We start from the raw sequence: 115,343 nt of genomic DNA on the forward strand, positions 1-115,343 counted from the left end.
TGAGTACCGGTTACATCGTACTGACATGAAACTGGATTCCAAGTAGCAGTTTGATAACACAATACTTGTGGAGCTTCCGGTTGAGTACCGGTTACGTCGTACTGACATGAAACTGGATTCCAAGTAGCAGTTTGATAACACAATACTTGTGGAGCTTCCGGTTGAGTACCGGTTACATCGTACTGACATGAAACTGGATTCCAAGTAGCAGTTTGATAACACAATACTTGTGGAGCTTCCGGTTGAGTACCGGTTATATCGTACTGACATGAAACTGGATTCCAAGTAGCAGTTTGGTAACACAATACTTGTGGAGCTTCCGGTTGAGTACCGGTTACGTCGTACTGACATGAAACTGGATTCCAAGTAGCAGTTTGGTAACACAATACTTGAGGTGGCGATGGCAAGTAAAATCCGGCATCAACATAAGTTATATTTTGACCTACAGCCAAAACAATATTGGAAACCACCCCTCCAACTGCATCGCTATTGTTTACAGTTGAAATTGGAGTTGAAGCTGGAGAACTTAAATAACAATTTGGTGTTGAAAAAGTAACAGTATATGTTCCAGCTATTAAGCCAGAAAATAGATAATTTCCATTTGCATTTGTGGTAGTTGTTGCAATAACAACATTTGAACTGTTTAAAAGTTGCACTGTAACTCCGGCAATTCCGGTCTCTCCCGAATCCTGAATTCCATTAGCATTAGTATCATTCCAAACAAAGTTTCCGATACTACCTAAATTTTGAATACAAGATGGGCCACATATCTGAACAGACGAAGAACTCGTTCCGTATTTTGAAATGAAAGTATTTAATTGAGGCAAATAATTTCCATTTACCACAAAATAATAATTTTTAGTAACGTTATTGTTGATACCTTCATCAAATTTAATCCCTATCGCCCCTGTCGTTGGATCAGGATTTACAATAGTAGCAACATTGTTTTGTGAAAGTGAATAGGTCCCATTGTTTAGAGACCAGGTTCCGGCAGCCAAACTTCCGTTGTTTGAAACTACATTCAAACAATTGAGTCCTAAGCCAAAAACAGTGTGACTAATCCCGTTTCCGGAAGTAGCCCCTTTAACCGAATAAAGCCATGTAGATTGACCTACTTGAGGGTAATTGTAAAGAACGCCTTTAAATTGAATGGTTTGCCCGTTAACGATTGGAATTATATTCCCTGTACAAGGCGGATCCTGTATTACAGCTGTTTGCGCCACAGAATTAGAGGCAAACAACAGCAATTGGAAGACTAAAAATAACAGCACGGATTTGGTTTTAAATCCTTGCCATCGGCTCGTAATTTTGCTCATAGTATTTGAAAAAATTAAACAATAAATTAAAAAGTGTAGCTGAATTAATAGCTTGGGACTATTTTAAATCTTCAAATACAACAATATCAAAAAAAGATAATATTGAATTTGAAAAGACAAAGTAAACTCGAACATTTTTGTTAAAAAAAAATAACTTTTCCTATTCTGACGAGTCGCGAAAAAAAAACGTTGAAATGCATTTCATCTTGAAAAGATAATTTTTTTTAAAGGTAAAATACTTACATTAATTTCAATGATTACAAGTGGTTTATTGAGAAAAATCATCAACAGAGAGTTGTTTGTATTACTTCAAAAGAGGTTTATCAGTAATTATAAATAAAAAGAGACCAATTAATATTGATCTCTTTCCATACTAAAAAATTTCTAAGTGTGTATTAATTGATAGGTAATATTACGGTATCAATTACATGTATAATTCCGTTTGACGCAGAAATATTGGCGGCTGTTATATTAGCGGTATTCCCTATTGCATTGATAGATCCTGTTGGAGTTACCGAAAAAGAACTTCCCAAAAGGGTCGTTATTTCACGTGTTCCTCTTTTTGGCACTACACTATTCGCAGCACGTCTGCCTTCCGTTACATGATACAATAAAACATCACGAACTAGTGGAGCCGGAAGGTCTGTAATGCCATCCACATTTAGAGCTGCATATAAATTTTGGAACGCTTGATCAGTTGGCGCAAATACCGTGTATTGGTCTGTTCCGTTGGCAAAAAGGTTGACAAGCTCAGTATCAAGTTCTGTATCCACGTAAACTAAGGCGGAAACCAACTCATTAAACCCGGCACCAACAGCTATACCGGCAATAGAAGTTTGACCCGGAGCCGGAGCACGATTCAATGCATCAAGAGTTTCTTTGATAGTGAGCTTTGAAGCCGTTGAGTTATCAACATTACTCTCCTCCGGAGAACAAGATGTAAAACCAAAAGAAATAAAAGCTGCCAATGCTAATGCTTTTAAAGTTGTAACTAATTTGAAGTTTTTGTTTTTCATAGTGAATAGTTTTAATGTTATTATTGAAATTGTTGTTTTCAAAAAAATATTGACCAATTAAAAATTGGCTTTAAAACTAGTAGGAAGAGAGAGGGGACAAAAAACAAATTTTTGTTTAATTATTTCTCCTCAAAGTTAAACAAAATATTTACACCAAGACAACTTTAGCATTAGTTTAACAATCGTTTGAATAAGTAAAAATGAATATTACAGCCTAACTATTAGGCATTTAAGAGAACGACACCTTTTTTGAATAAGTTTAAGTATTAACTAAAGAGAAAAATAGTCTAATAATCAAAATACCAATTGAAAATATCGCATCTCAAGCCAATGGAGAACCAAGTAGTACTTTCTTTTACTGCCAAAGCAGTTTCGGTGGCCGGAGTAAAGTTTCTATAGATTAAACTGCCGTACAATTTCATATTCGAAACCGGATTAATCAAATAACCCGCTTGTAAATCTGCGATGAAAACATTGGTTTTGTTTCCTTGACCAATAACCACTCCGGTGTCATAAGGTCTTTCTAAATCATAGTCTCTGTAAATGTCGCTACCATAATTGAAAGTATCTGTAGCGTTGTTAAAATCCAAACCGCGAGTACCAACTGTCAATTTAGCATCGGCAAAATAGCGTCCGTTGTGGTATCGGGCAATCGCAATCAATTCCCTGAAATTTCCTCCCCATTGGTGGCCCAAACTTTGGTTATTGTGTCCGTAATTGGTTATCGCTTCACTGTGGGCATACACATAAGGGCGAACGACATTGTATTCCGCCTGAACTAAAAGGTTTTTAATGTTGAAGGCATTGAAATATTTGGTGCCCAATTGGTAACCGAATTTATTTTTCCAACTCTTGTCTCCGGCTTTGATATCACTCAAAGAGAATTCATCCAACAAGAACTGTCCGTAAAACTGGATTTGGTTGTTCCATTTTAGTTTAGAGGTTAATCCCAACAAAGCATTCCCACTTCGAGCCGAAGAAGCAAACTCCACCGAACGATAAAAAATAATCGGATTCACAAAACTCATGTCAAAACCACGGTTATTCTTATTGGTCCAAACCACGGATTCAAACAAGCCGATGTTCCATCTTTTGGTCACATTCAAACTCAAATAATGGCTGGCCGCAAACTTGGTGGCATAAGTTCGGTCTAAGGTAACATCCGGACGAACGTCTTTTAGCCAAGTGTAAATGTTGGTGTATTTTATTTTCCAAAAAGAAGTGTTCAACTTAAAATAAGGATAAGGGCTCGCTCCATCACCGAGTAGCAATGAACGATAACCATCTCCAATAAAATTACGGCCGTAACCCAAATTCATATTGATGAACTTGCTTGGTGTATAAGCCAAATTGGCTTCCGCCAAAGGAAAATCATACGCATCAGATTTGAAGCTTTTTGCGATACCGATTCCGGGAATAATCGCCGGATTTCCTCCAGCCGGTGCAAGCGATTCAGCATAACGGTTGAAATAATCGGCAAAACGTCCTTGGCTTTCATAAACCGTTGTGGTAAAATTGATTTCCTTCCCCAAACCGCCATTAAACTGAATTCCACGCGTATTGACATAAGTATAACTGGCTTCACTCGGGTCACTTTTTCCAAATTGCAAATCTAAAATCGGGTTTAAGGTAAACCAATAATCTTCGCCTTGGATTTGGACCAAATTTTCGTTCCAAAACTTTTTGCCCCACCAACTTTGTTTGTTCTTGGCTAATTTTTGATTTTCGGCAGCCAAATCATAGTATTTGGAAACATCCGTATAGGAATAAGGTTTGGAAGCGGTATGATTATTGGCTCCAACTTGATTCATTTCATCATCAAACTGTGCATAATAACTATGCGAAAAAGGAATGTTCAAGTGACTTTGAAACTGTGGATTGTCAAATTTCTTATACTTGATACTGTCCAATTCGGTTAAAAACTTATCATTGGGTTTGTATACCGGTGATGTTTTCTCGAGTGCTTTTTCAGCCTCTTTTTGCGCTTGCATTTCGGCCACACTTTGTAAAGGAATGGCAATTTTAATGGTGTATTTGGCATAAGTCGGATTGCCGTTATAAGTGGCCGGACTAATTTTTGGCATTTTTCCAAAAACCCTTTTGCTTTCAGTTACCAAAGTTTCATCGACGGCATCTACATAAATTACTTTGAAGTTACCTTGGTCGGTGACTTCAAAAAGAACAATGACATTTCCTTTGAAATTACCTTGTTTTAAGGCATCGGGCACTTTGAAATTGTTGAATACAAAAGTTTGCACTTCATTGTAAAAACAAGTCTCTAAAGCTGAAAACTCCTGGCCTTCACAAGCCGGAAATACCGGAAATCGTTCGGTGTTTTTTTGCCTTACTTGGGCGTTGGAAACTAAGGTAAACAAGAACAAAAAGGAAATTATATTTTTCATCTTAATGGAATAATAGTATTAATAATTACCCGAAGCGGTTTCGCCATGAGCAATAGTTTTGGCCGCAGAAGTACCTATTCTTTTCACACCTAAGCGAATCATTTCTTCAGCCTCTTCGTAAGTACGAACTCCTCCCGCTGCTTTAACCGGTAAAGGCGATGCATTTTCGAGCATCATGATTACAGCGGGAAAAGTAGCACCGTTAGGTAAATTATTCTCTGTCTTGTAAAAACCGGTAGAGGATTTCACAAAAACATTCGGATAACAATCTTCTTTGAAATTGGCAATGACCACATTTTTTATCAAAGCCGAAATTTGAATAATCTGGGCATCGGTCAAGGCAGCCACTTCAATAATCCATTTGGCTACTTTATGGTACTCGAATGCCAGTTTGGTCCCTTGAAGCACTTCCGTTTTAACCAATTCGGCTTCCCCTTTTTTGAAGGCCTCGTAATTGCAAACATAATCAAGTTCGTCTACGCCATCTTCAATGGCTTGTCGGGCTTCGGCTAGTTTTTCTTCTAACGAATTGGTTCCTTCGGGAAAAGAAATCACGGTTCCGATAAGCAGTTTTGATTTGGCTTTGACAATCATTGATTTTGCCATTTTGACTTTATCAGGTCTAATCATGATTAATTTGAAACCTTCGTCGATGGCTTCTTGAATGAACCCTTGAACAATGGTGTCATTTTCGGTTTCAGACAAACCGGCTTGGACCGAAGTTTTCAAATAGGTAGAATCGAGGTACTGTTTTATATTCATGCCATAAAAGTAAAAAAAAATCCGTCTCATTCTTAAAAACGGGACGGGCTTTTAGGGTAATCTGACCAGAGGACCAGATTTATATTTTCTTTCTTTTATTTAGGAAAACTAAAACCAAGAAAGCGGTCATGGCTCCGATAAAATTAGCCAACACATCCAGCGGATCGGCTTGCCTTGTTTGAGTACAAGTTTCCTGTAAAAATTCGATTAAAATGCCGTAAAAAATCGAAACCACCACTATGGCAGCTAGTTTTTTATAGGTAAGCGAGTGTTGCTTGAGCCAAGCATAATATCCCCAAAGCATTGTAAAAACAAAATGAAAGATAAAATGGCCATACTTGTCAAAACCCGAAACTTTAATCTTAGGCAAATCTCCAAATTTGACCAAGCACAAAACGGCAATTAAAAAAGTCCAGCCGATGGCCAGACTTAGTATTGTTTTTTTAAGCACCGATTAAGGCTTTATAGTCTTCACTGGAGAGTAATTCATCAACTTCAGAACTATTGGCAATTTTTACTTTAATCATCCAACCTTTTCCATAAGGATCAGAGTTTACATGCTCCGGGTTTACTTCCAGGTCTTCATTGAATTCTGTAATTTCTCCCGAAAGCGGCAAGAACAAATCAGAAACAGTCTTAACAGCTTCTACGGTTCCGAACACTTCATCCTTGTCTAGTGTTTGATCCAAAGTTTCCACTTCAACATAAACGATATCACCTAATTCTTTTTGCGCGAAATCGGTAATTCCTACGGTAGCTACGTCGCCATCAATCAAAACCCATTCGTGGTCTTTGGTATACTTTAAATTGCTTGGTATATTCATTAGTTAGTTTGTTTTATTCCGATGCGCTCCGTATAGTTCGGCAACGTCCCGGGTTTGTGTTGTATTTAAATTTTCCTCAAAAGTATAATTTCTATACAGATTATTAAAATCTTTAGCTCAAAACTTTATTAATTTCCAAAATTATAACGCATCGTAAATCCGGTTCTGATGTTGGTCAGCGGGAACGAAGTTGAAATCACCGGTTTAGAGAACGAGTGGTCATAGAAGAAAATGGCTGTTAGGTTTTTGCTAAACGAATAATCTGCCGTTAACTTGGCTGACCAAATGTTTTGTCCACCGCCCAATTGGTTGTTGTCATAATCTAAGTAACGCACAATGGTTTTGTTGTTTCTATATGAGAAATCAATCTTAACATTGATGTCACTTTTGATGATACCGGTTGGATCATCGGCCAATTGAGAGGAGAAAATCACATCTTTGAATCGGTAACCCAAACCAAGGATGTATTCATGTCCTTGTACTTCCGTCAACAAATTATTATCAAAACTCATGGATAAACTTCTGTCTTTTTTCATTTCGGCCAGGATTTTGAATGAGTTTTTCATTTCAAAATCAAGTCTTACCAACGGGTTGAATTGCTCCACCAAGTTGATATTGGCAATAATCATTTTGTTATAGAAGTTACCGATTCCGCCATTATCTTGGCCGTTATTGGTGGCACTGTAATCAAAATTGGAACGGAAAGAGTTTATCGTATAAGAAGCTCTGTAAGCATGTTGAATGGAGAAACGCTTGAAAGTATCTTTGAAGAACTTGTAACGCATCAATCCACTGTATTTGACATTCCAGTTTGGAATTGGGATATTTCGGAAAGCCCCTAAAGAAACTCCATCGGCTGAAGCACCGGTATAAGCCGCTAAAAACGCAGGTACTAAAACCGCTTGGTTGTTTTTTCCGAAACCAATCGGATAACCTTCATTGGCAATATAGAAATTATAATCAGGACTTGATGGATTCGGGATTACGTTAGGCGCTACACCATATCTTGGAATATTTCCACCTCCATAATACTGTTCCGCTAATCTATTGGCAATAGTCAATCGATTATCTCTGAAATCATCAAACGTAGCCGAACCATTTTCATCGCTTTTGCTAAATGATGTAGCTATCAAAACCGTTGAAATAGAGAAGTTTCCAAAACTATAGGGTGAACGCGGATTGTATAATCCGGTATCCGGGTCAACATCGTATTGTTCCGAGAAGTTTTCGGCATAAGTTCTGTTGGCCGTTAAATCAATTTTAAAATCCGGGAACAAATCGACATTGGCCGTCATTTCCAATGTTTTGGTAATTACTTGAGTGTAATTTTGATTAAATTCAGGATAAGTAGTTAACCAACCTCTTTTGGCAGCTTCAAAACGAATATCATCTTGTGCTCCAAACACGAATCCTAAACTAGGCTTAGCCGAACCAAAGAATCCTAAACTAGGCAAGAATCCCGGTAGCATGGTTCCTTCATTTCGGGTGTAGTTAATTTGAACATTTTTGACACTGGTCAGTACGCCTTTCAATCCATTCAAAAATACATTGGTATTGCCTGCAGGTTGTGCTTTGGTATTGGTGATTTTCTCTCCAGGTTTTGGTAAGGCCGTTGGTCTTGATGGTGCTGTCGGCGGTTTTTTACCCAATCCAATGTACTTATAGAAAGTCTCCATATTGAAAGCAGTATTCAATCGGTGAGAACCTGAATTTTGAATTGTATTTCCTAAGTTATAATCTACACCGTTTAAAGTTACTGAGGACAATGCCAAAGAAGAACGTTGCCAACTGTAATCACCGGTATAAGAATAAGTCGATTTTACAAAGGACAAGAAAGGCAATTTATTGACAGGTAAATCATAATTCACCACGATTTGTTGGTTGTGTTGGTTAGGCGTTCCGATGTTCCAAAAGTCTGTCCAAATGGTATAACTGTTATCCGGCACATTGTCTTCATTTAAATAAGAGCGAACAATATTATGTGATGCTGCCGTGAAGTTTACTTTTAATGCTTTAGTAATGTTGTAGTTGAAACCATATTGGTAATTAAACATATAGTTTCGTCTGAATAAAGGATCCAATGGTATTCCATCAACATCAACTTGTCTGAACTGTTGTCTGTTGTACTGTCTGATAATATTCGAACTGAATGAAATACTGGCCGGAAGGTAATTGAAGTTAAAATCACTCAACATTTTCCAATACTCGCTTTTTTTCAAAAACTTACTTTTCTTAAAAGGCTCTATGGCTTTTGGTTTGAAAGCATAGGTATAATCAACCGACGTGCTTACTTGCTGATCGATATAATTTTCAATTTCATAATTGTGCTTTTCAACTTCATTATATGAATAAGAAAGAGTCAAATTCTCCGGATCATAAATGCGTTGCTTTTGCTCAGGAGCGCGTTCTTTTTTAACGCCTATAAAGTTGATGCTTGTTCTTTTCGTATAATCTATAGCGCGGTCTCTGATGTTTTCTCTTTCAGCAGCATCCGCGGTGTTGTTTATCAATTGTTCTAATCGGATGTCTTGGTTAAATGGATCGTATTCCGGAGTAATTGTTTCTTCGCCAACAGCATAATTGAAAGGCAAATTGATGCCCCATTTTTTAGGTAATAATTTACCCAAACTAAAATTGGTCACAATATTATATTGTTGAACATCTTCTCTGCTTCTTTCGTTTGGTCCTTCTTCAAGAGCACCGAAACCAATAGTACTCATTCTTCCGGTGGCCGAAATTGTCGCAAAATCAGCCATGTTGGAATCGATATTTAAAACCGCTGCCATACCGCCTTTGTTGCTCATGTCGGCGATGCGCAATTCGTTGAACCAAACTTCACCTCTAACCCTGTCAGTGTGATTATTTTTGATTCCAACCATTAAGGTTCTAACCAAACCAAAGTTTGGATTTCCTTTGATTCCTAATTTTAAGGTTTCATCACCATCACCATCGGTGGTATTATCATCCGGATAGTAAACTCCGTCAGCTGAAGGTGGCAAAGAAGTAAAGTCAAAACTCAACGCCTGCACTTTCATTCTGGTCAATAAAGACATGGCCAAATTGATTTCATTTTCTTCTGGCCAAATTAATTCGGGATCTGCTGAACCGACACTAGGAACTGTCACTTTCAAAGGAATCTCAACTTGGTAAAAGTTATTGGTAAAGTCATTTCCAAAACGGACAAAAGCAACCATTTGGTCATCTTGAAGCGGTGATGCATCTGTAGGCAAAGCTTCTGCGTGTAAAAACATTTTTAATTTGTTGAACTGACGCATATCGATTTGGACATTTTTAAATACGGCTCTTGAATCACCAACTTCCAATCCGTCACCTGAAGCTCTTAAAGATAAAGATTGCTCATTTTGGCTGATGACTTGATTGTTATTGTTGACTTCTTCTCGCACAACTCCCGGAGGCAATACATACGGAATTGGAAGTCTTTGTGCATTTTCCTGAATGTTCACTGCCAATACGTCAAAGTTGGTATCATCATCCGTCGGATCACTATCGGTGGGTTGGAATGATTGATCGTATCTTCTCCATTCGCCACGAACCAAATCCAAAGCCCCGAAACGAAGGGTAACCGGTTCTGTAAATCCGGTCATGAACATTCTCATGAAACGGATAGAACGGAAATCAGAAATACTCCCAACAGTAGTGGTAGGTTGCGATACCGGAATTTTAAATTGGTACCAGCGAGCATTGGTTGTTGTTCCATTAGGCAAGTCGGGTATTTCGGTTTCTCTTACATCAGTAATATAATTTTGACCTACAACCATGTTCGGTTGGATATCGATTTTATACTCATAATAAGCATCTACCGTATTCATGGTATTGTCGCGGTTAATGTCTTCAACATCCGGAATAGTGGTTGAACCTCTGTTGGCATCAGAAACACTTACCGGTGAATTGCCTTCCAAACCATTATAGTCTCTGTAACGTTCTTGAACACTGGTTCCCGGAGCGCTTAAAAAGTACTGATAATTATCCGCTGCGGGATCCGGCAAAGCCGCATAGCCACCAATATTTTGTAGGTTTCTTTCAGCAGTATCATTGATACCGTCAAGACCAACATCTTGAGCAGCTCTATTGGCGCCGTCTACATCAAAAGCATAAATAAGTGATTGAGAAGAAGGAACTCTTCCCCAAACTGTCGGACTGGTCAATGCTGTAGAAGTTGGATTAGAAGGCAAACCGTTTTCATATTGTTTGCGCGCATCTTTCAATACATCTTCAGATATTTCCCCTAAGTTGAAATACAGTTGACCCACATTGGTATTACTCGGAACAGCCGTAGGGTTGGCAGGGTCATAATAAGGATCCATCACCCAAAACTGAATGTATTCTACATTGCTTTGTTCAAAGTTGGTTGAATTAATCGCGCGAGTGATCCCTCCAAAATTATTTTCCGGGTTTAAAAACCCTGACGGATTTAATGCTTCAGGATTATAATTATATGGTCCTCTTTCTTGTGGATAATAGGTTAAGTCTAGTGTATTGATTACCGTTGTTTGCCCTACGGTAAGTTCTTCATTAGGGAATAATTCTCTGTTGAAAATTCTACGGGTGCTGTTTAAAGAGATTCCGTCTTGACCTATATCTCCCGGCGTTTGTACATAAATTGTCGGGTCAATGGTGTACCAGTTTAATTTGGCTCTCTTGTATCCATAATTTAAATCAGCTGATGTTGATCCAAAATCGGGATAACTTACGCCGGATTGCCATTTCGGAACGCTGGACAATGACCATGACAAAGGCGAACGCATATCAATAGTGGTTTGTGAACCTTCAAAATCATCTACATAAACGGTCGACTCTCCTTGAAATTGATCGGCTTTTGGTGTATCCGGTTGTAAAAAGGCTATTTCGCCTCTTACCGATAAATTTGACGGCACATCAGTATCGACATTAGGTAATTTGTTGGCCAATCGGGTTAAAAAAGGAATCTCTGTCGAATAATTGGCATTGAAACCAAAAATACTATTGTTAACAGATTCTTGTCCGTAATTTGATTTTTGGGTAAATGGTCTTTCTGTCATTTTGATAAAAGTACCGCCAACCAAGAATTTATCCGAAAACTTATGTTCAACATTAATCCCCATAAACCTTCTGGTCTGTTGACCAAAAGTAGCATTGTTTTCAACGGAAACCTGAATCGGTGTATTTGAAGCTTGTAATGAAGGATCTAAAATCTGAACTCTACCTGCTTGATAATTCACACTGTAATCAATGCCTTCTTGTAAAACTCTTCCACCGGCAGTAACTACTACCGAACCTCTCGGTACGTTATAGGCTCCAATTGGAATCCCATCGCCGCCGGCCGATTTGAATCTTCCCTTAAGTTGGAATTTATTCTTAGCAGCATCTTGTAGTGCACCGGCTTGGGTACTGGAATACATGCTTCGGAAGACAAACTTTTGTTGGTTTCCATTATAAGTATTCTCATCGTAATAATCTTCTGCTGCTAATTTTAATTTATCAAAAATAAGTTTACCAAAAGGCTCTACAGTGGTGAAAATAATTCTACCATTTTGTTGGTCAACCGTTAAGCCCGGCATAAAATCAAAGAATCCGTCTCCTCCGGCTTGCGGGTCGTTGTTATAGTTGAGACGATCAATGTTAAAGACTTTAAGTAATGGTGTTTCTGCGACTAACAGATTAGGGTCGGTAGTCGTTGGAAAAGGAGTTCCGGTAACCGGTGTGATATAATTAATCGGCGAGGGATCTGTGTATAAAATATTCAATCTGAAATCTTCTTGTTCCAACTGAAAAGCGCCCGGGATTTGATAGATATTTTTCATCATCAAGTTCCAAATAGGCTTTTGAACATTGGTCAAGTTACTTTTTAACATTTTCAAAATCAAACTTTGTGAAGACACGGCTTGATTAGCAGGATCCGTTTCATTTACTATGGTCGCATCGACACCGTCTGTTCCGAACTCTCCCACTTGGTATACTTCATCCCCAATAGTATATTGGTAAGCTACCGCTAAAACCTCGTCATTCGCCAATCGCTGTTGAAGGGAAACATAACCCAATTGCGGGTGGAAAGTAAATTCGTTTGGTGCCAATTTTCTCGCGTTCTCTAACTTAGAATAATCTGTTCCTTCATCGGCGATAGATTCAGGCGTCGGCGGAAGTACAGAAGCATAGGTAAACCCTTCGGAAGAAGTAACAATATCACGGATATTTGTGTTAAGAATACCGCCTCCGGTTACAATCAATCCCGGATCGTACTTGTTGTTTTTATTGTCTGAAGGTGCGTCAACTGCAGTATTCAAAAAGAAGTTGTTGTTGTCAATCTCGTTTTGCTCAACTGCCACAATTTTATCATCGGTAAAACCGCTCAATCTGGATTCTCCTAAATCCTGAAGCGCAATAATATTTCTCAAGTTGTTGTTGGTCGTGCTTACTCGATTTTGTCTGTTAGTTACCCAAACTTCTATACGGGTTATTTGGACACGACTACTGATTAACGGGTAATTCTGAAGTGCCTCGTCGTATTTGTTTCTAAAATATTGGGACAAGAAAAAGTGTCGGTCGGAATCGTAATCTAATCCGAAGATTTCAAAATCTTGAATCGTTCCGCCGCCTTGTGCCATAACCGATTTGGTTTGTGATTTCTGCTCCGAAAAAACGCCGGTTACAGTGGTTTTACCAAATTGCAATTGGGCTTTGACCCCAAATAAACTTTGGGCGCCGCGAATTAAAGAGTTGGTCAACGGCATGCTTACGTTTCCGACTTCAATTTTTTGAATAATATCGTCTTCGGTTGGTGTGTATTCTAATTTGATAAGGTTTTGAAATGCAAAAGTCGACTCCGTGTCATAATTGGCATTCACATTCAAGCGGGTTCCTACTTTACCCATCAAACTCATGCTGATTCTTTGGTCAAAATCGAAAGTGGTTTGCGCTCTGTTTCTGGGTGAAAAAGCCGGATTGTCTTGTTTGGTGTAGCGTACACCCAAATCCATCTCTACGGAACCGGTTGGTTTTACGTCGATGGTATTTCCTCCGAAAATAGTTTCAAAAAATCCAGAATTGACATAATACCTCGGCAATAAATCTTTTTTGGCGGCTTCACTACCGTCTTTTTTACCGTCGATAGCATCTGATTTTTTCTTGAAATATTCGCGCATCGATTCGCGAAGTACTAATTCTTGGTATTCTTTTGGGGTTAAGATGAGCGGGTAATTGATATTAAAACCTTCAAAAGTACTGGTGTAAATATACCGATTGGTCACCGGGTCATATTTATAGGCGTTCACGATACTGTTGGGATTCTTAATTTCCATTCTTCCGGTAGCATATCCCGTGCTATCTTGAGGTGTTGTTGGCGTCGGAGTAACTTGAGAAAAGGCATTTGCTCCTATAAGCAAAATCATTCCCAAAAGGAATTTTTTCAAGTTAAAGAATGATTTCGTAGCGTATATTGTTTCCAAGAATTATAAATTTTTTAATGCTTGTTTTATTATTGTTTCCACAGTGGCTTCAGCGTTTTCTTTAATGATTTTATCCACCACTTTTTCGGCATTTTTCCTAACATAACCCAAGACCTCCAAAGCAGATAACGATTCTTCTCTGTTAATATTGTGTTGTGAGGCAGAAATTTCGTCTAAGTCATAGATTTTTAACACTTTTTCTTTCAAATCCAAGATTACCCTTTGGGCGGTTTTATTGCCGATTCCTTTGATAGATTGTATGGTTCCCACATCGCCGCTTCCTATGGCATGAATAATTTGTTTAGGATCTAAAGACGACAACATCGTACGAGCAATGCTGGCACCTATTCCTGAAACTGACAATAGTAACTTAAACAATTCTCTCTCTGATTTTTCGACAAAACCAAAAAGCGAATGAGCATCTTCTTTGATTTGAAGATAGGTAAATAACTTGATGAAATCTGTGCCGGGAAGTAAGGAAAATGTGTGCAAGGAAATATTAATATGATAGCCTACACCATTGCAGTCAATTACAACTTCGGTTGGTGTTTTTTCTACTAATTTCCCTTGAATATGTGCAATCATTTTAATTCAAATCTATTCCAAATATAGCAAAATTCTTCAACTGACATCATCTCTTTGCAATATCTGAACAATATTACAAAAACTATTTAGTTGTCATCTTTTTTCTCTTCTCTTTTTCCTGAGCATCAACTACCGAAACGGCGACCATATTGACCATTTCTTCGACGCTGGCACCCAATTGGAAAATGTGAACCGCCTTCTCCATTCCCAACATAATCGGCCCAACAGAATCCACTTTGTACAACTCTTTCAAAAGCTTGTAATTAATATTGGCAGCTTCCAAATTCGGGAAAATTAATGTGTTTACTTTTTTTCCGGCCAATTTTGAGAAAGGAAATTTATTTTTGAGCATTTCGGCATTCAAGGCAAAATCAGTTTGAATCTCTCCGTCTACCACTAAATCCGGATAATATTTATGCAAATAAGCCACTGCTTCTCTCACTTTTGTGGCACTTTCATGCGCAGACGAACCAAAGTTAGAAAACGAAACCATGGCAATTACCGGTTCCATCCCAAACATACGTACGGTTTTGGCGGTCATCAAAGCGATTTTGGCCAATTCATCCGCGGTTGGATTCGGGTTAATCGCCGTATCCGATAAAAACATGGGGCCACGATTGGTCATCATCATATTGGTGGTGGCAATCAAAGTGATTCCCGGTGCCTTTCCAATTAACTGCATCAAAGGCTTTACCGTTGACGGATAACTTCTCGAATAACCGGAAACCATCGCATCTGCATCTCCTTCATTCACCATCATCGCGGCAAAATAATTGCGTTCGCGCATCCATTTTTGGGCATCCAGCAACGAGATTCCTCTGCGTTGTCTTGACTTCCAATAAATTTCAGCATAGTTCATTCGGCGTTGGTCTTCCTCTTTGGTTTTGGGGTCAAAAATTGGCACGTCGGCATCAAAACCAAGTTCCTCTTTTAGTTCCAAAATCAATTCTTTATTTCCTAATAATATGGGATGAGCGATACCTTCTTCGTAAGCAATTTGTGCTGCTTTTAATACATCTAAATGATCGGCTTCCGCAAACACCACACGTTTTGGATCAGTCTTTGCCCGATTGGTCAACAAACGCACCATTTTATTATCGGAACCTAAACGCTCTAATAATTCTTCTTCATATTTGTCCCAATCCGTAATCGGATGCAATGCCACGCCCGAATTCATAGCCGCTTTGGCTACAGCCGGAGCGACTTGTGTAATCAATCTCGGGTCGAATGGTTTGGGAATGATATACTCTTTCCCAAAGTTCAAACGGGTTTCGCCATAAGCAATATTGACTTGCTCGGGTACGGGTTCTTTCGCCAATTCTGCCAAAGCATGCACCGCTGCCATTTTCATTTCTTCGTTGATTTTGGTTGCACGAACATCCAAAGCACCACGGAAAATATATGGAAAACCTAACACATTATTTACTTGATTAGGATGATCCGAACGTCCGGTAGCCATAATGATATCTTTCCTTGTTGCAACGGCCAAATCGTAATCAATCTCAGGAATAGGATTCGCCATGGCAAAAACAATCGGGTTTTTGGCCATCCCTAAAAGCATTTCCGGTGACATAATATTTCCTGCAGACAATCCTAAGAAAACATCAGCTCCTACTAATGCTTGTGTCAAAGTAGTTCCGGGTTTACCATGAGCATATCTTTTTTGCAAATCGGACAAATCCGTTCGTTCTGAAGACAGTACGCCGTCTTTATCGAACATGATGATATTTTCAGGTTTTACCCCTAATAAAATATATAAATTAGCACAGGCCAAAGCTGCAGATCCGGCACCGGAAACCACAATTTTTACTTCGGTCGTTTTCTTTTTGGCCAACTCTAAAGCGTTCAACAAAGCTGCTGATGAAATAATTGCTGTTCCGTGTTGATCATCGTGCATCACCGGAATATTCAACTCTTCCACCAAACGCCTTTCGATTTCAAATGACTCGGGCGCTTTGATATCTTCCAAATTAATCCCTCCAAAAGTGGGGGCAATATTTTTTACGGTTTCAATAAAAGCATCGACATCTTTGGTTCCGACTTCAATATCAAAAACATCAATTCCGGCAAAGATTTTAAAGAGCAATGCTTTACCTTCCATCACCGGTTTTGAAGCCTCGGGACCAATGTCGCCCAATCCTAAAACGGCTGTACCGTTACTGATAACGGCAACCAAATTTCCTTTGGCAGTATATTTATAAACATTATTGACATCTTTGGCAATTTCCAAACAAGGTTCCGCCACACCGGGAGAATAGGCCAGAGACAAATCTCTTTGGGTCGCATATTTTTTGGTGGGCACTACTTGAATCTTACCCGGCGTAGGTTTGGCGTGGTATAAAAGTGCTTCTCGTCGCTTGCTGTATTTGTTCATTTTCTTTATGGTTGAGAATTACAAAGGTAGAAGACTCAACTTAAAAAGGAAATTTTTAGGGCTTTCTTTTTGCACAAACTCATAAACAAAAAAGCCGCAATTTATCATTACAGCTTTTCCTCAATAAAACTAACTTAACTTCTGATTGGCACTTATTCTTGAATCAATGCTTTAATGTTGATATTATCGGGCAATCTGCCTACATTTTGGAGTTTGATAGCCGCTAACTTTTGAGCCACTGTCATGGTTGCTTCCAAACTTTTTTGATGCAATTGGGCGTATAAAAATCCGGTCCAAAACGCATCTCCGGCACCTGTAGTGTCTTTTACTTCTTCAATGGGAATGGCTTTTTGAAAAAACAATCCTTGATGAATATCCGAAACTACTACCCCGTTTTTTCCTTTGGTCAAACAAATCGTGGAAGCCCCTAAACTGTGAAAATAATCGAAAATATATTCTTCCGATTTTACGGCCGCGAAAAGTCGGTAACAATCGTCTTCGCTTAATTTTACTAACGGATCATTGGCCAAATACTCTTTGAGTACCACTTTTGCTTCTTCTCTGTCGGGCCAAATGCGCTCAGAAAAATTGATATCGATACTGAGTTGCAATCCCAATGCTTTGGCTTTTTTGGCACGATTCAGAATAGTTTGTCTCGCCGGGTTTTTACTCAAAGCAAAACAAGTGGTGTGAAATATTTTAGCTTCGGCGATAACTTCATCGGGCAACTGGCTTTCAAAAATTTCACAATCGGCTTGACGATACGGGATAAAATCAGGCGTTTCGGTCGATTTTGAGACAAAAATCACTGAAGTCGGAACCGTTTCTGATTTTCCGATATGATTGGTATTAACGTGATTGGCTTTCAATTTTCGGATGACATAATCACCCAAACCATCTTGACCGCAAGAAGCCACGAGAACAGCATTCAATCCCAATCGCGAGGCATTAACCGCCACATTGGTTGGTGAACCGCCCAAAAAGCGATGATAATCTTTGGTTCTGTTGATAGAAGTATTGACCTCATGACCGATAAAATCAATCAAAACCTCTCCTATGCTTATGATGTCTATAGTTTTCAAATTAAACTAATATTTTAAAATTATGATGTAATGATTGGTGAACTAAAACCGTCGCAGCCGCACTCCAAGCACAGAGCGAAACACCATTAGGTTCCGTGGTTTGAGTATTGAAATTTTCATAAAATGAAAAGTCTTGTTTGGCATTAGCTTCATTTATTTTTTCTAAAATGATTGTTGCCTTTTTCTTTTCCCCTTTAGAGAAAAGTGCTAATCCATAAAAACCGTTAACCATGGGCCAACTACCTCCGTTGTGAAATTCGTACGGAAAATTTCTAAACTCATATTTGCAATTGTTTTTGAGCAGGTTCCAATGTTCATCGGTTTCAAAAACCGGTGGCCAAAAAGCCGGAAGTAATCCCAACTTGGTTTCCGAAGCTAAGGTATCAGCGTAATTTAAAATTTTATTCTGAAATGCTACCGAACCTATGTTTAACAATAAAACCAGCGAATTGGCAAAAGCATCAAATTGGTTTTTGTATCCCGATGGAGAGAACGAGCATGGCATAAAATCTTTAAACTCGACTTCATTATAAGCTCGTTCGTGGTATCGTTCTCCTTTGGTGTCAGGGGTAAAATTAATTTGAATTTGAGCCGTTACAGCTTTAATCTTTTCGGTTATGGCTTCGCTTTTTACAAAATAGTTGTAGCTTTTTAAGGCCCATATGCGCAACAATTGGTCGTATAAAACATAACCGTCGGTGATGTATTCATCGGCCCAATTTCCGGACAGCGGCACGTATAAAAGATGTTTACTGTTGAATTCCCAAGCATCTAATAATCCAAAACCCTTTTCAATTTCAGAATGGTATTGGGTTACAAAAGAAGCGTCGCATTTGTAATAGGCATATTGACAAACACCAATGATGAACCAAGTCACCGCATCAACTCTTCCGGCTAAGCCTCCGTAACTTACGGTACTTTCACCATCAACAACTAAAACATTAGAAGGAATAGTTCCGATAGGATGCTGGTTTTTGGCCAAGGTATCTAACGTACTTTTAAAAGTCGAGATCAATTGCTCATCGCCGGAAGCCAAAGCTGCCAAACCACAAATCACGCCGTCTCGGGCCCAAACTCTTTTGTAATTGGTCGTGTTTTCGGCACTGGCCAAAAAACCATTGGGCGAAGCCACTTCATGCAACAAATTAATAGCTTTATGGTATCCGATATTATTCACCTTGTACAATTTGGTTTTTATTTTTGACTGTAATAAAGAGGGTCAAAACACCCGCAATAATTAAAAATAATCCTGCCAATTTGATTACATTCATTGGATTATTACCAAGCCAATCGTAAACAAAATATTGCATGGTTAAGATTTGAATGGCCATTGGAATTACAATAAACATGTTGAAAATCCCCATATAAACGCCTGTTTTTTCTTTGGGAATCGAGCCGGCAAGCAATTGATATGGCATCGCCATAGTGGACGCCCAGGAAATCCCCAATCCGAATGAATACAAGAAAATGGTCGTTACCGGAATGTTGTCGCCAAAAGGATTGTGCATGACAAACAACACATCGGTATTGTTGAGCAACGGAATAGACAACAATCCGATACCGCCTAAAGTTAAAGCCATAAAATGAACCCCTTTGGCTCCCATTTTCAAAGCCAGCGGCACCAATAAAAAAGCCACCATAAAACAGATGATATTGTACGTTCCGTTCAGACTTCCGGTGAGCAATTGAGCTTTGGAAAATTCTTCCGAAGCTTGGTCGGTTGTACCAAATAATGAAAGTGACAAGGAAGATGTGATGTATTGCCAATAACAAAACATGGCATACCAAGTAAAAAATTTTACCGGAATGAGTTGCTTCATCGTTAGTGGCATGGTTCTGAAGGCTTCTGTAATGTCCTTCCAAACCGTTTTAAAAATATTTTCTTTTTTCTTTTCTTGAATTACTGCCAATTCTTCTTCCGTTGGCGGGTATTCTTTTGTGGTCATCACCGACAACAATACGGAGGAAATGGACGCAAAAGCCCCGATAAAAAACGCCCAATAAGTATAGGTTGGAATACCGTTTTCCATTTTATCGGTGATGGCTAAGAAACCTAAAGAGACCAAAATAGCCGGCGTAAAATTGGCCAAAGTGATTCCGAAACCGGTAAAAAAACTTTGCATTAAGAACCCAAGCGACATTTGTTTGTCATTCAATTTATCGGCTACAAAGGCGCGATAAGGTTCCATTGCGACATTATTTGCGGCATCTAAAATCCAAAGCAAGCTGGCCGCCATAAAAAGCGTATTCGAATAAGGCATCAATAATAAAGCAATACTGGAAAGCAAAGCACCAATCAGGAAAAAAGGTTTTCTGCGTCCGAATTTGGGAGACCATGTTCCGTCACTTATCGCTCCGACTATAGGTTGAACTATCAATCCTGTAATTGGGCCGGCAAGCCATAGCATGGGTAAACTTCCTTCATCGGCACCCAAATATTTATAAATGGCGCTCATATTGCTTTGCTGCAAACCAAAACTGAATTGGATTCCGAAGAAACCAAAGTTCATGTTCCAAATTTGCCAAAAGCTCAGGGTTATTTTTTTGCTCATTGTTTAATTCAATTTCTTAAGGAATTCTTCAAAAGGAATATTGTTGGTAAAAATCACGCCTTGTTTATCAATTACCGGAATCGACAAATTATTGGTGCTGATGTTGGCGTTTTTAAGTTTGAATAACATTTCTTTTAACGCCTCCTGATTTTTATCAATATCGTAAAATACGAATTCAATTTGGTTTTCTTTGAGGTATTTTTTGGTGTCGGTACAATGATGGCATTCGTCACTACCATAAACAATCATTACCGTTTTTTCTGGTTTCACAATGGCTTTGGATTGACTCTCTTGTGCCGATAAACCATTGTTGAAAAAAAACATCAAAAAGAACAAAAGAGCGATTGACTTTTTCATTGGAACAACTTTTAAGAATCTACTAAAGGTAGAAATTCTTTGGTTAAAAATAATTCCCATACCATAAAACTATGGTATAGGAATTACTCAAATTAAACATGAAATAGGTTGCTTAGAACTTATAAGACAATGCCATAGAAAGTGATCTTCCCGGTAAAGGTCTTGCTCTAACGATATTAGTGGTATTGGCAGTGATGCTTCCTTCTTCGGCTTCTGTGATGGCCAAAGTGTTGAATAAGTTGTTTCCGGCGATGTTTAAAGATAAGCCTTTGGTGATGCCCACTTCAACAAATCCGTTTACGATAACAAATCCGTTCATCACCAACTCGTTGCTGTCTTGTGCATAAGCTTTGGTTTGACCGATGAAGCTTAACCCAAATGTATTATTTGATTTCCCGAATTTGTAAGTTGGGATGAAGTTGTACATCATTTTAGGTTGTCTTCTTGGTTCGTTACCATCATTCGCTCCCGAAGTAACTTCGGCTTTGGTATAAGTAAATCCACCGCGTAAGTTCAAATCATTGTTTACATTGTAAGAAGACTCTAACTCAAGACCCATCGAGCGGTAATCGTTTTCGATAATGCTGTTAGAAGTAGCTTCGAATCCACCTTCTTCTGTGGTTGTAGAGCTAAAGAATGTAGCATAAACATATCCTTTATCGAATTTTCTCTTGTATCCTAATTCCGCTTGCGCTAAATAATCCAAAGAGTTGATTTTGTCTCCGTCAAGATAATTCAAGCCGGAAAATAAGATACGATCTGCTTTAGCAGAAGCTCCTTTACTGTAACGAGCAAAAACAGACTGATTAGCATCGATTAAATAATTAGCCCCTAATGAATAAGATACATAATCGTAATCGTAATCAACAGCGGTAGTATTAGCGGTATTGATAGCCGATACGCTGGTCTCCGGTGCAGAAATTACGTTGTCGTTATTGATATCATAAACTGTTTGAGAAGAACCTGCGAAAGAACCATTTACTTGTCCCATATCAAAACGGATTCCTCCTTCTAAAGACAATTTATCGGTGGCTTCAAAAGATACGTTAGCGTAAGGCGCCGAAACATTGTATTGTGTGTCATAGTTTCTGGTACAACAGTTGCCCCAAGCAGGAACTCCGTAAGCGTATAATCCGTTAGTAGAAAGTAAATTTCCTCCGGCATCAGTTACATTGATTAATCTTGGATTGTTATCCGATACTTCTTGTAAGTACGAATTCCACAACCATGACATAGAGATATTCTGAATTGATTTGAAATAACCGGCTGTTACTCCAACTTTATCAAATTTTTTAGTGATTCTTAAATCGTTCATGAAGTTGTTGAAGTTGTTCAACTCCACATCAAACATGTGAATTCTCGACACTAACCCGTTCGGAGTGTTGAAAGCTGTTCCGTCGTTAGCATAAGTCAATGTTGAACCGGCACCGAATGAATTAGCAATCGTGGCTGCTGAAGCTACTTCAGCCGGGAATGGTGTAATGAATTGTCCGCTGTTTGAAGAGAATCGACCGTTGTTAGTCACTTTCCAACCATCGGCTAATTCAAAATTAACAGAAGCTCCTATGGTTTTAGAAACCGGATGCATACCGTCGGCTACATTGCCTCTTCTAACGTTTCCGTTTCCGTCTAAACCGACATTGTGCAATAAATAAGGTGATTGTTGTGTTCCTGAAGTAGCGTCGTATCCGCTGATGCTGCTCCAATTCGGACTGGCATTGCTACCGGTTACTTTGATTGGCATTGGCATGTAAGCCGCTGCTCTATCGTTTAAGAATTTAGCATATACTGTTACTGAACCGTTTTCGAATTCTTTAGTAACATTCATTTTGAATTGACCACCGTTGTTGGCTGTAAAGCCAGGGCTTCTAACACCTTCACCGGTTCTATAGAAACCACCGGCGTGGAAATATAGACCGTCTCCGATGCGAGCACCATATTCAATATCTGTTCTGAAATCATTATAGTCTAAACCAAAACTGGTTACCATGCTTCCACCTTCGGTTTTACCGGTTTTGCTGATAAAGTTGATGATACCACCCGGAGAGTTAGAAGACAAAGTAGAAGCTGAACCTCCGCGAATGGCTTCGATTTTGGCAATGTTTCTGTCAAATCTTGTGAAGATATCCGCTGTAGCGAAAGCGATATCACCGTATAACAATACCGGCAAACCGTCTTCTTGAATTTGCAAATACTTAGAACCACCGGAAGAAATAGGCACCCCACGAACAGAGATGTTGGCATTTCCTTCTCCACCGGAAGACTCAGAGCGAATCCCCGGAATGGTTCTGAAGATTTCAGCTGTTGATCTTGGCGCCGATTGTTCTACTTGTTTCACATCTAAAGTAGTGATGGAAACACTTGATTTGATTTTGGCTCTCGGATTAACCACACCGGTTACCACTACTTCTTCTAATGCTTTAGAATCGTCTTGTAGTTGGAAATCCATCGTAGTGCTTCCTTTTACATCAACAGTTTTCTTTTCAGTAGCTAAGCCAATGTAAGAAACCGTTACTGTAACAGAACCGTCTGTCAATCCGGAGAAAGAATACATTCCTTCGGCATTGGTTGACGCTGATTTGGAACCGGCACTTAATACCACGTTGGCGCCTACTACGGCTTCCCCTTTGGCATCAGTTACTTTTCCTGATAAGCTACTGCTTTGTGAAAAAGAGTAATTGCAGAGCATTAATGCTACTAAAAACAACATCTTCTTCAAAAATAAAGTACTTTTTTTCATCATTTGTAATTTGTTTGATTAGTAAATTTTGTTGGTTTATTTTTCGAAATTATATTTTTAATTAACAATTAATTATGAAATCATTATCGAAAACGTTTTCGAAAATACCGAAAACGTTTTCGATGTGATATTAAGTTTTTTTTATGATATTTGTTAAATGAGAGACATTACTTTAAAACAAATTGCCGAAACCCTTGGAATCTCTATCACTACGGTGTCTAAGGCGTTAAAAAACTATCCCGATGTAAGTCCGAAGACCCGCAAGGCTGTTTTAGAGTTGGCCCAATCCTTAAGTTATACGCCGAATAGTTTTGCGGTGAATCTCAGAACCAAAGAATCGCGAACAATCGGATTGATTATCCCGGAAGTAGTGCATCATTTTTTCTCTAATGTCATTAACGGCATTATTGATGAAGCCGAGAAGAGTGGTTATTTGGTAATCATACTTCAATCGAATGAGTCCTTGGAATTGGAAAAAAAGCAAGTCGAACTTTTGATGAATAAAAGAGTTGACGGCATCATTATGTCGTTGTCGAATGAATCCAACGATGATGAGCACATCAAAGAAATCCTTCGCAAGGAAGTTCCTTTTGTAATGTTTGACAAAATTTCGAAACTCATTCCGTGTTCCAAAGTGATTATCAACGACCAAAAAGCCGCTTTTAATGCGGTTGAACATTTGATTCAAAAAGGCTGTCGAAAAATTGCTCATATTCGCGGACCGGTGAATCCGCAAAATGCTATTGACCGTTTTTTGGGTTACAAAAAAGCTTTAGAGAAAAACAATATTGCCTTTGACCCCAAACTGGTTTACACTTGCAAAAATGTAACTTTTGAAGAAGGACTCGAATTTGCCAAACAAATTGCGGCAGAACATCCGGATGTAGATGGTATTTTTGTAATTACAGATTTGGTAGCTGTTGGTGTTTTGGCTTATTTCAATGAAGTAGGTCTTAAAATTCCCGAGCAAGTAAAAGTCATTGGCTTCAGCAACTGGTTTATGTCGCAAGTAATTACGCCAAAATTAAGTACTGTAGACCAACCCAGTTTTGAAATGGGTGTTCAATCTTTCAAATTATTGTTGGAAGAAATTAATGCTAAAAAAGAGATGCTTCCTTTTCAACCCAAAACTATCGAATTGGAAACGGACATCATTGAAAGAGACTCTACTTTAAAAAACTAATATTTCTTTTTAACCCTTCCAATTTGGTCCGCTTTAATGGCGAATTGGGAAAGACTTTGGCAAATGTCTCTTCGGTGATTTCTTCCCAGTCTTTTTTGGTATAAGACAGTAATTCGGGATAAGGTGAAAATAAGGGTTCACTATGGGGTTTTGAAAATTTATTCCACGGACAAACATCTTGGCAAACATCACAGCCAAACATCCAGTCATCGAGTTTGCCTTTCATTTCGTTGGGAATATTTTCTTTGAGTTCTATGGTGAAATAAGAAATGCATTTGCTGCCATCAACAACATAAGGCGCGACTATGGCTTGTGTCGGACAGGCATCAATACACGCTGTGCACGTTCCGCAGTGATCCGTGGTCGGATTATCATAGGCTAATTCTAAATCGATTATCAATTCGGCTATAAAATAAAATGAGCCTACCTGTTGCGTCAATAAATTACTGCTTTTTCCCATCCAGCCCAAACCACTCTTGGCGGCCCACGCTTTGTCCATTACGGGTGCAAAATCAACAAATGCGCGACCGGGAACTTCTCCGATTTCGGTTCGAATACTGCGCAATAACTTCTTTAGTTTTTTCTTGATGACGTTGTGATAGTCTTTCCCGTAGGCGTATTTTGAAATCTTATAACTGCCATCAATTTGTTCTTCGGGCGGATAATAATTTAGCAATAGCGAGATGACACTTTTGGCATCATCCACCAACAAAGTCGGATTCAGTCGCATATCAAAATGGTCTTCGAGATACTTCATTTCGCCGTGATGGTTTTGGTTTAACCAATTTTCCAATCGAGGCGCTTCTTCTTCTAAGAATCCTGCTTTAGAAATGCCGCAAGACAAAAAACCGAGGCGTTTAGCTTCGGCTTTAATGAATTGCGTGTATTTCTCTTTATTGTTGATCAAAATAATCCGCCTTGAATATTGGTGTTAATTTTTCCCAAGTGTTTATAGGCTTTCTCGGTTACTTCTCTACCGCGTGGCGTTCTGATAATAAATCCTTCTTGGATTAAGAAGGGTTCATAAACTTCTTCGATGGTTTCACCGCTTTCGGAAACGGCTGTTGCCAAAGTGGACAAACCTACCGGTCCGCCTTTGAATTTCTCGATGATGGTTGTTAGGATTTTGTTGTCCATTTCGTCTAAACCATGAGCATCTACATGTAAAGCTTTCAAGGAAAAACGAGCAATTTCTATATCTATTTTACCATTGCCTTTGATTTGGGCGAAATCTCGAACACGACGCAACAAGGCATTGGCGATACGCGGCGTTCCACGACTTCTCCCGGCTATTTCTATTGCGGCTTCCATCGTAATCGGCATTTTTAAAATGGCGGAACTGCGTTGGACAATAGTGGTTAACAATTCGGTATTGTAATATTGCAAACGGCTTTGGATTCCGAAACGCGCACGCATGGGAGCAGTAAGTAATCCGGAACGCGTGGTGGCACCGACTAAGGTAAACGGATTCAAATTGATTTGTACGGTTCTTGCATTGGGTCCGGATTCAATCATGATGTCGATTTTAAAATCTTCCATGGCGGAATACAAATATTCTTCCACTACAGGACTTAATCGATGAATTTCATCTATGAATAAGACGTCTCTGTCTTCAAGATTGGTAAGCAATCCGGCTAAATCCCCGGGTTTGTCTAAAACCGGTCCGGAAGTAATTTTAATCCCAACACCCAATTCATTGGCCAGAATATTAGCCAAAGTCGTTTTGCCTAATCCAGGTGGTCCGTGAAAAAGGGTATGATCGAGCGCTTCGTCTCTCTGATTGGCAGCTTCTACGAATACTTTGAGGTTATCAAGCACTTGATCTTGACCTGTAAAATCGTCAAAACTGAGTGGTCTTAACTTCTTTTCGAGGTCGAGTTCTTCCGGATTTAAACGGTTGCTGTTAGGATCTAAATTTTCATTCATTTCACAAATATATGACAAAGTTGGTTGGCAATAAAAAATGCCTTTCGATTAGGAAAGGCATTTTTTAATTTTATAAGTAAGTATTAGTGATGTAACACTTCTTCTCCCGGTTTCATTGGTACATTTTGCGGAACGAAATCCTCATCATGACCCGGTTTGCTGTAATCATAAGGCCATCTGTGTACTTCAGGAATAGCACCAGGCCAGTTTCCGTGAATGTGTTCGATTGGCGCAGTCCACTCCAAAGTGTTTGATTTCCATGGGTTTTGTACGGTTCTTTTTCCGTAGAAAATACTACTGAAGAAGTTGTATAAGAATACCAATTGGAAAGCACCACCAATTAAAGCGAAAGTTGTAATGATAACGTTTACATCCTGTAAATCGTCAAACAACGGGAAGTTCGTATTGGTGTAATATCTTCTTGGTAAACCGGCCATTCCGATGAAGTGCATTGGGAAGAAAACTCCGTAAGCACATACCGCTGTTACCCAGAAGTGAACATAACCTAAGTTCTTGTTCAACATTCTTCCAAACATTTTAGGGAACCAGTGGTAAATACCGGCAAACATTCCGTACAATGCTGAGATACCCATTACCAAGTGGAAGTGAGCCACAACGAAATAGGTGTCGTGCACGTTAATATCCAAAGTACTGTCTCCCAAAATGATTCCGGTTAAACCTCCTGTGATGAAGGTAGAAACCAAACCGATAGAGAACAACATGGCAGGATTTAACTGTAAGTTACCTTTCCAAAGTGTTGTAATATAGTTGAATGCTTTTACGGCAGACGGAATTGCAATCAATAAAGTTGTGAAGGTAAATACCGAACCTAAGAACGGATTCATACCCGAGATAAACATGTGGTGACCCCAAACGATAGTTGACAAGAAGGCAATCGCAATAATTGACATGATCATCGCTCTGTAACCAAAGATTGGTTTACGAGAGTTGGTAGCAATAATTTCAGAGGTAATACCTAAGGCCGGTAATAATACGATGTATACTTCAGGGTGACCTAAGAACCAGAATAAGTGCTCGAACAATACCGGTGAACCACCTTGGTAATGTAAAACCTCTCCGGCAATATAGATATCAGACAAGAAGAATGAAGTTCCAAAACTTCTGTCCATGATTAACATCAAGGCAGCGGATAATAATACCGGGAATGAAATAACCCCAATGATAGCCGTGATAAAGAATGCCCAAATGGTTAGTGGTAATCTTGTCATTGACATCCCTTTAGTTCTTAAGTTGATTACCGTAACGATATAATTTAAAGAACCTAGTAATGATGACGCAATGAAAATAGCCATAGAAACCAACCACAAAGTCATCCCTGCTCCTGAACCTGACATCGCTTGCGGCAACGCACTTAATGGTGGATAAATTGTCCATCCTGCTGAAGCCGGTCCGGATTCAACGAATAATGAAATTACCATTACCACACTTGATAAGAAGAATAACCAATAGGAAACCATGTTTAGGAATCCGGAAGCCATATCTCTAGCACCAATTTGTAATGGAATTAATAAGTTACTGAAAGTACCGCTCAATCCGGCAGTTAAAACAAAGAATACCATGATAGTACCGTGAATTGTAACTAACGCCAAATAGGTTTCGTTATTCATTACACCTCCCGGAGCCATTCTTTCACCAAGGAAAAAGCTGAAAATTTTAAAAGATTCTTCAGGCCAAGCCAATTGCATTCTGAAAAGCATTGACATCCCAACACCAATTACGCCCATAATGATACCGGTAATCAAATACTGTTTAGATATCATTTTGTGGTCAATACTAAAAATATATTTAGTAATGAACGTGTCTTTATGGTGGTGTTCGTGTTCGTCGTGACCGTGATCGTGATTGTGAGCTTCTGCTGACATATAGGTAAACTTTTAAATTTTATTAATTTTTCATTTCTGCTTGAGCAACTACAGTAGTGTCTTTGCTGTTTGAAGAGGTAGAATCTTTAGTTGGCACAGCCGGTGCTTCTGCCGCTTTAGCTTCTGCTGTGGCTGTTTTCACTGCTTGAACAATGGTTTTAGGCGCGTTTTGCTTTAACCAATTTTCATAATCTTCCGGAGTATCTACCACAACTTTCATTTGCATGTTATAGTGAGAAGAACCACAAATTTTGTTACATAACAATAAGTAATCAAAGGTATACGGATCAAGTGCTGTTTGCCCTTCAGCTACTAATTGCTCACTTTTCTTAGCTCTAATCGCATTGATATTGGCTACTTTTTCAATCATTGCCGGTTTGTCTCTCATTTCGGCAGTAGTCAAAGTAGGGATGAATGAAAATTCAGTCACCATTCCCGGAACACAGTTCATTTGTGCTCTAAAGTGTGGCATATAAGCAGAGTGTAATACATCTTGTGAACGCATTTTAAAGATAACTCTTTTGCCTTTTGGTATATGCAATTCTGAAGAGGTAAAGTCATCTTGTGCATTAGGATCTGATAAATCAACACCTAAAGTATTTACACCTTCAATGTATCGAACATTAGCTTTACCTAAAACATTATCTGCTCCTGCATACCTGGCTTCCCATTTGAATTGTTGAGCATAAAGTTCGATAACGATAGCATCTTCTTCGTCTTTTTCATCCACAAACATGATGTTTGTCCAAGCATACAAACCGTAGAGGATTAATCCTGCCAATACAATAGCCGGAATAATACTCCAAATAAATTCTAACTTGTTGTTATCAGCGAAGTAAAGTGCTTTTTGCCCTTGCTTTCCTCTGTATTTAAAAGCGAAATAGTGTAATAATGCTTGAGTAACGGTTTGTACAAAAAAGATTAAAACCATAGAAATCATCATCAGGTTGTCAACCTCAGGTCCGTGAGCCGAAGCAGAGTCACCAATCAATGGGAAATGGCTGTAATTTAAAAGACAGTAGATTGTAGTTAGGTAAATAAATCCTAAGAAAGCAAACATCAAGTAGCCGTTAACTTTGTTATCGTTATCGTTTGCTATTTGTGTGTCATTCACATTTCCACCAACTTGAGTTAAGTCGAATATTTTAGTTAACTGCCATAGGGCAACTGCCAATAAAACTACAACTATAAGTACCAAAAGAGTTGTCATTTGTAATTTACTTTAAATATTAATAATGAAAATGTTTACTTTCTTCGATGAAAGGATTGCGTTTTGGCACCAATGGCGCTTTAGTCAAGGCACTGAATACTACAAAGATGAATAATCCAAAGAAGAATAAGATTGATGAAATTTCAGGGATTCCGATAAACCATTGGTCACCTACCGTTGCCGGCATAATCATGTTGAAGAAATCAACATAGTGTCCGAATAAAATAACGATACCGGCCATCACAATAATCCAAGAAATACGTTTGAAATCGGTGTTGATTAAAACCAAGAACGGGAAAATAAAGTTCATAGCAACTGCCCCAAAGAACGGTAAGTTGAAATCCTCAATTCTGGTTTTGAAGTAAGTTACCTCTTCCGGAATGTTAGAATACCAAATCAACATAAATTGAGAGAACCATAAGTAAGTCCAGAATACACTAATACCAAACATGAATTTTGACAAATCGTGAATATGACTTGAATTTACATTTTCTAAATACCCTTTAGATTTTAAGTATAATGTCACCATAGAAATGGTAGTAATACCGCTTACAAAGAAACTGGCAAATACATACCATCCGAATAAAGTACTGAACCAGTGTGGGTCAACGGACATAATCCAATCCCAAGACATAATAGATTCGGTTACAATAAAGAATACTAAAAACGCCGCTGACATTTTGAAATTCTTTTTGTAGAAAGAGTTGTCTGTAGCTTCGTCTTGAGCCAAACAGTTCTTTCTAGATAAATAACGGTATAAATTCCATCCGAAAATAAATACGGCTGCTCTGATAATCCAGAAAGGGAAATTTAAATATCCTGCTTTACCGGCAATCAAATGATCATAATTAGCGCTTTTTGGATCTGTTACCCCGTCAGCCATCCAAACAAACAAGTGGTTAAAATGAAAACCTGATAACAACAATAAGATAAAGAAGATGATAGAACCCGGTAACAAATAAGCCGTGATTCCTTGCATTACTCGGAATAAAACCGGAGACCAACCTGCTTGTGCCACTTGTTGGATAGCATAAAAAGCTAATGCTCCCAAAGCAATCAACATAAAGAAAAGACAAGCTACATATAAAGCCGCCCAAGGTTTGTTTTGTAATTGGTGTAGAAGATGTTCTGCATGTGCTTTATGGTCATCATGTCCTGCACTTGCATTAGCATCATGAGTATCATGTGCTGCTGTTTCAGCCTTTTGCGTTTGGGCTATCGGTGCTGCAGCGTGTGCTTCAGTTGCTGGTGCAACACTGTCATGGGCTGTTGGCTCAGCGTGTGCTTCGCTGGTTGCGGCAGTAGCAGCTTCTGCATGTGCTTCGTGTGTTGTCGGCTCAGCTTTTGCTTCATGAGCCGGTGCGGCTGCGTGTCCGCCACCGTGATGCGATTCAGCTTCTGCTTTTAAAATAGCCTCAACTTCATGAATATCTTTTGGTGCAGTTAAAAAACCATAACCAATCCCAAGGATACCCACGATCATTAGGACAAAAGAAAAGGTTTTTAATTTACTTGAAAATGTATACATATCTATAACAATCTGTTTGTTCTACAATTATAATTTGCTTTTAAGTTGCATTACATATGCGGCAACTAACCAACGCTCTTCTTGACTTAATTGATTGGCGTGAGAACCCATTGAATTCAAACCGTAAGTCACAACATGGAAAATACTACCTTCATTGATAACTCTGTCCGCATAACTTGGCACTCCTAAGAATTTCTCTTGAGTTACCAATTTTCCTTTTCCATTTCCTTCAGCACCATGACAGATTGCACAGTATATAGCGTAAAGTTCCTCTGCTTTTTTCATATCTACTTGAGTTGATTCAAGCGGTGATTTTGGATTCGAAGCTTTAATAGCTGCTAAAGCTTCCGGAGTGTTGGGGTATTCATAAGGAACAAATCCTCTTTTGATTGAACCTTGTGCCGGAACTTGACCTTCTTTCCCTTTTTCACCCGTTGGTGAATTGAAAGCATCTGACTCAGAATAGGTTTCATAAGCCACAGATTCGTACATATTTGGCATGTATTGATAGTTTGGTTTCAAATCATCTTTACATGAAGATAAAGAAACAATGCAACCGAATACAAATGCTATTTTAAGTAAACTTTTCATATCTATTATTAATGCTTATCAATTACTTTTACTTCAACTGCTCCTGTTCCTTCAAAGAATTTTACCAATTCTGCTTCATTATCATGAACAGATACTTCCATCAAAAAGTGGTCGTCAGTAGTTCTTACATCAGGGTTTTCTGCTTGCTTGAATGGCCATAACTTACTTCTCATGTAAAAAGTGATTACCATTAAGTGAGCTGCAAAAAACACAGTCATCTCAAACATTACCGGTACAAAAGCGGGCATGTTTTGAATATAACTAAAACTTGGTTTTCCTCCAATATCTTGTGGCCAATCGGAAATCATGATGTAATTCATCATGGTTGTAGCTACTGTTAAACCGATACATCCGTAAATAAAGGCACAGATAGCCAATCTTGTCGGAGCCAATCCCATCGCTTTGTCTAAACCGTGAACCGGGAAAGGAGTGAAAATTTCTTCAATATGATGATGGGCTGCTCTGGTTTTGTGAACCGCATCCATTAATACATCATCATCATTGTATATTGCGTGTATAACTTTATTACTACTCATAGCAAATATTAATGTTTATCTGAATGATTATGACCTTCTAATTCTCTTTGTTTTTTATAATTCTCTCCTGATGATTTCAAGATTGTTTTAACCTCTGCTTGAGCAATCACAGGGAATGTTCTGGCATATAAAAGGAATAATACAAAGAAGAAACCAATCGTACCGATAAAGATTCCGATATCTACAAATGTAGGTTGGAACATCGTCCAAGATGACGGTAAGTAATCTCTGTGTAATGAGGTCACGATAATTACGAAACGCTCAAACCACATACCGATATTTACCACAATCGAGATAATGAAAGAGAACATAATACTGGTTCTTAATTTCTTGAACCACATGAACTGTGGAGAGAATACGTTACAAGTCATCATCGACCAGTAAGCCCACCAGTAAGGACCGGTTGCTCTGTTCAAGAAAGCATATTGCTCATACTCCACTCCTGAATACCAAGCTACAAATAACTCAGTAATATAGGCAACACCAACGATAGAACCGGTAATCATGATTACAATGTTCATCAATTCGATATGTTGGATAGTGATATAAGCTTCAAGGTTAGATACTTTTCTCATGATGATCAACAAAGTATTTACCATCGCGAATCCTGAGAATACGGCCCCGGCAACGAAGTACGGCGGGAAGATAGTCGTATGCCATCCCGGAATTACCGAAGTAGCAAAGTCAAAGGATACAATAGTGTGTACAGAAAGTACTAATGGTGTTGCTAGGCCGGCCAATACCAAAGAAACCTCTTCGAAACGTTGCCAGTCTTTTGCTCTTCCGCTCCATCCGAAAGATAGGATAGAATAAATTTTCTTGGTAAAAGGAGTTACGGCTCTATCTCTCAACATCGCGAAATCCGGTAATAAACCTGTCCACCAGAATACTAATGATACTGAAAGGTAAGTGGAAATCGCAAATACGTCCCAAAGTAACGGTGAGTTGAAGTTAACCCATAATGAACCGAATTGGTTTGGAATTGGCACTACCCAATAAGCCAACCATGGACGTCCCATGTGAATAATTGGGAACAAACCGGCTTGTATTACCGAGAAGATGGTCATCGCTTCCGCAGAACGGTTAATGGCCATTCTCCATCTTTGACGGAATAACAATAATACCGCAGAGATAAGTGTTCCGGCGTGACCGATACCTACCCACCAAACGAAGTTAGTGATATCCCAGGCCCAACCAACTGTTTTGTTTAATCCCCAAGTTCCGATTCCGGTAGAGATGGTATATACAATACAACCTATTCCCCAAAGGAAAGCGGCTAATGCTATTGAAAATACTGTCCACCATTGTTTGTTGGCTCTACCTTCTACAGGTGCGGCGACATCAACTGTTACATCGTGATATGATTTATCACCTATAACTAAAGGTTTTCTAATGGGTGCTTCGTAGTGAGACGACATAATCCTTTATATTGTTTCTTAATTAATTATTTTTTGATACTAGGTATTTCTAACTTTTACGTGGTAGAAAACATTTGGTTTTGTTCCAACGCTTTCCAATAAGTGGTACATTCTATTGTCTTCGGCCAACTTAGCAACTTTGCTTTCTTTGTTGTTAACATCACCAAAAACCATAGCACCGGTAGTACAAGCAGAAGAACAAGCGGTTTGGAATTCTTCCACACCTACTTCTCTGCCTTCACGTTTTGCAGTTAGTATAGTCAATTGTGTTTTTTGAATACACATCGAACATTTTTCCATAACGCCTCGAGAACGAACATTCACATCCGGATTCACAACCATACGGCCTAAATCATCATTCATGTGGAAATCAAACTCTTCGTTATTGCTGTACAAGAACCAGTTGAAACGACGTACTTTATACGGACAGTTGTTAGCACAGTAACGAGTACCAACACATCTGTTGTAAGCCATTTGGTTTTGACCTTGACGACCGTGAGAGGTTGCTGCTACAGGACAAACTGTTTCACATGGTGCGTGATTACAGTGTTGACACATCACCGGCTGGAATACCACTTGTGGGTTTTCAGCAGGGTTTTCCATATCTCCAAATCCGCCTAACGAACCTTTTTCTCCGAACAAACCATTGAAGTTGTCTTTTTTCTCGTTGTCTTGTGCGAAAGTTTCTTCGGAAGAGTAATATCTGTCAATACGCAACCAGTGCATGTCACGACTTCTTCTTACTTCAGATTTTCCAACAACAGGAACATTGTTTTCAGCATGACAAGCAATAACACAAGCACCACATCCGGTACAAGCATTCAAGTCGATTGACAAATTGAAATGATGTCCTACCGAACGGTCAAATGATTCCCATAAGTCAACAGAAGTTGCTTTCACTTCTTTGTGATCCAAAGAAACCATCGGCGATGGATTCCAAACTTCAGGCTCATCAAATTTAGCAGTGAAAACGGTCAATGTAGTTTCTTTAATAACATCGCCTCTTCCCATTAAAGTTCTTTGCGATTGTACACAAGCAAATTCATGCTCACCATCTGCCTTAGTTAAAGTGGCCGATTGTACGTTATTAAAGTTATTATATAAAGCGTAAGCATTAACACCTACTTGCATTTCTTCTTTTAAAGCGGCTTTTTTACCGTATCCTAAAGCCAAACCAATCGTTCCAACGGCTTGTCCAGGTTGAACAATTACCGGAGCCGTGATAGAAGTATCGCCTACTTTTACCGTAGCATAACTTCCGTTTAAACCTCCATTAGCAACGATTTCATTAACTAGACCCATTTTGTCAGCATCAGCTTTTGAAACTGTGATGTAGTTATCCCAAGAAACTCTTGTGATAGGATCCGGGAACTCTTGTAACCAAGGATTATTAGCTTGTTGACCATCACCCATACCGGTTTTGGTATACAATACTAATTCAAATCCGTTAGCCGGTTTTGATTGTGCCAAAGCATTGGCTGCCGCTGAATAATCAGCTGAACCACCTGCTGCTGCAGTAGCTACTCCGGCTACAACACCATCATGAACTGCTTTGTTCCAAGTCAATCCGTTTAAGTAAGCTGCTGAATTTGCTTTAATGTAATCATAATAAGAGGCTGTGTTACCGGTCCATGACAACAATCCTTCTTGGAATTGTTTCGAACTGAATAACGGACGAATCGTTGGTTGAACCAATGAATAAGTGCCTTTGGTTAACATTAAGTCATTCCAAGACTCCAAGTAATGAGGAGCAGGAACAGCGATATTGGTAAGTGAAGCCGTTTCGTCTTCTTTCAAAGAGAAGGCTACCGATAATTTTACTTTTTTCAATCCTTCAGCAAAAGCTTTTCCGTTTGCCAAAGTATAAACCGGATTTACACCACTCATGATTAAAGTATGAACGCTTCCTGCATTCATATCTGCTAACAATTGAGTTACTTTAGCATCAGATCCTTTTCTGATTTGACGGCTTCCTGAAGTTGAAAATGCCTCACTAGCCAGTTTTTGGTTAATTGCCAAAACTAGTAATTGTGCATTTTTATCCTGGATTCCTGAAACCAAAACCCCTTTGCTTTTAGCATCGTTTAACTGCTTGGCAGCTTTTGTAACTTCAGCATCTCCTGCATTAGCAGCACCGCCAACAATTACATTATAGATACCAACTAAGGCTTTTTTCTGATTTGCTATTGTCATCGGAACACGTTTATCAGCCGCAGCTCCAGACAAAGTCATGTTAGCTTCAAACTGGAAGTGCTTCGACATTTTTCCTTTTTGCGGAATTCTTCCTTGTGCATAACCGCTATCGAAACCTCCGCCTTGCCAATCTCCCAAGAAATCTGCACCGATAGAAACAATAGTGTTCGCTTTTGAGAAATCATAATCCGCTAAAGCTCTTTCACCATAAACTGCTTCAAAGGCATCCAAAGCAGCCGATTCAGAAACCGCATCATAAACAACGTGTTTAGCACTTGGGTTTTGAGCAATAAATTCTGCGATTAATTTTTCTGTTGACGGACTTGCCAAAGTGTTTGTTAATAAAACCACTTGACCTCCTTTAGCTTTGGCTTCAGCCAAACTTGCTTTGATTTTTGAATCCGCTTCTTTCCAAGAGGCTTCTTTTTGACCAACCTTAGTCACTTTAAGACGCATACTGTCATACAAAGACAATACCGAAGCGTGAACTCTGGCATTGGCAGCAAACTTAGCACCCGCTATAGTGTTATTTTCAATTTTAATTGGACGCCCTTCACGTGTTTTTACCAATAAATTAGCAAAATCAAACCCGTCAAACATAGAAGTTGCAAAATAATCTGCAACACCCGGAATGATTTGCTCCGGTTGTAAAACGTAAGGTATAGATTTGTGTACCGGACCTTCACAGGCTGCCAATGTAGCAGCGGCTGTACTGAATCCTACGTATTTCAAGAAATCACGACGAGTTGTTGAAGAAGAAGATAATGAATCTTTGTCTGATAAGAATTCATCTGTTGGAATTGCTTCCACAAATTCATTATTTCTAAGCGTCTCAACAATAGAACTATTTTCGTTTAGTTCCTCAACACTTTTCCAGTATTTTTTGTTCGATGACATCGTATATAAATATTAGCTTCTTAATAATTTGATTAATAGTGGCACTTACCACATTCTAAACCTCCCATTTGTGCCGCAGTCAATTTTTCTACGCCATATTTCTTGGAAAGTTCTTCGTGAATTTTAGTGTAGTAAGCATTGCCTTCCATCTTAACTTCAGTTTCACGGTGACACTTGATACACCAACCCATCGTTAATGGAGCAAATTGCTTTTGTATTTCATACTCCTGCACTGGACCGTGACATTTTTGACATTCTATACCAGCTACAGTTACGTGTTGTGAGTGATTGAAATAAGCAAAGTCAGGCAAATTGTGGATACGCACCCATTTTACCGGCTTTGTTTTTCCTGTATATTTTTGAGTAGCCTTATCCCAGCCGACTGCATCGTATAATTTTTGAATTTCACCGTCATAGAAAGCTTTTGTATGCTCGGCAGTTGCCGTAGTATCAGCTACTTCAGAGATGTTTTTGTGACAGTTCATACAAACATTCAACGAAGGAATACCGGCATTTTTACTAACTCTGGCAGCAGAGTGACAGTATTTACAATCAATACCATTACTACCGGCGTGAATTCTGTGTGAATAGTGAATTGGCTGAATTGGCGCGTAATCTTGATCAACCCCAACTTGCATCATCCAACCATACACAAAGTATCCGCTTGACAACAACAAGAAAATTGACGCCACAAAAACCAAAAACTGGTTTTTAGCAAACGCTTTCCAAATTGGCAGCGATGCTTCTTTTTGAGCAACCTCAATTCCGTTAGCTTTGGCTACTTTAGACAACACATTGTTTACAAAGAACAACATAATTACCAACATCAGCATTACCAAAGCAAGCGCACCAAGAATCACATCGTTAGAAATCCCTCCTGCGTTGTCAGCTTTCAAACCGTTATCAGCAACAGCCATTCCAACAGGTGGCTCCGCTTTTTTCTCGTTGGTATAAGCAATGATATTGTCAATATCAGCTGTTGTCAATGTTGGGAATGAAGTCATCACTGACTTGTTGTATTCCTCAAAAATGGCAACTGCTTTTGCATCTCCGGATTTAACCATAGCAGAGCTGTTGTTTACCCATTTGTAAATCCAAGCCATATCATACTTTGCAGAAACACCTCTTAATGCAGGACCCGTCATCTTCTTATCAAGAGCGTGACATGCTGCACAATTGGCGTTGAACAAAGCTTTTCCGGCTACCGGATCACCTCCTGCAGTTGCTGCCGCAGGCGTATCGGTTGCAGGAGCTGTTGCTGCTGCGTCGGTTGCCGGCGGTGTTGCTTGTGAAAATGAAGTGAAGGAGAATGTTAGCATCAAAGCTAAACTGAAGACTATTTTCCTTGAAATCGAATTATGGTTACCCATTTTTTTCATATAATATAATGATTATCGACTAATGTTGGCATGATTTTTTCTGAACCTATTTTCAGGTAAAAATCGACGCTTTATTAAAAACTTGCACAAAAATACGACTTATGAACTATTCTCAAAACCTTAAATATATCTTAAATACCAATTTATATTAATTCTAAATAACAAATTGTCTTTTGTTTAATTTTTTAAGTTTTACATTTGTATAAAAATCAAATCATTATGAAATATTTCCACAAAACAAAGCTTGTTTTTACTGCCGTTGGAGTTTTATTTTTATCTCAAAAAAGCTTTAGTCAGGACGGAAAAGTGGCTGTTAGTCAAGATCCGAAGTTTGAACAGTTACTAAATGAAAAAAGAAAGATAAACAGCTCTATCACGATTAATGATCGTTACAAAATTCAAATATTTAATGGTGACAGTGAAAACTCCAAAAAAACATTGATTGATTTTAAAAAGGAAAACAAAAATATCGATGCTACTATAGTTTTCAGCACACCGGCCTACAAGGTTTGGGTCGGCAATTTTAAAACCCGAATTGAAGCCGAAAAAAACCTAAATGAATTAAAGAAAAAGTACCCGAATGCTTTTTTAATTAAACCTAATAAATAAAAAAAGTCCCGATTACTCGGGACTTTTTTATTAGCTATTATTTCAATTTTTTCTTCACTTCCACTTCTTGGAACGCTTCGATTTGATCGAGCTCATGAATATCATTGTAATTCTTAATCTGCATACCGCAATCATAGCCTTTGGCTACTTCTTTCACATCGTCTTTGAAACGTTTTAAAGTGGCTAATTCTCCTGTATAAATTACTACGCCTTCGCGAATCAATCTTATTTTAGAGTTTCTGAAGATTTTACCATCGGTTACCATACAACCTGCAATAGTTCCCACTTTGGATACTTTGAAAATCTCACGGATTTCTGCTGTACCGGTAATTTCTTCTTTCATCTCCGGAGACAACATGCCTTCCATCGCGTCTTTTAAGTCGTCGATAGCGTCGTAAATGATAGAATAATTACGGATATCAATTTCTTCTTTGTCAGCCAATTGCTTAGCATTTCCTGAAGGACGAACATTAAATCCGATTATAATCGCATCGGAAGCCGAAGCTAACAATACGTCTGATTCTGTGATGGCTCCAACTCCTTTGTGTATGATTCTGATTTGAATTTCTTCGGTAGATAATTTTGAGAAGGAATCTGATAACGCTTCAACCGAACCGTCAACATCTCCTTTTAAGATAATGTTCAATTCTTTAAACTGACCCAAAGCAATACGACGACCAATCTCTGCCAACGTAATGTGTTTTTGTGTACGAACGGATTGCTCACGCAATAACTGGGTACGTTTAGCGGCAATTTGCTTGGCTTCTCTTTCGTCTTCAAATACGTTGAACTTATCACCGGCTGTTGGCGCACCATCCAATCCTAAGATTGAAATTGGGGTTGACGGACCGGCGACTAGTATATTATGACCTCTTTCATCGTGCATGGCTTTTACCTTACCGTGATTTTTTCCGGCCAACACATAATCTCCTACGCGTAAGGTTCCGGCTTGTACCAAAACGGTTGACACATAACCTCTACCTTTATCTAAGAAAGCTTCCACAACAGTTCCGAGAGCCGGTTTGTTTGGATTGGCTTTTAACTCTAAAATTTCGGCTTCTAATAATACTTTCTCCAGTAATTCTTTTACTCCTGTTCCGGCTTTGGCAGAGATATCTTGGGATTGGTATTTTCCACCCCAATCTTCCACCAATAAATTCATACCGGCCAATTGTTCTTTGATCTTTTCAGGATTAGCCGCGGGCTTATCTACTTTATTGATAGCGAAAATCATCGGTACCCCGGCGGCTTGCGCATGGCTGATAGCTTCTTTGGTTTGTGGCATGATGTCATCATCCGCCGCAATCACAATGATAGCGATATCCGTTACTTGAGCTCCACGAGCACGCATCGCGGTAAACGCTTCGTGACCCGGTGTATCCAAGAATGCAATTTTTTGACCATTGTCTAATTCCACTCCGTAAGCGCCAATGTGTTGTGTAATCCCTCCCGATTCTCCGGCAATTACATTCGTTTTACGAATATAATCCAACAAGGATGTTTTACCGTGATCTACGTGACCCATTACCGTTACGATTGGTGCTCTGTGTACTAAATCTTCTTCTCTGTCTTCAACCACTTCAAGGTTTTCCTCGATATCGGTGGTTACAAATTCTACTTCATAACCAAACTCATCAGCAACAATAGAAAGCGTTTCCGCATCCAGACGTTGGTTCATGGTTACCATGATTCCTAATGACATACAAGTTCCGATTACTTTGGTAATAGGCACATCCATCATCGTTGCAATTTCCCCTACGGTAACAAACTCGGTTACTTTGATGGTTTTGCTTCCTTCTTCGATGGCCTGCATCTCGTCTTCATTTCTTTGACGGTGCGTATCACGTTTGTCTCTTCTGTATTTCGCGGCTTTGGATTTGTTTCCTTTTCCTTGAAGACGTTCAAGCGTTTCTTTAATTTGGTTTTTAACCTCTTCTTCTGTCGGCTCAACTTTTTGAACTATCGCAGGGCGAGCTCCTTTTTGGAAGCCGCCACCTGGTTTGTTGCCAAATTTATTACCTCCGCCTTGCGTGTTACCACCACTGGTAATGGCCGGCTTATCACCCGGTTTAGGCGCAATTCTTTTTCTTTTATTTTTATTCGCGTTGTTGTTAGCGCCTTGAGCAGCATTTTGACCCGCACCCGGAGTTGCCGGTTTGTTGTTGTCTTTTTTGAACTCCTCTTTTTTCTTTTTGGGTTTGTTGAATTGGGATAAATCAATTACCTGACCTGTTAAAGTAGCACCCGACAATTTTTGATATTGGGTAGTGATGGTTTCATCAACCGGTGCTTCTGTAGCAACCGGCTCGGCTTTTGGCGCCGCTTCTTTTACTTCTTCAACCGGGGCCGCTTCTTGTTTTTTGATAACATTTTCCTGAGATTCTACAACAATTTTCGGGGTTTCAACCGCTGGAGTTATTGCAACCGGGGCTTTTGGCTCAAGGTCGATTTTTCCAACTTGTTTAGGAGCGGTTACTACAGCCTTTGCTTTGATTAGCTCTAAACGTTGACGCTCTTCATCTGCTTTGCGTTTGTCCTCAATCTCTTTTTCTCTTTCGAGTCGAAGTGCTTCTTTTTCTTTTCTGATTTCCTCACTTACGCCTTTAGAAGCTTCTTTGTTTCCTTTGTCTCCGGCAAATTGACCACAAAGAATATTATATACATCATCGGAAATTTTTGTGTTTGGGCTTGCTTCTATTGCAATGCCTTTATCTTTAAGATAATCCACAGCTCTTTCCAAAGAAATATTTAATTCCCTTAAAACTTTATTAATTCTAATATTTCCTTCAGACATAAAATCTTTTTAATGTTATCTATTTTGGCGAAAGAATTAGTCCTCGAACTCTTCTTTCAATATTCTTATTACTTCTAAAATGGTTTCTTCTTCCAAATCGGTTCTTCTCACTAAATCGGCTACATCTTGGTTTAGAATACTTCTCGCGGTATCCAATCCGATTTTAGCAAACTCATCGATTACCCATCCGTCGATTTCATCTGAGAATTCTGTTAATTCAACGTCATCTTCTTCGATAGCGCTTCCTTCTCTGATTACGTCTAATTCATAACCGGTTAATAATCCGGCTAATTTAATGTTGTGACCTCCGCGACCAATCGCTTTAGAAACTTCTTCTAATTTCAAGAACACTTCGGCTCTTTTTTTCTCTTCGTCAATTTTAACGGAAGAAACTTTAGCAGGACTTAACGCTCTTGTGATGTACAACTGTAAGTTGCTGGTGTAGTTAATTACGTCGATGTTTTCATTCCCTAATTCACGAACGATACCGTGAATACGAGAACCTTTCATCCCAACACAAGCACCAACAGGATCAATTCTGTCATCATAAGAATCTACCGCTACTTTTGCTTTTTCGCCCGGTATTCTGACTACTTTTTTAATCATGATTAAGCCATCGAATACTTCCGGAATTTCTTGCTCGAATAATTTTTCCAAAAATTTATCGGCCGTTCTCGACATGATAATTTGAGGCTTATTCCCTTTCAATTCAACGCTTTCAATGATACCGCGTACGTTATCCCCTTTGCGGAAAAAGTCAGACGGAATTTGTTTTTCTTTCGGCAATACAATTTCGTTTCCTTCATCATCCACCAAAATTACAACTCTTGGGCGAACGTGGTGCACTTCGGCGGTATAAATTTCGCCAATTAAATCTTTAAATTGTTTGTAAAGATTCGTGTTATCGTGTTCGTGAATTTTAGAAATCAGGTTTTGACGCAAAGCCAAAATTGCTCTTCTTCCTAAATCTATCAATTTTACTTCTTCAGAAACTTCTTCACCAATTTCAAAATCGGGCTCAATTTTTCTGGCATCCGTTAACGTGATTTCTTCGTTTTCTAAATCTAAATCGTCATCAGCAACAACAATTCTTCTTCTCCAAATCTCCATATCACCTTTATCAGGATTGATAATGATGTCAAAATTATCATCAGAACCGTATTTCTTTTTTAATGCGTTTCTAAATACATCCTCCAAAATCGCCATAAGCGTTACTCGATCAATAAGTTTATCATCTTTAAACTCTGAAAATGACTCGATTAATGCAATATTTTCCATGCCAAATTTTAATTAAATATTATAATAACAATTGCTTCTTTTATTTCTGAATAAGGAATCTCGCGTTGGTGTTCAACTGTTTCTTTTCCTTTTCCTATTTTTTTCGGTTCTCTTGCAGTCCAAGAAAGTGTGATGCTTTCCTCTGATGCTGCTTCTAATTTTGCTTCTATTGTTTCGGTAGCCGTTTTTACTTTTAAAGTTCGCCCAATATTCTTTTTATATTGTCTGACCAATTTTAAGGGGGTTGATACCCCAGCCGATGCTACTTCTAATGAAAAGTCTTGAGCTTCTCTATCCAGGTTGTTTTCAATTACACGACTGACATCAATACAGTCCTGCAAAGTTACACCATTATCCCCATCCAAAGTTACGGTAATTTTATAACTATCTGAAATACTCAAATCTACAAGGAACAACGAGGGTTTTTCGATTAAACCTTCTTCCAATAAATTCGTAACTTTCTCTTTAAATGTCATAGTTGTATAAAAAGAGGGAAGCACTGCTTCCCTCATTATTTAGTTTTAAATGGTAAATAACGGTGCAAATATAGTTATTTTTTTATAATTCAAAAAATCATTGCCGAATCAAAAAAAAATAATACCTTTATTGTGTTAAAATATCCTATCCAAAATTTACTTTTTTAAATTATGAAAAAAATCTTAGTCCCAACAGACTTTTCAGAACACGCCGGATACGCATTAAAAGTTGCGGCACAAATTGCCAAAAAAAATGGAGGAGAAATCTTCCTTCTTCACATGTTAGAATTACCTCATCAAGGCAGTGACGCCGTTGGAAGCGGTCACGATTTACCTGAAATCATGCTTTTTAAAAATGCCGCGATAAACAGATTGGAAGACTTAATGGATGATCCGAGCTTGGAAGGTTTGAAGGTTTCAGAGATTATTCAATTCGAGCTGGCTTTCGACGGAATTATGAACATCAGTAAAAAGAACGATGTTGATTTGATTGTAATGGGTTCACACGGTGCCAGCGGTTTTAAAGAAATGTTTATCGGTTCTAATGCTGAAAAAGTAGTTAGAAATTCTGATATTCCGGTATTGATTATCAAAAAAGAAGCCGGCAATTTTGAAGTAAACAAATTTGTTTTTGCTTCTGACTTTGCAGACGAAATCAAAAGACCTTTTGCTAAAGTGGTGGAATTTGCCAATAAATTTAACGCCGAATTACATTTGGTAATGATTAACACCCCAAGCAGTTTCAAGCCTACACACGTAGCCCAAGAAATTATGAATGATTTTATCTCTAATTTCACCATCAATAAGTTTTCTACCCATATTTACAATGATGTTAATGTAGAAAGCGGTGTTTTGAATTTTACCAACAATATCGATGCTGATTTGATAGGAATGAGTACTCATGGCCGAAAAGGACTTGCCCACTTCTTTAACGGAAGTATCAGCGAAGACTTAGTAAATCATGCACTTAAACCGGTGGTTACTTTTAAAATCTAATAAAAACAAACCATATTTAAAAAAGCCTCTCAAAATTGAGAGGCTTTTTTATAGGTCTACTTGGACTTCTCGAAATGAATTCGGATGAACTTCTAGTCCTTGCGATAAAACAAAAAATCCCGCTAATTGCGGGATTTATCGTTGGTCTACTAGGACTCGAACCTAGAAAGACGGCACCAAAAACCGTAGTGTTACCATTACACCATAGACCAGCTTTAACACATTAAGCAAGATTAAAAGCGGAGTTCAGCGAACAGCCGTTTTGCTTAATGCGAGTGCAAATTTAGAACAAATTTTATTTTACACAAACAATTACACGAAAAAATTAAATTCTTCTTTTGCAAAATCACCCTGTCGGACCATAATAATCTTGTAATTAATTCGTTATCTGTTTGAGAAAATTTTGTTAATCCGCGTTTAATTGCGTTAAAAAAAATAGTTTCTTTGTAACCATAAAACAAACCCTCTTCATTTCATACTTATATGATGAATTTTAACTTCAACAAGTGGAATACCATTTTAGGATGGACAACATTTACTATTGCTTTAATAACTTATTCATTAACTGTTGAACCTACCATGAGTTTTTGGGATTGTGGAGAATACATCTCTACAGCCGCCAAATTGGAAGTTGGTCATCCGCCCGGAGCGCCGCTTTACCAAATCCTCGGAGCTTTCTTTGCTATGTTTGCCACAAGTAAAGAAACCATTGCGCTGATGGTTAATATGATGTCGGTTTTTTCCAGTGCATTCACCATATTGTTTATGTTTTGGTCATCTTCTATCTTACTAAAGAAAATTGTTTCTTCCTATTCAGAAGTTGACAAAAGCAAATCCATCGTTATTTTAGGAAGTTCGTTTGTAGGCTCTTTGGCGTTTACTTTTTCGGACAGTTTTTGGGCCAGTGCCGTAGAAGCCGAAGTGTATGCCATGGCATCGTTGTTAATTGCGCTCTTATTCTGGCTTGGGTTGCGTTGGGAACAAGACATGCACACACCAAAGGGAAATCGTTGGTTACTGCTGATTTCATTAATCGTCGGACTCTCTTTTGGCGTCCACTTTATGGCGTTATTGACCATTCCGGCAATTGGGTTTTTATATTTTTTCAAGAATTACAAAACCGTAACCGTTAAAAATTTCATTATTGCCAACATTATCATTGTGGCTGTCTTGTTATTTATATTCAAATTATTATTGCCTTACACCTTAGCTTTCTTTGGTAAAATGGAAATCTTTATGGTAAACAGTATTGGCTTACCATTCAACTCCGGAACCATCTTTGCCGTTTTATTGATAGTGGTTTTTTTCTATTTCGGATTAAAATACACCCGCGAAAAAGGACATCCGTTTTACAATACCGTAATTCTTTGCATTCTTTTTGTCTTAATAGGTTTCTCGACTTGGATGATGTTGCCGATTCGCGCCAATGCCAATGTGGTCATCAATGAAAACAAACCTTCAGATGCTGCCGAGGTTTTAGCTTACTATAATAGAGAACAATACGGTGTAAACCCTTTGTTTTACGGCCCGCAATACACTGATACTTTTGCGGGTTTGGATGAAGACCAACCCTATTTAGACAAAGCACCTAACTACGAAAGAGATTACAAAACCGGTAAATATGTCATTGTAAACAATTACAAAAACGCCGAACAAAATACAGACGACAAACACAAAGCAGTTTTGCCACGTCTTTGGAGTACTGATCATATTGAAAACTATATCCAATTTACCGGAGTACCTAAGTTCACTTTGAATCAAAATTATCCTTACGAAGAGGATTTGGCGCAATATGGCGTAGCCATAGACAGCTTAAGTGAAGAGCAAGTAATGCAAGCAGTAGCCCAATTAAAAGAGGAAATGCAAAAGAACATCAATGAGTTTAAAACGGCTTACCAGCAAAAACAAATTGACAACGAAGACTATGTTTCCTTTCTGAAAAAATACAGCGATTATCTTGTAATCGAAAAACCTTCAACTTGGGACAACATCAGCTTTATGATTGAATACCAATTCGGATACATGTACGGAAGGTATTTATTGTGGAATTTTGTTGGAAGACAAAACGATATTCAAGGAAAATACGATAATCTTGACGGCAATTGGATCAGCGGTATAAAATTTGTTGACGAACTGCACTTGGGAAAAGGCACTCAAGAAAACCTTCCCGATGACGTTAAAAACAACAAAGGAAGGAATGTTTATTATTTCCTCCCTTTTATTATCGGACTAATCGGGCTTATGTACCATGCCCAAAGGGATTTGAAGAGTTTTTATGTTTTACTGGCGCTGTTTTTATTTACCAGCATCGCTCTAAAAATATTCCTAAACGAAAGACCTTTTGAACCTAGAGAAAGAGATTATGCATTGGTTGGCTCTTTTTATGTTTTTGCTATTTGGCTGGGATTTGGTGTCTATGCCATCTACGAAATCGTATCCGATTATGTGAAATCAAAGTTAGTTGGTCCTATTGTAATTGGCGCTTGTCTTTTGGCAGCTCCTGTTTTAATGGCGAGTCAAAACTGGGACGACCATGATCGTTCCAACCGCTATACTGCAACAGCCATGGCTAAAAACTACCTCAACTCTTGTGATAAAAATGCTATTCTTTTCACCATTGGTGATAATGACACTTTCCCGCTATGGTATGCCCAAGAAATTGAAGGCATCAGACCTGACATTAAGATTATCAACACCCAATTATTCATGACCGATTGGAATATTGACCAATCTAAATTTAAAACGTATAGCGCTGAAGGTTTACCGGTTTCATTCAAACACAGTGAGTACGTAGGTGATAATTTAGATTATGTAGCGCATATTCCGAAAACAGATGCTCGTTGGAACATCAAAGACTTTATTGACTTTATCAAACTCCCGAAATCAATTATTGAGTTACAAAACGGACAAATTATCCATTTTTATCCAACCAATAAAATCAGAATTCCGGTTGACAAGAATACCATTATCAAAAACAATGTGGTCAACCAAAAATACCATGATTCTATAGTACCGTTTATTGATTTAGACATCAAAGGAAGCGCTATGTATAAAAATCGCTTGATGATGTTGGATGTATTGGCCAATAACAATTGGAAACGACCAATCTATTTCACCGGTGGAAGTTTTGGTGACGATGATTATTTGTGGATGAAGGATTACCTTCAATTAGACGGGTTGGTTTATAAATTAGTCCCGATTAAATCGCCCGTTGACAAAGAAAATCCTTATGAAATGGGTCAAATTGACACGGATAAGATGTATAATTTGGTGATGAAATGGGATTGGGGCAATGGCGAAAGCACCAACATTTACCACGATCCGGAAACCCGTAAAAACAGTATTTCTTACCGAACCAATATGGCCAGATTAATGGAACAATTAATCAACGAAGGTAAAAAAGACAAAGCCAAAAAAATTATTGAGTTAGCCTTGACCAAAATGCCGATGGATTATTATGGTTATTACACCATGGTTGAACCATTTGCTTCAGGATATTATGAATTAGGCGAAAAAGCAAAAGCGCGCGAGTTATTGGAAAAATTGATGACCAAATACAAACAAAACTTGAAATATTATGCCGGAATACAGCCTTCTATTCAAAACGGAATTGCAAGCGATATCATTACCGATATTGAACGTTACAGAAGTTTATTAATGGTAATGAAAGACCGTGGCGATTTAGAGTTTTACAACAAAAACAAACCCCTTTTTAACTCTTTTGTACAGCGTTTTACGCGTTTCGGAAGAGAATTAGAATAAACCAATTTAGCTTCGCTCCGTTCGGGCGTTGCCCTCGGTTAAAAAATTAGAAAATGTGCCGATTTGAAAATTCTTATTGGCACATTTTTTTTATATTTAGCCTATGAGTTTATGGGTCAAAACACACCGTTTCGTTAAGATAATTTTCCCGAAATATATTTGGAAAATTCCCAACAGCGAGAAAAAAGTATTTCTCACTTTTGATGACGGACCGATTCCAGAAGTGACTGAATGGGTCTTAGCAGAATTAAAAAAACACAACGCCAAAGCGACTTTCTTTTGCATTGGCGATAATATCCAAAAGCATCCGGAGATTTTTCAAAAAGTAATCGAACAAGGCCACTCTATTGGCAACCACACTTTCAATCACTTAAAAGGTTGGGAAACTTCGTTGGAAGATTATATTGAAAACACCAAAAAGTGCTCAGAAATTATGGGCAACTCCCAACTCAAGACCAAGCACTCCCAACTCTTCCGTCCGCCTTACGGCAAAATAAAACCGTCTCAAGCTAAAACGCTCAGAAAAATGGACTACAAAATAATCATGTGGGATATTATCAGTATGGATTTTGACCCAAACATTTCACCTGAAAAATGTTTGGACAATGTTCTGAAAAATATTGAAAGTGGTAGTATTATCGTTTTTCACGATAGCCTTAAAGGTAGGAAAAACCTGGAATACGTTTTACCTAAGACTTTAGAGTTTTTAAACGAGAAAGGATTTGTTTGCGAAAAGATTGACTATAATTGATCCTGAACCAAAGCAATAATGCTATTCGCATCCAATTCCCCCGATTGTCTCCAAACCATTTGACCGTCTTTGTAAATCATCAAAGTTGGCAAACCTTTAATGCGCAGCGCATCGGCCAACTCTTGATTTTTATCGACATCAATTTTGATCACTTTTGCCTTGTCACCAAGCGCTGCTGCTACATCTCTGATTACAGGATGCATGGATACTGAAGATTCGTTCCATTCTGTGTAAAAGTCAATTAACACAGGCACTTGAGCGTTGATTAATTCTCCAAATTTTGACATAAAACCAAAATAATTTTACCTTCTTTTACCAAAGTATAAGAAACATTAAAGCACAAATGTAGCATTTTTAACTAATTATGCTACTTTTTCCCCTTTTTTTAGTTCAAAAACCGTTATCTCAGGCCAAATACCTACTCTACCGGGATAAGCGTGAAACCCTAAGCCTCGATTAACATAAATATATCGACCAACATTTTCATACAACCCGGCCCATTGTTTGTATACATATTGCACCGGACTCCATTGTATAACTCCCGGGATTTCGATTCCGAATTGCAAGCCGTGTGTATGACCTGAAAGCGTTAATTGGAAATGTTTGTCGTGATTTTTCACTTCATATTCCCAATGACTGGGATCGTGACTCATCAGAATTTTGAAATCTTCTGCGGTTAATCCTTCCGAAGCCTTGAGCAAATCGCCGGCTTGCTTGAAGTTTTTGCCCCAATTCTCAACCCCTACAATCGCTATTTCGCTTTCTCCTTTTTTGATTTTGGTATGTTGGTTCAACAACAAATCAAACCCAATATCGCCATACAGTTTTTTGATACCTTCAAAATTTTCATCTTTTGCTTGTTGCGATGGCCAATCGATGTATTCTCCGTAATCATGGTTGCCTAAAACGGCATATTTTCCGTATTCGTGTTTGTCAATTTTATTAAAAGTCTCAATCCACGGATGCATTTCAGTGGCATGGGTGTTAACAATATCTCCGGTAAAAAGCATCATGTCGGTTTTTTGCTCATTGATTAAATCAACTGCATATTGTATTTTTGTAGCATCGTCAAAACTACCGCTGTGTACATCCGAAATTTGGGTAATGGTAAAACCGTCAAAATCATCAGGCAAATCGGAGAAAAATAAAGTTTGTTTGATTACCCTGAAATTGTATTTCCCTTTGGTCATTCCATACAAAAGCGAAGTAAAAGGAATTGCCGCTATGACCAAAGCCACTTGGCTGACAAATCGTCTTCGGTCGGGCAAAAATGTCCCGTTATCATTATCGCCCATAAAATGAGTAATCACTCCCGAAAAAACCCGGTAAACATCTTCCAATAACATGAAAAATGTCAGTATCATTTTCGGCACAAACAACAACAAGAGCAATCCAAAAGTGATTAACGTTTTACTGTTTTGCCCAACCCTGCGGTCAAACTGTGACAATTGGTAAAAGATATAAATAACCGCTGCCATTGAAATTACCTGATAAGCCACTAAAATCCATCTCGACTTGGTGATGGTTCTAAAAGCTTGAAAGGCATAAACTTCAATAATAGCGACAAAGAGAAAAAAGAAAATCCAACGAAACATGGTTTGTAAATTTTCAGCAAAATAACGAAGAATCAAGGCATTAATGGCTTTCATTTAACTAATTTTAACTAAAATATTTCTCTTTTTCTTCTTTCAAAGTTTCGCTACATTTACACTTTATAATTATTTCGAAAATGTCACAACAAAAACGCCTTTTCCTGCTCGATGCTTACGCCCTAATTTTCCGCGGCTACTATGCTTTTATCAAAAATCCTCGAATCAATTCGAAAGGAATGGATACCTCAGCCATCATGGGTTTTATGAATTCTTTGATGGATGTGATTAAACGCGAAAAACCCGACCATTTAGCCGTAGCCTTCGACAAAGGCGGTAGTGATTATCGCAACGAAATGTATCAGGAATACAAAGCCCATCGCGATGAAACACCCGAAGCCATTAAAATTGCCGTTCCTTATATCCAAGAATTATTAAAAGCGATGCATATTCCTATTATGGAAAAAGCGGGTTTTGAAGCAGATGACTTAATTGGCACTTTGGCCAAGCAAGCCGAAAAAGAAGGCTATCAGGTTTTTATGGTGACACCCGATAAAGATTTTGCCCAATTGGTTTCCGAAAATATATTCATGTACAAACCGGCCCGTATGGGGAACGATATTGAAATTTGGGGTGTGCCCGAAGTGCTGGAAAAATTTGAAATCGAAAGACCCGAACAGGTAATCGACTTTCTCGGAATGATGGGCGATTCTGCCGATAATATCCCCGGATTTCCGGGCGTTGGCGAAGTGACTGCCAAAAAATTACTCAAGGAATTCGGCACCATGGAAAACCTTTTGGAAAATACCGACAAACTCAAAGGCGCACTCAAAGACAAAATCGAAAACAACAAAGAACTCGGTATTTTGTCTAAAAAACTAGCCCGAATTCTATTGGATTGTCCGGTGACTTTTGACGCCACCGATTTTGAATTATCCAAACCCGATGTAGAAAAAACCGATGCACTCTTTCAAGAATTGGAATTCCGCCAAATGAAAGCCCAATTCGACAAACTTTTCGGAACCGGAAAAGAATATGATGAAATAGAAACCAACGGCAATGGCAACGACAACGGACAAACGCCTCAAGCTGCCAAAAAGACGCCTGTCAAAAAATCCAACGAAGACCAATTCGATTTATTCGGCTTTTCCGATGAAGAAACCGGCGAACCCAAACAACATTCGTATTACGCTACTTTAGAAAACACACCGCATCATTACCAAATTTCACAAGGCGATTTGCCCGTAAAGTTGTTACTGCAAAGTTTGATGAACCAAAACTCAGTATGCTTTGACACCGAAACCACCGGTATTGATGCGCTAAACGCTGAATTGGTCGGCTTGTCTTTCTCTTTTGAAAAAGGCAAAGGTTTTTATGTCCCGGTTCCCGAAAACCAAGATGAAGCCCAAGCTTTGGTGGAAAAATTCAGACCGTTTTTTGAAAATGAAAACATTGAAAAAATCGGGCAAAACATGAAATACGATTTAAAGGTTTTGGCCAATTACGGAATCAAGGTCAAAGGCAAATTATTTGACACCATGATTGCGCATTACCTTATCAATCCTGACATGCGACACAATATGGATGTGTTGAGTGAAACCTATTTGAAATATTCGCCAAAATCAATTGAAACCTTGATTGGCAAAAAAGGCAAAGGTCAATTGTCGATGCGTGATGTGCCTTTGGAAGACATTAAAGAATACGCAACCGAAGATGCCGATGTCACTTTACAACTCAAAGAACATTTCCAACCGATTTTAGAAAAAGTCGGCACCAAAAAACTGTTTGATGAAATCGAAATACCATTAGTACAAGTCTTAGCCGATATGGAAGCGGAAGGCATTCGATTGAATGTCGATTTCTTAAAAAGCATGTCGGTGGATATGCAAAAAGAAATCAACGAATTTGAGCAAAAAATTTACGAAACTGCCGGAGAAAAATTCAATTTGGCCTCGCCTAAACAACTCGGAGAAGTGCTTTTTGACAAAATGAAAATCGGTGGTGCCAAACAAAAGAAAACCAAAACCGGACAATACGCCACCGGTGAAGAAGTGTTGAGTTATTTGGCCAACGAGCACCAAATCGTAAAAGACATTTTAGATTGGCGTCAAATGGTGAAATTGCAAAGTACTTATATCGATGCGCTGCCAAATCAAGTCGATGCCAAAACGCAAAGAGTACACACCGATTACATGCAAACCGTAGCCGCAACCGGACGTTTGAGTTCCAATAATCCGAATTTGCAGAACATTCCAATTCGTACTGAAAGAGGCAGATTGATTCGAAAAGCCTTTATTGCGCGTGACGAAAATTACACCTTGCTTTCTGCGGATTACTCTCAAATTGAATTGCGAATTATTGCGGCTTTATCGGGTGAAGAAAACATGATTAAAGCCTTTCAAAACAACGAAGACATTCACCGAAGTACGGCAGCGAAAGTATTCAATGTTCCTTTAGAGGAAGTGACCAAAGAACAACGAAGCAATGCAAAAACCGTAAACTTCGGAATCATTTATGGCGTTTCTGCTTTTGGGTTGAGCAATCAAACTTCTTTGTCCCGAAGCGAAAGTGCCGCACTAATTGATGCTTACTACAAAACCTATCCGAAACTAAAATCGTACATGCAAGAGCAAGTCGATTTTGCCCGCCATAACGGTTATGTACAAACCGTTTTGGGAAGACGTCGTTATTTAAAAGATATTAATTCTGCCAATGCCATAGTTCGCGGAGCAGCAGAACGAAATGCTGTAAATGCCCCAATTCAAGGAAGCGCTGCCGACATCATCAAAATTGCCATGATCAACATTCACAAGAAGCTGACTTCGGAAAATTGGAAGTCAAAAATGCTGTTGCAAGTTCACGATGAGCTTGTTTTTGATGTGCACAACTCAGAATTGGAAAAAATTAAACCACTAATCAAACACGAAATGGAAAATGCGTTCAAGCTAGCCGTACCGTTGGATGTAGAGTTAGGAACCGGTCAAAATTGGCTGGAAGCACATTAATTATTGGGTTGACAATAGGTAAACATCACCGAAATTCAATCATCAGGTTAAAAATATTTAGTAATTTTAATCAACCAAAAAAATGCTATGAATTTTGGAAACATTAAAAACCATACTCTATTTTTCTATCTTCAGATATCCTCTGCGGATTGAAGAAATTCATAGTTACACCAACTATGAATCGATTACTGATACCGAAAAAGAATTGCAACACTTGATTGCCGAAAAAATCCTCATCAAGGTGGACGATTTTTATGTTTACGGCAGCGATTTGGATTCGGTTATCAAAAGGCTTCGCGGGAACATGTATGCCGGCAGAGCGCTGAGAATTGCGCAAAAGAAAGCCCGATTTATTGCCAAATTTCCCTTTGTAAAAGCCGTCGGTGTTTCAGGTTCTTTATCCAAAGGTTATTATGACAATGGAAGCGACATTGATTTCTTTGTGATTACCGAACCGAATAAACTTTGGCTTTGCCGGACTTTCCTGATGCTTTACAAAAAAATATTTCTGCTCAATTCGCGCAAATATTTTTGCGTCAATTATTTTGTTTCTACAAGTCAGTTGGAAATCGAAGAAAAAAATCGATTCACCGCTACCGAAATGAAAACACTTATTCCCATGCAAGGAAAAAAAGTTTTTGAAGAGTTTTACCAAAAAAACCTATGGGTAAATGACTATTTCAACAAATTTTCTCCCAATTTGTCTTCGGTGCCCAATTTCAGAAAATCATTTGTAACCCAATCCATTGAGTTTGTTTTTGGAAATCCAATCGGAAACCTTGTGGATAATAGTTTTAAAATGCTTACCCTTAAAAAATGGAAAACCAAGTTTCATACAATGAGTGAAGAAGATTTTAAAATTGCGCTGAAATCAACCAAAAACATTTCCAAACACCATCCGTCTCATTTCCAAAAGAAAGTGATCCTGGATTTGAATAACCGAATTGAAGAAGTTAGTCATAATTTCAACATCAATTTAGCCAAAGAACATGTCTAACATACTGTTTTCGCATTCCTACTATTACAAACTCGACCCAAAGCAATGGAAAAACAAAACGCCTTTTCCGCCTTTGGGAACACTTTATGCGGCTTCGTTAATGCGAGAAAATGGTTTTGATGTTTCTCTTTTTGACACCAATTTATTAGACAGCCCAAACACTATCGGACCTGTTTTAAAATCCTCAAAACCCAATTATTTGGTGATTTATGATGACGGTTTTAATTATTTGACCAAAATGTGTCTGACCAACATGCGTGAAGCTTGTTTTGAGATGATTCGTTTGGGAAAAATTCATAACTGTACGATTATCGTTTGCAGTTCTGATTCGACTGACCATTACCAAGATTACCTCAAAATGGGCGCCGATTATATTTTGCAAGGCGAAGGGGAAATGTCACTTTTAGAACTGATAAACGCTCTAGAAAATGAAACTTCCGTTGATCACATCAAAGGAATTGTTTTCAAAAAAAATGGTCAAGTTCAAGTCAATTCCAAACGCGAAGTGCTTCAAAATTTAGACGAATTACCTTTACCCGCTTGGGATTTGGTCGATATCGAAAGCTATCACAAAGTTTGGAAACAAAGCGGCCAACCTTTTACTTTAAACATTGCCACTACTCGCGGTTGTCCGTACAAATGCAACTGGTGCGCGAAACCCATTTACGGCAATCGCTACAATGCACATTCTCCGGACTATATTGTTAAGGAAATACAGTTTTTGAAAGACCATTTTGGCGTGACTCGTTTTTGGATGTGTGATGATATTTTTGGCTTAAAGCCGAATTGGGTTCAGGATTTCAATTTGAAATTAAAAGAACAAAACCTAAAGATCAGCTATTACATCCAAAGTCGCGTTGATTTACTTTTGAAAGAAGACACGATTGATTGTTTGGCCGAATCGGGTTTGGAGGAAGTTTGGGTTGGTGCCGAAAGTGCTTCACAAAAAATCCTCGATGCCATGGACAAAGGTACAACCGTAGAGCAAATTTACCAAGCGACTAAGATTCTCAAAGATAAAAAAGTACGCGTGGCATTCTTTCTGCAGTTTGGTTATCTGACCGAAAATCAGGAAGACATTGCCAAAACCATTGCGATGGTCAAAGAACTGATGCCGGACAACATCGGAATTTCGGTTTCTTATCCTTTACCGGGAACGAAGTTTTATGACAAAGTCAAAGACGATTTAAAACTAAAATCCAATTGGACCGATTCCGACGATTTTGAGATGATGTTTCACGGCACTTATAAATCAAATTACTACCGAAAACTGCAACGTTATGTGCACAAAGAATTCAGAAAGCAACAAGGTTTTTACAATTTGAAGCAAGTTTTTTCAAAGCCTTCAAATGTTTCTGTCTCTCATTTAAAATCGATTGCTAAATTGGGTTATTATGTTCCGAGTGCTTTTTTGGATACGCTTTCGCTAAAAAAACTACAACAAAATGGAAGCTAGTTTTGATAAAGCCGCCTTAAACTATGATGAAACATTTACCAACACTGAAATTGGGAAAATGCAACGCGCTTTGGTTTACGCCCAACTTTCCAAACACCTAACTTCCGTTCAAAACATACTCGAAATCAATTGTGGCACCGGTGAAGATGCGATTTGGTTTGCCAAACAAAATTTCAAAATTACCGCTACTGATATTTCACCCCAAATGATTGAAGTGGCGAAAAACAAAGCCAACCTCAACTTTAAAGTGGCTGATATCAATTCGATTACGAAAACTTTTGAAGGTTCAACATTCGATTTGTTGTTTTCCAACTTCGGTGGTTTGAATTGTTTGTCGAAAACGGAATTGGAAAATTTCTTTACCAATATTGATTCCATTCTTTCCGAAAAAGGCAAATTGGCTTTGGTGATTATGCCAAAGAACACGCTTTGGGAACGCTTTTACTTTTTGGCGAAAGCCCAAGTCAAAAATATTTCCCGACGAAAAAAAGAAAGCGTGATTGCTCATGTTGACGGAGAAAATGTCACTACTTACTACTACAACCCGAAAGATATCGTAAATTTAGCCAAAGCAAATTTTGAAACCGTTGCGGTCAAACCGATTGGATTTTTTATTCCGCCGTCTTATTTGGATGGATTTTTTAAAAATAAAAAAGGGTTTTTAGGATTTCTGAATCGAATGGAACAAGGCATTAAAAACATTTCTTGGCTTTCAAAATACGCCGATCATTACCTTATAATTTTGCAAAAACGATGAGTATTGTATTCACCCATGCGTATTATTTATCGGATGATCCTAAGGAACAAAAGATCATGAAACCCTATCCGCCATTAGGGTTGCTTTATGTTTCTGCCTATTTGAAAAGCAAGAAAATTGATAATGACGTTTTTGACACGACATTTTCCTCACAATCAGCACAACTCGATTTTATCCTCGAAAAACAACCCAAAGTCATTTGCATTTACACCAATTTGATGACCAAAATTGAAGTCATTAAACTGATTAAAATTTTAAAATCTGACACTTATCACTTCCCGAAAATTGTTCTCGGTGGTCCGGATGTGACTTATAACGTTGCAAATTATCTCAAAGCCGGTGCCGATTTTCTAGTCATAGGCGAAGGCGAAGAAACCACTTTTGAATTGTATAACGCGATTATGACTAATGGCAATTTCAACAAAGTAAACGGCATTGCTTTTTTGGAAAACAATCAAATCATACAAACTACAGCGCGAACCAAATTCAAAGAACTCGACGAATTACCATTGCCCAATCGTGAAGCCATCAACATGCAAAACTATTTGGACACTTGGAAAACCAACCACGGAAAAAGCTCGATGACGATTTCTACGCAGCGCGGTTGTCCTTATACTTGCAAATGGTGCAGCACGGCGGTTTACGGTCAAAGTTATCGTCGTCGACCGGCCAATCAAGTGGCGGAAGAAATGAAAATGCTGAAAGAAAAGTATAATCCAGATGCGCTTTGGTTTGTGGATGATGTGTTTACCGTAAGCCACAAATGGCTAATTGCTTTCAGAGAAGAAGTATTGAAACAAGATGCTGTGATTCCGTTTGAGTGCATTACGCGTGCCGAGCGGTTGAATGATGAAATTTTGCAGTTACTCAAAGAAGTCGGTTGTTTTAGAATATGGATTGGTGCCGAAAGCGGTTCACAAACCATTATCGATGCGATGGACAGACGTGTTGATGTCAACCAAGTGAAAAAGGTGATTCAGGACACCAATGCGATGGGTATAGAAACCGGAACTTTCATTATGCTTGGTTATCCGGGCGAAACGGAAAAAGACATTACCGAAACGATACAATATTTGAAAGAGGCAAATCCGACTTTGTATACCATTACCATAGCGTATCCGATTAAAGGAACGAGTTTGTACAACGACATTGAACACAAAATCACTACGCAACCCGATTGGGAAACTTCGACCGACAGAGAGATTGATTTTGAGCGAACGTATTCGAGAAAATATTACCAATACGCGGTGAGTAAAGTGGTGAATGAAGTCGAATTTCACAAAGTCACTTCGAAAACGAGTTTGAAAGCTTTGAAATTGAAAACCAAATCGATTTTGGCCAGTGGATTAATGAAATGGAATAAATGATGTTGACAACAATCAAAAATACACTTCAAAGTTTCAACTTTATCCATCGCTATAAAGCGCAGTTGTTTTATGCTAAATTGATAAAAAAAGGAGATTTGTGTTTTGATATTGGCGCTAATTTGGGCAAAAAAAGCCAATTGATGTTGGTCGCAGGCGGAAAAGTCATTGCGTTTGAGCCACAGAGTTCTTGTTCTAAAAATCTGGTTGGTTTACAAAAAAAATATTCCGATTTTGAATTTTATCCGTTGGCTGTTGGCGCTCAGAACGAAACCAAAAAACTGCATTTATCGAAGTACAGCGAAATTGCCACACTATCGGATGAATTTATCGAAAATTATACTACTGATGATGTGTATTGGTCGGGTTTTGAAATGGTGGAAGTAAAATCGTTGGATGCTTTAATTGAAATTTACGGAAAGCCTAATTATTGCAAGATTGATGTTGAAGGTTACGAATTTGAAATTTTGTCGCATTTACATCATACGATTCCGATGATTGAATTTGAGTTTACAGAGAAGTTTTTGGAAGACACAATAAAAATAATTGATGGATTGGCCGATGACAAAACCACTTTCAATTATATCCTGAATGAGCATTTGAAATTTCAGCTCAAAAATTGGGTTACGGCAACCGAAATAAAAACAATCCTAATTCAATTGAGTACCAAAAATTTACACGGTAATCTATTTGTAAAACATGAATAGTTTATCCTCTATAAGTGTTGTGATTCCGACCAGGAATCGATTGGAATCGCTCAATAGGGTTTTATTGTCGATTTCCAAACAAACGCTTGCACCAAAAGAAATTATCATTGTCGATTCGAGTGAAAGTCCGATTTCAATAACCGAATTAGCGGTTCAAAATTCGATACAAATTATACACTCCAAACCTTCTGTTTGTTTGCAAAGAAATATCGGAATTGAAAAAAGCGCTTCCGACTATATTTTCCTGTGTGATGATGATATCGAATTGTCTGAGAATTATTGTGAAATGCTGGTCCGTTTTTTAGATGAACATGCAGCTGAAACCATTGCGTCCGGACTTGTATTGGAAAAAGACGATGAGAACTGGACCTACTGTGAAAAAAAAATGTCGGGCATTGGATTGGTTATGGCTTATGTTTTTGGGTTTTCTGTTGGTTTTGATGCTAATGCAATTGAACAAAATCAAGGTTTTTTGACCAAAAAAATAACCAATTATTACAAAAACAAAGGCAATAGAATCGCCAAATCAGGTTGGCCAATAATTGTTAACTTTGGTGGAACAGTTTTTCAAACACCGATTTACGGACTTGGCGCTTCAATAATCAGAAGTGAAGCCTTGAGAAAAGTTGGTTTTGACGAAGCATTTTTTGCCCACGGCATTGGTGACAATTACGATTTATCGATTAGTTTAAAGACCGCGGTAAATGTGATAACCGAAGCAAAAGCCTATCATCACAGGGAAACAACCAACCGTTTGCAAAGTGAAAAAGCAAATCGGTATCGAATCCATGCGTTGCATTATATTTTGGTGAAGCACGATAGGTTTCGCAAGATTAATTTGGTTTATTTCGCTTGGTCTTTATTTGGGAAATCCTTGGTGTTTTTAAGCAAGGGCAAATTCAAATCGGTCTATTATAGTTTTGAGGTTATTTTACGAATATTGAGCAGTCAACCACTATACAAAGTCAAAAATTGAAAACACTTTTACTAAAATCGCTGCAGTTAATCCCAAAGGAAAAGAAAGCTAAATTCCCGGTTTTCCTGACGTATTCTTTGGTGAATACCTTACTCGATTTTATTTCGATTGTGTATCTGATTCCGGTGGTTTTCCTTTTGCTGGATAAGGAAAAAATAAGCGCCTTGACCTTACAATATTTTGGTCAGGAATTAACATCCGATACCATAGTGGTCTTGTTGCTTTCACTCATCCTTTTTTATATAGTAAAAAACAGCATCCAATCCAAAATTATAAAAAAACAATCGCTTTTTATCTATGATATTTCCACCAAAATATCCGAAAAACTGATTGCTGTTTTTCTCCATGACAGTTATCGGAATTACAATGCAGTGAACAAAAATGCCTTTTTCAGAGATGTTTTTCAGTTACCGGTGGTATTTTCCAACAATGTGCTTTTTTCGTTTTACACGCTTTTTTCAGAATTGCTTATAGTACTGTTTATTGTTGGCATCGGTCTTTATTTGAATTTTACCATTACCCTTTCGGCTTTGTTTTTTTTACTGATAATTGGTTTTATTTTAATCAAAATTCAAAAGAAAAAAGTAGACGAACTAAACGCAACCATTTCCAACCTCTACCAAGAAAATGTAAAAAACCTGCTGAATATTTTTTACGGTTTTATCGATATCAAAGCCACCAAGGCGGAACAGAATTTCAATCGGAAATTTGAAGATTCAAGTCGGTACTACAACAAACAATTGGCTTCCTTAACTGCCTTTAAACAAACCAATGCGCGTTATTTCGAAATCATTTTTGTGACCGGTTTGTCGTTTGGGATTTTGTTTTTGCTTTTCAAAAACGATTCGTTTGTTGATTTGCTTTTTTTGTCATTTTTTGCCGGAGCTTGTATCAAAATCATTCCGTCTTTTAATAAAATTTTGAGTGCTTATCTCGATATCAAAGCCAATAGTAACGTGGTAGATACTCTTTTGAAATACAAAGACGAAAAAGAAACTCATAAAGTAAAACACGATTTTAATAATCATTTGGCGTTAGCCGCTGCATCCTTTAACTTTAATGAGAAAACTATTTTAAAAAACCTCGATTTACAAATTGACAAAGGCGATTTTATAGCCGTCAGCGGTCCGTCGGGAAATGGAAAAACAACCTTGTTGCAAATAATCGCCGGACTTTTATCTCCGACACAAGGCCAACTTATACTTGATGGAAAAGAGATTGATTCCAAAGAAAATTTGTTTGATTTTATCGGTTATGTTTCCCAACAGCCGTTTTTATTTCAAGCTAGTATTTTAGAGAACATTACCATGTTGAAAAAAAAGGACATCGATTTTGAACCGCTGAATGCTATCCTAAAATCGCTTGATCTTTCGGATTGGATTGACAGTTTGCCCGATGGTATTCACACGCCTTTGTTGTTGGAAAGTAAAAAACTATCCGGTGGTCAAAAACAGCGAATTGCTTTGGCTCGGGCTTTGTATGCCCAACCGAAAATTTTGTTGTTAGATGAAGCAACCAACCAATTGAACAAAGAGCTTGAAGCCTCTATTTTTAGCTATTTACAACAATTAACCGGTTCAAAAAAAATGACCGTAGTTGCGGTTTCTCATCACGGTTTAGTCAACAACTTTTGCAATAAGCAGTTGCAACTGAAAAACGGAAACCTGATTCCACATGAGTAAACGATTGCTATTTATAACGCCTATTTTCCCTCAAAACGCTTCAGAAGATGCTGTGGTTCCGTTTATCTTTCAATTTGCCCAACAGTTTGGGAAAGATAAAGAAGTGACCATAGATGTTATCAGTTTGATGTATCCGTTTTCAACAAAACCCTATGCCATAAATGACATTACTGTTTATCCTATCGGTAGTCGATTCAGAAAATCGATAAGAAAGATTCCGTTTTTGTGCAAAGCCATTTTTAAAGGAATACAACTTTGCCGAAAGAACAAGTATGACGGTGTGGTTTGTTTTTGGTACATAGAAAGCGCTTTGGTTGGTAATATAATAAGCCATTTGTTCCAAAAAAAAATGGTAGTTTGGATGTTGGGTCAAGACATAAATAAAGACAATGCTTATCTCAAACTCTTAAAAATCCCGAAAGAAAAACTGGTAATGATTTCATTGCAACAAAGTGAACATTTTTATAACAATCACAAAATCAAAGTGGATAGAATCGCCGATGTTGCCATTAACAGAGCGGTTTTCCCTGAATTTAATTTAGGCGAAAGAAAAATAGATGTCCTTGGTGTTGGCAATCTTGGCGCGTTAAAAAATTACACCTTATTTATTGAGATTCTTTCCATGCTCGAAAACAAAAACTGCAAGGCAGTAATTATAGGCGAAGGTGAAGAGTTGGAGGATTTAAAAGCAAAAGCAAATCAATATGGGTTAGCCAACAATATCCTTTTAACAGGTGCTTTGTCTCATAAAGAAGTGTTGAATTATATGAATAATGCTAAAGTTTTTTTACACACTTCCAAATCGGAAGGTAGCGGAACGGTATTGCAAGAAGCGCTTTATTCCGGTTGTCAGGTAGTGAGTACTATTGCCGTTGAAAATACGGAAACATTAGACCAATTTTATTTTAGTCTCAACAAAGAAGACTTATCCGCAAAAGTCTCGGCTTATTTGAATCATCCTAACATTCCTAAAAGAACAGAGCATTTCAAAATGGAGGATACCATTTCGGTTATTTACAAGGCATTCTATAAAGATTGAAACCCCAATTCGATATCGTTGGCAATGGCTTGGAATGACAGTTTGTTGTCGAAATAATTCAAAACTTTTTGTTGAAGTTCTTCATAATTTATAGTGGTCGTTTTGGTCAATTGTGCCGATAATTCTGCTTCGCTTTTTGGAGAAAACAACAATCCATAACGACCATTAGCAGTCATAAATTTAAAAGACGGAATGTTGGTCACAATAGGAACACAGCCGCAAGCCATAGCTTCCAGCAAGGCATAACCACTGCCTTCATAATGCGACCCTAAAACAAAATATTGATGCTGATTATAAATCGATTCTAATTGTTGATGTTCAACATAGCCTTGTAATTCAACTGCTTTTTCTAAATTTTTGCTTTTTGAAATGCTGTCGGTTACTTCTTCTATTAATTCTCCTTCCTGAAAAATCATGGTAAGTTTGGCTGTTGGTTCAACCTTTAAAAACAAATCAAAGGCATTTAAAATGGTCATTGGGTCTTTATTGTTGTCCAATCGCCCAACCCAAATAAAACTATTTTGTTTTCTTCTTGTATTTCCGTTGTATTTAAAATGGGTGGAACCTTCCATCACTTCAAAAACTTTGCTTTTCTTCAAGATTTTGGATTCATACCAAGCGCTGGCATTTTCAGTACCGGTAAACAAATAACCATCGATAAAGCGGTCCGAAATGGTATAGGCTAATTTCTTAAACCCTTTTGGTTTAGGAGAAAAACCGTTGCTTTGCAATAGTATCTTGGCTTTCGGACACATCATTTTTAACAAAATCAAATAATGTGCAGCACCAAAACCGTGTACCAAAATATAATCCGGGTACAATGATTGTATGTGCTTATGGAATCGAAACGGAATTTGCCATTTGTTCAAGCTTTTTCCTTTAAAAAAATCGAATTGAATTAAATGTTGGTTTAAGGACGGAAGCTCATTGCTTGATCTTACCACAAAATGAACGTTGAATTTTACGCTTAACTTTTCAAGAAATCCAATAGTGCTCTGACATTTACTTATAATGTCATGCGGATTTGCCTCTGAAAAGGAATAATACGTTAAATCGACTAGTGTCTTTTTCAATTGGACTTAAAATTTAAGGATTCGAGTTAAAAATAGGAATTTAAAAGTAAATTTGAGGTACTAATCAATTTTCATGAAAATTTTTAACCAAAAAAAATCATCCTTACTCATTAGCTTTCTTATTGGCTTTGCAATAGCCTTTGTTGTGTTGTTTTTTTATCCTTTTTTTATGTGTTTACTCCCGATTTTGATGCCAAACAATACGACTCCAAATTAACCGAATTAGGCCAAAAGAGTCTTCTTTCCAAAGATATTCCGGTTGCGGCGTTACTAATATACAATGATGAAATTATAGGCGAAGGCCATAATGATGTGGTAAAAAACAATAACCCATCAGGCCATGCCGAAATAAATGCGATTGCTGACGGGTTTAAAAAATTGGGTTACCAAAAATTCATGGCTTTAGATAGAGAAAAGTTAATTGTATTAACCACCTATGAACCCTGCACAATGTGCCGAGGCGCTATTGAAGAATATGGAATCAAAAGAATCATCTTTAGTTTTGCCAAAAGGAAGGAAGATAAGTTCCAATATCTTAAAAACGATTTGAAATATTATTATCATTTGCAACAAATGAAAAACAAGCGATTACAATATGACTTGTTTAAAATGCACCCCGATTTTGACTCCGTAGCTTATCCCTATTAGCCTTTTTACTCAAAAGATTGCTTAAAGCAAAAAACGATACGTCGCTTTAATCAAAAAGATATTCTCGGGTTTTCTTCCTAATATTTGAGCGTCTAAACTGTTGAACAAATCGGCTTTTGGATTCCCCAAACCGGTGGTTCCTTGTGACCAAACCAAAAATATTTCGGACCCGGGAATGTATTCCCAACGCAATACCAAATTCGACCTAAATTGAACGTACGCAAAATTGGGATTCGCAATAGTATAATCTGTAGCGCCATTAAGATCTTCATCCACCGAATAAGTGTCACTGGTGGTGTCAAATGAAATTTGGTTTGAGTTAAACACTTCTATTCGGTCTCCGAAATAATTAGCTGTCGGATTGGTAACCCTATTAAAATCTCTATATCTTCCCCTTGAAATAAAAGGTTCTCCATAATATTGAATCGTCAGGTTCGGATTGACATTAAAATCTACCCTAACTGAAGCACTCAATGTTCTTTGATCGATATCGGCCATAATATATCTTGGTGTACTGCCAAAACTGGTTTGGGTTACATATTGCGTTTTGTTTTTACTGATAGAATAAGTCGGATACATGGAAACGGTTAACGCATTGATCGGACGATAAGCGATTCCGGCATTGAACTCTGTATAAGAAAATGAATTGTCTTTCCCTTGGGACGAAAAAAGACCGGAGTCAAAACGAATTTTTTTTCTGGAATCGGTAGAAAAATTTAACGAATTAATCACTTCTTCCGAGTACCTAAATCTTGGACCACCTTGCAAAACCGTGTTAGTAAAGATTCTTGGCTTATATTCAAGTTGATAACTCACAAACCAATTGTTTTTTAAATTGGCATTAGAACTCAATGAATATTGGGTTCGGTTGTGATTGCCGTCAAAATCATAGGTGGTCATTTGTTCAAATCTGGTGTTGATTCTTCTGAAAGCGCCACTGGGTTTTAAGGTTTGATGTGTAAGTATTCCTATTTGTTTGATATCATCGGCTTGTCTTAAAAAGCCGATGTCATTGAGTTCCAACTCGGGAGAACGCCAAGAAAAGAATCCGAAATAGCGCCAATTCCCGACACTTGATTTCCCGATTTCCAATTTACCGCCGGTTCCGGTTAAGGAAGTTCTGTTTTCATCCACGCCAACATGACCTGCGTCAACCCTTTGAAACAAATGCGTTAGCTCGCGTTGTGTTCTGGTGATGGCTTCTTTGCTGCCGCTAACCTGACTTGCCACAATATTTCCGCTTACGTAGTACTTTCTGTTCTTCCAATTGTGCATAAAATCAAATCCGGCCGTGTAAGCTGCTTTTCTCAAATAATTCAGTTGATTGCCTTCTAAATTTCTGTTGGTGGCCGAAAAAATACCGCCGATAAAGCTATTCCTGTTATTGAAATCTTTTTGCGCTCGGGCTACCAAATAATTGGTCATCGGTTCTACCAAGACTTCTCTTTGATTGGTGTTGTCATCAATTTTGGCAAATTCTTTATCGGTTAAACTTTCTAAAATACCTATGGACCAACCATTTTTTGTTTTCCCGCTAAACTTGGCTGCGCCCAAAATAGTTGTATTATCCGGAATATCAATGTATTCTCCGCCACTTGTGTTGGGATAACCTTGCGGACGCCTTCCTATTCTTCTCGAATAAAATAAATTGTCTTGTCCGTCTGCAAATTGGTAATTGAAAATGTTTTTGTTTTCAACAAAAAACGGCCTTCTTTCTTGGAAAAATATTTGAAACCCATCTAAGGCAATCGCTGCAGGATCGGCGTCTACTTGCCCAAAATCGGGATTAATAGTTAAGTCTAAAGTCAAGTCATTGGTGATTCCAATTTTGGCGTCTAAACCACCATTGATTTTGGTGTCATTACCGTCTCTGAATGGATTTCCTGCTTCTTTGGGATAGGTTTTGAGTTGGGACACCGCAAAGGGTTGGATCTCCAATTGTTTTTGTGGCTCGATATTGACTAATCCGCGCAGCTCGCCAAATTCACTAACCCAACCCGGAGCGTCTTGGGTAATTCTCTGCCACACCGAACGTTCTTCTGCTCTGAAAAATCGCCTTTGGACTTGCAATCCCCAAACTTGTTCTTTGTCGTTGCCAAATTTTAATTGGCTCAACGGAATTTTGGCTTCGGCAGTCCAGCCTTCCTCATCGATATGGGTTTTTAAAATCCAAATCGGATTCCAACTTCCATCCCAATTATTGCCATTCTCCGAAATAAATTCATCTCCTTTTACTCCGGAAACCGATGAAGTAAAGGAAAACCCTGTTCTTTTATCGTTGTAACTGTCGATATTAACTTCTATCCAATCGCCTTCAAAACCATCTCGACGGGAAAGTCTTTTTACAATACTTTTGGGGTCTTTGTCATAACATCGGAAAGCAAAATAGAGGTAGTTTTGGTCATACACTATTTTGAATTTGGTTTGCTCCGTTGGTGGGGTATTCTCATCGGGTTCTCTTTCAATAAAGTCTCCGGTCCAGTCCACAATATCCCAAGCATTATCGTTCAGCTTTCCGTCAATATCGGGCGCTGCAGTTTCTTTTAAAAACTTTGTGGTGTAGACTCTTTTCTCTATTGGCTTTTTTTCCTGAGCTTGGACAGACGCAAATGGTAAGACAAGTAAAACTAGTATCTTGATTTTTTTGGCCCGACTCAAAACAATTCGAGCTTTGTTCTTGGATGATGATTGCATGATAGTGATGATGATTGTATGTAATAGTCATCACTATCCTATAATTGTTACATCAATTGATGAATTTTAACTTTATAATCTTTTGGTAGAATCTCTTTGACGCAATTCCGTTTTAATGGTTGTGGTCGTAAAAGTGAAGGTTTCTTCTTCGCTTTCCAGTTTATCGATTAACAATTGGGCCGCGACTTCTCCTATTTCCGGACCGTGTTGGCTTACGGTTGACAAACTTGGTGTCATTCTGCGTGACCAAACCCCATCGGCAAAGCCAATTACAGAAAGCTCTTGAGGGATTTTGTAACCATTTTGAATTCCGAGTTTCATAGCCGTTACCGAAGCATGTTCATCTACCGCAAAAACGCCATCGGGTTTATTCTTGATAAAAAAGCCACCGATTTTCGAATTGAATTCTTCGTTATTATTGGCTAAAATCACTAAGTTTTCATCTGCTTTCAAGCCGTGGTCTTCCAGAGCTTTGTAGAATCCTTTGGCTCTTAACTTTCCAACACTTAAATCATCAATGGCAGAAAGCAAAGCAATTTTTTTGCAACCGGTTTTTATCAAATGTTCCATTGCGTTTACAGCCGATTCAAAATCGTCTACGATAACTTTATCACAATTTACCTCATCGGCAATACGGTCAAACATTACTATGGGCGTGCCTTCATTAATAATTGAGGTAAAATGATTGAACTTTTGCAGTTTTTGGGATTCTTCGGCTATCGAAAGAATGAAACCGTCAATGGTTCCATTACTGAGCATTTCGAGTGCGTTGATTTCTTTTTCCAAAGATTCATTTGAAATGCACGTAATCACCTTATAGCCTTTTTCATCTGCTACTTTTTCGATACCGCTAAACACTTTGGCAAAAAAGGAATTCAAAATGTTCGGGATAATTACGCCTATGGTTTTGGTTCTTCTGTTTTTGAGGTTCAAACCAATCACATTGGGCTTGTAGTTTTTTAATTTGGCATATTCCTGCACACGTTGTTTGGTGGGTTCGCTGATTTCCGGGCTTCCGTTCAGGGCTTTTGAAACGGTGGAAACGGAAACACCTAACTCTTTGGCAATTTGTTTTAAGGTGGCTTTCGATTTCATTTTTTTCGTTGGTTAAAGTGTAAAAATAGTAAAATTTCTGCTGCTACCTCCAATACAAGAATGAAAGTTCTTTGTAATTCATCAAAAATTATAAACTTTTTCGACCCAAATCTGAACAGTTTTTGATGTGCTAAGTCTGTTCATTTAAAGGATTTTAACCAAAATCACGCACTTAGTGAAAAAATTTGAAAATTGGTATTTGCTTTATTAATAAATAATTGTACTTTTGCACTCCCTTTATTGGGAATGGAATGTTTAATTAAAAAAATATTATGGACGCATTAAGCTACAAGACACAATCTACAACCAAGGCCACTTCTGGAAAAGAGTGGATCATTGTAGATGCTGAAGGTCATAACTTAGGTCGTTTTGCTTCAAAAGTTGCGATGCTTTTAAGAGGTAAATACAAGCCAAGTTACACCCCTCACGTCGACTGTGGAGATAACGTAATTGTTATCAACGCAGAGAAAATCAACCTTACCGGTAACAAACTTGACGACAAGACTTACATTCGTCACACAGGTTACCCAGGAGGACAAAGAAGTTTGACTGCAAAGGTTTTGCAATCAAAAAACCCTGCTTTACTTGTTGAGAAAGCAGTGAAAGGAATGTTGCCTAAAAACAAATTAGGAGCAGAACTTTTCAGAAATTTAAATGTTGTTGTAGGAACTGAGCACAAACAAGGAGCTCAAAAACCTAAAACAGTTAACCTAAACGATCTTAAGTAATGGGAGTTATTCACAAAATCGGTAGAAGAAAATGTGCAGTAGCACGTGTTTATGTTTCAGAAGGAACTGGAAAAATTACCGTTAACAAAAGAGAATTTAACAACTACTTCCCAACTGCTACTTTACAGTACAAAGTATTACAGCCAATGTCTATGACAAACAACGCTGACAACTTTGACGTAAAAGTAAACGTATACGGTGGTGGTTCAACAGGTCAGGCAGAAGCTGTGAGAATGGCTATTGCAAGAGCAATGTGTGAAGTGGAAGCTGAAAACAGAGCTATCCTAAAACCAGAAGGATTACTAACCAGAGATCCAAGAATGGTAGAACGTAAAAAATTCGGTCAGAAAAAAGCGAGAAAGAGATTCCAATTCTCGAAACGTTAATATTCGGTTTTTACCGCAATATCTTTTCAGATTATTTTTTACAATTAAATTAGAATTTAAAACAAAGTTGTCGATATTCCTTGTAAAAAGGGAATTAGTTTAGCATCTAAATTTTCAAGACCAACGCAAGTGACTACTTGAAGATTGCTATAACACGGAACGTAAACTATTACACAATGGCAAACAAAATTGACGTTAAAGAATTATTAGAAGCAGGTGTTCACTTCGGACACATGACTCGTAAGTGGGATCCAAACATGGCCCCTTACATCTATATGGAGCGTAATGGAATTCACATTATCAATCTATATAAAACGGCAGCAAAAATTGAAGAAGCTAACGAAGCTTTGAAAAAAATCGCTGCATCCGGTAGAAAAATACTTTTCGTAGCTACCAAAAAACAAGCTAAAGATATCGTATCTGAAAAAGCATTGGCTTGTAACATGCCTTACATCACTGAAAGATGGCCAGGTGGTATGTTAACTAACTTCGTTACTATCCGTAAAGCCGTTAAAAAAATGGCTGCTATTGATAAAATGAAGAAAGATGGTACTTTCATGACTTTGTCTAAAAAAGAAAGACTACAAGTTGATCGTCTTCGCGCCAAATTAGAGAAGAACTTAGGTTCTATCGCTGATATGTCAAGATTACCTGCTGCTTTATTCGTAGTAGATATCAAAGCGGAACACATCGCAATCAAAGAAGCACAAAAATTAAACATTCCAGTTTTTGCAATGGTTGATACTAACTCTGATCCACGTGAAGTAGATTACGTTATCCCAGCCAATGATGATGCTTCAAAATCAATTGATAAAATTTTAACTTTAGTAACTGACGCTGTTAAAGACGGATTAGCCAACAGAACTTCTGATGCTGCTCCTGAAGTTGATGCTGAAGAAACTGTAGAAGTAGTAGCTGCTCCGGTAGCAGAAGCTCCGGCTGTTGAAGCTGAAGCGGCTCCTGAAGTAGAAGCTACCGAAACTAAAACTGAAGAATAAAACAAAAAAATAATTACGAATTATGAATTAAGAATTACGGATTATTTTGACTCGTAATTTGAAATTCGTAATTCGTAATTTACTTTTAAAAAAACTTTTAAATTAAAAAATATTATGTCAACAATCACAATTACAGCTGCAGACGTAAATAAATTAAGACAAACTACAGGCGCCGGAATGATGGACTGTAAAAAAGCTTTGGTTGAAGCGGAAGGCGATTTCGATAAAGCTATACAAATCCTTAGAGAAAAAGGACAAAAAGTGGCTGCTAACCGTTCTGACCGTGAGTCTTCTGAAGGAGCTGCAGTTTCTTTTATCAATGCTGACAATACTAAAGGAGCGATTATCACTTTAAACTGCGAAACAGATTTCGTTGGTAAAAATGAAGCTTTCGTAACTTTGGCTAATGAATTAGTTAAAAGAGCTATTAACTTCTCTTCTAAAGAAGAATTTTTAGCTTCAGATTTCAACGGTATTACTGTGGCTGAAAAATTAATCGAGCAAACTGGTGTTATCGGTGAAAAAATCGAAATCGGTGGTTTTGAAATTTTAGAAGGCGCTTTCGTTGGATCTTATGTTCACGTGAACAAAATTGCTGCCTTAACTGCCATTTCTGCACCAATTGCCAATGCTGACGTTTTAACCAAAGACATCTCTATGCAAGTGGCTTCTATGGGAGCTGATACCTTATCTTACAAAGATTTTGACCCAGCTTTCGTTGCTTCTGAATTGGCTGCTCGTATTGCTGTAATCGAAAAAGAAAATGAAGAAGCAAAACGTTTAGGTAAAACTTTAAAAAATGTTCCTAAATACATCTCTTTCTCTCAATTAACTGAAGAAGTTTTAAAACAAGCGGAAGAAGATGCTAAAGCGGAATTAAAAGCTGAAGGAAAACCAGAACAAATTTGGGATAAAATCATCCCGGGTAAAGTTCAACGTTTCATCTCTGACAATACTACTTTAGACCAAGAAAAAGCTTTATTGGATCAAAACTTCATCAAAGATGACAGTAAAAAAGTAAGCGATTATGTGAAAAGTTTCAACGTTGAAATCACCGGTTTCAAAAGAGTTACTTTGGGATAATCACAAGAATTAAAAATTATTAATTCACCATATTAAAACCCCGGTTCATGCTTGAATCGGGGTTTTTTATTTTCACAAAAAACTGTACATTTGGTTGATTAGGTATGTAAATCAAAACTCATGTTCCAATCCAAAAAAGACACCGTTTATGTGGTGCTGGCCGGCATCTTTATTACGAATGCCGTTGTGGCCGAACTCATAGGCGGAAAACTAATCGATGTAGGCGCTGCCGTGATGAGCATCGGTATTTTACCGTGGCCAATCGTATTTGTCACCACCGATTTAATCAATGAATATTTCGGCGAAAAAGGAGTACGAAGACTTTCCTTCATCACCGCCGGACTCATCGCTTATACTTTTTTTATCTTGTATTTTGCCATGAAAATTCCATCTACCGGAATCAGTTCGGTGACTACAGACCAATTCAATGCGGTTTTTGGACAAAGCCAACTGATCATTGTCGGCAGTATCATCGCCTTTTTAGCTTCTCAGTTAATTGATGTTACTATTTTTCATTTTGTCAAAAGAAGAACCGGCAACAAAATGATTTGGCTGCGAAGTACCGGCTCAACAGTAATCTCACAATTTTTTGACAGCTTTATTGTTTTGGGCATTGCGTTTTGGTTACCGGGAATTATGGACACCAAAACCTATATTATTTCAGGTTTAACGGGCTATACTGTTAAATTAATTATAGCCGTCGGGATGACACCGTTTATTTATTTAGGACATTATTTAATTCAAAAATACATTGCCAAAGATGGAGACTAAAATACGCTGCGCTTGGTGCGAAAAAGACGATTTATACCGCGATTACCACGACAACGAATGGGGAAATCCCGTGTATGATGACGACAAATTATTCGAGTTTTTGATTTTGGAAACTTTCCAAGCCGGATTGAGTTGGTACACGATTTTGAAAAAAAGAGACAACTTCCGCAAAGCGTTTGACCAATTCGATTACAAGAAAATAGCGAAATACAACGAAGACAAAGTTGCCGAACTGATGCAAGACGCAGGCATTATCCGAAATGGTCTAAAAATAAAAGGAACGATTACCAATGCCATTGCGTTTATGGAAGTTCAGAAAGAATTCGGAACTTTCTCTAAATACATCTGGAATTTTACCGGTGGAAAACCCATCGACAACAAGATTAAAAAAATGAGCGACATTAAAGCCACCACACCACTTTCCGACGAAATCAGTAAGGACTTGAAAAAACGCGGATTTAAATTTGTCGGCTCAACGGTAGTTTACGCACACATGCAAGCGACCGGAATGGTAAATGATCACGTGGAAGATTGTTGGAAAAGGAAATAGTTATGAGTCGCGTCAACAAAAAAACTGATCACTGATTACTGAACACTAACTATTCAATACCTTAATAAAAGTCTCCCGGGAAATCTCAAACGCACCCAATTTCTCCAAATGGTCGTTGTGAATTTGACAATCTAAGAGTTTGTAATTATGTTCTTTTAAGTATTGAACCAAAGTCACGAACGCAATCTTACTAGCATTCGGAACTTTTGAAAACATGCTTTCTCCACAGAAAACGTGTCCTAAATCGACACCATACAAACCGCCAACCAATTCGCCATTTTGCCAAACTTCAACCGATTGGGCGAAACCCATTTCGTGTAAGTTAGTATAAGATTCAATAATGTCATCCGTAATCCAAGTGCCGTCTTGGTCTTTGCGTTCTATTTGTTGGCAATTCCGAATCACTTCTTCAAAGCTTTGGTTGAAAGTGATGTCGAACTTTTTCTGGTTCAATAAATTTCGTGTGCTTTTAGAAACTTTATACAATTGCGGCACCACTACCATACGCTCCGAAGGTGACCACCAAAGAATCGGCTCATCTGCATTAAACCAAGGAAAAATACCATTGCGATACGCCAACAGCAAGCGCTCGGTCGACAAATCGCCGCCAACGGCCAAAATGCCCTCATAAGAAGCTTCGTCGACCGGTGGAAAGTATAAATCTTTGGTTAGGAAATACATGTTTTTTAGAAAAATAGAGGAAAGAAGCAAGAGGCAAGAAAAGTATTAAACGAAAAAACCATTCGCACATTTAAACTGTTAGAATGGTCTTTGTTCTTTACTCTTTGCTCTATTTTCTAGAATGGTAAATCGTCGTGCTCTTCTTCGTTAAAGTTGGTAGCCGGTGCAAAAGCTTCTGCCGGTGGCATTGGCGCCATTCCCGGAGCAGCCGGTGCTTCTGCTTGTAGTTTTTCTACTCTCCAACCTTGAATATCGTTGAAATACTTGGTTTCTCCTTGCGGATTCACCCATTCTCTTCCTCTTAAGTTGATTGAAACTTTTACCGCTTCCCCTACATTATAGTTGTTCAATAAATCGCATTTATCTTGCACAAAATTGATACTGATAAACTGTGGATATTGCTCTTCTGTAGCCACAACTAACTCTCTTTTTCTAAAACTGGCACTCACTTGTTGCTCAGGATTAATCACTTTAATTTTTCCGGTAACTTCCATAATTATTGTTTTGCTAAAAGCACTTTCCAAGCCGAAAGCACTTCATTATTATTCAAATATTCTTTTGCTTTTTGGTGTATTTTTTGCTCGTCATCCGAACTCAAAACACCTTTCACCGCAAAATTCTGTTGTACAAATATAGTAATTTCTTCTTCGGTTGGCAAGGCTTCTACATTTCCTAATTTACCCAAATCATTCCCATCAAAAACGGGACTTTTTTTGATAAAATCCGGAATTGCATCCACGCCGATTCCCAATGTCACCAACGGTTTTTCGACTTCAAACAACCCTTGATTCGAACGCGAATACCAATTGCCGCCAAGTCTTGAAACCAAATCAATTTTGCTTTGGTCAATCGCACCTTTGTCATCCAAAACGTTTTCATTGATGTGAATTTTCACCACTTCACAGATAATTAAATTTCCGGCGCCGCCTTGATTGCCAAGCGCAATAATTTCATTGACTTTGCATTCCATTTGCACCGGACTTTCCGCTACGCGAAACGGTTTTACCATATCTGAAGGCAACATCGTTAACCCGGATTTGATAAATTCGTTCACGCCTTCGGCATATTCTGTACTCGACAAGGAAGCTTGTTGGACAATATCGTAATTCACCACATTAATCACAACTTCTTTGGTCGCTTCACAGTTTTCCAAAGTGTGTTTGGTTGTATTATTTCTAACCCTACGAGCCGGCGAAAAAACCAGTATCGGGGGATTCGAACTAAAGACATTAAAAAAACTGAAAGGCGACAAATTAGGCTTGCCGTTTTTATCTACCGTACTGGCAAAAGCAATCGGGCGTGGCGCTACCGCACTTTGCAAATACCCTTGTAATTGCGCCGGTGACAGTGTATGAGGTTCAAAACTGAGCATATTTTTTCTTTTCCCCAAAAATACAATTTTAATTGATTTCAGGAGCGATTGGCTAGGGCATTCTTGGAATCCGTATTCCTGCTTTCTGTTACAATCAACTTTTGCAAAGTTGATTTGCTCGGCAATCAGGGCTAAACAGAAATCGTCTTGCACTTTTGGCGCTTTTGTCTATATTTATAAAAAATTTCAGCATGCAGTTTTCGGAAAAAAGAAACACCACCCGTTGGATTATCATCATGGCATCCTTTGTCATCGTGGCTTTAATTCTCTGGAACACTTATTCTTTTTTCCAAATCTTTAAAAACGAAGAACGTTTGAAGATGGAACTTTGGGCAAAATCCCAGGAAACCTTAATCAACGCTAACGAATATACCGATGTTGATTTACCCTTGCAGATTATTCAAACAGCCACTATTCCTATCATAGTCACCGAAAAGGATTCTATCATCAACACCAAAAATATCGATGAAGATATTCTAAAAGACAAAAACAAACTCCTCCGTTTTTTGCAAAAACTGAAAAATCAAAATGACCCCATTGTCATGCAAATTTCAGAAGGCAAGACACATAATTTGTATTATGGTGACTCTTCCTTGTTGAACAAACTAAAATACTATCCGGTGGCTTTGTTGCTGATTATTTTTCTCTTTGGTGGCTTGGTGTACAACTTCTACCGCAGTACCAAAATGGCCACGCAAAATAAACTTTGGGCCGGAATGGCAAAGGAAACCGCACACCAAATCGGCACTCCATTGTCTTCCTTAATCGGTTGGCTCGAAATCATGAAAGCCGATAACGTGGCTGAGACTACCATCGTTGAAATTGAAAAAGACATCACGCGACTGCAAACCATCACCGACCGTTTTTCAAAAATAGGTTCCGAACCTATATTGGAAAGGCGCAACATCATCGAAGAAACCGAACAATCATTTGATTACTTAAGATCAAGATTTTCCAAACAAGTGGAATTCTCTTTCAAAGCGCCCAAAAAACCGATTATGGTTTTGCTCAATCCGGCTTTGCACAGTTGGACTGTAGAGAACTTAGTCAAAAATGCCATCGATGCCATGAAAGGCCGAGGCAAACTTTCGGTAGCCATTGAAAGCGACAATACTTATGTGAAAATCTTGGTTTCCGACACCGGAAAAGGCATTCCTAAAAACCAATTCAAACGCGTTTTCGAACCCGGTTTTACCACCAAAAGACGTGGTTGGGGTTTGGGTTTATCTTTAACTAAAAGAATTGTAGAAGAATACCACAAGGGCAAAATCAAAGTCGCTCATTCTGAAATAGACAAAGGCACCACTATGCAGGTTACCTTTAAAAAGGCCTAAAAAGAAAATCCCGACAACTCGGGATTTTCTTTTTATAAATTACTTTGAATGGCTTTCGCTAAATCCTCGAACTCTTCTTGAGTCAAAGTCACTTTTCGTTGGAAACGCATGTCATCCATATCGTGAAGCGGAATCAAATGCACGTGAACATGCGGTACTTCTAAACCAACAACAGCCACGCCTATTCTTTTGCACGGAACGGTTTTTTCAACGGCTTTAGCTACTTTTCGGGCGAATTGCATTAAGCCTAAATAGTGCGCTTCTTCCATGTCGAAAATCTTATTGATTTCCTGCTTCGGAATACAAAGTGTGTGCCCTTTGGCATTGGGATTCACATCTAAAAAAGCCAAATAATTATCATCTTCAGCAATCTTGTAAGCCGGAATTTCTCCGTTGACTATTTTGGTAAATATGGAACTCATTCTATCGTTTTAAAAAAATAACTGAACACTGAATACTAATCAATTAGTCTCTTGAGATTTCTAAAATTTCAAAATTTAATTTACCGTTGGGCACACTGATTTCAGCTATTTCACCTACCCTTTTGCCCAACAAACCTTTCCCGATTGGTGAACTCACCGAAATTTTTCCGGTCTTTAAATCGGCTTCGCTTTCGGCCACTAAAGTGTATTTCATTTCCATGCCGTTCGCTTGGTTTTTGATTTTTACATTAGACAAAACCAAGGCTTTGGAAACGTCTAATTGGGACTCATCAATCAATCTGGCGTTAGAATATACTTCTTCCAATTTGGCAATTCTCATCTCCAACATTCCTTGTGCTTCCTTAGCGGCATCATATTCTGCATTCTCCGATAAGTCACCTTTATCTCTGGCTTCTGCAATGGCTTGAGAAGCTTTTGGTCTTTCTATACTTTTAAGCTGTTCTAACTCGTCCTTCAATTTCTTTAATCCTTCTGCCGTGTAATACGATACTGTACTCATAATTTCATCATTTATATAAATAGAAAAAATCCCATCGCAACGGGATTTCTTTTTGCAAAGATATTATTTTTAAACTTATTTCAAATTTGTTTACGTTGTATAACGTATGTCAAAGTTAATTAAATTAAATTTGTTTCGCTATAGTAATTCAATAAATTTATATGAAAAAGATAATCGTTCTGCTATTATTGTTGCCTTTTGTCTTTGGGTGTGAAAGTGGCAGCATTAATAATCGCAATCCCAACATTCCTAATTATACCGTTTATTTGCAAATCAATATGAGTTTGCCCGGTTATAGCAATTTGCAGTTTCCGAGCAATCATATTGTCGATTATTCACAAGGCGCCAGAGGTATAGTGGTTTTCAATAACGGCAGCGGATTTGTAGCTTTTGATTTGGCTTGTCCTAATCAGGCTTTTGCTTCTTGCACTACGCCGATGTCTATCAGTGGCATTGAAGCCACGTGTGATTGCGATAATACGGTTTACAATTTATTCTCGGGTCAAAGTCCGGGACAACAATATCCTATGAAACAATATCGTGTAGATATTAGCGGAAACACGTTAATCATAACTAATTAAAAAAAGCCGAACAGTTCTGTTCGGCTTTTTATTTAGAATTTCAAAGTCAATCCCGCTAAGAAATTGATTCCGGCTTGCGGATAATAATAAGGGTAAACATCCCACATATATCCGTTGGACACATACTTTCTGTCGAACACATTATTGACCAAACCGGTTAAAACAACCGATTTAAAAATGGATTTGGGCTTAATTTCATAAGCAACATTCAAATCGTTTACAAAATAATCGGGCAATTTGGCTGAAGGCAACTCAATGTTGTTCATGTATTGCTCACCGACAAATTTGGACAACCATGATATTTGCAAGCTTTCCAAAGGTTTATAAACCAAAATATTTCCGGCTATAATTGAAGGCGAATAAGCGATATCTTTGGTTCCGACGTTGTCTCCTGAAACGTTCAAATCCAGATTTTTATTTTGGCTCAAAGTAAAATTCGGGCGAATGATTAGTTGTTTGTTCAATTCCAAAGTCACATCTACTTCCAACCCTAAACGGTAACTTTTTTCGCTGTTGGAGCGAATTGGATTGCCGACGTCGTCTAAATTTCCGGTTAGAATCAATTGGTCTTTGTAGGCCATATAATAAACATTGGTATTGATTTGGGCTTTGTCGGAAACATACCGCCAGCCTAATTCAAAATCATCCAACTTTTCCGGTTTGGCATTGCCTCCTTCATAATCGGTGCGGTTGGGTTCACGATGGGCCTTGGCATACGAAAAATAAAAGGTGTTCTTCCCATTCAAATTATAGTTCAAACCGGCTTTTGGATTGAAGAAATTAAAGCGATCATCTACCAAATCCGCCTGAACACCATTGGCTTCATAGTTTACGGTTCGGTATTGTAAATCGCCATACAAGCTGATTTTTTCTGTAATTTGATAATTGGCTTTGGCAAAAACATTTCCATCCGTTTTCACTGCGTAATCATCGTAATAACGGTCTCCTAATTCGGTGGTAGAGGCAAATCGTGCCCAAATTACTTTACCGAAATGGTCGCCTTCGTATTTGTTCCAACCACCACCAAGAATCAAATCAAGTTTGTCTTTTCGATAATTAGCCGAAAAAGTTGTTCCGTAAAAATCATTGTCTAACCATTTTTGGCGGACCAAATCAGTTGTATTAATTGTGGTATTTTCAATGACAATTGGTGTTAAACCATAGTCTCCGAAATCGGCATCTTCTTTATAATTTTCGTAGTAGCCTTTTCCTTTAGTGTAATGTAAGGCCAAGTTTGTACTCCAGTTTTCTGAAACCCTTTCGCTCCAGTGCAATTGGTAATGGTCTTGCTGATAATTGTCGGTTTCGTTGTCATAATAACGTGTATTCCCAAATTCATCGGTATACATTCCGGCCGAGTTGAATGTACGGTCTTCGTTCATGGTAAAACCATCTATTCCGTTCCAAGATTGGTATGTTTTTTCGGTTCCGCCAAAAACCAAAGCTTTGATTAAAGTGGTTTTCCCCACATAAGTACCTTGTAAAAAATAGGATTTCAAGTCCGAAGCCGCGCGGTCTATATAACCCTGCGAATCGATGTTAGACAATCTTCCGGCGAGTTCGAAACGATTGTTCAACAAGCCTGAACTAAATTTCACTGTGTGTTTTCGGGTATTAAAACTCCCAAACGAATTTGAAATTTCACCATTGCTCTGTTGGGCAAAACTATCCGTCAGCAAGTTCAAACTGGCACCAAAAGCTCCGGCGCCATTGGTTGAAGTGCCCACGCCTCGTTGCAGTTGCAAACTTTCCACGGAAGAAGCAAAATCGGGCATATTGACCCAAAAAGTTCCGTGACTTTCCGCGTCATTGTAGGGAATGCCATTAATGGTAATATTCACTCTGGTCGCATCGCTTCCGCGAACACGAATTCCGGTATAACCTACGCCATTCCCGGCATCGGAAGTCGTTACAACCGACGGCATGTAATTCATCAGGATGGGAATGTCTTGCCCGAGATTGCGGAATTTGATTTCTTTTTTGTCTAAGTTGCTGAAAGAAACCGGTGTTTTAGTTGTGACGCGAACGGCGGAAACCAGCACTTCGTCAAGTGCGTTGACTTTGGTGGAATCTTTTGGCTTTTCTTGTGAGAAAGAGAAGCTAAAAGCAAAAAGCAAGAAGCAAGAAACAGTTGTTTTTGCTCTTAAAAAAGTGAATAAAGTTTTCATTCGTAAATAAAGTTACGAATAAAAGGGGCAATTATTCTTTGGTTAAAATTAAAAAATGATTGTTCCTATGACAAAAAGCGTGCACTCTTGTTTGTCATTTTTCCCTTAGCAACATTACTTGCTCAGGTTCATTGGGTATAATCTCAGCTCGTTATTTAGAGCACCCCTTTGAGACGTGGCAAAGATAGAGTTATAAATTCCAATAATCAAAAAACAAATTCCAAAATTTAAAAATGTGGTTTTCTTCTGTTTTGCTTAATCTCGGATAGATTGCGTTTGGCTTTAATTCTTTTCTCAATAACCGAACGCGGAATTTTAGTCGCTTTTCTTTTCTTCGGAACAATTAAAGATTTATTGATTAGTTCCAAAAATCGTTTGGTAACTATGGTTTTGTTTTTGAGTTGGCTTCTGTCTTCGTCGCAGTTTAGGATTAAAATTTGTTCCGAAGTTAATCTGGTGGCCAATTTAACCAAAAGCCATTCTTTTTCTTCGACTGAAAGCGCCTGCGAATTTTTTAAATCGAAAGTCAACACTACTTTGGAGGACACTTTATTGACGTTTTGTCCGCCGGCTCCAGAACTTCTGACAGCCTTAAATTGAAGTTCCGTGAGTATTAGATCAGTTTTCATATTGGGGTTGGTGAGCCGGTTTGAGCAAATCATTAACTGTTTTCACCGGGTTAAAAGTAACCAATGGGACTTCGACAAAAACAGTAATCCATTTGGCCATAGCGCCGTTCCAAAGCCCGGGTAATTCATAGCCTTTGATGTCTTTTCCTCTGTTATTTTTGTGGACAATAAAACCGGTACTATGGTCTACAAAATGGGTCAAATCGAACCTTTGTCCTTTATAATTCTTAGTAGCACAAACCAAATCTACCGGATTAAAATGGGTGGCTTTAGCTAAAATGGTGCCTTGCTCTGAATCGTGTGTATCGACTTGTGAGCTTTCTACAATTTGCAACGAAACATTGCCCTTAAAGCTTCTTACCCAAAAGGGTCCGCCACCGGGTTCGCCTTCGTTTTTAACCATCCCGCAAACGCGAATCGGGCGGTTCAGTTTGTTCTTGATGAAATCGATCTTATTCTCTAAAGTGTATTTATAGAAATCATCCAACACGTCAATGTTCAACTTTTGCTTCATAAAAGCGATGATAACGGCCATGTTTTCTTCCTTCACTTCTTTGCGGTCGATAGCGTTTAATATTTGAAACACCTCTTCTTGCAATTCGAGTAAAATACCGGCTAAGCCTTTTTTGTAAAGCGTAATTTCTTCGATATGATTCTGAATGACATTGTCGATGTTTTTGATAAAAATGACATCAGCCTCTAGGTCATTCAAATTATTAATCAGTGCACCATGACCTCCGGGACGGAAAACCAACAACCCTTCTTCGTTGCGAAACGGTTGGTTGTTCGGATGAACCGCAATAGTATCGGTGCTTTTGTCTTGATATGAGTAACTTACGTTTAGTTTGGTTTTTGATTTAGCTTCTACTTTTTCTTTGACTTTATCAATCACTTTTTTGAATAAATCTTCGTGGTTTTCTGAAACCGTAAAGTGTAAGTGCGATTCCAGATTAGACGAGGCATAAAAGGCACATTCGTTTAAATGTTCTTCCACCGGTGTGGCAATGTGGTCGTTGTATTTATGAAAATCCAGCACAGCTTTGGGTTTATTGGCAAAATCAAAATAATCGTGAGCCAACATCAATTTGATAAAGTGATAACTTTTCTCGTGACTTTCGAGCGAATAATAATTGGGGTGAACTTGTTTTATTTTGGATTTGACTTCTTCGTAAAAAGGGAACTTCTCAATTCCGGCTAAAAAAGTCGGGAGATTTTTGTCTTTTTTTCGATTGATGTAGGCGTTGATGGTTTCGTTTTCGTGATCGAATTCGATTAAAAATTCGTTCAAAAATTTAAACATTCTGCTCGCTGCTCCCGAAGCCGGAACAAACTTTTTGAGTTTGAGATTTGACTTTTTTTGGTCGAAAAAAGAAGCTTGTTTTTCAAACTCTTCTCGGGTTAATTTAACAATACCGTCTCCAATCGTAGCCGGTCTTTCGAGGTATATTTTCGGTATTCCCGATTGAAACAACAAAAGCTCGCCTTCCAGTTTATCCAAAGCAACGCCATGCGCTTTGATTTGCTCAAAGTCGTTTGCCGTTAATCCGTATTTTTTGGCTAAGCTCTCTTTTCTTGTAAAATTCTCTTCCATTCTATATAGCCGTAAACGGCAATAATTGTAAATATTAAATATTGGATAGCGGTAAACGAATAGCCTTTGGCCAAGTACATGGGAATGGAAATAATATCTCCAATAATCCACAAAATCCAATTCTCTATTTTTCGTTTGGCCATCAGCCACATGCCTACAAAGAAAATTCCTGTTACGAATGTATCAAGGTAGGATGTCCAATGGGTAAATTTATCAAAAATTGTGTAAACCGCGACCACAAAAAGAATAGTTAACACAAATATGACAAGCGACCATTTCTTTTCTGACAAAGTCATTCCGGATATAGGATATTGCACTGCGTTATCTTTTTTTCTGGTCCAATGATACCAACCGTAAATGCTCATGACGACATAGTAAAAATTTATCATCATATCGCCTAACAAGGACCATTTCCACAATAAATAAACATAAATTGCCGTATTGATTATTCCTGTTGGAAATACCCAAATATTATCTTTTTTGGCAAACCAAACGCTTAATAATCCGAAAATTATAGCCGTCAACTCCAATACTATTTCGTGGGTTGGATAGTTTTTATACTGGGAAAACAGGAATTCAAGCATTAGTCAAAAAAGTTTAGGTCATTTTCAAATGCCGTCCCAATGACTACTAAATCAGCTCCGGCGTTATAAGCATCCTCAATTTGTTTTTTGGACCGAATGCCGCCACCAACGATTAAGGGCACTGAAATTCTTTGAGCCACCGTTGTTATCATCGACAAAGGAACGGCTTTTTGTGCGCCGCTTCCCGCTTCGAGGTAGATTAATTTGTTTCCTATAAATTCTCCGGCTTTGGCGGTTTGGGCTGCATAGTCCGCATTATTTCGGTCTAATGGTTTGGTTTGACTCACTCTTTCCACAGCAGTTTCGCTTCCGCTTTCGATAAGGATATAACCGGTTGAAATGATTTCTAATTGGTTTTTTTCTAAAATGGGAACTGCATTAATTTGGTGTTCAATTAAATATTCCGGATTTCTACCCGAGAGCAATTGCAGAAATAAGACACCATCAGCTTGTGCGGAAATTTGGGTAGGATTTCCGGGGAAAAGTAGTACCGGCAAACTAGTTTTTTGCTTCAGTAAAAGAATCATTTCGTCTAAATGAGTTCCTTCAAAAGAACTTCCGCCAACAAAAATATGCGTGGCCGGCGTTTGATTAATTTTGGTAACTAAATCTGAAAGGCATTCCACCGTCAATTTATCAGGATCCAAAAGGATGGCTAATCGTTTTTGCTTTTGGGATTTGGATTGAACTATTGCTTGGTATATCTCCATTTTTATTTGTTACTTTCAAAAGCGCATACAAAAACATAGTTTTCGATAAAATCAAAAAGGATGTCAAAGCATTCTACTTTGTTATTGAACCGCAATTCGACGGTACATTTCCTATCTACAAGGCTAAAATCATGCTCAAAGATATGGTCTTTAAAACTGATGCCTACTTCATTCTTTATTTTGAAAACGGACTCTTTGATACCCCAAACCACCGTGGCTTTAAACAGTTCGTCTTCCTTATTTAGATTTTTCAGATGCGAAACATCCATAAAACGCGGTGCTAGTTTGAGGGTTTTCTCCTTAAGGATTTCCAAATCGGCACCAATATTTACAGCACTCAATACAATCACAGAAAAATCATTGGAATGTGAAATGGAAATGTGCTTACCGTCTTGTAAATGGGGTTTCCCGAATTCGTCATAGTACAAATCAAAATCGTTATAACCGGCTTCCATCAGTAATCTTCTCACACTTAGAAATCCTTTTTGGTGGCTTTCCGCTTTCATGCCTTCTAATCGGGCTAAGGAAATGTCTTTTAAAGCTACGCTTCGAAAAAGTTCATCGAAAGTTTCGGTGATTTTCCAAACGTACAATTGAGTCGTTTCGTTTAAAGCTTTGATTTTTAGTAGCGGCATGGGTGATTTTAAATTATCTGTTTGTTTTTCAGAAAATTAAGAGGCTAAACAATTCACAAAAAAGTAAAAAACCTTTTTTTAATTCTTTCCTATTATGTAGCTTTGCAAAAAATTTTAGCTAATATAAATATTTTATAGATGAGTACACAAACTTTGCCTTATGTAGCTTACAAAGTTAAGGATATTAACCTTGCAGCTTGGGGAAGAAAAGAAATCGAATTGGCAGAAGCTGAAATGCCGGGATTGATGGCCCTTCGCGCTGAATATGGTGCCAGCCAACCTTTAAAAGGAGCTCGTATTGCCGGATGTTTGCACATGACCATCCAAACGGCGGTTTTGATTGAAACCTTAATTGCTCTTGGAGCTGAAGTTACTTGGTCTTCTTGTAACATTTTCTCTACGCAAGATCAAGCGGCTGCGGCTATTGCTGCTGCCGGAATCCAAGTGTATGCATGGAAAGGTTTAGACGAAGAGTCTTTTGACTGGTGTATTGAACAGACTTTATTCTTTGGTGAAGACAGAAAACCATTGAACATGATATTAGATGATGGTGGCGATTTAACCAATATGGTTTTTGACCGTTATCCTGAATTGATTCCGGGCATCAAAGGTTTATCAGAAGAAACCACTACAGGCGTTCACCGTTTGTATGAAAGAATGAAAAACGGAACCTTATACATGCCGGCTATCAACGTAAATGACTCGGTTACTAAATCTAAATTTGACAACAAATACGGTTGTAAAGAATCAGCTGTTGATGCAGTTCGTCGTGCTACCGACATCATGTTGGCCGGAAAAAGAGTAGTCGTTTGCGGTTACGGTGACGTTGGTAAAGGAACAGCAGCTTCTTTCAGAGGTGCGGGTTCTATTGTTACCGTTACTGAAATCGATCCGATTTGTGCTTTACAAGCGGCTATGGACGGATTTGAAGTAAAAAAATTAAACACCGTTGTAGGCAATGCTGATATCATCATCACAACTACAGGGAATAAAGACATCGTTGTGGGAAGTCACTTTGAGCAAATGAAAGACAAAACAATCGTTTGTAACATTGGTCACTTTGACAATGAAATTGACATGGCTTGGTTGAACAAAAACCACGGTGCGTCTAAAGTTGAAATCAAACCGCAGGTTGACAAGTACACCATCAACGGAAAAGACATTTTAATCTTGGCTGAAGGTCGTTTGGTAAACTTAGGTTGCGCTACCGGTCACCCGAGTTTTGTAATGAGTAACTCATTCACGAACCAAACTTTGGCTCAAATTGAATTGTGGAACAACTCGGCTAATTACAAAAACGAAGTGTACATGTTACCAAAACATTTGGATGAAAAGGTAGCAGCTTTGCACTTGGCTAAATTAGGCGTTGAATTGGAAACTTTGAATGAGGAGCAAGCGGCTTACATTGGCGTTGAAGTTCAAGGACCATACAAACCTGAGTATTATAGATACTAATAAATTACGAATTAGTAATTACGAATTACGAAGTTTATGTTATAAAGAACCCTTGCTGAAAAGCGAGGGTTTTTTTATTGGCTGACAAAAAAGGCCAACCCAAACTAGCCCCGATTGGAGCGGCACCTGCCGGCAGGCAGGCGAAGTACAGCGGAAAGCGGGAATAGGGAAACCAAGAACACCCAAACCTTTCGCTCCAAACCCGAGCCAAAGGCGAACTGAGCGAAGCTAAACAAAAAACCCGCTCATTGCTGAACGGGTTTTGTATTTTGATAAGAGTTTGTTCTTATGCCTCGAATGGAAGGATAGACACAAATGATTTGTTGTCTCCTTTTTTCTGGAATTTCACAATTCCGTCAACTTTTGCATGTAAAGTATGATCTTTACCCATGTAAACGTTTTCACCCGGATTATGTTTTGAACCTCTTTGTCTAACGATGATATTACCAGCAATTGCAGCTTGACCACCATAAATCTTAACGCCTAAACGTTTCGATTCTGATTCTCTACCATTCTTAGAACTACCGACACCTTTCTTGTGAGCCATGACGTTTTAGTTTTTAAATGTTAATTATTCTTCTGTAGTTTCCGCTTTTTTTGCTTTCGGAGCTTTTGGCTCTGCTGCTTTCTCAGCTTTTGGTTCTGCAGCTTTTGCCGCTTTCTTAGGACCAGTAGCACTGATTCCTTCAATTACAATTTGAGTAAGATACTGACGGTGTCCGTTTCTTTTCTTGAATCCTTTTCTTCTTTTCTTTTTGAAAACGATTACTTTGTCTCCTTTTAAGTGTTGTAACACTTTGGCTTCTACTGAAGCACCTTCTATAGCTGGGGCGCCTAAAGTAATGTTACCATTATCGTCTAATAAAAGAACTTTGTCAAAAGAAACTTTTGAACCTTCTTCATTAGCCAAACGGTGAACATAAACCTTTAAGTCTTTGCTTACTTTAAATTGTTGCCCTGCTATCTCTACGATTGCGTACATAACAATGATGTTTAATTAATTTTTAAGTGCGCAAATATACGACTATTTCTTTTACACACAACACTCAAACAAAAAAAGTTCGTTCCTGTTATTCGGTGGATTAAACTGCCTGTCATAAATTTGTTTTATTGTTAAAATTTTGGATAAAAAAAAGTACTTTTGGTGTAACAAAACTAAAGGTTAGTTAACTAACTGAACAATCAACGAAAAAATTTCAATTTTTTATGAAAAAATCATTAATTGCTTTAAGTTCATTGCTTATGCTTGGAGGAACAGCGCATGCTCAAAAGGTCGCTTTTGAAGAGTACGATTTACCTAATGGTCTGCATGTAATTTTACACAACGATCCATCTGCACCGGTGGTTATTACTTCGGTAATGTACCATGTAGGTTCTAAAGACGAAAACCCTGAAAGAACAGGATTTGCACACTTTTTTGAACACTTATTATTTGAAGGAACCGAAAATATCAAAAGAGGTGAATGGTTCAAAATTGTAACTTCAAACGGAGGAACAAACAACGCCAACACTTCGGAAGACCGTACTTATTACTTCGAAGTTTTCCCTTCTAACAATACCGAATTAGGATTGTGGATGGAATCAGAAAGACTGATGCATCCGGTAATCAACCAAATTGGGGTTGATACACAAAACGAAGTGGTTAAAGAAGAAAAAAGACTACGTGTTGACAACCAACCTTATGGTCAATTAATTGCCGAGGTAAAGAAAAACATGTTTAAAGTTCACCCTTATCGTTGGGCTCCAATTGGTTCAATGGCGCATTTAGACGCGGCGACTTTAGAAGAGTTTCAAGCTTTTAACAAAAAATTCTACACCCCAAACAATGCGGTCTTAGTCGTAGCCGGTCAAATTGACATCGCGCAGACTAAAGCTTGGATTGAAAAATATTTTGGCCCAATACCAAGAGGTGTTGAAATCAAAAAAGAAACTTTTGTTGAAGCGCCAATCACTGAAACCATCAAGGCAAGATACGAAGACCCAAATATCCAAAAAGAAATGGTTGTGGCTTCCTATAGAACGCCTTCAATGAAGACTCGTGACGCCAGAGTTTTGGATATGATTTCTACTTATTTGAGCAATGGAAAAAGTTCAAAATTATACAAGAAAATTGTAGACGATAAAAAAATGGCCTTACAAGTAGGCGCTTTTAACTATAGCCAAGAAGATTACGGTCAGTACATTTTATACGGAATGCCGCAAGGAGAAAACACTTCGGCTGATTTAATTCGTGAAATTGATGAAGAAATTGTAAAACTTCAAAACGAATTAATCACCGAGAAAGACTATCAAAAACTACAAAACATTTACGAGAGTAACTATGTAGACAACAATGCCAGCGTTGAAGGTGTTGCTGAAAACTTAGCGACTTATTACCTATTGTATGGTGATGTAAATTTGATCAATACAGAAATTGAAATGTATCGCACTATCACTCGTGAAGAAATCAGAGATGCCGCTAAAAAGTATTTAAACCCTAATCAACGTTTGATTTTGGATTATGTTCCGGCCAAAGACAAAGCTCAAAACTAAGACTCAAAGTATCATGAAAAAAACAATTATAGTATTATCAAGCTTGTTTTTAACTTTAACTATGCAAGCACAAGACAGAACGCAACCAAAACCGGGTCCGGCGCCGACTATCAATATCAAAAAACCTGAGACTTTCTCTTTGCCAAACGGCTTAAAAGTTTTGGTAGTTGAAAACCACAAGTTACCTAGAGTATCTTTCAATTTAACGATTGACAATACCCCTTATGCTGAAGGCAACAAAAAAGGAGTTGACGATTTAACCAGTAGTTTAATCGGAAACGGTTCTACTAAAACCCCGAAAGACGCTTTCAACGAAGAGATAGATTTTCTTGGAGCCAATATTAATTTCTTTTCTTCTGGAGCTTCGGCCAGTGGTTTGTCAAAACACTCTAAAAGAATTTTAGAATTGATGGCGGAAGGTGCTTTGATGCCTAACTTCACTCAAGAAGAATTTGACAAAGAAAGAGACAAATTAATCGAAGGTTTAAAAACCCAAGAAAAAAGCGTTTCCGCTGTAGCCGGAAGAGTAGAAAGAGTTTTAGCTTATGGTAAAAATCATCCTGCCGGTGAATATTTATCAGAAGAAACCATCAACAATGTTACTTTGGCAGATGTTAAAGCAAACTACAGTACTTATTTTGTTCCTGAAAATGCTTACCTAGTAATAGTTGGCGATGTTAAAACCAAAGACGTAAAGAAAATGGTGACGAAATTATTCGGTTCTTGGACTAAAGCTATGGCGCCAAAATTGACTTATTCAAACCCAACTAACGTTCAATATTCTCAAATTAACTTTGTGGATATGCCTAATGCGGTTCAATCTGAAATCACTATTTTAAATACCGTAAATTTAAAAATGGGTGATCCAGATTTCTTCCCGGTAATTTTAGCGAACCAAGTTTTTGGTGGAGATTTCAACAGTTATTTGAACATGAATTTGAGAGAAAAACACGGCTGGACTTATGGCGCACGCTCAAGTGTTGGTTTCGACAAAAATATCCACAGTACTTTCAAAGCCAATACCCAAGTTAGAAACGCGGTAACTGACAGTGCCGTTGTAGAAGCCTTAAATGAGTTGAAAAAAATCAGAACTGAAAAAGTAGCTGATGATGTTTTGAGCAATGTAAAAGCCGGGTATGTAGGCCGTTTTGTAATGCAGGTTGAAAAACCAACTACTGTGGCTCGTTATGCTTTAAATATCGAAACAGAAGGTTTACCGGCTGATTTCTATGAAAACTATATCAAAAATATCAATGCAGTTACTCCTGAAGACATCATGAGAGTGGCTAATAAATACTTCTTAGCTGATAACTTAAGAATATTAGTGGTTGGAAAAGCTTCTGAAGTACTATCCGGATTAGAAAGTTTGAAAATTCCAATTTTCTACTTTGACAAATTTGGTGTTCCAACCGAAAAACCGGCTATGAAAAAAGCAGTTCCAGCCGGCGTAACTGTAAAAACAGTGGTTGATGCTTATATCAATGCTATTGGTGGCGATAAAGCAATTAAAACCGTAAAATCTATTGCTTTCTTAGGCTCAGCTAAAATTCCTCAAGCGCCAATGCCTCTGACTTACACTTCAAAAACTGATTCTAAAGGAAGATTTGCCGAAGAATTATCAATGGCCGGAATGGGTTCATTAATGAAACAAGTGGTAAACGGCAATACCGGTTATGCTGCACAACAAGGGCAGAAAAAAGTATTAGAAGGTGAAGATTTAGCCGATTTGAAAAAAAATGCAGTATTGTTCGGTGAAACTTTATTGGCGACTAAAGCCGGTGTAACCGTAACAGGTATCGAGTCTTTAAACGGAAGCGATGTTTACACTGTGGTTGATGGTGATACTACTTACTACTTTGATGTAAAGTCTGGGTTGAAAGTTGCCGAATCTACAACCGCTGATCAAGGTGGACAAAAAGTTACTCAAGTAACTACTTTTGCTGATTACAGAGATGTAAAAGGAGTAAAAGTTCCTTTCAACCAAATCATGAATGTTGGTTTTGAATTAGACATCAAAATGTCTGAAGTAAAAATCAACGAAGGCGTTTCTGATGCCGATTTCCAATAGTTGAAATTTATATAGATTAAAAGAAAGACCGTTAGTAATAGCGGTCTTTTTTATTTCTTACTCGAAAGATAAACCCCAATCAAAATAATAAAAGCCCCGATAAACTGAACCGGAGTCAATATTTCGTTGTCTAGCAATCCCCAAAAGAAAGCCACTACCGGAATTAAATAAGTAACCGAAGTCGCAAAAACCGGAGAAGAAATCTGTATCAATTTGTAAAAAAGCACATTGGCAATTCCGGTTCCGATGATGCCCAAAACCGCAACAAACATCATAGCGTGTTGTACTTGCTCTACCTGAACCACCGAAAAGAAATCGGTGAAAGACAGTATAATTAAAGCCGGAAACAACATCACTAAAAAGTTGCCGACCGTTATAGTTAAAGGTTTTAAATCGGATAAATATTTTTTGATGAAATTTACATTCATCGCATAACAAATCGAAGCCATCAACACCAATATCGTGTACCAATAATTCTGATTCGGATGGTGTGAAGCGCCGTTAAAAATCAGCAACATCGTTCCGGCAAAGCCAATTACAACACCTATGATTTGGGTTCGTTTAAAATCTAACCCAAAAACAACAGCACCCAAAATAAGTGTGTTCAATGGTGTCAACGAATTGAGTATCGAACTTACTGAACTACTAATTTGGGTTTGCGCAATGGCAAAAAGATACGCCGGAATAAAAGTTCCAAACAAAGACGTCAAGGCAATAAACTTCCACTTGTGCAGCGGAATCGTCATCAGATTTTTAAAGCCGATTATCAAAAGAAACAAGGCGCAAAATATAATTCGCAACGAACCCAATTGAAAAGGATTCAAGCTAACCAATCCTTTTTTAATCAAGATAAATGAGCTTCCCCAAATCAAGGCAAGCACGATTAATATAAGCCATTTAAACTGTTGTGATTTCATACGTTTTTTCTACGATTCAAATTTTGTAATTATTTTAAGAATAATAACTTTAATTTTTATTTATTTTTGTCCACACACAAACAAGCAATTAAAATATAAATACCATGAATTTCACCAAATCATTAGTAACCTTGGGTATTGCCTCAACCATGCTTTTCAGCTGCAAAGATACCGCGAGTAAACCTGCCACTGATGACAACAAGGAAGAAGTTACCGCAACCGAACAAAAAGCTCCGGCTGTAGCGGCCAAACCCGAAACGGCAAGTTTTAAAATAGAAGGAATGACCTGTTCTATGGGTTGTGCCAAAACCATCGAAAAAGAATTGGCGCACATGAACGGCGTACAAAAAGCAACGGTAGATTTTGATAAAAAAGAAGCCACAGTCGAATTTGACGCAGCGGTTTTAACTCCGGAAAAATTATATGCAACTGTTGAAGCTACCGGTGACGGAACAACTTATAAAGTAGTTGCAGCCAAGTAACACCACAAACAGACAAACTAAAAAGGAACTCAAAAGAGTTCCTTTTTTTATTTAGCGTCGCTTCGTTCGGCCTAACGGCTTTGGGTCCACTGAATGGTTTCCAGTAATTGTTGCATATCGTTTTTAATGTAATCGGCTGCCGGCATTATCGAATCGAAATTGGGTTTGGCGTAAAAATAAACCGAACCGGTTACAAAATGCTTCGTGCTATCCGTGGCATAAAATTGGGCGTTGGTAGCCGCATTCCCTCTTACTTGATAAAACATACCATAAACTTTTTTATCCGGATTGATATAAGGCTGTTCCAAAATATCGTCGGCTTTGATTACGTGTTCGTAGGTCAACTTTTGCGCATCTCTCAACAATTTATTGATATCACCATTAACCGTTTTATAGGTCAAGTAAATGGTCGCTTTCATTTTGGGATAATGGATGGAAAAACCGCAGTTTTTATCTTCTTTGATAATGGCATCTTCATTGATATCGAACGCTACCGGACAATGATTACTGAAAGCGGCATATTGCGCTACCGGATAATCCAATCGCAATTGGCTGGCCGGTTTAGGCAACACTTCATTTTTGCAACTTGTAAAACTCGCCAGCAAAACTACCGTTAAAAAACCTATTATTTTATTTGTCATTATTCAATTATTCAAGCGTTACTTTTAGTTGTTTAATCCTTTTTTTGTCGACTGTCTCTATGGTAAAAAGCACTCTTGCAAAATGGATTTTTTGTCCTTTTTTCGGAAAATTTCCGAGTATTTCAAGGATGAATCCGGCCAAGGTTTCCGCTTCTCCTTTTCGCTCTTCAAATGCTTCTTCGTCAACCGAAATAATTCGGTAGAAGTCTTTGAGGTTGATTTTCCCTTCAAAGAGGAAATTCTTATCGTCAATTTGGGAAAAATTAATATTTTCATCGTCAAATTCATCCGAAATATCACCAACAATTTCTTCGATGATATCTTCTAAAGAAACCAACCCCGAAGTTCCGCCGTATTCATCTACCACTATGGCCAAATGACTTTTCATGCGTTGGAAATCTTTAAGCAAATCATCTAGTTTTTTATTTTCGGGCACAAAAAACGGTTCGCGCATTAACTGTTTCCAATCAAACTCCTTTTTATGAATGTGCGGAATCAAATCTTTCACAAAGAGTATGCCTTCAATTTGGTCGATACTTTCGCGGTAAATCGGAATTCGCGAGTAGCCTTTGTCTACAATTTTAGGATAAATATCAGCAAAGGTTTCTTCTATTTCAAGCGCAAATATATCAATTCTGGGGCTCATCACTTGCTTCGTATCAGTGTTTCCAAAAGAAACGATGCCTTCTAAAATTTTTTGTTCATCAAAAGTAGTATCGTCTGTTGAAGTCATCTCAAGGGCTTGTGACAATTGGTCTACCGAAATATTGCTTTTTTGTCTTCCCAATTTTTCATGCAAAAAATTCGAAACCGAGCGCATCGGCAAACTGACCGGCGAAAGCAATTGGTCTAAAACATACAAAGGTTGCGCCATGCAAATAGCAAATTTGATATTGTTGCGACTGGCATAAACCTTGGGCAACACTTCGCCAAAAAGCAAGATTAGGAAAGTAATTAAAATGACCTCAACAACAAATTTAATCAAAGGAGATTCGATAGCGGTAAAGAGTGAATTCCCCACAAATGAGAAGAGAATTACCACGGCTATATTGACAAAATTGTTGGCCAGTAATAAAGTTGCCAGTAGTTTTTTGGGCTTTTGTAAAAGTTTGGAAATTAAATTGGCTTTTTGTGGACTTTCATTGGACAATTTGCTCAAATCATTTTGCGAAAGCGAAAACAAGGCCACTTCTGCTGCCGAAACCATGGCCGAACAAAACAGCAGGAAGACAATTCCTAAACTCCCAAAAAGCAGGCTGGTATCTAAAGTATCGAAAAAAGTTAAACCGGGCTCGGGGTCCAATGGTGTAGAAGTTAGTTAAACAATATCAAAACGGCAAATCATTTTCGGGACTCGCTGTATTGGGTGCTTCAAAAGCAGCCGGTTTTTGGTCTAAATTTTGCGGCGTTTTTACGCCTTCCACTTCTTTCTTAGTGGTTAAAAAAGTGAATTCCGTAACTTGAATTTCAGTAGTGTACTTAGTAGTACCGTCTTCCGCTTGCCATTGGCGCGATTTGATTCGGCCTTCAATGTAAATTTTGTCGCCTTTGGATAAGTATTTTTCACAAATCTCCGCCGCTTTATTTCTGACTACTAAATTGTGCCATTCGGTAGAGGTAATTTTCTCATTGGTTTGCTTGTTAATGTAAACTTCATTTGTGGCCAAAGGAAATCTGCCGATGCAATTCCCGCCTTCAAAATAGTGCATTTTAACTTCGTCACCTAAATGACCGATTAGCATCACTTTATTTAATGTCCCATTCATCTTTCAGCTATTTGTTTATTCCTCTGCGTTCCAAAGAATTTTGGCGTGCCTTGAGTCCTTCAAATTTACAATTTTTTTTGAAAATCAAAACCTTTCTTTTTCAATAAAATTATAAATAACAATCGGAAACGGCATTTTTTTAACTGATTCCCAGTCAATTCCGTTTTCAAGCTTTTCTTTCACTCCTATTTTCCAGAAATTGATGTTTAGGTGTTGGTGCGTCAATTTGTGTGTCGTAGTTTCCGAATTATACCTATGGATATCAAGGACTTCATTGGCTACAAATTGTTGGTTTTGCAAAAGCTTAAGTAGTTCTTTTTCCGTCATAACGGTTTCGGTTTCCAACAAAGGAAACTCATATAAGTTATGCCAAATGCCTTTTTGCGTACGCTTTTGTATTAATGTGTTGTCGATTTCATCTGAAAAAACCAAGTAGTTAAAATGACGTGTTCGCACCTTGACCTTTTTTGATTTCACCGGAAGCACCGCTACTTTTTTCTTTTGTAACGCCGCACAACTGTTATTAAAAACACAATTCCCACAATCCGGATTTTTCGGCACACATTGTAAGGCGCCAAATTCCATGATGGCTTGGTTGAACAGATTGGCCTTGCCTTTGGGCAATAATTCGGAAGCCAATTGCGCGAATTCCTTTTTGGCACCGGAAGAAGCAATATCGGTTTCGACTTCAAAGTAACGCGACAATACTCTATACACATTGCCGTCAACCACGGGAACGCTTTCATTATAGGAGAACGAAGCAATCGCTGCGGCCGTGTATTCTCCTATTCCTTTTAGCTTTAATAATTCGGTATAAGTTTTCGGGAATTCCCCATTGAATTCAAAAGCAACTTGTTGGGCGGTTTTGTGCAAGTTTCGCGCTCGCGAATAGTAGCCCAATCCTTGCCATAGTTTGAGTACGTCTTCTTCAGAAGCTTTGGCCAAATCAAAAACGGTTGGAAACGCCTGGGTAAAGCGCAAAAAATAAGGTAATCCTTGCGCTACTCTGGTTTGTTGTAACATGATTTCAGACAACCATATAAAGTAAGGATCAACGGTATTTCGCCAAGGCAAATCGCGTTTGTTTTGTAAATACCAAAGGATTAATGATTTAGAGAAATTCATAGCGGAATTTAGGTTTACAAAAATAAATCTTTATGTGATTAAATTTTAATAGATTATGCTTGAAATATTGTTTTTTTAATTCATATATTTGCAACCTCAAAAAATTACACATAATATTAAAATACGAAAGAAAATGACGAAAGCAGATATCGTAGCGAAGATTTCAGAAAAATTAGGTCTTGAAAAAGGAGATGTTCAAGCAACAGTGGAAGCATTTATGGAAGAAGTGAAAACTTCATTAGAAACTGGTGACAATGTTTATTTAAGAGGTTTTGGTAGCTTCATCATCAAAACAAGAGCTGAAAAAACAGGAAGAAACATTTCTAAAAATACTACTATCAAAATTCCTGCTCACAACATTCCGGCATTTAAACCTGCTAAAGTATTTGTAGAATCAGTAAAAACCAATACTGAAGTAGCAGTATAAAAACTTATTTATTAATCACAAAAACACAAGCTTATGCCAAGTGGTAAAAAAAGAAAAAGACATAAGGTAGCGACGCACAAACGTAAAAAAAGAGCGAGAGCTAACCGACACAAAAAGAAAAAGTAGTTCTAAACTACTTTTCTTTTTTTAAAAAAAGTTCATTGAAATCGAAGATTAGACTTCTTAGACAATTTAGACTTCTTAGAAAGTTAGATACTTTTATCTAATAATCTATTAATCTAACAATCTAACTGTCTAAAATTCACCGGGTAATAAACAATACCTGTTAAAATGTTTAATCCATCCTTGTAAAGTTGATAGTTGATGGTTGATGGTTGATGGCTTTTTCCAACAACCGACAACCGACAACCCACAACCAACACGGATAAAAATTTACAACATGAATAAAGAATTAATCATCCGTAGTGGTGACAATGCTGTAGATTTTGCCTTATTAAAAGATGGAAAACTAATTGAATTACACAAACAGGAAGACACAAGCAACTTTCAGGTTGGGGATATTTTTATCGCCAAAATCAGAAAACCCGTTGCCGGACTAAACGCTGCTTTTGTAAATGTAGGCTTTGAAAAAGATGCCTTTTTACATTACCACGATTTGGGTCCAAACTTGGCTTCTTATTTGAAATTCATAAAACTTGTAAGCGCAGGTAAACTAAAAGATTTCTCCCTAAAAAACTTCCAGTTTGAGAAAGAGATTGATAAAGACGGCACCATATCAGATATTCTGAGTGCCAATCAATCCGTATTAGTACAAGTAGTCAAAGAACCTATTTCCACCAAAGGACCAAGAATCAGCACTGAGCTGTCTTTCGCGGGTAGATTTGTGGTTTTGGTTCCGTTTTCTGACCGCGTTTCTATTTCGCAAAAAATAGAATCCAAAGAAGAAAAAGACCGTTTGAAAAAACTAGTACAATCCATCAAACAAAGAGGTTTCGGGGTTATTGTGAGAACAGTAGCCGAAGGCAAAAGCATAGCCGAATTAGAAAAAGATTTGCAGAACTTAATGAATAGATGGACTGCAATGTGTAAAAAATTACCAACCGCTCATCATCCGTCCAAGATATTAGGAGAGCTTAACAAAGCGTCTTCCATATTGCGAGATGTATTCAATGATACTTTCACGAGTATTCAAACAGATGATGAAGAGTTGTACCAAGAAACAAAGGACTATTTAGCCGAAATAGCTCCCGAGAAACAAAAAATAGTGAAGCTTTACCAATCGAAAGATGTGCCATTGTTTGAGAAATACCATATTGAGCGACAAATCAAAACTTCATTTGGGCGCACGGTATCCATGAGTAAAGGAGCTTATTTAATTATAGAACACACCGAAGCTTTACACGTTATCGACGTGAACAGCGGCAACCGTTCTAACAAAGCTTCTAACCAAGAAGATACCGCACTCGAAGTGAATATGATTGCCGCTGCCGAAATCGCCAGACAATTGCGTCTGCGAGACATGGGTGGTATTATTGTAGTCGATTTTATCGATATGCAAAATCCGGACAATCGCCAAGTGTTGTTCAACTTCCTTAGAGAAGAAATGAGCGACGATAAAGCCAAACACAAGATCTTACCACCGAGTAAATTCGGATTAGTCCAAATCACTCGCCAACGCGTAAGACCTGAAGTTAACATAGAGACCAGAGAAGAAAATCCGAACAATTTGAGCGGTGATGTAGATGCACCCATCCAAATTATCGACAAGATTAATTTCTCCCTCGAAAAGATTATCAAAGACCACAAAAATGTGAAACTTAACGTTCACCCTTTCGTGGCAGCATACCTTAAAAAAGGTTTTCCATCATTACGTTCAAAATGGTTTTTTGAACATAAAAAGTGGGTGAAAATCATACCTCGTGACGCTTACACGTATTTAGAATACCATTTCTTTGACAATCAAGGAAATGAAATTAAAGAATAAAAAGAAAAGACCATCCCGTTTTATAACGCGGATGGTTTTTTTATGCTCTTTTGCTAAAGCAAAAATACCTGAAGCCCACTGGGCTTCCTCCTCTTAATATCAAATCTCGTGACGCTTACACGTATTTAGAATACCATTTCTTTGACAACCAAGGAAATGAAATTAAAGAATAAAAGAAGAAACCGCCTTTCGAAAGATTGGCGGTTTTTATACCAAAATTTGTCTCCCTAACGCATTCGAAGGGCTTTTTATTAGGAGCTTTTTCCGGCTTTCCGCGCTACATGGTAGCTCGCTCCAATCCGGGCTAGGGTTTTGCATTAAAGTTCGTATATTTGATTTCGTAAATCATTCATTATGAACAAATTTTACTTTCTCATCGTTTTTGCCTTTGTACGACTAGTAGCTTCTGCTCAAACACTAAATATACCCGATGCCAATTTTAAAGCAAAGTTAGTTCAGGCAAGTACAGTTAATGTTATTGCTTTAGATTTATCAGCTCTTGCAATCAAAATTGACACTAACGATGATGGTGAAATCCAGCAGAGTGAGGCATTGGGCGTACGAACGCTTTATTTAGACTCTTCTAACATAAGTTCCTTTGAAGGAATTCAATACTTTTCAAATCTAAGTGATTTAAGATGTTCTGATAATCTTATGACTGAATTAAATCTTTGTGGCACGGCAGTAGCTGTACTCTTTTGTGTTGACAACCCAAATTTAACGAGTATCATTTTAAAAAACGATGTAATTTCAGAAACCATATGGATAGAGCCTCCCTTTCCTCCTTTTTGGGTTTGGAATTTACCGTCGCTTCAATACGTTTGTACTGACGTTGCTGAAATGGCAGAAGCTCAAATGTATTTTACTACATCTACAACTAACTCTATAACGTTCTCCTCAGATTGCAATATCTCTGACTGCTCCAGTTCATTAAATTCTCCTAATAATGTATCCCGTTTTACAGTTTCCGTTTATCCAAACCCGGCAAATACTAAATTGAATATTACACTTCCTCAAAGCATGAATCTAAAATCAATTAGCATTTGCAATCCCCTTGGTCAATTGGTACAAGTAGATACAAATCCAACAGAAACTATTGATGTTTCAGGATTAAAAATGGGAAGTTACTTTATTAAGATTATAACTGATAAAGGAATAACTAGTTCAAAGTTTATAAAAGAATAAAACAAAAAACCCCAATTTCTCAGGCTTTTTTAATCCTTAATAATCTCCACTCGTCTCTTAATCTCATTCCCAAATTCATCCGCCACCGTAATATAATGAATCCCGGTTTCGGCGGTAATTTGCATTTCATGAAACGTTTGCGTCGTGCCTTTGTATTCGTTGTCTACGTACCAAAACAACTTGGCTTCTCGGTTGGAATGTGCCACTTTTAAAATCACGGGCTGAACATTACTGTTGAAATCCTTGGCCAAATAAATCTTGCTGTTGGTTTTAGGATAAATAAAATCCATGGCGGCTTTTTGGTCTTGTTTACAATCTTCCCGAAATGGCGGCAGCGGTTTATAATCAATGTGCAAACTCTTGTAATACCATTCCATCACCGGTGGCAACACAAACCATTTTTTGGAAACGATTTTATCCACATCCTCACAACTGCTGTTTACCCTGAATTGTTGTGTCGCATCCAAATGCACCAATTTATGATAAGGACAAACCGAAGTTTTCTTTCCTCTTCGAGTGATCAATTGCTTGGTTTTCGGACAATCGTCTTGGGCTAAATGTCCGCTTAAACTACAAACCTCAGCGTATTCCAAATCATTCAATGGCGGTTGGAACCATTTCTTTTTGGGCAACAAATTAAAGACATCAAACAATATCGGTGCGGCACTTCCAACACCGGTTAATTCCGGTCTGCCTTCCCCATTCGCGTTGCCCACCCAAACACCGACTACATAACACGAATTTGTTCCAATCGCCCAAGCATCACGGTTCCCGAAACTGGTTCCGGTTTTCCAAGCCAATTCTAAGGAAGAATCGTAAAACTTCCAGGCTTCGTCGCCTTCAGGTCGATTGACTTCCTTCATCGCATTATAGGTCAAAAATATCGAGCCTGCACCAAATATGTTTTTCTGAAAACTTTCGGTACCATAATCCTGTTCGAAACCGTTGACATAATTCAGCTCGATGAATTCTTTAGTTCGGTATTTCCCGCTTGATTGATTGAAATAATTAATCGTAGACGACATATTTGCATAGGCACGACACAAATCCCACAAATTGCTTTCAGCACCGCCTAAAATCAACGACAGTCCATAATGATCGGGGTGTTGGTTGATGTTTTTGAGTTTTAATTTCTGGGTCAGTTCATAAAAATTATGCACGCCATGTTCCTGCAACATCAAGACCGAAGGAATGTTCAACGAACGTGATAACGCTCTTTGTGCCGGTACTGCGCCGTCAAACGTCAGGTTAAAATTCTGTGGTGTATACCCCGAAATTTGCGTGGGAATATCGGCGACCAACGTATTAGGCAACAATTCGCCTTCATCAAGCATTGAAGCAAACAAAAGTGGTTTCAAAATACTACCCGTACTTCTCGGTGCTCCAATGATATCCACATCTTTGTCGTGGTCTTTATCCGTTGGAGAATTGCCGACATAACCAATCACATTGCGGTTTTGAATGTCAATGACCATAATCGCCAAGTTGTGCACTTCGTTTTGCTTGTACTGGTTGTAATACTGAAGCGCGATTTGGTTGATGCGGTTTTGCAACGAAATATCAACCGTTGTTTTGATGCGTTTGCCTTCATCGGTTTTGGCGATTCTTTGTAGCAAATGAGGTGCAATTTGAGGCAGATTATACGGTTTTTGCGGCAAAGGTTCTTTAACTGCTAATTCATAAGTCAGCTTGTCGATGATTTTTTCGTTGTAGAGTTTGAGCAACAAAGCATTTCTTTTTCGCATCAATTTGATTTGGTTTTTTCCCGGATAAATCAAACTCGGTGCATTGGGTAATACGGCTAAAGTCGCACTTTCTGCCCATGACAATTGATACGATTGCACGCCAAAATACCGCCAAGAAGCCATTTCCAAACCAACCACATTCCCGCCGTAAGGCGCATGTGCCGCATACAATTCGAGGATTTTTTCTTTGGTATGACGGAACTCTAAACGCGTCGCCAATAGCATTTCGATTCCCTTTTCAAAATAGGTTCGCTTTTTGTTTTTGCGCGATAGTCTAATGACTTGTTGGGTTAATGTACTGCCGCCGCGAACGACTTTGCCGGCACTTCTATTCTGCTGAAAAGCTTTCGCCATCGCCACCGGATTAAATCCGGGATGATAGTAGAAATGTTCGTCCTCGAAATACACGATACATTTTTTAAACTTATCGGGAACACTGTCCTGAGCCGGGAAACGCCATTGCCCATCGCGGGCGATTTTGGCCGCCAGCAATTCGCCGTCGCTGCTTTCGATGACGGTAGCGTAAGGTTCTTCGAATAAAACGCGTGGCAAAGAAAAGTAATACACTACTAACAGTATAAAAAATACTGCTGATTTCTTTGGATTGCGTTTGATATAGTTTACAAAGCGTTGCCAGAACGCTATAAGTTTGGTCTTCATTTTTAAATAAAGTTTGGAACCACAAAAGGATCAAAAGATTTTCGGAAGACACAAAGAAAACCAACTTTATGCCTTTGTTTTCTTTGTGTCTTTTGTGGTTAAACTATTTTACCACTTCCACCCATTGTCCTTTAGTACGCGCTAAAAACTCGTTGTCGTACATCGCTTCACACTGCAATCCCGGCAAATAATATTTACCCAAATAAGAAGCATTCAACAAGATTTTGAACTGTCGTGTTTCGGCCGCTTTTAGACTGAAATAGTAATTGGCTCGGTCATCCCGAATGTCGATATAATCAGCTACATTGCTGGTAGCATCCCCAAAATCGGTATACCGGGTGTTCACAATTTCAAATCCGGAAGGCAGAATTTGGGACAAGGCGATGTTTTCCACGCGTTCGTTTTTGCGGTTGGTCAACGTTACTTCGGCATAGAATTCGGTGCCTTGGGCAATTTTAGAAACGCTGATGGCTTTGCCTTTTCGATCTTTGAAAACCACATTGGCGCTCACGTTACTCTGCATTGGTTTTTCGCTTCCCACCGGAAGAATCCCGCTATTCAAGACGCGAACAAACAAGGTATTCTTCTTGTTGTTTTTAATCGTCACCGAATTGTTGCCCATTTTGACGGACAAGTTGCGTTGTGCCAAAGTTTTATCGGTAGTAATAACTTCCGGTTTTCCGGCATTGGTATACGAAATAGAAACGCCTTTCGGACCATTCGACTTAGCGAATTTGGCCATCGCATACAATCCGTATGCCGTAGTTTGGGTACTCATCCATTGTGGGCTCGAAAGGTTTTTCGCCAATTTAGTTGCTATGGCAAACGCCTTTTGCTTTTGTCCTAACAATATCAATGTTTCTAAGGCCATCGCTCTGTTTCTATCGGCTGAACCATAGTAATAATGGTAATAATTGTTATCTGAAACTTGTTCATCGATAAATGATTTACTCAATAACGACATACCAGCTGTATTTTGTTTAACCAAAGCGTAACTCGCTGCCAAACGCAATTTACTTTCGTTAGAAATCCCAACCGTTTCACGCAGTCTGTTCATCGAAGCCAAATCTGCCGAACCGGCTAAGGCTAAGGTGTACAAACGATACGCTTGCGCAAAATCATTGCCGTATTGTTTTTCGTAGCGCCATTGTTTGGCTTGTTTTTGTTGGTACGAAATCCATTTGGTTTTGAAATTGATAGGCAACACGTACCCTTTTTTCTCGGCTTCAATCAGGAAATGTCCGGCATAAGACGTTCCCCAATCATCGGCATCAGCATTGCCCGGCCAATAAGAGAATCCGCCATTCGCCAATTGGAAATTCCCCAAACGTTGAATTCCGGCCGTAACATTCTTTTGGATTTTTTGTTTGTAGGTCGCATCCAAATCCATGATTTCAGTCAAATACAATTGCGGGAAAACCGACGAAGTTGTTTGCTCAACGCAACCGTGAGGATACTGAATCAAATAATCCAATCTTCGTCCGAAATCGACTGTCGGCACCGAGGACACTTCCATCTTCGCTTTGTTGCTACCGCTTACACCAAAGGTTTTCCAAGTGATGGTTTTAGAACTGTTCGGCGGAATCACCACATCGGTAAAGTCATTCGTTACCGGATTCGGATTGGTCACATCAATTTCAACCGTGTAAGTCGATTTTTCTTTCCCCGAAGTCGCAATGATGTCTATTTTCCCTATGCCGGTTGTGGCGCCAACTTCCAAATTGAAATACGCCATTTTTTCATCCGGTTCGGTGAATTTTATGATTTGACTCGCGTTGCTTACGACTTTCACACTGCTATTGGTTTTGATTTGCAACGTAACATTTTTGATGTGTTTTTCTGTGGCGAAAAGCGTCACCGGAATGGTTACTTTTTCCGAAGGTGAAATTTTTCTCGGCAACGAAGCCAAGATCATTAACGGACTTTTCACTTGCGTAGCTTTTTCGGCCATACCGTAAGCGCTGGTTTTGGCATCGGCTGCTACGACCATGGTACGAACCGAACCGATGTATTTCGGCAATTTGATTTGGTGGGTTTTGGAGCCGCCGTTTAATTCAAATGGTCCAAAGTACATTACTACCGGTTTGAAGCGATTCGCTTTTTTGGCTTTGCCACCGCCGGCATCGGTATCACCACCAATGCTGAACACTTGGTTGACTTTTCCGCCATAAGCGCCAATCACATCATCATAGATGTCCCAAGTTCTTACGCCTAACGCTTCACGGGTATAGAAACTCGTCCAGGCATTAGGGGTTTTGAAACGGGTTAAATCCAACAAACCTTCATCAACCACCGCGATGGTGTAAGTCATTCTTTTACCTTTCTTTTCGGAGACTTTGACGTTAACGGTTTGCTCCGGACGCAAGACATCCGGCATAGAAAGTACCGGTTCCAATACCGTATTTTTATCGATTACTTCAATTGGAACGATGCCGTACATTCTGATAGGCGAATCATTTTTGGTCGAAGCGTGTGGTTGCAATAGGGAAATATTGATGTACACATTCGGCGCCATGTCACCCGTAATTGGCAATTCGACTATGGTTTCTCCTTTTTTTGTTTTGGCCCAAATGGTTTTCAACACTTTGGTTCCGTTTTCGATAGAAATCATCGCTCTGCCACCTTCACTGGAAGGGAATGAAATCTTGGCTTTGTCACCAACAGCATAATTGGTTTTATCCGTAGTGAATCGCAACATGGTTGCTGACTCTCCATCAGTACTTCTACTTTTGGCAGACCACCAAGGCATATCAATATACACTCTTACTCCGGTGGCATGACCATCATTAGGATCGGTTACTCGGATTAAATAATTGCCCCAATCTTCATCGGGAACCGAAAAAGAGATACTTCCTCTTCCGGAGGCATCAGTATTGACATAGAAATTTTTGTAGCCAATGGTTGCATTCGAAGTATTGTAGTTCGACAAATTATCATTCGAAGCATCCCACCACCAGCGCGACTGCAAGCGGTAAACACTAACCTGTAAATTCTTAACCGAACGCGGACGACCGTTTTCGCTTACCGTTACGATGTCGAAACGATTGTTTCTTCCGGTTTCAATCATGCCGTATTTATTAGGTTCAGGCGATTTTACACCGACATATGTTTGGTAGGGAGAATAAGTAGTCGAAGCTACATCGGTACTCACATCGCCGCCGCTTTCGTAAACTTTGGTAATAAACGCAGCTTTCAACATTCCCGGAGCCTGACCTTGAATCGTTGGTTTTATGGGAATAGACGCGCGACCTTGGGCATTGACTTTTCCGGAGAAAATATTGATTTCTTCGGTGTAGAAACTGCGGGTTGGGTCATCGAATACATAGTTAGAAAATCCTTTGAAAGTCGTTACCTGTTGGGAAAACTTGGCCTGAACTTCGGTTTTTAAATCTTTAGCCACGGCACCATGCAACCACAATACTTGGATGTTATTGACATTCTCTTTGCTCGCGGAAAGGATTGGTTCGTTGAAACTGTTTTTGATTTTCAAACGATTGGGTTTGATGGTTTCAATCTTGATGCTTTTGTAAAAACGCGCGCCACCAATGCTGATTACGGCTTCCCAATTTCCGGTAATGTCTTCTGTTTCGGTTGGAATGATGAACTTGTAATGATTCAAGCTGTTCATTTTTTGAACCGCTTCATAAACCGTTTTGCCATTCGGGTCGTTCATTTTTAATTTAATCGGATGCGATGCCGGTAGTTTATTGGCATTGTCATTTAAAATAAAAGACAAATACACCGTATCGCCCGGACGCCAAACGCCACGTTCTCCGTAGATGTAGCCTTTCAAACCTTTCTGTAATGTTTCGCCGGAAACATCAAAATTACTCACGGACAAAGACAACTCATCATCGAGTTTTACGTAAGTACTTTGGTCACCATCACTGACGATGGCAAAATAAGCGTATTTCTCCAACTGGAATGAAGCCACACCATCGCTGTCTGTGGTAGAAGAAGCGATTTTTTGTTGTTGGAAATTGTACAAATCCACTTTGGCGCCCGAAACCGCTTTGGTAGAAACGATATCACTCACGGCAACCACAACCGATTTATCGGTACCGCGTTTGGCAATTACGCCTAAATCTGTAGCCAAAATATTGGTCCCGACTTTAGTATTGTAAAAATAATAATCTGAACACGGATCTTGGCTTTCGCGCCATTCGTAGTCTTCTTCGTAATAGTAATCGTAACCGCTGCTGCTGTAATTCACGTCGTTTTCATCAACCTCTTCTTCATCTTCACGGTTGTAATAGCCTTCGTCTTCGTCTTCATCCGGAGTAGTCGAAGAAGCACATCTGTACATCGAATACGCTTTTTTATAGGAGAACTCTACTCGATAAATCGCGCCGGGTTCGGGTTTGATTATTTTAGAAAGGTCTAAAGCGTAGGTATTCCATTTGGTGTAATCGATGAGATTGTTTTGTTTTAATTCGATTTTGGTCTTGGTAATGGCTTGACCAACTTGTCTCAGATTACGCGTTCCGTTGAGCTCATTGTTTTGCAAAAACTGCATGATGTTGTTTTTGTAGATTTTGAAAACCTTAACATCAACGGCATTTAAATTAGCGACTTCAAAATTGATTTTCAAATTATTAGAACTTGGCAAAATGTTACCGCTCTTAAGCAATTTTACACCCGGTTTTACTTGTTCGAATAACAGTTTTTCCGAGTAATTATTCTTCATTTTGTAGCCGTAGATGTTTTCAATGCCTTGAAAAACTTCTACTAATTTACTACCGGAAAACCCATCTTGAGTCGACTGAACCGCTTCCACGATCTCTTCAACCGCTGCGGCTGCAGTATCAATGGCTACTGCGGTTGTGTCATATACTTCCTGAACTGCTACTGTTTCTGTTGCAGTGCCTCGGTCGACTTGGGAATCGGGTTCTTTGTTGTAAAATACTTTGAGGACATTACCCATCGTAGCAAACTTGAGATTGCTCGTATTTTCAATCGCTACTAATCCTTTGAAATCTTGGTCTTTTTTTAACGGGTCGGAGAAGTTGATTAATACTGATTGGTTATTGGCATCTCCAACTTCAATCTTCAACACTTTGAACTGATTTTTACCCGGGATCGGGAATTTGGTTACGCCTTTTTGGTCGATATCCACGTCGTCTCCATCCCAATTGATGAGGATTTCACTATCGTCATCAAAACGCTGGATGCTGTCAATAATAAATTTAAAATCTGTTGCCGTACTAACGGCTTTGTCAAATTTGATTTTGAGCTTTTTATCGTTCTGAGTGGCTTCAATAATTTTCTGAGCGTCTTCAAAACTTAGATTGTCAGCCGTTTTCAAGTTGCCGTGCAAGTAATACCAATCTCTGCTGTAAGACTGCAAATCTTGGGTATTAACTATAAAATCCTGCTTGATCGTTTTGACTGAAAAGTTAAAATCTTTGAGCTCTTTCGGCACTTTATTAGTGATGTCGGACAAATGCAAAGTGATTTGGTACAAGGTGTTTTGTTCCAATTTTTCTTTGGGAATAAACGCAATGGTATTGGGTGAAAGCGCCACTACTTTTCCCCTAACGCTGGGAGAAATGTCGAATAAATCTTCGTCTAATTCCTGATTGGGTTTCCAATCGCTCTTGTTGAAGGCCAATTGGACCCTAAAATCCGAGTTGACCGAGACGAAGCCCGATGAAAATCCTGTAATGTAATCTTTGTAGAGTGAGGGATCTGAATCAAAATCGGAAGCCGATTTTTTAGAACAGGATTGCAATAGTAAAATTGCAACAAGCAAACCTAGAATCTTGCTGGTTTTCATCGTTTAAAAAGAGATTATTTGTTAGAACTTATGCCTTGGGAAATTTTTCCCAATTAGCATTATAACGCTAAAATTATTAAAATATTATTTACGTTAGGAAATATTTTTTAGGAATATTTTTCTTAACCTTTCATTTGCGTTTGGAAGCAAAAAAACGGACCATTAAATCCGAGGCTTCTTGGGCCATAACCCCTTTAATTACTTGGGTTTTCGGGTGAAGTTGGGTGCCGAGATTTTCAAAACCTCGTTGCTCATCCGAAGCGCCGAAAACTATTTTGGAAATTTGACTCCAGTACAACGCGCCGGCGCACATTTGACAAGGTTCTAAAGTGACATAAAGCGTACAGCCTTTTAGGTATTTTCCGCCGATAAAATTTGCTGCCGAAGTAATGGCTTGCATCTCGGCATGCGCGGTGACATCATTGAGCATTTCGGTGAGGTTGTGCGTTCTGGCAATCACTTTATTATCGATTACAATAACGGCACCGACCGGAATTTCGCCTTTATCAAAAGCCAGTTCGGCTTCCTGCAAAGCTTTCTTCATAAAATACTCGTCGGTGAAAGGGTTTTCCATAAAACAAAAATACAATTTCAATTCGTACATTTGTCCCATGTCCAAAAAATTGCTCCAACATATTAATAACCCCGTCGATTTGCGAAAACTAGACGTCGCTCAATTGCCCGAATTGGCAAAGGAGTTGCGCGAGTTTATCATTGATATCGTTTCGGTAAAGGAAGGACATCTCGGTGCCAGTTTAGGCGTAGTCGAATTGACCATTGCCTTGCATTATGTTTTTGATACGCCCAATGATTTGCTGGTTTGGGATGTTGGACATCAAGCTTACGGACATAAAATTTTAACCGAACGCAGAAAGAAATTCGACACCAATCGACAGCTTGGCGGGCTTTCCGGTTTTCCTAAGCGCAGCGAAAGCGTTTATGATACCTTTGGCGTAGGCCATTCTTCTACGGCGATTTCCGCGGCTTTGGGTATGGCGATTGCTTCCCAATTGAAAGGCGAAAACAAACACCATATAGCGGTAGTCGGCGATGCCTCGATTGCGAGCGGAATGGCGTTTGAAGGTTTGAATCATGCCGGCGTTACCGATGCAGATTTGTTGGTGATTTTAAACGACAATGCTATCGGAATTGACCCAAGTGTTGGTGCTTTGAAAAACTATTTGACTGCGGTTAAAGAAGGCAAAAATCCGAAGCAAAACAACATGATTAAATCGCTGAATTTTAATTATTCGGGGCCGATTGACGGTCATGATTTGCCTGCCTTAATCAAAGAATTAGAACGACTTAAAAAAGTAAAAGGACCCAAGTTTTTACACATCATAACCACCAAAGGCAAAGGGTTACAAAAAGCCGAAGAAGACCAAGTAAAATACCACGCACCGGGGAAATTTGATGCTGCCACCGGAGAAATTCACAAAACGGCTACGGAAAATTTGGCGCCTAAATTTCAAGATGTATTTGGATTGACCTTAGTTGAATTGGCGAAAGCCAACCCTAAAATAATCGGAATCACGCCTGCTATGCCCAGCGGCAGTTCGATGAAATTTATGATGGATGCATTTCCGAAACGGGCTTTTGATGTGGGGATTGCTGAACAGCACGCCGTCACCCTTTCTGCCGGAATGGCGACGCAAGGCATGGTGGTTTTTTGCAACATTTACTCCACTTTTTTACAACGCGCTTATGACCAAGTAATCCACGATGTGGCTTTGCAAAACCTCCCGGTGATTTTTTGTTTGGACCGAGCGGGATTGGTTGGTGAAGACGGCGCAACGCATCACGGGGTTTTTGATATTGCGTATTTGCGTTGTATTCCGAATATGATGATTTATGCACCCAAAGATGAAATCGATTTACAAAATATACTGTATACCGCTTCGTTAGGATTAAAACATCCGATTGCGATTCGTTATCCGCGTGGTCGCGGCAAAAATACGGATTGGAAATTCCCTAGCGATTTTCAAAAAATGGAACTTCGCAAAGCACAGAAGTTGAAAAAAGGAAAAAAAGTGGCGATTCTTTCTACCGGAACCATTGCTTATAATGTGACTGCAGCTTTAGGTGAAATAGAAGATGACGGTCATTTTGCGCACTATCATTTTGGGTTTATCAAACCTTTGGATGAAAAGAAACTACACAAAATTTGCGATAAATTTTCTACCATCATTACCGTGGAAGATGGTGTAACTACCGGCGGATTTGGTAGCGCTATCTTAGAATTTGCCGCCAAAAATGATTATGTGAATGAAATATTTCTTTGTGGCGTACCCGATTATTTTATCGAACACGGCACGGTGGATGAACTGCAACAATTTTGCAATATTGATGTAGATGGTTTGAAATCGCTTTTTTCGACTTTGTTGGAGGAAGAGGAAGAAGATTAGTAGTGGCAAAGTTGCAGAGTTTTGATTCTTTATGGTTTAAAAGATTAAACCACAAAAGACACAAAGAAAAACATAGACACAAAGAAATTAGGATGTGACTATTTTAATAAATAACAGATTTATCTCTTTTGTGACTTTTGAATACTTTTGATTCTTTGTGGTTGAAAAAATTATGCCCACAAAAGGCACAAAGATCTTTAAGCCGTCACAATCTTATTCAACTCCACCGCTTTTCCGTCGGTTAACATCGAGATATAATGACAAATGTGGAGCAATCTTTCGTAGAGACTTTCTTTTTCCAAATGGTGTTTTTCGGGTAGAATTTTCATTAACAACTTATCGTAATTCGTGGCTTTTCCGTCATACGTATTGTTATACGCCGTGATGAATTTGTCCAACAAATTATTGATGATTTGGTAACCCGAAAGCTCTTTCTCGATTACTTCTCTACTTTGGTAAATGTTCTTTACGCTTAGCTTGATGATGTCGTCCATTTGGGCTTTGTACTTACTTTTATCGGTTAAGGCAAAGTGGAATTTCCCCTGTAAAATCGCCTCTTCGTTTTCAATAAACACGCGAACGGCATCGTTGATTAAGTTGCCAATCGCCAACGCGCGCAAGTAGCTGATTCGGTCTTCTTTGGTGGTTAAGGTTTGGTATTTCGCAGCATCAATCGTGTCTTTGACTAGTTTGATTAAATATTCCAACGCATAATCTTCGGAAACTAAACCGAGATTGATGCCGTCTTCAAAGTCGATTATCGTGTAGCAAATATCATCGGCCGCTTCGACTAAAAACGCTAACGGATGTCTTTCATAACCGACATCATCACCGGTTTTGTTGGATATCATTCCTAGTTCTTCTGCGACTTCTTTGAAAAAAGCCACATCCGATTGGAAGAAACCATATTTTTTATCGGCTATATTTTTGGTGGGTTTTTTGGGTAGACTTTCTTTCGGATATTTGGTAAAAGCACCCAAGGTGGCATAAGACAAACGCAAACTGCCTTCGATTCCCGGACGCGAACTCGTTAGTACTGAAAATCCATTGGCATTGCCTTCAAAATCGACTAAATCCTGCCATTGTTTTGGCGTTAGTTGGTCTTTGTACTGTTGGCCTTTCCCAATCGAAAAATATTCTCCAATCGCTTTTTCGCCTGAATGTCCGAATGGTGGATTGCCAATATCGTGTGCCAAAGCAGCGGCAGCGACTATTGCCCCGAAATCATTCATGTGATAGCCGTGGATTTCTTTGAGATACGGATATTTTTCGATAATTTTTTTGCCGACTAATCTTCCGATGGAACGACCAACGACGGAAACTTCCAAACTGTGGGTCAAACGCGTGTGAACGAAATCGGTTTTCGACAAAGGAATGACTTGGGTTTTGTCTTGTAAACTTCTGAAGGCCGACGAAAAGATAATACGGTCGTAATCGACTTCAAAGCCGAGACGCGTGTCGTCTTGTTCAATGCGCAATCTTTTGCCGGTATCGCCTTGGCGTTTTAGAGATAAAAGTTGTTCCCAGGTCATATTGATTAAGGATTTGGCCCTTCGACAAGCTCAGGGTGACATTATTATTATATCAAAAGTACATTTTAATTTATATTTTTCTTCATGCAAACGCTGTTTTCCACGCCTATGTATTGCCCAAAGTTTTCGGTGATTTCGTAGCCGAGTTTTTGGTACAAACCAATGGCATCTTTTTGCAGGTAACCGGTTTCGAGTAGGGCCAATTTATAACCTTCTTCTTTGGCCCAAAGTTCGAGTTCGGTTAAAATGGTTTTGGCGATGCCTTTGCCGCGGTATTCGGGCAAAGTGTACATGCGTTTGATTTCGGCGGTTTGGGAGTCGTATTCTTTGTAAGCACCAATACCAACTGCTATGTCATTTTCATAACAAATTAAGGCATTTTTGAGCAAGTTGGTTTTGTTGAATTGGGCATAAAACTCGTGATCATCGCCATCGAGAATTCGCAAATAGGCATCGAGTTCGATTACTAAATTTTCGAAATCTTTGTTGTCGGAAGTGGTTCTGACGATTGAAATCATCTTATTCTTCGTTAGGATTTGATTTGGATTGATAAAACTCGCGTTTTTCTTGCTCTAAGGCTCTTTTATCGACTACATAGGTTTTGGAAATGCTGTCGTGCCAACCTTTGGCAGACGACCCCATGAACAATGATAGTACGAATGGCAACCAATTAAGCGGAATCAATCGGCAAAGGGAACGTACTAAAATCATTTCGTGATTTGGTTTTTCTCCGTTTTCGTCGACCACTACCGTTTGGGTAATCCATTTTCCGACGGTTCTGGCGGTGAATATTTCAAAGACATTGTAATAAAACAAAGTAACGCTTGCGGTAAAAGTATATTGTTGCCAAACATCTACGGCAAAATGATCGAGATAGGCTTTGCTTTCTTTGAGTTCCATTCCGGCTACCATAAAAACCAACACAATGAAAAGCAATAGTAATTGCACCAAAGAATCGATTAGCAAGTTGACAAACCTTTGTCCATGAGAAGCCAAAAGCGCTTCGGAAATCAAGAATGGCTTTCGTAGATTTTGTTCCATAACTGTTATTCTTTTTGGTTGGCCAAAAAGAAATTTCTGGATTTCTTCGGGTATTGGTTATAGCTTTTATCGCTTGGGTTGGCAATCACCGATTTGATGTTGATTTCGTCTCCGAGTTTGAAACTCGCTTCGGTGTATTTATAATCCAATAAATATTCACCACAGAAATAATTTCCGTTTTCGTCTTTTTCAATGATGCCGGTGTAAACCCCTTTTTTTTCTTTTGACATGATGTTTGTTTTTTTTAGCCCCGATGGCAGTGACATCCTTTTAGACCTGTCAGGTTTTAAAAACCTGACAGGTCTAAAAGATATAACGGACAGCGGGAAATAGCTCCTAAAATTAATAAAAACAGCCATCTAACGACAGCTGTTTTCTATATTCTTTTTCTTTTTTCTATTCTCTGATTATGAACCACACATTTCGCAATCTTCCGGTCCGGCGTTGCGTGCGCGTTCTATCATGGCTGCGAAGTCTTCGGCGGTCATTTCTCCGGTTTCGTTGGGTGCTACTACTTCAACGCCTACAGCTTCCGGTTCGGCCAACGTTGGTTCTGCTTTTTTATCGTTGTTCAAAGTAAACTTGATAGCATCCACCGCCGCTTTGGTTCTTAGGTAATACATACCGGTTTTTAAGCCGCTTTTCCAAGCGTAGAAGTGCATTGAAGTTAATTTGGCATAGTTGGCATCTTGCATGAACAAGTTCAACGATTGCGATTGGTCAATAAAATAACCTCTGTGTCTTGACATATCGATAATGTCTTTCATCGACATTTCCCAAACGGTTTTGTAGAGCTCTTTTAAGTCTTCCGGTATACGTTCGATGTGTTGTACTGAACCGTTGTGACGCATGATTTCCTGTTTTAACTCTTCGTTCCAAAGTCCGCGTTTTACTAAGTCTTCCAACAAGTGTTTGTTAACCACAATAAACTCACCCGACAATACACGACGCGTGTAAATGTTAGAAGTATAAGGTTCAAATGCTTCGTTGTTTCCTAAGATTTGAGATGTAGAAGCGGTTGGCATTGGTGCTACCAATAAGGAGTTTCTAACGCCATGTTTTACTACTTCTTTGCGCAAGCTTGCCCAATCCCAACGACCTGATAATTCTTCGTCTTTGATGTTCCAAAGGTTGTGTTGGAACAAACCTTCAGAGATCGGCGAGCCTTTAAAGCTTGAGTATGGTCCTTCTTCTTTGGCCATTTCCATAGACGCGGTTACAGCGGCGAAGTATAGCGTTTCGAATATTTCTTGGTTCAATTGTTTGGCTTCATCGCTGGTAAACGGCATTCTCAATAAAATGAAGGCATCGGCCAAACCTTGCACACCTAATCCAACCGGACGGTGACGCATGTTTGAGTTTTCGGCTTCAATAACTGGATAGTAATTGCGGTCGATTACTTTGTTCAAGTTGCGGGTTACGCGTTTGGTTACGTTGTATAACAATTCGTGGTTGAATTTGCCGTTGTCTACAAACATTGGTAACGAAATAGAAGCTAAGTTACACACTGCAATTTCGTCTTCCGAAGTATATTCCATGATTTCGGTACACAAGTTTGACGAACGGATGGTTCCCAAATTCTTTTGGTTGGATTTACGGTTCGCGGCATCTTTGTACAACATGTATGGTGTTCCGGTTTCGATTTGTGATTCGAGGATTTTCTCCCAAAGTTCACGTGCTTTTACCGTTTTTCTTCCTTTGCCTTGGGCTTCGTAAGAAGTATACATCGCTTCGAATTCATCCCCATAAACGTCGCATAAGCCCGGACATTCATTAGGACACATTAATGTCCAATTGGCATCTTCTTCTACGCGTTTCATGAACAAATCTGACGTCCACATCGCGAAGAATAAATCACGCGCACGCATTTCTTCTTTTCCGGTGTTCTTTTTCAAGTCGAGGAATTCGAAAATATCGGCATGCCAAGTTTCTAAGTAAATCGCAAAACTACCTTTTCTTTTTCCACCGCCTTGGTCTACATAACGAGCGGTATCGTTGAATACACGTAGCATGGGAACAATTCCGTTGGAAGTTCCGTTAGTTCCTCTGATATAAGAACCGGTAGCACGAACGTTGTGAATTGACAAACCAATTCCTCCGGCTGATTGCGAAATTTTTGCGGTGTTTTTTAACGTGTCGTAAATTCCGTCAATGCTGTCATCTTTCATAGATAGCAAGAAACAAGACGACATTTGTGGTTTTGGTGTTCCGGCGTTGAATAACGTTGGCGTAGCATGTGTAAAGAATTTCTTTGACATTAAATCGTAGGTTTCGATTACCGATTCTAGGTCATTTAAGTGAATTCCAACGGCAACACGCATCAACATGTGTTGTGGACGTTCTACGATTTTACCGTTGATTTTTAACAAATACGAACGCTCTAACGTTTTGAAACCGAAATAATCGTAGTTGAAATCACGGTTGTATATGATGTGTGAGTTTAAAAACTCGGCATTTTCCTGAATAACTTGGTGTACTTCTTCTGAAAGTAATGGTGCTTGTTGGTTGGTTCTTGGGTTTACATAGTGGAACATTTCGTTCATGGTTTCCGAGAACGATTTGTTGGTGTTTTTATGTAGGTTAGATACGGCAATACGGGCGGCTAACTGAGCATAATCGGGGTGTGTTACGGTCATGGATGCTGCGGTTTCTGCGGCTAGGTTGTCTAATTCTGAAGTGGTTACTCCATCGTATAAACCTTCAATAACTTTCATCGCTACTTTTACAGCGTCTACCAATTCATTTAAACCATAACATAGTTTTTTAATTCTATCTGTGATTTTGTCAAACATTACCGGTTCTTTGTGACCGTCTCTTTTTACTACGTACATAAAATTTTGTTTTGTGAAATAGAGAATCCCTTCGCTACTTCGAGTTACTTGTTTTGTTTTGTTAATCCCTTAACTTCCTATGAAATTTGCATCTCACAGAAAACTTCAAAAAAATTTGAAATATTTTTAAAAGTCAGCGTCGAAGCTGATTTTTTGATCTTCGGTATCTTTTGACATTACGCCGGCTTTTTGGTATTCAGCCACGCGTTTTTCAAAGAAATTGGTTTTTCCTTGTAATGAAATCATATCCATGAAATCGAAAGGATTGTTAGAGTTGTATACTCTTTTGCAACCCAATTCTACTAACAATCGGTCGGCTACAAACTCTAAGTATTGTGTCATTAAATTGGCATTCATTCCGATTAAACTCACCGGAAGCGATTCGGTGATGAATTCTCTTTCAATGGTTAAGGCGTCGGTGATGATTTCGGTAATTCTGGCTTTGGACACTTTGTGTACTAAATGGTGGTTGTGTAAATGCACGGCGAAATCGCAGTGAACGCCTTCGTCACGGGAAATTAATTCGTTAGAGAATGTCAAGCCCGGCATTAACCCTCGTTTTTTCAACCAGAAAATAGAACAGAATGCTCCTGAAAAGAAGATTCCTTCAACGGCTGCGAAAGCGATTAATCTTTCGGCAAACGAATCAGAACCAATCCATTTCAAAGCCCAATCGGCTTTTTTCTTTACGGCCGGAAATACATCAATAGCATTGAACAATTGGTTTTTTTCAGCTTCGTCTTTAACATACGTATCAATCAACAATGAATAGGTTTCGCTGTGGATGTTTTCCATCATGATTTGGAAACCATAGAAAAACTTGGCTTCCGGATATTGTACTTCGTTGACAAAGTTTTCGGCCAAATTTTCGTTTACAATTCCATCAGAAGCAGCGAAGAAAGCCAATATATGTTTGATGAAATATTTTTCATCATTGCTCAATTTATTGTTCCAATCCGATAAATCTTGGTGTAAATCGATTTCTTCAGCAGTCCAAAAACTAGCTTCCATCTTTTTGTACCAATCCCAAATATCATGATGTTTGATTGGAAAAATCACGAAGCGGTTTTTGTTTTCTTGTAATATTGGTTCGATAGTTGCCATTTTGAATTTGTATTTTGAT

90 protein-coding genes and 1 tRNA gene are annotated in these 115,343 nt (G+C 38.5%); 31 read left to right on the forward strand and 60 right to left on the reverse strand.

From position 1 onward, the window contains the following. The 14 genes from HA632_RS06685 to HA632_RS06750 form a co-directional block, all read right to left on the reverse strand. A partial coding sequence (locus tag HA632_RS06685) for an SdrD B-like domain-containing protein (RefSeq protein ID WP_176306430.1) occupies nucleotides 1–1,316 on the reverse strand: 1,316 nt, incomplete at its 3' end. Nucleotides 1,317–1,711: 395 nt separating this feature from the next. Next, the gene (locus tag HA632_RS06690) at nucleotides 1,712–2,332 is read right to left on the reverse strand and encodes a fasciclin domain-containing protein (protein WP_176306431.1); all 621 of its coding nucleotides are present in this window, start codon (nucleotides 2,330–2,332) and stop codon (nucleotides 1,712–1,714) included. A 287-nt stretch (nucleotides 2,333–2,619) separates the two neighbouring features. After that, nucleotides 2,620–4,734 carry a gliding motility protein RemB gene (locus tag HA632_RS06695; RefSeq protein WP_176306432.1) on the reverse strand — a complete coding sequence of 705 codons (2,115 nt, stop codon included), beginning with the start codon at nucleotides 4,732–4,734 and terminating at the stop codon, nucleotides 2,620–2,622. Between the two features lie 18 nt (nucleotides 4,735–4,752). Further along, entirely contained in the window at nucleotides 4,753–5,496 is a 744-nt protein-coding gene (gene deoC / locus HA632_RS06700; RefSeq protein WP_176306433.1) for a deoxyribose-phosphate aldolase, read from the reverse strand. Between the two features lie 79 nt (nucleotides 5,497–5,575). Then, the gene (locus HA632_RS06705; RefSeq protein WP_176306434.1) at nucleotides 5,576–5,866 is read right to left on the reverse strand and encodes a VanZ family protein; all 291 of its coding nucleotides are present in this window, start codon (nucleotides 5,864–5,866) and stop codon (nucleotides 5,576–5,578) included. A gap of 73 nt (nucleotides 5,867–5,939) precedes the next feature. Beyond that, entirely contained in the window at nucleotides 5,940–6,320 is a 381-nt protein-coding gene (gcvH, locus tag HA632_RS06710; protein ID WP_176306435.1) for a glycine cleavage system protein GcvH, read from the reverse strand. Between the two features lie 128 nt (nucleotides 6,321–6,448). Then, a complete protein-coding gene (sprA, locus tag HA632_RS06715) occupies nucleotides 6,449–13,705 on the reverse strand; it encodes a cell surface protein SprA (RefSeq protein WP_176307155.1) in 7,257 nt (2,418 codons plus the stop codon). 60 nt (nucleotides 13,706–13,765) lie between these two features. After that, nucleotides 13,766–14,347 (reverse strand): Holliday junction branch migration protein RuvA, encoded by a 582-nt coding sequence (gene ruvA / locus HA632_RS06720; protein WP_176306436.1) that lies wholly within the window; start codon nucleotides 14,345–14,347, stop codon nucleotides 13,766–13,768. An 82-nt stretch (nucleotides 14,348–14,429) separates the two neighbouring features. Beyond that, nucleotides 14,430–16,721 carry an NADP-dependent malic enzyme gene (locus tag HA632_RS06725; RefSeq protein WP_176306437.1) on the reverse strand — a complete coding sequence of 764 codons (2,292 nt, stop codon included), beginning with the start codon at nucleotides 16,719–16,721 and terminating at the stop codon, nucleotides 14,430–14,432. A 152-nt stretch (nucleotides 16,722–16,873) separates the two neighbouring features. After that, a complete protein-coding gene (locus tag HA632_RS06730; protein ID WP_176306438.1) occupies nucleotides 16,874–17,803 on the reverse strand; it encodes a carbohydrate kinase family protein in 930 nt (309 codons plus the stop codon). A 1-nt stretch (nucleotide 17,804) separates the two neighbouring features. After that, nucleotides 17,805–18,980 carry a glycoside hydrolase 100 family protein gene (locus tag HA632_RS06735; protein WP_176306439.1) on the reverse strand — a complete coding sequence of 392 codons (1,176 nt, stop codon included), beginning with the start codon at nucleotides 18,978–18,980 and terminating at the stop codon, nucleotides 17,805–17,807. Next, entirely contained in the window at nucleotides 18,973–20,355 is a 1,383-nt protein-coding gene (locus HA632_RS06740) for an MFS transporter (RefSeq protein ID WP_176306440.1), read from the reverse strand. The genes HA632_RS06735 and HA632_RS06740 overlap by 8 nt, the downstream gene beginning before the upstream one ends. Before the next feature lie 3 nt (nucleotides 20,356–20,358). Next, on the reverse strand, nucleotides 20,359–20,712 hold the full coding sequence (locus tag HA632_RS06745; protein ID WP_176306441.1) for a glutaredoxin family protein: 354 nt from the start codon (nucleotides 20,710–20,712) through the stop codon (nucleotides 20,359–20,361). 112 nt (nucleotides 20,713–20,824) lie between these two features. Continuing rightward, complete coding sequence (locus tag HA632_RS06750; protein WP_228778759.1) at nucleotides 20,825–23,455, reverse strand: TonB-dependent receptor; 2,631 nt, start codon at nucleotides 23,453–23,455, stop codon at nucleotides 20,825–20,827. Nucleotides 23,456–23,609: 154 nt separating this feature from the next. On the opposite strand from HA632_RS06750, the gene HA632_RS06755 reads away from it, so the two are divergent. Continuing rightward, complete coding sequence (locus HA632_RS06755) at nucleotides 23,610–24,635, forward strand: LacI family DNA-binding transcriptional regulator (protein ID WP_176306442.1); 1,026 nt, start codon at nucleotides 23,610–23,612, stop codon at nucleotides 24,633–24,635. On the opposite strand, the gene queG is transcribed toward HA632_RS06755, so the two are convergent. The 10 genes from queG to HA632_RS06805 all read right to left on the reverse strand — a co-directional run bounded on the left by queG (nucleotide 24,619) and on the right by HA632_RS06805 (nucleotide 38,196). Then, nucleotides 24,619–25,542, reverse strand: a complete 924-nt coding sequence (gene queG, locus HA632_RS06760) for a tRNA epoxyqueuosine(34) reductase QueG (RefSeq protein WP_176306443.1) — start codon at nucleotides 25,540–25,542, stop codon at nucleotides 24,619–24,621. The two genes, HA632_RS06755 and queG, sit on opposite strands and share 17 nt — an antisense overlap. Next, nucleotides 25,539–26,561: a Holliday junction branch migration DNA helicase RuvB gene (gene ruvB / locus HA632_RS06765; RefSeq protein WP_176306444.1), complete on the reverse strand. Its 1,023-nt coding sequence runs from the start codon at nucleotides 26,559–26,561 to the stop codon at nucleotides 25,539–25,541. The genes queG and ruvB overlap by 4 nt, the downstream gene beginning before the upstream one ends. 83 nt (nucleotides 26,562–26,644) lie before the next feature. Further along, nucleotides 26,645–28,444: a cbb3-type cytochrome c oxidase subunit I gene (locus HA632_RS06770; protein WP_176306445.1), complete on the reverse strand. Its 1,800-nt coding sequence runs from the start codon at nucleotides 28,442–28,444 to the stop codon at nucleotides 26,645–26,647. A gap of 22 nt (nucleotides 28,445–28,466) precedes the next feature. Next, nucleotides 28,467–29,654 carry a cytochrome c oxidase subunit II gene (locus tag HA632_RS06775; protein ID WP_176306446.1) on the reverse strand — a complete coding sequence of 396 codons (1,188 nt, stop codon included), beginning with the start codon at nucleotides 29,652–29,654 and terminating at the stop codon, nucleotides 28,467–28,469. Between the two features lie 19 nt (nucleotides 29,655–29,673). After that, nucleotides 29,674–31,182, reverse strand: coding sequence for a quinol:cytochrome C oxidoreductase (locus HA632_RS06780; protein WP_176306447.1), 1,509 nt, complete (start codon nucleotides 31,180–31,182; stop codon nucleotides 29,674–29,676). 27 nt (nucleotides 31,183–31,209) lie between these two features. After that, on the reverse strand, nucleotides 31,210–31,773 hold the full coding sequence (locus HA632_RS06785; RefSeq protein WP_176306448.1) for a cytochrome c: 564 nt from the start codon (nucleotides 31,771–31,773) through the stop codon (nucleotides 31,210–31,212). 8 nt (nucleotides 31,774–31,781) lie between these two features. Further along, nucleotides 31,782–32,309, reverse strand: a complete 528-nt coding sequence (locus tag HA632_RS06790) for a DUF3341 domain-containing protein (protein ID WP_176306449.1) — start codon at nucleotides 32,307–32,309, stop codon at nucleotides 31,782–31,784. 8 nt (nucleotides 32,310–32,317) lie between these two features. Continuing rightward, nucleotides 32,318–33,727, reverse strand: a complete 1,410-nt coding sequence (gene nrfD, locus HA632_RS06795; protein ID WP_171221528.1) for an NrfD/PsrC family molybdoenzyme membrane anchor subunit — start codon at nucleotides 33,725–33,727, stop codon at nucleotides 32,318–32,320. Between the two features lie 39 nt (nucleotides 33,728–33,766). Then, the gene (locus tag HA632_RS06800; protein WP_176306450.1) at nucleotides 33,767–36,817 is read right to left on the reverse strand and encodes a TAT-variant-translocated molybdopterin oxidoreductase; all 3,051 of its coding nucleotides are present in this window, start codon (nucleotides 36,815–36,817) and stop codon (nucleotides 33,767–33,769) included. A 32-nt stretch (nucleotides 36,818–36,849) separates the two neighbouring features. Next, nucleotides 36,850–38,196 carry a c-type cytochrome gene (locus HA632_RS06805; RefSeq protein WP_176306451.1) on the reverse strand — a complete coding sequence of 449 codons (1,347 nt, stop codon included), beginning with the start codon at nucleotides 38,194–38,196 and terminating at the stop codon, nucleotides 36,850–36,852. Nucleotides 38,197–38,415: 219 nt separating this feature from the next. On the opposite strand from HA632_RS06805, the gene HA632_RS06810 reads away from it, so the two are divergent. Beyond that, nucleotides 38,416–38,805: an SPOR domain-containing protein gene (locus HA632_RS06810; RefSeq protein WP_176306452.1), complete on the forward strand. Its 390-nt coding sequence runs from the start codon at nucleotides 38,416–38,418 to the stop codon at nucleotides 38,803–38,805. A gap of 37 nt (nucleotides 38,806–38,842) precedes the next feature. Here HA632_RS06810 and infB read toward each other — a convergent pair whose 3' ends face one another. From infB to rimP, 3 genes are read right to left on the reverse strand one after another with little or no spacing between them, the layout of a single operon-like run. After that, nucleotides 38,843–41,599 carry a translation initiation factor IF-2 gene (gene infB, locus HA632_RS06815; protein WP_176306453.1) on the reverse strand — a complete coding sequence of 919 codons (2,757 nt, stop codon included), beginning with the start codon at nucleotides 41,597–41,599 and terminating at the stop codon, nucleotides 38,843–38,845. Nucleotides 41,600–41,635: 36 nt separating this feature from the next. Then, nucleotides 41,636–42,877, reverse strand: coding sequence for a transcription termination factor NusA (gene nusA, locus HA632_RS06820; RefSeq protein WP_121311938.1), 1,242 nt, complete (start codon nucleotides 42,875–42,877; stop codon nucleotides 41,636–41,638). Nucleotides 42,878–42,885: 8 nt separating this feature from the next. After that, nucleotides 42,886–43,353, reverse strand: a complete 468-nt coding sequence (rimP, locus tag HA632_RS06825) for a ribosome assembly cofactor RimP (protein ID WP_176307157.1) — start codon at nucleotides 43,351–43,353, stop codon at nucleotides 42,886–42,888. 171 nt (nucleotides 43,354–43,524) lie between these two features. On the opposite strand from rimP, the gene HA632_RS06830 reads away from it, so the two are divergent. Beyond that, on the forward strand, nucleotides 43,525–44,349 hold the full coding sequence (locus tag HA632_RS06830; protein ID WP_176306454.1) for a universal stress protein: 825 nt from the start codon (nucleotides 43,525–43,527) through the stop codon (nucleotides 44,347–44,349). 141 nt (nucleotides 44,350–44,490) lie between these two features. Here the strand turns inward: HA632_RS06830 and HA632_RS06835 are convergent. Next, nucleotides 44,491–44,561, reverse strand: a tRNA-Gln gene (locus tag HA632_RS06835). 271 nt (nucleotides 44,562–44,832) lie between these two features. Here HA632_RS06835 and HA632_RS06840 point away from each other — a divergent pair. Both HA632_RS06840 and HA632_RS06845 read left to right on the forward strand, forming a co-directional pair. Beyond that, a complete protein-coding gene (locus HA632_RS06840) occupies nucleotides 44,833–48,111 on the forward strand; it encodes a DUF2723 domain-containing protein (protein ID WP_176306455.1) in 3,279 nt (1,092 codons plus the stop codon). 103 nt (nucleotides 48,112–48,214) lie between these two features. Next, nucleotides 48,215–48,862, forward strand: coding sequence for a polysaccharide deacetylase family protein (locus HA632_RS06845; protein WP_176306456.1), 648 nt, complete (start codon nucleotides 48,215–48,217; stop codon nucleotides 48,860–48,862). On the opposite strand, the gene HA632_RS06850 is transcribed toward HA632_RS06845, so the two are convergent. Next, complete coding sequence (locus HA632_RS06850) at nucleotides 48,853–49,149, reverse strand: co-chaperone YbbN (protein ID WP_171221519.1); 297 nt, start codon at nucleotides 49,147–49,149, stop codon at nucleotides 48,853–48,855. The genes HA632_RS06845 and HA632_RS06850 overlap by 10 nt on opposite strands. A gap of 75 nt (nucleotides 49,150–49,224) precedes the next feature. Continuing rightward, nucleotides 49,225–50,457 carry a metallophosphoesterase gene (locus HA632_RS06855; RefSeq protein WP_176307158.1) on the reverse strand — a complete coding sequence of 411 codons (1,233 nt, stop codon included), beginning with the start codon at nucleotides 50,455–50,457 and terminating at the stop codon, nucleotides 49,225–49,227. 134 nt (nucleotides 50,458–50,591) lie between these two features. On the opposite strand from HA632_RS06855, the gene polA reads away from it, so the two are divergent. The 9 genes from polA to HA632_RS06900 all read left to right on the forward strand — a co-directional run bounded on the left by polA (nucleotide 50,592) and on the right by HA632_RS06900 (nucleotide 62,434). Then, nucleotides 50,592–53,456 carry a DNA polymerase I gene (gene polA, locus HA632_RS06860; RefSeq protein WP_176306457.1) on the forward strand — a complete coding sequence of 955 codons (2,865 nt, stop codon included), beginning with the start codon at nucleotides 50,592–50,594 and terminating at the stop codon, nucleotides 53,454–53,456. Nucleotides 53,457–53,550: 94 nt separating this feature from the next. Then, complete coding sequence (locus HA632_RS06865; protein WP_176306458.1) at nucleotides 53,551–54,453, forward strand: nucleotidyltransferase domain-containing protein; 903 nt, start codon at nucleotides 53,551–53,553, stop codon at nucleotides 54,451–54,453. Then, complete coding sequence (locus HA632_RS06870; protein ID WP_176306459.1) at nucleotides 54,446–55,909, forward strand: radical SAM protein; 1,464 nt, start codon at nucleotides 54,446–54,448, stop codon at nucleotides 55,907–55,909. Before HA632_RS06865 ends, HA632_RS06870 begins: the two co-directional genes overlap by 8 nt. Further along, entirely contained in the window at nucleotides 55,899–56,666 is a 768-nt protein-coding gene (locus HA632_RS06875) for a class I SAM-dependent methyltransferase (RefSeq protein WP_176306460.1), read from the forward strand. Before HA632_RS06870 ends, HA632_RS06875 begins: the two co-directional genes overlap by 11 nt. After that, nucleotides 56,663–58,033 carry a radical SAM protein gene (locus tag HA632_RS06880; protein WP_176306461.1) on the forward strand — a complete coding sequence of 457 codons (1,371 nt, stop codon included), beginning with the start codon at nucleotides 56,663–56,665 and terminating at the stop codon, nucleotides 58,031–58,033. The genes HA632_RS06875 and HA632_RS06880 overlap by 4 nt, the downstream gene beginning before the upstream one ends. Then, complete coding sequence (locus tag HA632_RS06885; protein ID WP_176306462.1) at nucleotides 58,030–58,737, forward strand: FkbM family methyltransferase; 708 nt, start codon at nucleotides 58,030–58,032, stop codon at nucleotides 58,735–58,737. The genes HA632_RS06880 and HA632_RS06885 overlap by 4 nt, the downstream gene beginning before the upstream one ends. Beyond that, nucleotides 58,730–59,713, forward strand: a complete 984-nt coding sequence (locus tag HA632_RS06890; protein ID WP_176306463.1) for a glycosyltransferase family 2 protein — start codon at nucleotides 58,730–58,732, stop codon at nucleotides 59,711–59,713. The genes HA632_RS06885 and HA632_RS06890 overlap by 8 nt, the downstream gene beginning before the upstream one ends. After that, nucleotides 59,710–61,395, forward strand: coding sequence for an ATP-binding cassette domain-containing protein (locus tag HA632_RS06895; RefSeq protein ID WP_176306464.1), 1,686 nt, complete (start codon nucleotides 59,710–59,712; stop codon nucleotides 61,393–61,395). Before HA632_RS06890 ends, HA632_RS06895 begins: the two co-directional genes overlap by 4 nt. Continuing rightward, complete coding sequence (locus HA632_RS06900) at nucleotides 61,388–62,434, forward strand: glycosyltransferase (protein WP_176306465.1); 1,047 nt, start codon at nucleotides 61,388–61,390, stop codon at nucleotides 62,432–62,434. The genes HA632_RS06895 and HA632_RS06900 overlap by 8 nt, the downstream gene beginning before the upstream one ends. Here the strand turns inward: HA632_RS06900 and HA632_RS06905 are convergent. Beyond that, entirely contained in the window at nucleotides 62,422–63,507 is a 1,086-nt protein-coding gene (locus HA632_RS06905) for a glycosyltransferase family 4 protein (protein WP_176306466.1), read from the reverse strand. The two genes, HA632_RS06900 and HA632_RS06905, sit on opposite strands and share 13 nt — an antisense overlap. Nucleotides 63,508–63,678: 171 nt before the next feature. On the opposite strand from HA632_RS06905, the gene HA632_RS06910 reads away from it, so the two are divergent. Continuing rightward, entirely contained in the window at nucleotides 63,679–64,155 is a 477-nt protein-coding gene (locus HA632_RS06910) for a nucleoside deaminase (RefSeq protein ID WP_176306467.1), read from the forward strand. Between the two features lie 21 nt (nucleotides 64,156–64,176). Here HA632_RS06910 and HA632_RS06915 read toward each other — a convergent pair whose 3' ends face one another. Both HA632_RS06915 and HA632_RS06920 read right to left on the reverse strand, forming a co-directional pair. Then, complete coding sequence (locus HA632_RS06915; RefSeq protein WP_176306468.1) at nucleotides 64,177–66,849, reverse strand: DUF5916 domain-containing protein; 2,673 nt, start codon at nucleotides 66,847–66,849, stop codon at nucleotides 64,177–64,179. A 72-nt stretch (nucleotides 66,850–66,921) separates the two neighbouring features. Next, a complete protein-coding gene (locus HA632_RS06920) occupies nucleotides 66,922–67,944 on the reverse strand; it encodes a LacI family DNA-binding transcriptional regulator (protein ID WP_176306469.1) in 1,023 nt (340 codons plus the stop codon). A 272-nt stretch (nucleotides 67,945–68,216) separates the two neighbouring features. Here HA632_RS06920 and rplM point away from each other — a divergent pair, with 272 nt between their 5' ends. The 6 genes from rplM (at nucleotide 68,217) to HA632_RS06950 (ending at nucleotide 72,460) form a co-directional block, all read left to right on the forward strand. Next, nucleotides 68,217–68,672: a 50S ribosomal protein L13 gene (rplM, locus tag HA632_RS06925; protein ID WP_162127061.1), complete on the forward strand. Its 456-nt coding sequence runs from the start codon at nucleotides 68,217–68,219 to the stop codon at nucleotides 68,670–68,672. Then, nucleotides 68,672–69,058 carry a 30S ribosomal protein S9 gene (gene rpsI, locus HA632_RS06930; RefSeq protein ID WP_176306470.1) on the forward strand — a complete coding sequence of 129 codons (387 nt, stop codon included), beginning with the start codon at nucleotides 68,672–68,674 and terminating at the stop codon, nucleotides 69,056–69,058. Before rplM ends, rpsI begins: the two co-directional genes overlap by 1 nt. A 176-nt stretch (nucleotides 69,059–69,234) precedes the next feature. After that, nucleotides 69,235–70,056, forward strand: a complete 822-nt coding sequence (rpsB, locus tag HA632_RS06935; protein WP_176306471.1) for a 30S ribosomal protein S2 — start codon at nucleotides 69,235–69,237, stop codon at nucleotides 70,054–70,056. Between the two features lie 114 nt (nucleotides 70,057–70,170). Beyond that, nucleotides 70,171–71,139 (forward strand): translation elongation factor Ts, encoded by a 969-nt coding sequence (gene tsf, locus HA632_RS06940; protein ID WP_176306472.1) that lies wholly within the window; start codon nucleotides 70,171–70,173, stop codon nucleotides 71,137–71,139. Nucleotides 71,140–71,259: 120 nt separating this feature from the next. Beyond that, nucleotides 71,260–71,910 (forward strand): queuosine precursor transporter, encoded by a 651-nt coding sequence (locus tag HA632_RS06945; RefSeq protein WP_176306473.1) that lies wholly within the window; start codon nucleotides 71,260–71,262, stop codon nucleotides 71,908–71,910. Beyond that, nucleotides 71,900–72,460: a DNA-3-methyladenine glycosylase I gene (locus tag HA632_RS06950; RefSeq protein WP_176306474.1), complete on the forward strand. Its 561-nt coding sequence runs from the start codon at nucleotides 71,900–71,902 to the stop codon at nucleotides 72,458–72,460. Before HA632_RS06945 ends, HA632_RS06950 begins: the two co-directional genes overlap by 11 nt. Before the next feature lie 45 nt (nucleotides 72,461–72,505). Here the strand turns inward: HA632_RS06950 and aat are convergent, their stop codons facing one another. From aat to HA632_RS06965, 3 genes are all read right to left on the reverse strand, one after another. Then, nucleotides 72,506–73,141 (reverse strand): leucyl/phenylalanyl-tRNA--protein transferase, encoded by a 636-nt coding sequence (gene aat / locus HA632_RS06955; RefSeq protein WP_176306475.1) that lies wholly within the window; start codon nucleotides 73,139–73,141, stop codon nucleotides 72,506–72,508. A 116-nt stretch (nucleotides 73,142–73,257) separates the two neighbouring features. Further along, entirely contained in the window at nucleotides 73,258–73,635 is a 378-nt protein-coding gene (locus HA632_RS06960; RefSeq protein ID WP_176306476.1) for a DUF3127 domain-containing protein, read from the reverse strand. 2 nt (nucleotides 73,636–73,637) lie between these two features. Beyond that, a complete protein-coding gene (locus tag HA632_RS06965) occupies nucleotides 73,638–74,513 on the reverse strand; it encodes a flavin reductase family protein (RefSeq protein WP_176307159.1) in 876 nt (291 codons plus the stop codon). 191 nt (nucleotides 74,514–74,704) lie between these two features. Here HA632_RS06965 and HA632_RS06970 point away from each other — a divergent pair, with 191 nt between their 5' ends. Continuing rightward, the gene (locus HA632_RS06970) at nucleotides 74,705–75,847 is read left to right on the forward strand and encodes a PAS domain-containing sensor histidine kinase (protein ID WP_176306477.1); all 1,143 of its coding nucleotides are present in this window, start codon (nucleotides 74,705–74,707) and stop codon (nucleotides 75,845–75,847) included. Between the two features lie 32 nt (nucleotides 75,848–75,879). Here the strand turns inward: HA632_RS06970 and HA632_RS06975 are convergent, their stop codons facing one another. Together HA632_RS06975 and greA are read right to left on the reverse strand one after the other, a co-directional pair. Continuing rightward, on the reverse strand, nucleotides 75,880–76,269 hold the full coding sequence (locus tag HA632_RS06975) for an HIT family protein (RefSeq protein ID WP_176306478.1): 390 nt from the start codon (nucleotides 76,267–76,269) through the stop codon (nucleotides 75,880–75,882). A 43-nt stretch (nucleotides 76,270–76,312) separates the two neighbouring features. Next, nucleotides 76,313–76,789 carry a transcription elongation factor GreA gene (gene greA, locus HA632_RS06980; RefSeq protein WP_176306479.1) on the reverse strand — a complete coding sequence of 159 codons (477 nt, stop codon included), beginning with the start codon at nucleotides 76,787–76,789 and terminating at the stop codon, nucleotides 76,313–76,315. 161 nt (nucleotides 76,790–76,950) lie between these two features. Here greA and HA632_RS06985 point away from each other — a divergent pair, with 161 nt between their 5' ends. Then, nucleotides 76,951–77,370 (forward strand): hypothetical protein, encoded by a 420-nt coding sequence (locus tag HA632_RS06985; RefSeq protein ID WP_176306480.1) that lies wholly within the window; start codon nucleotides 76,951–76,953, stop codon nucleotides 77,368–77,370. Between the two features lie 32 nt (nucleotides 77,371–77,402). Here HA632_RS06985 and HA632_RS06990 read toward each other — a convergent pair whose 3' ends face one another. The 6 genes from HA632_RS06990 to HA632_RS07015 all read right to left on the reverse strand — a co-directional run bounded on the left by HA632_RS06990 (nucleotide 77,403) and on the right by HA632_RS07015 (nucleotide 83,687). After that, entirely contained in the window at nucleotides 77,403–79,538 is a 2,136-nt protein-coding gene (locus HA632_RS06990) for a TonB-dependent receptor (RefSeq protein WP_176306481.1), read from the reverse strand. 227 nt (nucleotides 79,539–79,765) lie between these two features. Then, nucleotides 79,766–80,167 (reverse strand): alternative ribosome rescue aminoacyl-tRNA hydrolase ArfB, encoded by a 402-nt coding sequence (gene arfB, locus HA632_RS06995; RefSeq protein ID WP_176306482.1) that lies wholly within the window; start codon nucleotides 80,165–80,167, stop codon nucleotides 79,766–79,768. Further along, nucleotides 80,157–81,758: a DUF4301 family protein gene (locus HA632_RS07000; RefSeq protein WP_176306483.1), complete on the reverse strand. Its 1,602-nt coding sequence runs from the start codon at nucleotides 81,756–81,758 to the stop codon at nucleotides 80,157–80,159. Before HA632_RS07000 ends, arfB begins: the two co-directional genes overlap by 11 nt. Next, nucleotides 81,725–82,342, reverse strand: a complete 618-nt coding sequence (gene pnuC, locus HA632_RS07005; RefSeq protein WP_176306484.1) for a nicotinamide riboside transporter PnuC — start codon at nucleotides 82,340–82,342, stop codon at nucleotides 81,725–81,727. Before pnuC ends, HA632_RS07000 begins: the two co-directional genes overlap by 34 nt. Further along, nucleotides 82,342–83,052, reverse strand: coding sequence for a geranylgeranylglyceryl/heptaprenylglyceryl phosphate synthase (locus HA632_RS07010; RefSeq protein ID WP_176306485.1), 711 nt, complete (start codon nucleotides 83,050–83,052; stop codon nucleotides 82,342–82,344). Before HA632_RS07010 ends, pnuC begins: the two co-directional genes overlap by 1 nt. Nucleotides 83,053–83,054: 2 nt before the next feature. Then, nucleotides 83,055–83,687, reverse strand: coding sequence for a 4'-phosphopantetheinyl transferase superfamily protein (locus tag HA632_RS07015; protein WP_176306486.1), 633 nt, complete (start codon nucleotides 83,685–83,687; stop codon nucleotides 83,055–83,057). Between the two features lie 138 nt (nucleotides 83,688–83,825). Between HA632_RS07015 and ahcY the strand changes: the two genes are divergently transcribed. Next, nucleotides 83,826–85,142: an adenosylhomocysteinase gene (ahcY, locus tag HA632_RS07020; RefSeq protein WP_176306487.1), complete on the forward strand. Its 1,317-nt coding sequence runs from the start codon at nucleotides 83,826–83,828 to the stop codon at nucleotides 85,140–85,142. Between the two features lie 286 nt (nucleotides 85,143–85,428). Here the strand turns inward: ahcY and rpmA are convergent, their stop codons facing one another. Continuing rightward, entirely contained in the window at nucleotides 85,429–85,689 is a 261-nt protein-coding gene (gene rpmA / locus HA632_RS07025; RefSeq protein WP_131474614.1) for a 50S ribosomal protein L27, read from the reverse strand. 24 nt (nucleotides 85,690–85,713) lie between these two features. Further along, nucleotides 85,714–86,124 (reverse strand): 50S ribosomal protein L21, encoded by a 411-nt coding sequence (rplU, locus tag HA632_RS07030; RefSeq protein WP_176306488.1) that lies wholly within the window; start codon nucleotides 86,122–86,124, stop codon nucleotides 85,714–85,716. A 224-nt stretch (nucleotides 86,125–86,348) separates the two neighbouring features. On the opposite strand from rplU, the gene HA632_RS07035 reads away from it, so the two are divergent. Next, complete coding sequence (locus tag HA632_RS07035) at nucleotides 86,349–87,674, forward strand: pitrilysin family protein (RefSeq protein WP_176306489.1); 1,326 nt, start codon at nucleotides 86,349–86,351, stop codon at nucleotides 87,672–87,674. A 13-nt stretch (nucleotides 87,675–87,687) separates the two neighbouring features. Continuing rightward, nucleotides 87,688–89,742: a pitrilysin family protein gene (locus tag HA632_RS07040; RefSeq protein WP_228778760.1), complete on the forward strand. Its 2,055-nt coding sequence runs from the start codon at nucleotides 87,688–87,690 to the stop codon at nucleotides 89,740–89,742. Between the two features lie 50 nt (nucleotides 89,743–89,792). On the opposite strand, the gene HA632_RS07045 is transcribed toward HA632_RS07040, so the two are convergent. After that, complete coding sequence (locus HA632_RS07045) at nucleotides 89,793–90,659, reverse strand: DMT family transporter (RefSeq protein ID WP_176306490.1); 867 nt, start codon at nucleotides 90,657–90,659, stop codon at nucleotides 89,793–89,795. Nucleotides 90,660–90,763: 104 nt separating this feature from the next. Between HA632_RS07045 and HA632_RS07050 the strand changes: the two genes are divergently transcribed. After that, nucleotides 90,764–91,141, forward strand: a complete 378-nt coding sequence (locus HA632_RS07050; protein WP_176306491.1) for a heavy-metal-associated domain-containing protein — start codon at nucleotides 90,764–90,766, stop codon at nucleotides 91,139–91,141. 71 nt (nucleotides 91,142–91,212) lie between these two features. On the opposite strand, the gene gldD is transcribed toward HA632_RS07050, so the two are convergent. The 4 genes from gldD to mutY form a co-directional block, all read right to left on the reverse strand. Beyond that, nucleotides 91,213–91,782 (reverse strand): gliding motility lipoprotein GldD, encoded by a 570-nt coding sequence (gldD, locus tag HA632_RS07055; protein WP_176306492.1) that lies wholly within the window; start codon nucleotides 91,780–91,782, stop codon nucleotides 91,213–91,215. 7 nt (nucleotides 91,783–91,789) lie between these two features. Then, nucleotides 91,790–93,085, reverse strand: coding sequence for a gliding motility-associated protein GldE (locus HA632_RS07060; protein WP_176306493.1), 1,296 nt, complete (start codon nucleotides 93,083–93,085; stop codon nucleotides 91,790–91,792). 25 nt (nucleotides 93,086–93,110) lie between these two features. Beyond that, nucleotides 93,111–93,548, reverse strand: coding sequence for a single-stranded DNA-binding protein (locus HA632_RS07065; RefSeq protein ID WP_176306494.1), 438 nt, complete (start codon nucleotides 93,546–93,548; stop codon nucleotides 93,111–93,113). A gap of 84 nt (nucleotides 93,549–93,632) precedes the next feature. After that, the gene (mutY, locus tag HA632_RS07070; protein WP_176306495.1) at nucleotides 93,633–94,673 is read right to left on the reverse strand and encodes an A/G-specific adenine glycosylase; all 1,041 of its coding nucleotides are present in this window, start codon (nucleotides 94,671–94,673) and stop codon (nucleotides 93,633–93,635) included. A gap of 103 nt (nucleotides 94,674–94,776) precedes the next feature. Here mutY and HA632_RS07075 point away from each other — a divergent pair, with 103 nt between their 5' ends. From HA632_RS07075 to HA632_RS07085, 3 genes are all read left to right on the forward strand, one after another. Continuing rightward, nucleotides 94,777–95,100 (forward strand): HU family DNA-binding protein, encoded by a 324-nt coding sequence (locus tag HA632_RS07075; protein ID WP_262886121.1) that lies wholly within the window; start codon nucleotides 94,777–94,779, stop codon nucleotides 95,098–95,100. Nucleotides 95,101–95,500: 400 nt separating this feature from the next. Beyond that, nucleotides 95,501–97,045: a ribonuclease E/G gene (locus HA632_RS07080; protein ID WP_176306496.1), complete on the forward strand. Its 1,545-nt coding sequence runs from the start codon at nucleotides 95,501–95,503 to the stop codon at nucleotides 97,043–97,045. A gap of 354 nt (nucleotides 97,046–97,399) precedes the next feature. Beyond that, a complete protein-coding gene (locus HA632_RS07085; protein ID WP_176306497.1) occupies nucleotides 97,400–98,230 on the forward strand; it encodes a T9SS type A sorting domain-containing protein in 831 nt (276 codons plus the stop codon). A 29-nt stretch (nucleotides 98,231–98,259) separates the two neighbouring features. Here the strand turns inward: HA632_RS07085 and pbpC are convergent, their stop codons facing one another. The 3 genes from pbpC to HA632_RS07100 all read right to left on the reverse strand — a co-directional run bounded on the left by pbpC (nucleotide 98,260) and on the right by HA632_RS07100 (nucleotide 106,985). Then, nucleotides 98,260–100,635, reverse strand: coding sequence for a penicillin-binding protein 1C (gene pbpC / locus HA632_RS07090; RefSeq protein WP_176306498.1), 2,376 nt, complete (start codon nucleotides 100,633–100,635; stop codon nucleotides 98,260–98,262). Between the two features lie 103 nt (nucleotides 100,636–100,738). After that, the gene (locus tag HA632_RS07095; protein WP_176306499.1) at nucleotides 100,739–106,411 is read right to left on the reverse strand and encodes an alpha-2-macroglobulin; all 5,673 of its coding nucleotides are present in this window, start codon (nucleotides 106,409–106,411) and stop codon (nucleotides 100,739–100,741) included. 130 nt (nucleotides 106,412–106,541) lie between these two features. Continuing rightward, entirely contained in the window at nucleotides 106,542–106,985 is a 444-nt protein-coding gene (locus tag HA632_RS07100) for a nucleoside deaminase (RefSeq protein ID WP_176307161.1), read from the reverse strand. A 37-nt stretch (nucleotides 106,986–107,022) separates the two neighbouring features. On the opposite strand from HA632_RS07100, the gene HA632_RS07105 reads away from it, so the two are divergent. After that, nucleotides 107,023–108,816, forward strand: coding sequence for a 1-deoxy-D-xylulose-5-phosphate synthase (locus HA632_RS07105; RefSeq protein WP_176306500.1), 1,794 nt, complete (start codon nucleotides 107,023–107,025; stop codon nucleotides 108,814–108,816). A 197-nt stretch (nucleotides 108,817–109,013) separates the two neighbouring features. On the opposite strand, the gene HA632_RS07110 is transcribed toward HA632_RS07105, so the two are convergent. The 6 genes from HA632_RS07110 to HA632_RS07135 form a co-directional block, all read right to left on the reverse strand. Beyond that, nucleotides 109,014–110,348 (reverse strand): deoxyguanosinetriphosphate triphosphohydrolase, encoded by a 1,335-nt coding sequence (locus HA632_RS07110; protein ID WP_176306501.1) that lies wholly within the window; start codon nucleotides 110,346–110,348, stop codon nucleotides 109,014–109,016. Nucleotides 110,349–110,413: 65 nt separating this feature from the next. Beyond that, entirely contained in the window at nucleotides 110,414–110,866 is a 453-nt protein-coding gene (locus tag HA632_RS07115; protein WP_176306502.1) for a GNAT family N-acetyltransferase, read from the reverse strand. A gap of 1 nt (nucleotide 110,867) precedes the next feature. Next, on the reverse strand, nucleotides 110,868–111,389 hold the full coding sequence (locus tag HA632_RS07120) for an RDD family protein (protein ID WP_176306503.1): 522 nt from the start codon (nucleotides 111,387–111,389) through the stop codon (nucleotides 110,868–110,870). 5 nt (nucleotides 111,390–111,394) lie between these two features. Next, the gene (locus tag HA632_RS07125; protein ID WP_176306504.1) at nucleotides 111,395–111,619 is read right to left on the reverse strand and encodes a hypothetical protein; all 225 of its coding nucleotides are present in this window, start codon (nucleotides 111,617–111,619) and stop codon (nucleotides 111,395–111,397) included. A gap of 177 nt (nucleotides 111,620–111,796) precedes the next feature. Beyond that, on the reverse strand, nucleotides 111,797–114,220 hold the full coding sequence (locus HA632_RS07130; protein ID WP_176306505.1) for a ribonucleoside-diphosphate reductase subunit alpha: 2,424 nt from the start codon (nucleotides 114,218–114,220) through the stop codon (nucleotides 111,797–111,799). A 126-nt stretch (nucleotides 114,221–114,346) separates the two neighbouring features. After that, complete coding sequence (locus HA632_RS07135; protein ID WP_176306506.1) at nucleotides 114,347–115,324, reverse strand: ribonucleotide-diphosphate reductase subunit beta; 978 nt, start codon at nucleotides 115,322–115,324, stop codon at nucleotides 114,347–114,349. Nucleotides 115,325–115,343: the final 19 nt, after the last annotated feature.

Source organism: Flavobacterium sp. J49, from assembly GCF_011742145.1.
Lineage (GTDB): Bacteria > Bacteroidota > Bacteroidia > Flavobacteriales > Flavobacteriaceae > Flavobacterium.

Coding starts and splice junctions, on each gene's coding strand:
- gldD (WP_176306492.1), bottom strand. CDS start 91,782: ATGACAAATAAAATAATAGGTTTTTTAACGGTAGTTTTGCTGGCGAGT.
- HA632_RS06885 (WP_176306462.1), top strand. CDS start 58,030: ATGATGTTGACAACAATCAAAAATACACTTCAAAGTTTCAACTTTATC.
- polA (WP_176306457.1), top strand. CDS start 50,592: ATGTCACAACAAAAACGCCTTTTCCTGCTCGATGCTTACGCCCTAATT.
- deoC (WP_176306433.1), bottom strand. CDS start 5,496: ATGAATATAAAACAGTACCTCGATTCTACCTATTTGAAAACTTCGGTC.
- HA632_RS06690 (WP_176306431.1), bottom strand. CDS start 2,332: ATGAAAAACAAAAACTTCAAATTAGTTACAACTTTAAAAGCATTAGCA.
- HA632_RS07135 (WP_176306506.1), bottom strand. CDS start 115,324: ATGGCAACTATCGAACCAATATTACAAGAAAACAAAAACCGCTTCGTG.
- HA632_RS06750 (WP_228778759.1), bottom strand. CDS start 23,455: ATGATGAAAAAAAGTACTTTATTTTTGAAGAAGATGTTGTTTTTAGTA.
- aat (WP_176306475.1), bottom strand. CDS start 73,141: ATGTATTTCCTAACCAAAGATTTATACTTTCCACCGGTCGACGAAGCT.
- HA632_RS06985 (WP_176306480.1), top strand. CDS start 76,951: ATGAAAAAGATAATCGTTCTGCTATTATTGTTGCCTTTTGTCTTTGGG.
- rpmA (WP_131474614.1), bottom strand. CDS start 85,689: ATGGCTCACAAGAAAGGTGTCGGTAGTTCTAAGAATGGTAGAGAATCA.
- HA632_RS06830 (WP_176306454.1), top strand. CDS start 43,525: ATGAAAAAAATCTTAGTCCCAACAGACTTTTCAGAACACGCCGGATAC.
- arfB (WP_176306482.1), bottom strand. CDS start 80,167: ATGAAAACTGATCTAATACTCACGGAACTTCAATTTAAGGCTGTCAGA.
- HA632_RS06775 (WP_176306446.1), bottom strand. CDS start 29,654: ATGACAACTCTTTTGGTACTTATAGTTGTAGTTTTATTGGCAGTTGCC.
- rpsI (WP_176306470.1), top strand. CDS start 68,672: ATGGGAGTTATTCACAAAATCGGTAGAAGAAAATGTGCAGTAGCACGT.
- tsf (WP_176306472.1), top strand. CDS start 70,171: ATGTCAACAATCACAATTACAGCTGCAGACGTAAATAAATTAAGACAA.
- HA632_RS07110 (WP_176306501.1), bottom strand. CDS start 110,348: ATGACCTGGGAACAACTTTTATCTCTAAAACGCCAAGGCGATACCGGC.
- HA632_RS07000 (WP_176306483.1), bottom strand. CDS start 81,758: ATGGAAGAGAATTTTACAAGAAAAGAGAGCTTAGCCAAAAAATACGGA.
- HA632_RS07010 (WP_176306485.1), bottom strand. CDS start 83,052: ATGGAGATATACCAAGCAATAGTTCAATCCAAATCCCAAAAGCAAAAA.
- HA632_RS06840 (WP_176306455.1), top strand. CDS start 44,833: ATGATGAATTTTAACTTCAACAAGTGGAATACCATTTTAGGATGGACA.
- HA632_RS06745 (WP_176306441.1), bottom strand. CDS start 20,712: ATGAAAAAGTCAATCGCTCTTTTGTTCTTTTTGATGTTTTTTTTCAAC.
- HA632_RS06870 (WP_176306459.1), top strand. CDS start 54,446: ATGTCTAACATACTGTTTTCGCATTCCTACTATTACAAACTCGACCCA.
- HA632_RS06740 (WP_176306440.1), bottom strand. CDS start 20,355: ATGAGCAAAAAAATAACCCTGAGCTTTTGGCAAATTTGGAACATGAAC.
- HA632_RS06770 (WP_176306445.1), bottom strand. CDS start 28,444: ATGTCAGCAGAAGCTCACAATCACGATCACGGTCACGACGAACACGAA.
- nusA (WP_121311938.1), bottom strand. CDS start 42,877: ATGGAAAATATTGCATTAATCGAGTCATTTTCAGAGTTTAAAGATGAT.
- HA632_RS07040 (WP_228778760.1), top strand. CDS start 87,688: ATGAAAAAAACAATTATAGTATTATCAAGCTTGTTTTTAACTTTAACT.
- HA632_RS06845 (WP_176306456.1), top strand. CDS start 48,215: ATGAGTTTATGGGTCAAAACACACCGTTTCGTTAAGATAATTTTCCCG.
- HA632_RS07105 (WP_176306500.1), top strand. CDS start 107,023: ATGTCCAAAAAATTGCTCCAACATATTAATAACCCCGTCGATTTGCGA.
- gcvH (WP_176306435.1), bottom strand. CDS start 6,320: ATGAATATACCAAGCAATTTAAAGTATACCAAAGACCACGAATGGGTT.
- HA632_RS06850 (WP_171221519.1), bottom strand. CDS start 49,149: ATGTCAAAATTTGGAGAATTAATCAACGCTCAAGTGCCTGTGTTAATT.
- HA632_RS06755 (WP_176306442.1), top strand. CDS start 23,610: ATGAGAGACATTACTTTAAAACAAATTGCCGAAACCCTTGGAATCTCT.
- pbpC (WP_176306498.1), bottom strand. CDS start 100,635: ATGAAGACCAAACTTATAGCGTTCTGGCAACGCTTTGTAAACTATATC.
- infB (WP_176306453.1), bottom strand. CDS start 41,599: ATGTCTGAAGGAAATATTAGAATTAATAAAGTTTTAAGGGAATTAAAT.
- HA632_RS07085 (WP_176306497.1), top strand. CDS start 97,400: ATGAACAAATTTTACTTTCTCATCGTTTTTGCCTTTGTACGACTAGTA.
- HA632_RS06990 (WP_176306481.1), bottom strand. CDS start 79,538: ATGAAAACTTTATTCACTTTTTTAAGAGCAAAAACAACTGTTTCTTGC.
- greA (WP_176306479.1), bottom strand. CDS start 76,789: ATGAGTACAGTATCGTATTACACGGCAGAAGGATTAAAGAAATTGAAG.
- HA632_RS06975 (WP_176306478.1), bottom strand. CDS start 76,269: ATGAGTTCCATATTTACCAAAATAGTCAACGGAGAAATTCCGGCTTAC.
- HA632_RS06805 (WP_176306451.1), bottom strand. CDS start 38,196: ATGAAAAAAATGGGTAACCATAATTCGATTTCAAGGAAAATAGTCTTC.
- ruvA (WP_176306436.1), bottom strand. CDS start 14,347: ATGATTGCACATATTCAAGGGAAATTAGTAGAAAAAACACCAACCGAA.
- rplM (WP_162127061.1), top strand. CDS start 68,217: ATGGACGCATTAAGCTACAAGACACAATCTACAACCAAGGCCACTTCT.
- HA632_RS06960 (WP_176306476.1), bottom strand. CDS start 73,635: ATGGAAGTTACCGGAAAAATTAAAGTGATTAATCCTGAGCAACAAGTG.
- ahcY (WP_176306487.1), top strand. CDS start 83,826: ATGAGTACACAAACTTTGCCTTATGTAGCTTACAAAGTTAAGGATATT.
- HA632_RS07015 (WP_176306486.1), bottom strand. CDS start 83,687: ATGCCGCTACTAAAAATCAAAGCTTTAAACGAAACGACTCAATTGTAC.
- HA632_RS07080 (WP_176306496.1), top strand. CDS start 95,501: ATGAATAAAGAATTAATCATCCGTAGTGGTGACAATGCTGTAGATTTT.
- HA632_RS07035 (WP_176306489.1), top strand. CDS start 86,349: ATGAAAAAATCATTAATTGCTTTAAGTTCATTGCTTATGCTTGGAGGA.
- HA632_RS07095 (WP_176306499.1), bottom strand. CDS start 106,411: ATGAAAACCAGCAAGATTCTAGGTTTGCTTGTTGCAATTTTACTATTG.
- HA632_RS06880 (WP_176306461.1), top strand. CDS start 56,663: ATGAGTATTGTATTCACCCATGCGTATTATTTATCGGATGATCCTAAG.
- HA632_RS06855 (WP_176307158.1), bottom strand. CDS start 50,457: ATGTTTCGTTGGATTTTCTTTTTTCTCTTTGTCGCTATTATTGAAGTT.
- rplU (WP_176306488.1), bottom strand. CDS start 86,124: ATGTACGCAATCGTAGAGATAGCAGGGCAACAATTTAAAGTAAGCAAA.
- HA632_RS07120 (WP_176306503.1), bottom strand. CDS start 111,389: ATGGAACAAAATCTACGAAAGCCATTCTTGATTTCCGAAGCGCTTTTG.
- rpsB (WP_176306471.1), top strand. CDS start 69,235: ATGGCAAACAAAATTGACGTTAAAGAATTATTAGAAGCAGGTGTTCAC.
- ruvB (WP_176306444.1), bottom strand. CDS start 26,561: ATGAATGAAAATTTAGATCCTAACAGCAACCGTTTAAATCCGGAAGAA.
- HA632_RS07115 (WP_176306502.1), bottom strand. CDS start 110,866: ATGATTTCAATCGTCAGAACCACTTCCGACAACAAAGATTTCGAAAAT.
- mutY (WP_176306495.1), bottom strand. CDS start 94,673: ATGAATTTCTCTAAATCATTAATCCTTTGGTATTTACAAAACAAACGC.
- HA632_RS06900 (WP_176306465.1), top strand. CDS start 61,388: ATGAGTAAACGATTGCTATTTATAACGCCTATTTTCCCTCAAAACGCT.
- nrfD (WP_171221528.1), bottom strand. CDS start 33,727: ATGTCGTCTCACTACGAAGCACCCATTAGAAAACCTTTAGTTATAGGT.
- HA632_RS06920 (WP_176306469.1), bottom strand. CDS start 67,944: ATGAAATCGAAAGCCACCTTAAAACAAATTGCCAAAGAGTTAGGTGTT.
- HA632_RS06970 (WP_176306477.1), top strand. CDS start 74,705: ATGCAGTTTTCGGAAAAAAGAAACACCACCCGTTGGATTATCATCATG.
- pnuC (WP_176306484.1), bottom strand. CDS start 82,342: ATGCTTGAATTCCTGTTTTCCCAGTATAAAAACTATCCAACCCACGAA.
- HA632_RS07050 (WP_176306491.1), top strand. CDS start 90,764: ATGAATTTCACCAAATCATTAGTAACCTTGGGTATTGCCTCAACCATG.
- HA632_RS06785 (WP_176306448.1), bottom strand. CDS start 31,773: ATGAAAAGTTTACTTAAAATAGCATTTGTATTCGGTTGCATTGTTTCT.
- HA632_RS06945 (WP_176306473.1), top strand. CDS start 71,260: ATGTTCCAATCCAAAAAAGACACCGTTTATGTGGTGCTGGCCGGCATC.
- HA632_RS06915 (WP_176306468.1), bottom strand. CDS start 66,849: ATGCAATCATCATCCAAGAACAAAGCTCGAATTGTTTTGAGTCGGGCC.
- HA632_RS06950 (WP_176306474.1), top strand. CDS start 71,900: ATGGAGACTAAAATACGCTGCGCTTGGTGCGAAAAAGACGATTTATAC.
- HA632_RS06965 (WP_176307159.1), bottom strand. CDS start 74,513: ATGCTCAGTTTTGAACCTCATACACTGTCACCGGCGCAATTACAAGGG.
- HA632_RS06875 (WP_176306460.1), top strand. CDS start 55,899: ATGGAAGCTAGTTTTGATAAAGCCGCCTTAAACTATGATGAAACATTT.
- HA632_RS06800 (WP_176306450.1), bottom strand. CDS start 36,817: ATGTCATCGAACAAAAAATACTGGAAAAGTGTTGAGGAACTAAACGAA.
- HA632_RS07065 (WP_176306494.1), bottom strand. CDS start 93,548: ATGAATGGGACATTAAATAAAGTGATGCTAATCGGTCATTTAGGTGAC.
- HA632_RS06890 (WP_176306463.1), top strand. CDS start 58,730: ATGAATAGTTTATCCTCTATAAGTGTTGTGATTCCGACCAGGAATCGA.
- HA632_RS07130 (WP_176306505.1), bottom strand. CDS start 114,220: ATGTACGTAGTAAAAAGAGACGGTCACAAAGAACCGGTAATGTTTGAC.
- HA632_RS07125 (WP_176306504.1), bottom strand. CDS start 111,619: ATGTCAAAAGAAAAAAAAGGGGTTTACACCGGCATCATTGAAAAAGAC.
- sprA (WP_176307155.1), bottom strand. CDS start 13,705: ATGATTTTGCTTATAGGAGCAAATGCCTTTTCTCAAGTTACTCCGACG.
- HA632_RS06725 (WP_176306437.1), bottom strand. CDS start 16,721: ATGAACAAATACAGCAAGCGACGAGAAGCACTTTTATACCACGCCAAA.
- HA632_RS06780 (WP_176306447.1), bottom strand. CDS start 31,182: ATGTATACATTTTCAAGTAAATTAAAAACCTTTTCTTTTGTCCTAATG.
- HA632_RS06810 (WP_176306452.1), top strand. CDS start 38,416: ATGAAATATTTCCACAAAACAAAGCTTGTTTTTACTGCCGTTGGAGTT.
- HA632_RS06790 (WP_176306449.1), bottom strand. CDS start 32,309: ATGAGTAGTAATAAAGTTATACACGCAATATACAATGATGATGATGTA.
- rimP (WP_176307157.1), bottom strand. CDS start 43,353: ATGACATTTAAAGAGAAAGTTACGAATTTATTGGAAGAAGGTTTAATC.
- HA632_RS06695 (WP_176306432.1), bottom strand. CDS start 4,734: ATGAAAAATATAATTTCCTTTTTGTTCTTGTTTACCTTAGTTTCCAAC.
- HA632_RS07100 (WP_176307161.1), bottom strand. CDS start 106,985: ATGGAAAACCCTTTCACCGACGAGTATTTTATGAAGAAAGCTTTGCAG.
- HA632_RS07045 (WP_176306490.1), bottom strand. CDS start 90,659: ATGAAATCACAACAGTTTAAATGGCTTATATTAATCGTGCTTGCCTTG.